The organism is Halomonas sp. HAL1, assembly GCF_030544485.1.
Taxonomy (GTDB): Bacteria; Pseudomonadota; Gammaproteobacteria; order Pseudomonadales; family Halomonadaceae; genus Vreelandella; species Vreelandella arctica.
In genome coordinates, this window is the sequence record NZ_CP130610.1 from 1,373,528 (window position 1) to 1,488,870 (window position 115,343).

The 115,343-nt window shown below is 53.0% G+C and carries 97 protein-coding genes, 1 tRNA gene and 2 pseudogenes (2 of these 100 running past the window's edge); 66 read left to right on the forward strand and 34 right to left on the reverse strand.

The window, feature by feature from the left end:
- From Q3Y66_RS06515 to pgm, 22 genes are all read left to right on the forward strand, one after another.
- Positions 1-1,658, forward strand: partial view of a hypothetical protein gene (locus Q3Y66_RS06515; protein WP_139041601.1) — the 3' portion only. It extends 76 nt beyond the left edge of the window; only the last 1,658 of its 1,734 coding nucleotides appear in the window; its start codon lies beyond the left edge, outside the window; its stop codon occupies positions 1,656-1,658.
- On the forward strand, positions 1,655-2,908 hold the full coding sequence (locus Q3Y66_RS06520) for a glycosyltransferase family 4 protein (RefSeq protein ID WP_008959697.1): 1,254 nt from the start codon (positions 1,655-1,657) through the stop codon (positions 2,906-2,908). The genes Q3Y66_RS06515 and Q3Y66_RS06520 overlap by 4 nt, the downstream gene beginning before the upstream one ends.
- Complete coding sequence (locus Q3Y66_RS06525) at positions 2,908-4,113, forward strand: glycosyltransferase family 4 protein (protein WP_008959698.1); 1,206 nt, start codon at positions 2,908-2,910, stop codon at positions 4,111-4,113. The genes Q3Y66_RS06520 and Q3Y66_RS06525 overlap by 1 nt, the downstream gene beginning before the upstream one ends.
- 63 nt (positions 4,114-4,176) lie before the next feature.
- Positions 4,177-5,559, forward strand: coding sequence for an undecaprenyl-phosphate glucose phosphotransferase (locus tag Q3Y66_RS06530; protein ID WP_035587420.1), 1,383 nt, complete (start codon positions 4,177-4,179; stop codon positions 5,557-5,559).
- 243 nt (positions 5,560-5,802) lie between these two features.
- Entirely contained in the window at positions 5,803-6,960 is a 1,158-nt protein-coding gene (locus tag Q3Y66_RS06535) for an O-antigen ligase (protein WP_008959700.1), read from the forward strand.
- Positions 6,961-7,278: 318 nt separating this feature from the next.
- Complete coding sequence (locus Q3Y66_RS06540; RefSeq protein ID WP_008959701.1) at positions 7,279-7,686, forward strand: DVU3141 family protein; 408 nt, start codon at positions 7,279-7,281, stop codon at positions 7,684-7,686.
- Entirely contained in the window at positions 7,686-9,425 is a 1,740-nt protein-coding gene (locus tag Q3Y66_RS06545) for a polysaccharide biosynthesis/export family protein (RefSeq protein ID WP_008959702.1), read from the forward strand. The genes Q3Y66_RS06540 and Q3Y66_RS06545 overlap by 1 nt, the downstream gene beginning before the upstream one ends.
- 198 nt (positions 9,426-9,623) lie before the next feature.
- The gene (locus tag Q3Y66_RS06550; RefSeq protein WP_238528597.1) at positions 9,624-10,361 is read left to right on the forward strand and encodes an ABC transporter permease; all 738 of its coding nucleotides are present in this window, start codon (positions 9,624-9,626) and stop codon (positions 10,359-10,361) included.
- A gap of 3 nt (positions 10,362-10,364) precedes the next feature.
- The gene (locus Q3Y66_RS06555; RefSeq protein ID WP_008959704.1) at positions 10,365-11,462 is read left to right on the forward strand and encodes a chain-length determining protein; all 1,098 of its coding nucleotides are present in this window, start codon (positions 10,365-10,367) and stop codon (positions 11,460-11,462) included.
- Between the two features lie 75 nt (positions 11,463-11,537).
- Complete coding sequence (locus Q3Y66_RS06560) at positions 11,538-11,888, forward strand: four helix bundle protein (RefSeq protein ID WP_083832285.1); 351 nt, start codon at positions 11,538-11,540, stop codon at positions 11,886-11,888.
- A 240-nt stretch (positions 11,889-12,128) separates the two neighbouring features.
- On the forward strand, positions 12,129-13,565 hold the full coding sequence (locus tag Q3Y66_RS06565; RefSeq protein WP_035587534.1) for an MBL fold metallo-hydrolase: 1,437 nt from the start codon (positions 12,129-12,131) through the stop codon (positions 13,563-13,565).
- A gap of 65 nt (positions 13,566-13,630) precedes the next feature.
- Positions 13,631-14,443, forward strand: coding sequence for an ABC transporter ATP-binding protein (locus Q3Y66_RS06570; RefSeq protein WP_008959995.1), 813 nt, complete (start codon positions 13,631-13,633; stop codon positions 14,441-14,443).
- A gap of 18 nt (positions 14,444-14,461) precedes the next feature.
- Positions 14,462-17,884, forward strand: coding sequence for a cell surface saccharide synthesis protein (locus Q3Y66_RS06575; protein ID WP_008959996.1), 3,423 nt, complete (start codon positions 14,462-14,464; stop codon positions 17,882-17,884).
- A gap of 191 nt (positions 17,885-18,075) precedes the next feature.
- Positions 18,076-19,407, forward strand: a complete 1,332-nt coding sequence (locus Q3Y66_RS06580) for a hypothetical protein (RefSeq protein ID WP_008959997.1) — start codon at positions 18,076-18,078, stop codon at positions 19,405-19,407.
- On the forward strand, positions 19,408-20,157 hold the full coding sequence (locus Q3Y66_RS06585) for a type 12 methyltransferase (RefSeq protein ID WP_008959998.1): 750 nt from the start codon (positions 19,408-19,410) through the stop codon (positions 20,155-20,157).
- Between the two features lie 5 nt (positions 20,158-20,162).
- Complete coding sequence (gene kdsA, locus Q3Y66_RS06590; protein ID WP_008959999.1) at positions 20,163-21,005, forward strand: 3-deoxy-8-phosphooctulonate synthase; 843 nt, start codon at positions 20,163-20,165, stop codon at positions 21,003-21,005.
- A 10-nt stretch (positions 21,006-21,015) separates the two neighbouring features.
- The gene (kdsB, locus tag Q3Y66_RS06595; protein ID WP_008960000.1) at positions 21,016-22,302 is read left to right on the forward strand and encodes a 3-deoxy-manno-octulosonate cytidylyltransferase; all 1,287 of its coding nucleotides are present in this window, start codon (positions 21,016-21,018) and stop codon (positions 22,300-22,302) included.
- Positions 22,303-22,328: 26 nt separating this feature from the next.
- The gene (locus Q3Y66_RS06600) at positions 22,329-23,276 is read left to right on the forward strand and encodes an SIS domain-containing protein (protein WP_008960001.1); all 948 of its coding nucleotides are present in this window, start codon (positions 22,329-22,331) and stop codon (positions 23,274-23,276) included.
- Positions 23,277-23,571: 295 nt separating this feature from the next.
- Positions 23,572-24,345: a 3'(2'),5'-bisphosphate nucleotidase CysQ gene (gene cysQ / locus Q3Y66_RS06605; RefSeq protein WP_008960002.1), complete on the forward strand. Its 774-nt coding sequence runs from the start codon at positions 23,572-23,574 to the stop codon at positions 24,343-24,345.
- A gap of 143 nt (positions 24,346-24,488) precedes the next feature.
- Positions 24,489-25,655: a nucleotide sugar dehydrogenase gene (locus tag Q3Y66_RS06610; protein ID WP_008960003.1), complete on the forward strand. Its 1,167-nt coding sequence runs from the start codon at positions 24,489-24,491 to the stop codon at positions 25,653-25,655.
- 89 nt (positions 25,656-25,744) lie between these two features.
- Positions 25,745-27,085, forward strand: coding sequence for a phosphoglucosamine mutase (glmM, locus tag Q3Y66_RS06615; RefSeq protein WP_035587535.1), 1,341 nt, complete (start codon positions 25,745-25,747; stop codon positions 27,083-27,085).
- A gap of 154 nt (positions 27,086-27,239) precedes the next feature.
- Positions 27,240-28,820, forward strand: a complete 1,581-nt coding sequence (pgm, locus tag Q3Y66_RS06620) for a phosphoglucomutase (alpha-D-glucose-1,6-bisphosphate-dependent) (protein WP_008960005.1) — start codon at positions 27,240-27,242, stop codon at positions 28,818-28,820.
- Positions 28,821-28,946: 126 nt separating this feature from the next.
- On the opposite strand, the gene Q3Y66_RS06625 is transcribed toward pgm, so the two are convergent.
- The 8 genes from Q3Y66_RS06625 to Q3Y66_RS06660 all read right to left on the reverse strand — a co-directional run bounded on the left by Q3Y66_RS06625 (position 28,947) and on the right by Q3Y66_RS06660 (position 44,477).
- Positions 28,947-29,276, reverse strand: a complete 330-nt coding sequence (locus Q3Y66_RS06625) for a transposase (protein WP_238528601.1) — start codon at positions 29,274-29,276, stop codon at positions 28,947-28,949.
- Positions 29,277-29,541: 265 nt separating this feature from the next.
- On the reverse strand, positions 29,542-30,060 hold the full coding sequence (rfaH, locus tag Q3Y66_RS06630) for a transcription/translation regulatory transformer protein RfaH (protein WP_008960008.1): 519 nt from the start codon (positions 30,058-30,060) through the stop codon (positions 29,542-29,544).
- Between the two features lie 39 nt (positions 30,061-30,099).
- Positions 30,100-31,425, reverse strand: a complete 1,326-nt coding sequence (locus Q3Y66_RS06635; RefSeq protein WP_008960009.1) for an aminotransferase class I/II-fold pyridoxal phosphate-dependent enzyme — start codon at positions 31,423-31,425, stop codon at positions 30,100-30,102.
- Positions 31,422-38,840, reverse strand: a complete 7,419-nt coding sequence (locus Q3Y66_RS06640; protein ID WP_008960010.1) for a type I polyketide synthase — start codon at positions 38,838-38,840, stop codon at positions 31,422-31,424. Before Q3Y66_RS06640 ends, Q3Y66_RS06635 begins: the two co-directional genes overlap by 4 nt.
- Positions 38,837-40,441, reverse strand: a complete 1,605-nt coding sequence (locus Q3Y66_RS06645; RefSeq protein WP_008960011.1) for an LTA synthase family protein — start codon at positions 40,439-40,441, stop codon at positions 38,837-38,839. The genes Q3Y66_RS06640 and Q3Y66_RS06645 overlap by 4 nt, the downstream gene beginning before the upstream one ends.
- The gene (locus Q3Y66_RS06650; protein ID WP_008960012.1) at positions 40,434-41,231 is read right to left on the reverse strand and encodes an SDR family oxidoreductase; all 798 of its coding nucleotides are present in this window, start codon (positions 41,229-41,231) and stop codon (positions 40,434-40,436) included. The genes Q3Y66_RS06645 and Q3Y66_RS06650 overlap by 8 nt, the downstream gene beginning before the upstream one ends.
- A complete protein-coding gene (locus Q3Y66_RS06655) occupies positions 41,228-42,469 on the reverse strand; it encodes a capsule biosynthesis protein (protein ID WP_008960013.1) in 1,242 nt (413 codons plus the stop codon). Before Q3Y66_RS06655 ends, Q3Y66_RS06650 begins: the two co-directional genes overlap by 4 nt.
- 1 nt (position 42,470) lies before the next feature.
- Positions 42,471-44,477 carry a capsular polysaccharide biosynthesis protein gene (locus tag Q3Y66_RS06660; protein ID WP_008960014.1) on the reverse strand — a complete coding sequence of 669 codons (2,007 nt, stop codon included), beginning with the start codon at positions 44,475-44,477 and terminating at the stop codon, positions 42,471-42,473.
- Between the two features lie 423 nt (positions 44,478-44,900).
- Here Q3Y66_RS06660 and Q3Y66_RS06665 point away from each other — a divergent pair, with 423 nt between their 5' ends.
- From Q3Y66_RS06665 to Q3Y66_RS06730, 15 genes and pseudogenes are all read left to right on the forward strand, one after another.
- The gene (locus Q3Y66_RS06665) at positions 44,901-46,907 is read left to right on the forward strand and encodes a diguanylate cyclase (RefSeq protein ID WP_035587536.1); all 2,007 of its coding nucleotides are present in this window, start codon (positions 44,901-44,903) and stop codon (positions 46,905-46,907) included.
- A gap of 146 nt (positions 46,908-47,053) precedes the next feature.
- Positions 47,054-48,001, forward strand: coding sequence for an AEC family transporter (locus tag Q3Y66_RS06670; RefSeq protein ID WP_008960016.1), 948 nt, complete (start codon positions 47,054-47,056; stop codon positions 47,999-48,001).
- An 86-nt stretch (positions 48,002-48,087) separates the two neighbouring features.
- Positions 48,088-48,164 (forward strand) — tRNA-Arg (locus Q3Y66_RS06675).
- Positions 48,165-48,741: 577 nt separating this feature from the next.
- Positions 48,742-48,855: pseudogene (locus Q3Y66_RS20945) on the forward strand (IS5/IS1182 family transposase); the annotation flags it as partial.
- 243 nt (positions 48,856-49,098) lie between these two features.
- Positions 49,099-50,037: a sugar ABC transporter substrate-binding protein gene (locus Q3Y66_RS06680; protein WP_008960017.1), complete on the forward strand. Its 939-nt coding sequence runs from the start codon at positions 49,099-49,101 to the stop codon at positions 50,035-50,037.
- Between the two features lie 236 nt (positions 50,038-50,273).
- On the forward strand, positions 50,274-51,221 hold the full coding sequence (locus Q3Y66_RS06685; RefSeq protein WP_008960018.1) for an ABC transporter permease: 948 nt from the start codon (positions 50,274-50,276) through the stop codon (positions 51,219-51,221).
- A 16-nt stretch (positions 51,222-51,237) separates the two neighbouring features.
- Positions 51,238-52,197: an ABC transporter permease gene (locus tag Q3Y66_RS06690; RefSeq protein ID WP_008960019.1), complete on the forward strand. Its 960-nt coding sequence runs from the start codon at positions 51,238-51,240 to the stop codon at positions 52,195-52,197.
- The gene (locus Q3Y66_RS06695; RefSeq protein ID WP_008960020.1) at positions 52,194-53,750 is read left to right on the forward strand and encodes a sugar ABC transporter ATP-binding protein; all 1,557 of its coding nucleotides are present in this window, start codon (positions 52,194-52,196) and stop codon (positions 53,748-53,750) included. Before Q3Y66_RS06690 ends, Q3Y66_RS06695 begins: the two co-directional genes overlap by 4 nt.
- A 72-nt stretch (positions 53,751-53,822) precedes the next feature.
- Positions 53,823-54,902, forward strand: coding sequence for a maleylacetate reductase (locus Q3Y66_RS06700; protein ID WP_008960021.1), 1,080 nt, complete (start codon positions 53,823-53,825; stop codon positions 54,900-54,902).
- Complete coding sequence (locus Q3Y66_RS06705) at positions 54,899-56,284, forward strand: amidohydrolase family protein (protein WP_008960022.1); 1,386 nt, start codon at positions 54,899-54,901, stop codon at positions 56,282-56,284. Before Q3Y66_RS06700 ends, Q3Y66_RS06705 begins: the two co-directional genes overlap by 4 nt.
- Complete coding sequence (locus Q3Y66_RS06710) at positions 56,281-57,219, forward strand: NAD(P)-dependent oxidoreductase (protein WP_008960024.1); 939 nt, start codon at positions 56,281-56,283, stop codon at positions 57,217-57,219. The genes Q3Y66_RS06705 and Q3Y66_RS06710 overlap by 4 nt, the downstream gene beginning before the upstream one ends.
- A gap of 1 nt (position 57,220) precedes the next feature.
- Positions 57,221-58,084: an intradiol ring-cleavage dioxygenase gene (locus Q3Y66_RS06715; protein ID WP_008960025.1), complete on the forward strand. Its 864-nt coding sequence runs from the start codon at positions 57,221-57,223 to the stop codon at positions 58,082-58,084.
- Positions 58,085-58,143: 59 nt separating this feature from the next.
- Positions 58,144-58,734, forward strand: coding sequence for a malonic semialdehyde reductase (locus Q3Y66_RS06720; RefSeq protein WP_008960026.1), 591 nt, complete (start codon positions 58,144-58,146; stop codon positions 58,732-58,734).
- 122 nt (positions 58,735-58,856) lie between these two features.
- Positions 58,857-59,594: a sulfite exporter TauE/SafE family protein gene (locus Q3Y66_RS06725; protein ID WP_008960027.1), complete on the forward strand. Its 738-nt coding sequence runs from the start codon at positions 58,857-58,859 to the stop codon at positions 59,592-59,594.
- A 111-nt stretch (positions 59,595-59,705) separates the two neighbouring features.
- Positions 59,706-61,487, forward strand: coding sequence for an ABC transporter substrate-binding protein (locus Q3Y66_RS06730; RefSeq protein ID WP_008960028.1), 1,782 nt, complete (start codon positions 59,706-59,708; stop codon positions 61,485-61,487).
- 87 nt (positions 61,488-61,574) lie between these two features.
- On the opposite strand, the gene Q3Y66_RS06735 is transcribed toward Q3Y66_RS06730, so the two are convergent.
- Positions 61,575-62,378 (reverse strand): SDR family NAD(P)-dependent oxidoreductase, encoded by an 804-nt coding sequence (locus Q3Y66_RS06735; RefSeq protein ID WP_008960029.1) that lies wholly within the window; start codon positions 62,376-62,378, stop codon positions 61,575-61,577.
- 394 nt (positions 62,379-62,772) lie between these two features.
- On the opposite strand from Q3Y66_RS06735, the gene Q3Y66_RS06740 reads away from it, so the two are divergent.
- On the forward strand, positions 62,773-63,615 hold the full coding sequence (locus Q3Y66_RS06740) for a 3-keto-5-aminohexanoate cleavage protein (RefSeq protein ID WP_008960030.1): 843 nt from the start codon (positions 62,773-62,775) through the stop codon (positions 63,613-63,615).
- Between the two features lie 233 nt (positions 63,616-63,848).
- Here Q3Y66_RS06740 and Q3Y66_RS06745 read toward each other — a convergent pair whose 3' ends face one another.
- The gene (locus Q3Y66_RS06745; protein WP_139041612.1) at positions 63,849-64,037 is read right to left on the reverse strand and encodes a hypothetical protein; all 189 of its coding nucleotides are present in this window, start codon (positions 64,035-64,037) and stop codon (positions 63,849-63,851) included.
- Between the two features lie 279 nt (positions 64,038-64,316).
- Here Q3Y66_RS06745 and Q3Y66_RS06750 point away from each other — a divergent pair, with 279 nt between their 5' ends.
- Entirely contained in the window at positions 64,317-64,766 is a 450-nt protein-coding gene (locus Q3Y66_RS06750) for a CreA family protein (RefSeq protein WP_337998530.1), read from the forward strand.
- 15 nt (positions 64,767-64,781) lie between these two features.
- On the opposite strand, the gene Q3Y66_RS06755 is transcribed toward Q3Y66_RS06750, so the two are convergent.
- The gene (locus tag Q3Y66_RS06755; RefSeq protein WP_238528602.1) at positions 64,782-65,342 is read right to left on the reverse strand and encodes a CAP domain-containing protein; all 561 of its coding nucleotides are present in this window, start codon (positions 65,340-65,342) and stop codon (positions 64,782-64,784) included.
- The gene (locus Q3Y66_RS06760) at positions 65,335-65,823 is read right to left on the reverse strand and encodes a pyridoxamine 5'-phosphate oxidase family protein (RefSeq protein WP_008960033.1); all 489 of its coding nucleotides are present in this window, start codon (positions 65,821-65,823) and stop codon (positions 65,335-65,337) included. Before Q3Y66_RS06760 ends, Q3Y66_RS06755 begins: the two co-directional genes overlap by 8 nt.
- A 194-nt stretch (positions 65,824-66,017) precedes the next feature.
- Between Q3Y66_RS06760 and Q3Y66_RS06765 the strand changes: the two genes are divergently transcribed.
- The 3 genes from Q3Y66_RS06765 to Q3Y66_RS06775 all read left to right on the forward strand — a co-directional run bounded on the left by Q3Y66_RS06765 (position 66,018) and on the right by Q3Y66_RS06775 (position 68,360).
- A complete protein-coding gene (locus Q3Y66_RS06765; RefSeq protein ID WP_008960034.1) occupies positions 66,018-66,287 on the forward strand; it encodes a DUF333 domain-containing protein in 270 nt (89 codons plus the stop codon).
- 42 nt (positions 66,288-66,329) lie between these two features.
- Positions 66,330-67,298: a GlxA family transcriptional regulator gene (locus Q3Y66_RS06770; protein ID WP_008960035.1), complete on the forward strand. Its 969-nt coding sequence runs from the start codon at positions 66,330-66,332 to the stop codon at positions 67,296-67,298.
- A 105-nt stretch (positions 67,299-67,403) separates the two neighbouring features.
- Positions 67,404-68,360 carry an ABC transporter substrate-binding protein gene (locus tag Q3Y66_RS06775; RefSeq protein WP_008960036.1) on the forward strand — a complete coding sequence of 319 codons (957 nt, stop codon included), beginning with the start codon at positions 67,404-67,406 and terminating at the stop codon, positions 68,358-68,360.
- Positions 68,361-68,458: 98 nt separating this feature from the next.
- On the opposite strand, the gene Q3Y66_RS06780 is transcribed toward Q3Y66_RS06775, so the two are convergent.
- From Q3Y66_RS06780 to Q3Y66_RS06795, 4 genes are read right to left on the reverse strand one after another with little or no spacing between them, the layout of a single operon-like run.
- Positions 68,459-69,280, reverse strand: coding sequence for an alpha/beta hydrolase (locus Q3Y66_RS06780; protein ID WP_008960037.1), 822 nt, complete (start codon positions 69,278-69,280; stop codon positions 68,459-68,461).
- A 14-nt stretch (positions 69,281-69,294) separates the two neighbouring features.
- Positions 69,295-69,750, reverse strand: coding sequence for a thioesterase family protein (locus tag Q3Y66_RS06785; protein ID WP_008960038.1), 456 nt, complete (start codon positions 69,748-69,750; stop codon positions 69,295-69,297).
- Entirely contained in the window at positions 69,750-70,703 is a 954-nt protein-coding gene (locus tag Q3Y66_RS06790) for an L-carnitine dehydrogenase (protein WP_008960039.1), read from the reverse strand. Before Q3Y66_RS06790 ends, Q3Y66_RS06785 begins: the two co-directional genes overlap by 1 nt.
- Positions 70,700-71,593, reverse strand: a complete 894-nt coding sequence (locus Q3Y66_RS06795; RefSeq protein WP_008960040.1) for a 3-keto-5-aminohexanoate cleavage protein — start codon at positions 71,591-71,593, stop codon at positions 70,700-70,702. The genes Q3Y66_RS06790 and Q3Y66_RS06795 overlap by 4 nt, the downstream gene beginning before the upstream one ends.
- Positions 71,594-71,878: 285 nt before the next feature.
- Here Q3Y66_RS06795 and Q3Y66_RS06800 point away from each other — a divergent pair, with 285 nt between their 5' ends.
- Complete coding sequence (locus Q3Y66_RS06800; protein WP_008960041.1) at positions 71,879-73,156, forward strand: sorbosone dehydrogenase family protein; 1,278 nt, start codon at positions 71,879-71,881, stop codon at positions 73,154-73,156.
- A 124-nt stretch (positions 73,157-73,280) separates the two neighbouring features.
- Positions 73,281-73,598 carry a c-type cytochrome gene (locus tag Q3Y66_RS06805; protein WP_008960042.1) on the forward strand — a complete coding sequence of 106 codons (318 nt, stop codon included), beginning with the start codon at positions 73,281-73,283 and terminating at the stop codon, positions 73,596-73,598.
- A gap of 43 nt (positions 73,599-73,641) precedes the next feature.
- Here the strand turns inward: Q3Y66_RS06805 and Q3Y66_RS06810 are convergent, their stop codons facing one another.
- Genes Q3Y66_RS06810 through Q3Y66_RS06825 form a run of 4 tightly spaced genes read right to left on the reverse strand, consistent with a single transcriptional unit; the run spans position 73,642 to position 79,585 of the window.
- Complete coding sequence (locus tag Q3Y66_RS06810; RefSeq protein ID WP_008960043.1) at positions 73,642-74,829, reverse strand: lipocalin-like domain-containing protein; 1,188 nt, start codon at positions 74,827-74,829, stop codon at positions 73,642-73,644.
- A 10-nt stretch (positions 74,830-74,839) separates the two neighbouring features.
- Entirely contained in the window at positions 74,840-77,320 is a 2,481-nt protein-coding gene (locus tag Q3Y66_RS06815) for an ABC transporter permease (RefSeq protein WP_008960044.1), read from the reverse strand.
- Positions 77,317-77,982: an ABC transporter ATP-binding protein gene (locus Q3Y66_RS06820; RefSeq protein ID WP_008960045.1), complete on the reverse strand. Its 666-nt coding sequence runs from the start codon at positions 77,980-77,982 to the stop codon at positions 77,317-77,319. The genes Q3Y66_RS06815 and Q3Y66_RS06820 overlap by 4 nt, the downstream gene beginning before the upstream one ends.
- A 43-nt stretch (positions 77,983-78,025) precedes the next feature.
- On the reverse strand, positions 78,026-79,585 hold the full coding sequence (locus Q3Y66_RS06825) for a GGDEF domain-containing protein (protein ID WP_008960046.1): 1,560 nt from the start codon (positions 79,583-79,585) through the stop codon (positions 78,026-78,028).
- A 412-nt stretch (positions 79,586-79,997) separates the two neighbouring features.
- Here Q3Y66_RS06825 and Q3Y66_RS06830 point away from each other — a divergent pair, with 412 nt between their 5' ends.
- Positions 79,998-80,969 carry an IS30 family transposase gene (locus Q3Y66_RS06830; protein ID WP_303319548.1) on the forward strand — a complete coding sequence of 324 codons (972 nt, stop codon included), beginning with the start codon at positions 79,998-80,000 and terminating at the stop codon, positions 80,967-80,969.
- Between the two features lie 207 nt (positions 80,970-81,176).
- Here Q3Y66_RS06830 and Q3Y66_RS06835 read toward each other — a convergent pair whose 3' ends face one another.
- Positions 81,177-81,956, reverse strand: coding sequence for an OBAP family protein (locus tag Q3Y66_RS06835; protein ID WP_083832233.1), 780 nt, complete (start codon positions 81,954-81,956; stop codon positions 81,177-81,179).
- Between the two features lie 256 nt (positions 81,957-82,212).
- Positions 82,213-83,325, reverse strand: coding sequence for an RNA-guided endonuclease TnpB family protein (locus Q3Y66_RS06840; protein WP_008957619.1), 1,113 nt, complete (start codon positions 83,323-83,325; stop codon positions 82,213-82,215).
- Positions 83,326-83,659: 334 nt separating this feature from the next.
- On the opposite strand from Q3Y66_RS06840, the pseudogene Q3Y66_RS06845 reads away from it, so the two are divergent.
- Positions 83,660-83,809: pseudogene (locus Q3Y66_RS06845) on the forward strand (mannonate dehydratase); the annotation flags it as partial.
- 24 nt (positions 83,810-83,833) lie between these two features.
- A complete protein-coding gene (locus tag Q3Y66_RS06850; protein ID WP_008957617.1) occupies positions 83,834-85,042 on the forward strand; it encodes an amino acid deaminase in 1,209 nt (402 codons plus the stop codon).
- A gap of 20 nt (positions 85,043-85,062) precedes the next feature.
- On the opposite strand, the gene Q3Y66_RS06855 is transcribed toward Q3Y66_RS06850, so the two are convergent.
- The 4 genes from Q3Y66_RS06855 to Q3Y66_RS06870 form a co-directional block, all read right to left on the reverse strand.
- Positions 85,063-85,752 (reverse strand): HAD family phosphatase, encoded by a 690-nt coding sequence (locus Q3Y66_RS06855; protein ID WP_008957616.1) that lies wholly within the window; start codon positions 85,750-85,752, stop codon positions 85,063-85,065.
- Positions 85,749-86,723: a D-glycerate dehydrogenase gene (locus tag Q3Y66_RS06860; RefSeq protein WP_008957615.1), complete on the reverse strand. Its 975-nt coding sequence runs from the start codon at positions 86,721-86,723 to the stop codon at positions 85,749-85,751. The genes Q3Y66_RS06855 and Q3Y66_RS06860 overlap by 4 nt, the downstream gene beginning before the upstream one ends.
- A gap of 47 nt (positions 86,724-86,770) precedes the next feature.
- The gene (locus tag Q3Y66_RS06865) at positions 86,771-87,754 is read right to left on the reverse strand and encodes a sugar kinase (RefSeq protein ID WP_008957614.1); all 984 of its coding nucleotides are present in this window, start codon (positions 87,752-87,754) and stop codon (positions 86,771-86,773) included.
- A gap of 91 nt (positions 87,755-87,845) precedes the next feature.
- Entirely contained in the window at positions 87,846-88,856 is a 1,011-nt protein-coding gene (locus Q3Y66_RS06870) for a LacI family DNA-binding transcriptional regulator (protein WP_008957613.1), read from the reverse strand.
- A gap of 275 nt (positions 88,857-89,131) precedes the next feature.
- On the opposite strand from Q3Y66_RS06870, the gene Q3Y66_RS06875 reads away from it, so the two are divergent.
- Together Q3Y66_RS06875 and Q3Y66_RS06880 are read left to right on the forward strand one after the other, a co-directional pair.
- A complete protein-coding gene (locus Q3Y66_RS06875) occupies positions 89,132-89,956 on the forward strand; it encodes a methyltransferase domain-containing protein (RefSeq protein ID WP_008957612.1) in 825 nt (274 codons plus the stop codon).
- Entirely contained in the window at positions 89,953-90,957 is a 1,005-nt protein-coding gene (locus Q3Y66_RS06880; protein ID WP_008957611.1) for a methyltransferase, read from the forward strand. Before Q3Y66_RS06875 ends, Q3Y66_RS06880 begins: the two co-directional genes overlap by 4 nt.
- A gap of 23 nt (positions 90,958-90,980) precedes the next feature.
- Here Q3Y66_RS06880 and Q3Y66_RS06885 read toward each other — a convergent pair whose 3' ends face one another.
- Entirely contained in the window at positions 90,981-91,736 is a 756-nt protein-coding gene (locus Q3Y66_RS06885) for a FadR/GntR family transcriptional regulator (RefSeq protein WP_008957610.1), read from the reverse strand.
- A 226-nt stretch (positions 91,737-91,962) separates the two neighbouring features.
- Here Q3Y66_RS06885 and Q3Y66_RS06890 point away from each other — a divergent pair, with 226 nt between their 5' ends.
- From Q3Y66_RS06890 to Q3Y66_RS06900, 3 genes are all read left to right on the forward strand, one after another.
- On the forward strand, positions 91,963-92,703 hold the full coding sequence (locus Q3Y66_RS06890) for an SDR family oxidoreductase (RefSeq protein ID WP_008957609.1): 741 nt from the start codon (positions 91,963-91,965) through the stop codon (positions 92,701-92,703).
- A 22-nt stretch (positions 92,704-92,725) separates the two neighbouring features.
- Positions 92,726-93,568 (forward strand): fumarylacetoacetate hydrolase family protein, encoded by an 843-nt coding sequence (locus Q3Y66_RS06895; RefSeq protein WP_008957608.1) that lies wholly within the window; start codon positions 92,726-92,728, stop codon positions 93,566-93,568.
- Between the two features lie 158 nt (positions 93,569-93,726).
- Positions 93,727-94,470: an SIMPL domain-containing protein gene (locus Q3Y66_RS06900; protein WP_008957607.1), complete on the forward strand. Its 744-nt coding sequence runs from the start codon at positions 93,727-93,729 to the stop codon at positions 94,468-94,470.
- 31 nt (positions 94,471-94,501) lie between these two features.
- Here Q3Y66_RS06900 and greB read toward each other — a convergent pair whose 3' ends face one another.
- Positions 94,502-95,032, reverse strand: a complete 531-nt coding sequence (gene greB / locus Q3Y66_RS06905; RefSeq protein ID WP_008957606.1) for a transcription elongation factor GreB — start codon at positions 95,030-95,032, stop codon at positions 94,502-94,504.
- Positions 95,033-95,192: 160 nt separating this feature from the next.
- Between greB and Q3Y66_RS06910 the strand changes: the two genes are divergently transcribed.
- From Q3Y66_RS06910 to Q3Y66_RS06940, 7 genes are all read left to right on the forward strand, one after another.
- The gene (locus Q3Y66_RS06910) at positions 95,193-95,852 is read left to right on the forward strand and encodes a hypothetical protein (protein ID WP_008957605.1); all 660 of its coding nucleotides are present in this window, start codon (positions 95,193-95,195) and stop codon (positions 95,850-95,852) included.
- A gap of 72 nt (positions 95,853-95,924) precedes the next feature.
- A complete protein-coding gene (locus tag Q3Y66_RS06915) occupies positions 95,925-96,644 on the forward strand; it encodes an NUDIX domain-containing protein (protein WP_008957604.1) in 720 nt (239 codons plus the stop codon).
- Between the two features lie 2 nt (positions 96,645-96,646).
- Complete coding sequence (locus Q3Y66_RS06920; protein ID WP_008957603.1) at positions 96,647-97,093, forward strand: DUF1249 domain-containing protein; 447 nt, start codon at positions 96,647-96,649, stop codon at positions 97,091-97,093.
- Positions 97,093-97,839 (forward strand): metallophosphoesterase, encoded by a 747-nt coding sequence (locus Q3Y66_RS06925; RefSeq protein WP_008957602.1) that lies wholly within the window; start codon positions 97,093-97,095, stop codon positions 97,837-97,839. The genes Q3Y66_RS06920 and Q3Y66_RS06925 overlap by 1 nt, the downstream gene beginning before the upstream one ends.
- Positions 97,840-98,001: 162 nt before the next feature.
- Positions 98,002-98,994 (forward strand): sulfate adenylyltransferase subunit CysD, encoded by a 993-nt coding sequence (gene cysD, locus Q3Y66_RS06930; RefSeq protein WP_274377707.1) that lies wholly within the window; start codon positions 98,002-98,004, stop codon positions 98,992-98,994.
- Positions 98,994-100,436 (forward strand): sulfate adenylyltransferase subunit CysN, encoded by a 1,443-nt coding sequence (gene cysN / locus Q3Y66_RS06935; protein WP_008957600.1) that lies wholly within the window; start codon positions 98,994-98,996, stop codon positions 100,434-100,436. Before cysD ends, cysN begins: the two co-directional genes overlap by 1 nt.
- Before the next feature lie 219 nt (positions 100,437-100,655).
- Positions 100,656-101,705 carry an IS110 family transposase gene (locus Q3Y66_RS06940; RefSeq protein WP_303319501.1) on the forward strand — a complete coding sequence of 350 codons (1,050 nt, stop codon included), beginning with the start codon at positions 100,656-100,658 and terminating at the stop codon, positions 101,703-101,705.
- 284 nt (positions 101,706-101,989) lie between these two features.
- On the opposite strand, the gene Q3Y66_RS06945 is transcribed toward Q3Y66_RS06940, so the two are convergent.
- The 3 genes from Q3Y66_RS06945 to Q3Y66_RS06955 are packed head-to-tail and all read right to left on the reverse strand — an operon-like array spanning position 101,990 to position 104,284.
- Complete coding sequence (locus tag Q3Y66_RS06945; protein WP_008958579.1) at positions 101,990-102,799, reverse strand: substrate-binding domain-containing protein; 810 nt, start codon at positions 102,797-102,799, stop codon at positions 101,990-101,992.
- A gap of 52 nt (positions 102,800-102,851) precedes the next feature.
- Positions 102,852-103,583: an ATP-binding cassette domain-containing protein gene (locus Q3Y66_RS06950; protein ID WP_008958580.1), complete on the reverse strand. Its 732-nt coding sequence runs from the start codon at positions 103,581-103,583 to the stop codon at positions 102,852-102,854.
- Complete coding sequence (locus Q3Y66_RS06955; protein WP_008958581.1) at positions 103,580-104,284, reverse strand: ABC transporter permease; 705 nt, start codon at positions 104,282-104,284, stop codon at positions 103,580-103,582. The genes Q3Y66_RS06950 and Q3Y66_RS06955 overlap by 4 nt, the downstream gene beginning before the upstream one ends.
- A gap of 136 nt (positions 104,285-104,420) precedes the next feature.
- On the opposite strand from Q3Y66_RS06955, the gene Q3Y66_RS06960 reads away from it, so the two are divergent.
- The 4 genes from Q3Y66_RS06960 to Q3Y66_RS06975 all read left to right on the forward strand — a co-directional run bounded on the left by Q3Y66_RS06960 (position 104,421) and on the right by Q3Y66_RS06975 (position 107,917).
- Positions 104,421-105,308 carry a helix-turn-helix transcriptional regulator gene (locus Q3Y66_RS06960; protein ID WP_008958582.1) on the forward strand — a complete coding sequence of 296 codons (888 nt, stop codon included), beginning with the start codon at positions 104,421-104,423 and terminating at the stop codon, positions 105,306-105,308.
- Positions 105,309-105,416: 108 nt separating this feature from the next.
- On the forward strand, positions 105,417-105,980 hold the full coding sequence (locus Q3Y66_RS06965) for a type 1 glutamine amidotransferase domain-containing protein (RefSeq protein ID WP_008958583.1): 564 nt from the start codon (positions 105,417-105,419) through the stop codon (positions 105,978-105,980).
- Positions 105,980-107,098: an App1 family protein gene (locus tag Q3Y66_RS06970; RefSeq protein WP_035566517.1), complete on the forward strand. Its 1,119-nt coding sequence runs from the start codon at positions 105,980-105,982 to the stop codon at positions 107,096-107,098. Before Q3Y66_RS06965 ends, Q3Y66_RS06970 begins: the two co-directional genes overlap by 1 nt.
- 144 nt (positions 107,099-107,242) lie before the next feature.
- Complete coding sequence (locus Q3Y66_RS06975; RefSeq protein WP_008958585.1) at positions 107,243-107,917, forward strand: zinc metallopeptidase; 675 nt, start codon at positions 107,243-107,245, stop codon at positions 107,915-107,917.
- A 35-nt stretch (positions 107,918-107,952) separates the two neighbouring features.
- On the opposite strand, the gene Q3Y66_RS06980 is transcribed toward Q3Y66_RS06975, so the two are convergent.
- From Q3Y66_RS06980 to cmoA, 3 genes are all read right to left on the reverse strand, one after another.
- Complete coding sequence (locus Q3Y66_RS06980; protein ID WP_008958586.1) at positions 107,953-108,582, reverse strand: cyclodeaminase/cyclohydrolase family protein; 630 nt, start codon at positions 108,580-108,582, stop codon at positions 107,953-107,955.
- A 163-nt stretch (positions 108,583-108,745) separates the two neighbouring features.
- Positions 108,746-109,753 (reverse strand): tRNA 5-methoxyuridine(34)/uridine 5-oxyacetic acid(34) synthase CmoB, encoded by a 1,008-nt coding sequence (gene cmoB / locus Q3Y66_RS06985; RefSeq protein WP_008958587.1) that lies wholly within the window; start codon positions 109,751-109,753, stop codon positions 108,746-108,748.
- A gap of 1 nt (position 109,754) precedes the next feature.
- Positions 109,755-110,498, reverse strand: coding sequence for a carboxy-S-adenosyl-L-methionine synthase CmoA (cmoA, locus tag Q3Y66_RS06990; protein WP_008958588.1), 744 nt, complete (start codon positions 110,496-110,498; stop codon positions 109,755-109,757).
- Positions 110,499-110,642: 144 nt separating this feature from the next.
- Between cmoA and pgi the strand changes: the two genes are divergently transcribed.
- From pgi to parC, 3 genes are all read left to right on the forward strand, one after another.
- Positions 110,643-112,325, forward strand: coding sequence for a glucose-6-phosphate isomerase (gene pgi, locus Q3Y66_RS06995; protein WP_008958589.1), 1,683 nt, complete (start codon positions 110,643-110,645; stop codon positions 112,323-112,325).
- Between the two features lie 193 nt (positions 112,326-112,518).
- Positions 112,519-114,414, forward strand: coding sequence for a DNA topoisomerase IV subunit B (parE, locus tag Q3Y66_RS07000; RefSeq protein WP_008958590.1), 1,896 nt, complete (start codon positions 112,519-112,521; stop codon positions 114,412-114,414).
- 6 nt (positions 114,415-114,420) lie between these two features.
- Positions 114,421-115,343: the beginning of a DNA topoisomerase IV subunit A gene (gene parC / locus Q3Y66_RS07005; protein WP_008958591.1), read on the forward strand. It continues 1,330 nt past the right edge of the window; only the first 923 of its 2,253 coding nucleotides appear in the window; the start codon lies at positions 114,421-114,423; its stop codon lies beyond the right edge, outside the window.

The following is a 115,343-nucleotide window of genomic DNA, read 5'->3' on the forward strand; positions in this document are numbered from 1 at the left end:
ATACATTGTTAATTGTATGTTTTACTTTGGTGTCGCAGTTATCGACTCTTTTGGCTTCTTTTTTGCCTCTGAAGGTAATTATTCTACTAGGTTCCGAAGGAGTGCCTAGCTATTTTCCTTCTTTTCTTTCGGGGTTGAGTCGCGATTTGTTAATCGCTGGATTAAGTATAGCGACCTTGGGTTTTTTTGTTGTCCACTTATTGGCGGAGCGTCTTGTTGCTTGGTTCACAAGTTTAGGAACTAATCAACTTTTAGTGAAAAGTCATAAAATGGTGCTCTTTGAAAACCAGGATCAAGTGGCATCTGGGGGTTATCATCGATATTCAAGAGCACTCGCCGGTGGAGTGTTTATAGGTTTGTCGCTAGTTGGTCTGGGATGGTTTTACTTTGATATAGTCTTGGTTATCTTAGGTTATGCTACATTTACTCTTATTTTATTATGGTTCTTGCATCGCAATAGTTCGATCATCCGGGAGAAGATGGAGACCAGCCTACGTGACATGCTCAATTTAGTTACAGGTGTAGGCTTCTTCGTTACCTTCGGTTATTTGGTATGGGACTTTATATTTTGGGATGAACCTGGTGTTATCGTTGCTATTGTGACGCTAATTCTAAGCCGACAGATGATGACGCGAATAACCGGGCTTGTGACGGATCTAACAGCTTTATATCAACAAAAAGCCAAGTTAGATGCGCTTTTCTTTCATGGCAAAGTGTTACTGAATGATATGCCTCAGAAAGAGCGTTCAGTTTGGTCCCTCATGCAACCGGATGCGCGCCAGGAGTGGATAAATGCGTTGCTAAAAGAATTTGTTAATAATACTGAAGAGTATCTTTCTTGTGAATGGCATCAAACTGGGCAAGCAAACGTGGTCGCCTTAAAGGTTGAGAATAGTTCGGGGCTTTATCTGGTTAAGCTGTTTGCTCAAAATCGTAGCTCATTTGCCCTGCATGAAGCCACTTTGATGTCAGAGAAAGTACCAGGGCTACCGTCCGCGAGATTTTTAGGCACTACACAAATCCAGAAATTTCAATGTCTGCTTTATGAATTGCCAATTGGACAATCACCAGAATCTAGTCAAGTGCTAGAACAGGTTCAGCCATTGCGCCGCCAGCTAATGGCCGCCGAGCCCCCTTCGCAACTTTGTCATCGCTATCGGCGTTCACGCCCTATGCTTTGGCAACGGCTAAATATCGAACTGCTGAGTCACCTGTATTTGGCTGTTACCAACACTGATCAACAGGCGATGCTGGATTGGCTAATTGAAAATTTGAATTCTTTAAAAAATGTTCTTCAATCCCTTCCACTGGTACTGCATCAACCAGATTTTTCTCAGGATGCGATTTGGATAACCGAGAAAGGATTTCCTTTGGCACTCAACTGGGGGCAGTGGTCACTTGAACCGCTTGGTGCCGGTTGGCCAGAAGCGACGAAAGGACTGAAAAAGTTGGGGCCAGCCATTCTAGAGGTCGCTAAGATTCGAGTTGCCTTAAATGGAGTTATCATCCAACAGGCCGAGCTGTCGGCACTGGCTTTTGCGCTTGAACGAGAATGTAATCGACAGCGCTATTTGCAGGCTCTTACATTGATACCTGAATTGGTGGAACGAATGGAAGCAAGTAAAGAGTCTATCATTTTTGAAATGGGTGATGAATGACGAATGGACGTAAGCAAAAGAGGGAAGATAGCCATTTTAAGGTCAGCATGCTGGTCTGCAATACCTTTCTGAATGATGCGCGAGTACTCAAAGAGGCCGAGACACTGGTGCAAGCAGGCTATCAAGTCACAGTCAATGCCCTTGCTTTACCGGGAGTGGCCCCAGGCTTGGAGGTGCTCTCAAGCGGCATCCGGGTTCGGCGTCACGGGGCCAGTTACACTAAAGGGGAGGGTAAAACCGAGTCTAGCAAACAGGAGCGTTCGAAGGAGCGTTCGAAATTTGAGGTGCTTGCTCTCATGGCCTCTCAGGGAAGGGCGTTGATGAGCATGACGTGGTCGACGTTCCGTGCTCGCCCCGATATTATCCACGCTCATGATGTTAATATGCTGCCCTCTGCTTGGCTTGCAGCTCGACTTGCCAAGGCTCCTTTGATTTATGACGCCCATGAAATCAGTACCGACCGAGAAGGTTATAAGGCAATTCGTGGCGTAGTGGGCTGGATTGAGAAAAAACTTATGCCAACAGCAGCGGGCACAATTACCACAACCGATGCACGCGCCAAGTTTTTCGCTCGTGCCTACCATATTGAACGACCGCTGGTGCTTCAGAATCGCCCCCGTTTGGTTAAGGTTGAAGGATCCAATCGCATCCGCGAAGAGCTGGCATTGAAAGAGCCCTGGCCCATCGCCCTCTATCAAGGGGGCTTACAGCCCGGCAGGGGGTTGCCGCGTTTAGTGGAAGCAGCCGCACATGTCCCACAAACGTATTTTGTTTTTATTGGTGGAGGTCGGCAGGCTAGCGAGTTACATCAATTGGCTGAGAAGCTGGAACTGACGGAGAGGGTGTATTTCATCTCAACCGTGCCACTCGCCGCACTACCTGCTTATACGGCGTCAGCAGATATTGGTGTTCAACCTATCGAAAATACCTGTTTGAATCATTTCACCACTGATTCCAACAAATTATTTGAGTACGTTATCGCTGGTTTACCCGTTGTCGCTAGTCAACTGCCAGAGATCAGCAAGGTGGTGCGAGAGCATGACCTCGGCTTGCTCGTTCCTCCTGGCGATACTCAAGCGTTGGCCGATGCTATTCAAACCCTGGTACAGAATTTAGAAATGAGAAAGCAGTATAGTTTCAATGCGGGTCTAGCCGCGCAATCACTCAATTGGGAAACGCAAGAACAGTCTTTGCTAGACCTTTATGCTAAGATCTTGCCTATAAATGGCGGGATGGAGTTGCAAGGTTGATGCAAAAGAGAAAAATCTTATTATTAACCTTTTACTTTCCACCAGATTTAGGGGCAGGATCGTTTAGAAGCCATGCACTTGTTGAGTCGTTAATGGCCCGATTGCCTGAAGGCTACTCTCTTGAAGTGATTACCACTGCGCCTAATCGCTACGCCCAATTTGCTACTCATGCCCCAAGTACAGAAGAGGCTTACGAAGGCCGCCTCAAGGTGCATAGAATTCGATTGCCTAGCCACCGCAGTGGCATCTGGGATCAATCCAAGGCTTTTGCTGCTTATGCTTGTGGTGTAGTGGGGTTAACCCGTGGGCAAAACTATGGGTTGGTAATAGCGACCTCATCACGGCTAATGACAGCAGTGCTAGGGCGTTATGTGGTAGGTAGATCATCCGCGCGCTTTTATCTTGATATCCGTGACATCTTTGTCGAAAACCTACCGTTTCTCTTGCCCGTTGGTGCTCGCTGGCTAGGTAATCGCTTTTTCAGCATTCTGGAGCAATGGGCAGTGAAGCGTGCGGCCATTGTCAATTTAGTATCACCTGGGTTTGAAGGCTATTTTAAACCTCGCTACCCAACGCAAACGTTTACTTGGCACAGTAATGGCGTCGACACCCTTTTTGTAAATGAGGTGGGGGAATACGGTCAGCAAGGTGCCGTTGAGAGAGAGACGTCTGCTCCTTTACGTGTTTTGTATGCAGGTAACATTGGTTTATGCCAGGGATTAGATGAGATTATCCCAGAGCTAGCGAAAAAGCTCGAAGGCCAGGTCGTCTTTACTATTATTGGTGATGGTGGTCGACGAGTAGAGTTAGAAAAGATCTTGGCGGAGCACAAAATATCGAATGTAGAAATCAGAGATCCCGTCGAGCGTGACAAGTTACTTCAGGAGTATCAGAAAGCAGATGTTCTCTTTTTGCACTTGAACGACATGCCTTGTTTTTCTCGTGTGATCCCCTCAAAGTTGTTTGAGTATGCCGCAACGGGAAAACCTATACTCGCAGGCGTGAGGGCTTACCCTGCTGAGTTTTGCAAACAATATATCAGCAACTCAAGTGTTTTTGATCCTTGTAATGTTAGGGCTGCGATATCAGCAATCAGTGCTTTAAGGCTTAGTACAATCCCAAGAGAGGAGTTTGTTAAGCAATTTAGTCGTCAGCATATTATGGGTAAAATGTCTGACGATATTGTTAATCTTGTCAAGAATTAGATGTCTATCTCCTGAGTTCAACTAATATATAATTTACCTTTTTGGGTTAAAGATTTGAGGAATATGAAAAGTTCTTCTATGGGGTTTTCTGAGCGTTACCCAGCTAAGTTAATCGTTCCGCTAGTGGATGCCATTGCACTAACATTCGCCGGTCATGTGGCTTACTGGGCGCGTTTTGGGAGCATGAATCTTCATGAGCGCTATGGGCTAGCTATCGTCATATTGGTGCTACTGGTTATACTGCTGAATTTACTGCAGGGAGGGTACGTGCGGTGGCGTATAACACGTATCTCTATTCTATTAGGAAGGTTGCTTTTGGTGTGGTTAACGGTAGCCATTTTAGCGGCTTCCATTATATATTTTGCCCACGCCGCTGATCGTTATTCTCGGCTATGGGTGGGGTATACACTGCTTCTCTCATTTATGCTTTCCGGGACGGCTAGAGTGTTTGCCCAGCTTTTTTTACGTCAAGCTAGAAAACGGGGGTATGCACGCCGCTCGGTATTTATGATCGGCCCGGGTGAGCAGCTTATTAAAGTAGCTAAAGGCATGCGTACATCGTTAGAAGAGGGCTACTCTATTGCTGGGGTCGCTCGTATATCTGGTTCCTTTGATAATGCGCGGTTAGAGTCGCTGCATCAACGTATTGATCGAAGTGGTGCAAGTGAGGTCTGGATTTGTGTGCCGCTTTCAATGGGAAGTATGGTTCACTCGATTTTTTTCTCTCTTCGTAATCTGACAGCAGAAGTCAGATTTATACCTGACTTTCAAGGCATGCAGCTGCTTAACCACCGGACCAGCGAAGTTGCAGGAAGGCTTGCCATTGACCTCAGTGTTACCCCGATGGATGGCATGGCACGAATCACTAAGCGGTTTGAGGATATTGTCCTCGGTGCTTTATTCCTTCTGCTCTCAATACCAGTATGCGTTGTTATTGCAATAGCACTTAAGCTTCAATCGCCTGGCCCGGTACTGTTTAAACAGTATCGGACAGGCGTTAATGGAAAACATTTTAAAGTTTATAAATTTCGTTCTATGGAAGTGCATGACGAGCTTGGTGGAAAGATAACCCAGGCGAAACGTGGCGATCCCAGAGTCACTCCGCTTGGCTCATTTCTAAGAAGAACCTCACTTGATGAGTTGCCCCAGTTTTATAATGTACTGCAGGGGCGAATGTCGATTGTAGGGCCACGTCCTCATGCATTAGTACATAATGAGTATTATAAAGAATTAGTGGAATCTTACATGAAACGGCATAAGGTAAAGCCGGGTATTACAGGTTGGGCTCAAGTAAATGGGCTTCGTGGAGAAACTGATACGCTAGATAAAATGGAGCGCCGAGTGGAGCATGACTTATGGTATATCGATAATTGGTCTTTATGGCTAGACCTTCGCATTATTTGTATGACAATTTTTAAAGGGTTTGTCCATCCAAATAGTTATTGATAAGTATGGCCTTCTTAAATAAATGAATGACGAGTAGTTTTTCTTTGTTATCTAATATCAAGCTTAATTTGCCGTATTTTTGAATAGCGAATCATTTCTTTTAGAGACCACACCATGCATTCTGTGTCATCGACGCGTCCTGTTTTTAAAAAAAAGCTATGCCAGTATTACACGAGTACCGCTGTTTTTTTGCTAGGTGCTATAGCTCTCATTATCCCAAGTGGGTATTCCCTAGGAGCGGCAATGTTAGTCTTGGGAAGCATAAGCTTACTTGTTCAGCGGCCCGCTCTTAATCTAGACCGTCGAGACGGACTGCTCATTGGCTCATTTTTCGCCTATATCATTGTCCATGCCCTAGAAGCTTGGTGGGATAGCATAGGTATAAGTGGTATCGATAGACCGAGCCGATTAGCAATGGCTATCCCTGCCATGTTTCTAATCATAGCTTGTCCGCCGCGTTTAGCGTTTCTGTGGAGTGGGTTAGCGTTTGGAGCGATCACCACTGGAAGTTGGGCAGGTTGGCAGAAAATTATCGAAGAGTCTGACCGTGCTAGTGGTTACACACACGTGATTCAATTCGGCAATCTAAGTATGTTGGTCGGGGTACTATGTTTGGCTGGTTTGGGCTGGGCAATGGTACAGCAGCGTCGCAATATGTGGGTTTGCTTTTTACTCTTAGGGGCGGCATTTGGAATTCTAGGTTCACTATTTTCCGGTAGTCGAGGTGGATGGATTGGTTTCCCCATCGTTTTATGGGTGCTTTATCGTGCATATGGAAGGCATTTAGCCAATTGGCTCAAATTCGCTTTAGTGATGATCTTGGTAGGAGCTAGCATACTGGTTTATACAATTCCACAAGCAGGGGTGCAGCATCGAGTGCATCAAGCATTTAATGATGTGAGCCAGTATGCATCAGGTGATAATCGAGTCACCTCTGTGGGTTCCCGGTTTGAAATGTGGCGTGGTGCAGGCCATATGATTAGTGAAAAGCCGCTATTCGGCTGGGGTGAAAACGGCTATCGAGAGCAGATGAGCGTGCTGGCAAGTGAGGGCGTCGTTGAATCAGGCATTCTTCGCTACGGACACGCGCATAATGAAATGATTGATGCTTTTGCAAAGCGCGGCATTGTAGGTGTAATCGTTTTGCTTTTACTTTACCTAGTACCTTTACGGTTATTTGCTCGTCATTTTTCTGAGCCGGATATTGCCAAACGGTCGCTAGCGGTAGCAGGGGTGTTATTACCAGTCACTTATATTGATTTCGGTCTGACACAAACCTTTTTATCTCATAACAGTGGGATAATGATATATGCCTTCTGGATTGCCGTACTATGGGGAACCCTGAAACGCCAGTATATTACGAGTGTAGTTCCCCTCAGCAAAGCTTCCCAAGCGCTTTGACCAGCGATACATTCACCTTGCTATGACAGGTGGCCGCGAGGCTACTGAGAAGCCGGCTCGAAATCAGCCGGTTTTTTTTTGGTGAAATTTTAAGTTCCTCAGAAAACTGAGTTTTTGTACAAGAGCTGTCGATGTAGAGGCAGCACCGGTATTCCCCTACAATGGTGGGCTGGTGCGAAATATCTAGTCTGATATCTACGTTTTTAGTCCAGCAAGAGCGTCGCGCACCACCACATTCACCCGCGCAGAAGAGTAGGGCAAGGGAATCCGTCCGTTATAACCCCTGGGCGGTAGCGTGCCTTTAATTTGGAATCGAATATGCCATTATCCCAACGTTCCTTCGTGTCGCCAGCTCGCATGCTGCTGGCGGCGCTTAGTTTAGTCATTGTCAGCGGTTGCGCCTCTTATCCCTCCGGCTCTGGCCAGCAAGAAGCACAGTACGTGCTCAATAATGACCCCGCCACATTGCTCCAAGACGAAAGCCTCAACGACTTCCTAACAAAAGCCCCCGCCGGTGCCATCATGAATGTGGCCCGCAGCCCATGGGGTAACAATGTTGAAGTTGTTGCCGACGCTGCCTACCTGGCTGCCAGCGGTCGTGAATGCCGCAAGCTGCAGGTGATTGGAGTGGCAGGCAACGCCGCCCGCTCGGCCCTGGTGTGTAAAACGCCAAACGGCTGGGTCAATCAACGCGTTGTGGCGCAAACAGCACAGGGGCGTAACTGATGAACGTTTTAAAACCGCTTAACCGTGCATCGCTTAAGCGCACCGTGGCCGTGGCCTCACTCGCGCTGATCAGCACTTTCACCGCCAGTACCACCCTGGCACAGTCGCTAAGCCTTTCCGACAGTATTCTGCCCGAACAGGAGGAGCAACAGGGCGCTGGTGCTCAGCAGCAAGAGCAGGTGAACGATACTCCACGCGCAGACTGGCGCAGTGGCACCTATGGCCCGGTATCACAACCTCCGCAAAACCCGGATGCGCTGCCACCGTTTGGCGCCAACCTGTTTACCGGCGGCTTTCGTGGCGCCATGGGCGATGGCCTGAATCCGGATTACCGCATCAAGCCCGGTGACCAAGTCACCGTACGTGCCTGGGGGGCAGTTGAGTTTGACCGCGTGCTACCGGTGGACGCCCAGGGCAACATCTTTATTCCCGGCTCTGGCCCGCTGAATGTAGAAGGCCAAAGCAGTCAGCAAGTCGATAACAGCGTGCGCAGTGCGATTACCTCCGTCTACCCGGATAACGTAGAGGTCTACACCAACCTGCAAGGCGTTCAGCCGGTAGCGGTGTACGTCACGGGCTACGTAGAAAACCCCGGCCGCTACGCCGGCACGCCGAACGACTCACTGCTTTACTTCCTCGATCAGTCGGGCGGCATCGATCAGGACTTGGGCAGCTACCGCCAAGTGCGCGTGGTGCGCAACAACACCACTGTGGCCACGGTCGATCTTTATGACTTCCTGCTTAATGGCAGCATTGCCCGCCCGCAGTTTCAGGATGGTGACACTATTGTGGTGGAAGAGCGCGGCCCGGCCATTGCCGTCGGCGGTGATGTACATCGCCAGCATCGCTACGAGTTGGTCGGTAACCAGCTAAGCGGTGCCGAATTAGTAAACCTGGCACGGCTGAAAAGCGGTGTTTCCCATGTACTGCTGCGTGGCGACCGTGAAGACGGCCCCATTGCCCAGTACTTCCCCATCGATATGTTCTACGGCCAAACGATTCGCAGTGGCGATGAAGTACTGTTCAGCTCGGACCAGCGCAGTGAGACCATCGTGGTAGAAGTAGAGGGCAGCTACTATGGCCCCTCGCGCTACGCGCTACCCAGGGATGTCCGCCTGAGCGAACTGCTGGATGCCATCGCCGTGCCGGAAAGCATGACCGCCGTGGAAAGCATTTCAATCAAGCGGGAAAGCGTCAAGGAGCAGCAGGCCCAGTCGCTGGAAGACAGCCTACGCCGCCTGGAAACCACCTACCTCGGCGCGCCTTCCAATACCAATGAAGAAGCCGCCATTCGAGTTCAGGAAGCACAGTTGATTCAAGACTTCATCGCCCGTGCCAGCGAACTGGAGCCCAGTGGCCGCTTGGTAGTCGCTTACGATGGTCGCATTTCCGATATTCGTCTGCAGGATGGCGATGTGGTCACCATTCCTGAAGTCAGTGACTCCATGCTTATTAGTGGGGAAGTGCTGGTGCCCCAAGCAGCGGTCTACCGCCCCGGCATGAGTGTGATCGATTACATCGAAGGCGCAGGTGGCTTTACCGAGCGTGCAGATGACGACCACATCCTAGTGGTACGCCAGAACGGCGCGGTCGAGAACGCTCGCAACGTCAACCTGCGCCCCGGTGATGAAATCCTGGTCATGCCTGCAGCTCCCACTCACAACCTACAGCTAGCCTCCACCATCACGCAGATACTCTACCAAGTAGCAGTCGCCACCCGCGTAGCGGTTGATCTGTAAGAATTGTGAGTGGTGAGTGGTGAGTGGTGAGTGGTGAGTGGTGAGTGGTGAGTAGGGAGGTACTATTCACTACTTCCAATTCACGATTCACATCATGTATCTCTCTGAAGAATTAACGCTATGGAAAACATAAACGCTCAGTCTCAGCCACGGAGAGCCCGCACGCCGTGGCAGGTAACCCGCAGCGTGTGGTATGCCATGTTTATGCGAGAAGCCATCTCTCGCACCATGTCAGACCGTATGGGCTGGTTCTGGATGATTTTTGAGCCAGTCGCCATGGTCGCAATTATGGTCGCCATTCGTAGCTTTATACGCAGTGATCGACTCATTACAAACGCGCCATTTATCCCCTGGATGATTGCAGGCCTAATGGGTTTTTTCTTAGTGCGTGAAGGCATGATACGCGGTATGGGAGCTATTGAAGGTAATAGCGCTCTGTTCGCATACAGGCAGGTTCAGCCTGTTGATCCGGTATTAGTGCGTAATTTTCTGGAGGGTATGTTACGGACTTTTGTTTTTTTACTGTTTATTGTCGGCGGCTTAATGCTGGGCTTGGAGCTGTACCCTGACAATGCCATTCGGGCGATGGCTGCTTGGCTCTCGTTATGGAGTCTCGGCCTTGGATTAGGACTTGTAACATCAGTAGCTTCAACACTGGTGCCAGAAATTGGACGAGTAATTCGAATGATATCACTTCCGTTGTTAATCATTTCTGGGGTCATTTTTCCGCTTAACCAACTACCGCACTGGCTACTCGAATATTTAATGCTTAATCCCATCCCCCACGCGCTTGAAACATTACGTCTCGGGTTCTTCGAAAACTACAAAACCATTCACGGTACCAGCATGCTCTATTTTTGGCTGGTTACGCTCACTTTAAATGCCCTGGGGCTATTAATGCACCTGCGCTTTTCTGTTCGTTTGAAGGCCAAATAATCCATGCAAGTTAAAATACGTCGGTTTTTTAGTAAGTCCCCGCACTGGGCATTGGCTTTTCTAGCTATTTTTCTGGTGTCGTTTTACTGGTTTATTATTGCTCAAGAACGTTATGTCTCACGGGCAACCGTAGTGTTAGAAAGCCCGCAGGTCGCCACGCCGGAACTCAGCTTGTCATCGTTAATGGGAGGAGGCGCAGGTAATACTGCAGACCTACTGCTGCTACGTGAGCACTTACTCTCAGTGGATATGCTGCGCCGCCTGGATAAAGACCTCAATATCCGTGAGCATTACACCGAGCATGGCGATATTTTTGCCAAGCTAGGTGATCGCGATGCCCCAATCGAAGACCTGCACAAATACTACCTGCGCCGAGTAAAGGTAGAGCTAGATGAGTATGCAGGCGTACTGAATATAGAAGTGCAGGGCTATACCCCAGAATTTGCCCACGAAATGACCACCCTCTTGTTAGAAGCCGGTGAAGACCATATGAATGAAATGGGTCACCGCCTGGCCGACGAGCAGGTGCACTTCCTGGAGCGGCAAATGGTACGCTTGGATGAACGCTTTACCGCAACGCGCCAGGCCTTGCTGGAATACCAGAATGAGTATGGGCTGGTATCGCCAACCGATACTGTCGCCAGCATCAATCAAGTCGTCGCAACACTTGAAGCAGACCTTGCCCGCCTACAAGCCCAACGCAATGCGCTTTCAAGCTACCAAAGTGCTCAATCGCCTGAGTTACGCCAGGTGGAACGCAATATCACCGCGCTACGCGACCAAATTATTGAGCAGCGGGATCGTATCGCTCAGGCATCCGGGGACTCGCTTAACAGCGTTTCCGCCGAATATGAAACGCTAGAGCTACAGGCACAGTTCGCCCAGGAAACCTACTCAAACGCATTGGCCTCACTTGAAAATACTCGCCTTGAAGCTGCCCGCCAACTCAAGCAAGTAAGCGTGCTGCAAAGCCCGCTAATGCCGGAATACCCCACAGAACCGAACCGGCTCTACAACAGCAGCGTATTCGCCATCATCACCATCTTCTTAGCCTTCATCCTCAGCATGCTGATCATGATCATCAAGGATCACAGGGATTAGGTGAGGCGTGAAGTGTGAGTCGTGAGTTGTGAATGGTTAGTGGTGAGTCGTGAATAGTAAGTGGTAGGGGTGGGAATGAGGAAGCATCAGGAACTGAGAGTTTGGCAGCAGGCGATGGATCTGGTCGAACACGTCTATCAAATTACGTCGCTCTTTCCTGATGACGAACGATTTGGTCTCACAAGTCAGATGAGGCGAGCTTCTATATCAATTCCAAGCAATATTTCAGAAGGCGCAGCAAGAGGAAGTGATAAAGATTTTATTCGTTTTTTGTTTATCGCACGTGGCTCGTTGAGTGAAATTGAAACCCAGTTGCTGATTGCCCAGCGCCTTGGTTACATTCGAGATGTGACAACTGCCATTGAATTAATTCACCAAGTATCTGGTTTACTCGGTGGGTTGATTCGCCATTTACAAAGTCGATAATTCTGCACAACTCACAACTCACAACTCACAACTCACAACTCACAACTCACAACTCACAACTCACAACTCACAACTCACAACTCACAACTCACAACTCACAACTCACAACTCACAACTCACAACTCACAACTCACAACTCACAACTCACAACTCACAACTCACAACTCACAACTCACAACTCACAACTCACAACTCACAACTCACAACTCACAACTCACAACTCACAACTCACGGTTTCAAATGCTCGAAATTATCCACCACGGCGGCGCCACTGGTGTCACCGGCAGCTGCCACCAACTGGTTCTCAATCAAAACGAATCCCTACTGGTAGATTGCGGCCTCTTCCAAGGTGAAGACGCCACCGAAGACAGCTTCGAGCAGCTACAAATCGAATTCGATATCAGCACCGTCAGGGCCCTGATCATCACCCACGTACACATCGACCACGTGGGCAGGCTGCCTTACCTGCTGGCCGCTGGTTTCACCGGCCCCATCATCTGTTCGATCCCCACGGCCAAACTGCTACCACTGGTTATTGAAGACGCGCTAAAAATCGGCTTTACCCGCAACACCCAACTAATAGAGCGCTTTCAAGCCCAGCTCGAAAAGCAGATTATTAGCGTGCCTTACGGCAAATGGCACAACATAGGGTCAGCAAGCGACGTAAGCGGTCACTCCAGCATTGGCTCAGGCATGGGCGGCAGAGGCACCACCCGCATCAAACTCAAACGGGCAGGGCACATTCTGGGTTCAAGCTACGTAGAAGTAAGCTACCAGGATGCCGTCACCGGTCAAAAAGAGCGCGTCGTATTTTCCGGTGATCTAGGCGCCCCCTACGCACCGCTACTCCCGGCACCTAAATCGCCACACGGCTGTGACCAACTGGTGCTCGAAAGCACCTACGGCGACCGCCGACATCCAGACCGCCGCCAGCGCCGCGCCACCTTAAAAGCTGCCGTGGAGCAAGCACTCGCTAACGGCGGCACGGTGATGGTGCCTGCGTTCAGCATTGGCCGAACGCAAGAATTACTCTATGAGCTTGAAACCATTATTCATCAAGCGCGCTCACCCCAATGGCAATCGCTCGAAATTATCGTGGATTCCCCGCTAGCCTCACGCTTTACTCAGGTGTACCGCGAGCTGAAACCCTACTGGGATAAAGAAGCCCAGGGCCGCCTGCGCAGTGGCCGCCATCCGCTCAACTTTGCCAACCTCTACACGGTGGATAGCCACGCAGAGCATGAGCAAACCGTGGAGTACCTAGCCAAAACAGGCCGCCCAGCGGTAGTGATTGCTGCCAGCGGCATGTGTGCAGGCGGGCGCATCATGAATTACCTGAAAGCCATGCTGGGCGATGAACGCCATCAGGTACTATTCGTAGGCTACCAAGGCGCAGGCACCCCAGGGCGAGATATTCAGCAGTACGGCCCCCAGGGCGGTTGGGTCAACATCGATGGCGAGCGAATCGATATCAAGGCAGGCGTGACCTCTATCAGCGGTTACTCCGCCCACGCCGATCAAAAGAACCTGCTCAACTTCGTCAAACGCATGCGCCGCTGGCCCCACACCATTCGCTTGGTGCACGGTGAACAAACTGCTCGCGCAGCGCTCAAAAGCGAGTTGGAAAAACTCTATAAGCGAAAAGGAAAAGAAGTGAAAGTAGTGAATGGTAAGTAGTGAGTTGAGGAGCACGCACCTGATTCACCACTCACAATTCACCACTCACAATTCACAAACCAAAAATGATTGAAATAAAAAACCTCTACAAGCGCTACCACAACCACCACGGCAGTGACTGGGTGCTCAAAGACATCAATCTGACCATTCCCAAGCAAGTGAGTGTAGGGCTGATTGGCCCTAACGGCGCGGGTAAATCCACATTACTACGCCTAATCGCAGGTATGGATACCCCAGATAAAGGCGAGGTCATTCGCTATAGCCGTGTTTCCTGGCCCGTGGGGCTTTCTGGTGGTATGCAAAACAACATGACCGGACGCCAGAATGTAAAATTTGTTGCACGTGCTCAAGGTAGCAACCCTAAAGAGATCAAACGCGTCATTGATTTTGTTGAAGGGTTTGCGGAAATAGGTAGTGCTTTTGATGAACCTGTGCGCACCTATTCATCAGGTATGCGCTCAAGACTATCATTTGGCTTGTCACTCGCTTTCGATTTTGATGTTTACATTTCAGATGAAGCAACATCAGTAGGTGACTTGAGTTTTCGAAAAAAGGCGACGTCAGCATTCAAAGAAAAAATAGGCAAGGCTAGTATCATTATCGTTTCACACAGTGAGGGAATATTACGAGAGCTGTGTGATGCAGGAATATGGATAAATCAGGGTAACGCGTTTTGGTACGATAACGTGGACGATGCCATTAAAGCATATCATGACAGCATGGCTGAAAAGGAGAGCGTTAAGGTAGCACAAGGAAAAAAAGCGAGTGCCAACGAAAAAGAAGTTTTAGAAGCTAAAAGGCTAATGGAACAGGCACGTAACGAATATCAGAAATTGCGTGACCAGTACGCATCGCTCCGTGACTCATATTTTGATTAATGCTAATAGGTGAATAAGTTGAGCAAGCTGACAAAGTTATTGAAACATCCAGTAATGTTTTTTGAAGATGCCGTTAAAAATAAAAAATTAAGAGAAGGTAAGCCAAAAATATTCGTAGTAGGTTTCAGTACCTGGAAAACTTACCTGCGCATGTATTTCTCAGAATACGATCTTATTTTTCTTCCTAAAGATATAAAGAAAAGCCAGTTTAATTCCCAATATCGTAAGAAAATCCTATCACTGAAAGAGTCATGCCAAGTGTTTATCTGGGGCTTCAAGGCACCCGAATATATTTTAGAGTTTTTAAGAGAGGAAAAAATATCTACCAAATTCGTGGAGGATGGATTTGTGCGTTCTGTCCAGTTAGGAGCGACCAAGGCTCCGCCAATGTCACTTTGCCTGGATAGCAAAACTCCCTATTTTGATGCAACAAGGCCTTCTGATCTGGAAGACTTGCTGAATAACTTTGATTTTTCAAGCAAACCGGAGCTGCTAGATCAGGCCAAAGAAGGGATTAAATTGCTGTTGGAAACAGGGGTCAGCAAATACAATAACAGCCAATCAGTTAAGATTGAAACTATTTACGGGTCCAAAACCCAAAAGCGAATATTGGTATTGGGTCAGGTTGAAGACGACGCTTCCATTCAATATGGTTGTGATAAAAAGCTCACCAATAACGATGTAGTGCGTTTGGCGGTCGAAGAAAACCAAGGTGCACAAGTTATTTATAAGCCACATCCAGATGTGATGAGTGGTCATCGAGCTTATCAATCAAACCCCAAGGACGTGGAAAATATAGCCCTGGTCTTGAAAAAAGATGTGCCATTGGCGAATGCCTTTGAAACTGTAGACCATGTCTACACGATCACATCATTGGGAGGCTTTGAGGCACTACTCCGCGGAATCACAGTTACCACGCTGGGATGTCCATTCTATTCGGGATGGGGATTAACTGATGATCGTCAAAAAAATGAGCGCAGAAAGAGAAAACTTAAAATAAATGAAATTTTTTCTATAGCATATCTTGTTTACCCAAGATATTTTAATGTTGATACTGGAAGTGAAGTCAGTTTTGATTATGTAGTTAATATTTTATCTAACCCCTCTTTTGAAGAAAGTATTAAAACTAAAAGTAATGCTCTAATCAAATCTGAAAGAAAGGAAGATGAAAACTCGACTAAAAATTCAAATGATGAAAGTATAAAAAGTGCTGAAATCCCATTGTGGTATAATAATAATCCAAACAGTTATTTGCTAGTTAGCGATGTACCCTCGAAGTCGGTTTTCCTATACATGCCATGGATTGCTGAACATGGTAATACACTGATTAATAAAATCAAGAATGATGATATATACCAGTTATTAGCATTCGACCTCGTAAAAGGAGGTGATCCTAATGAACTAAGACGAGATATTTTAAGGTTTGCATTAAATAATCCCGTTTTGTATCGAAAAATGGTTGCTAGAAAGCTTATACCAATAAAAGATAAAATTGCAGCTTTTGTTTTTACGTTTGATTGGTCTCCAGTGATGAGAATAATCGCGTCCGTATGTAAAGAGCTTGATATTGCAACCATACTTATCCCTCATGAGTCAGTTTTTGCTGATAGATCGAAATATTATTGGTGTCCTAAAACTAATGCTATGACACCCACAGTTGACTTGGTCCTAGGTTGGGGGCAGCTACAAGAGGAAATATTTGTTGAGCGAGGCTATCCGAGTGATAGGTTTATAAAAGTAGGGGCACCAAAGTTTGATACCTATAAAAATTATAGTCCGATGCTTAGTCGAAAACAGTACTGTGCATTGTTTGGATTAAATCCGGAAAGGAAGATAATTCTTTTTGCCTCACAATCGCTAGATTCTCAGTTTGATGTAAAGATAGCCCGTGATTCTCAAATAAGAGCAGTAGAAGATTTATATATTGCATCACAAAAATATGGCTATCAATTAGTAGTAAGACTCCCACCTTCTAAAGATGATATTTTAGGCGAGGAATTAACAGGAAAACTTATTGAGTCTAATAATGCTGCAATCGATGATGCTGATTGTTATTTTGTTAATGCTGAGGAAACTATTTTTCATTCAGATATAGTTACTTCAGTGAATAGTACTATGCTTTTTGAAGCTATTCTAGCTGATACCCCATCGTTTTCGATAAAGTACATTGAGTTCAATCAAATATGGAAGAAGGTTGGTATTCCAGCTATTTCTAATATTGAAGGAATTGAAAATCAATTAGGCATTATTGAAGCTGGCAAACATTATATACCAGAAAAAGGTTTTGAATGGGCATCAAACATGTTCGGTGTAGGTAGCTTTGATGGCCTAGCAGCAACACGCATTAAAAAAGTGTTAAAAGACATTGTTAATAAAGAACGAATAGTAAAGCTAAATAAAACACCATTTGAAAAGATTTTGAAAAATGAGAAGTTAGATGTCATAGCCATTCCAAGTAATGATAAGATTTGGCTTGGCGTTCAGAAATACTTGCCGGATATGCTTAATGCACGCTTAAAGTTAAATAGCAGTGTTGGACTTGCATCTGCAAGTTCTCTATCAGCAGTCGAAGCTTTTTTTCAATGGGGTATTGGAGATAATGATAGTAAAGCTAACCAACGCATAATTGCTAAAGCTCTTGGTAAGCCAATAATTATTATAGAAGATGGTTTTATCCGGTCATTGGATATTGGCCTGTCTGGAGAGCCTACTCTTTCAATCATTATTGATGATTTAACTTCTTACTATGATGCCACTAAACCATCAAGACTAGAAACATTATTGAGTTCAGATTCACGATTGACTATTCAACAAATAGAAAGGTCTAAAAAAATTATTCATAAAATAGTGAGTAATAGGGTCTCTAAATATAATCATGCTCCTGATTTACCTTTGAAAATAGGAAAATCTGACAAACGTAAAATTTTATTGTTAGACCAACGCTTCGGTGACCAATCAGTAGCATCAGGACTCGTTGATGAGAAAACATTTGATAGAATGCTCCACGATGCAATTAAGTTAAACCCCAACGCTGAGATCATTATAAAACAGCATCCTGATGCTATTAAAGGTGGTAAGTCCAGTTACTACAATGTTGAAAAATTAGCTTTTACTAAGCATATGGACAATATATCAACGGTTAACTATGATATTAATCCTTATGCATTGTTTGATATCGTTGATGAAGTATATGTTGGCACATCCGGTATGGGGTTCGAAGCATTATTGGCTGGGAAGAAAGTGACTTGTTATGGCGCGCCTTTTTATTCTAACTGGGGTTTGACAACTGATAAGATTGAAGTAGAGCGCAGAACTAAAAAGCGCAGCTTAGAAGAAGTGTTCTTTTATAGTTATATAGCTTTGTCTAAATATTATGACCCCAATATACAGCAAAGATGTGAAATAGAGGATGCTATTGATTATATAGCTAGCAATAAATAAAATCTTTCCTTTTATAATAAATTGAGAGCTGAAAGGGGTTGGATTTCTTTCTTGGTGAAGCTATTTACTTATAAGTTGACCATGTAAGATATTGGGTATTATTGGGAAATAGTTTTTATTGAGGTTTGCTATTGTGTTTGATTTAATGTGTTGTATGTTCAAGCCCAAAAAAACATATAAAGGTGATCTTGATGAATTCAAATAATGATGCTTTATTCAATTATTTCAAAGAAGGTGAGTATGAACAAATAATTGATACTTGTTTAAGCAATGAGGTGGTCGAGTTAACGGCGTACTCTATTAATTTATTAGGAATGAGCTTGTTGTTGTCTGGTAATGATGAAAACTATTCTTCGTTTCTAGCATTAAATGTTTCGGAAGATTTGTTGATTTATAAAGATTTTTATATAGCAGGTTGGATTTATAACTATGATCGAAGTAAAGCAATTGAATTGTTTAAAAAAGTTGGAAATGAAGTTTCTGAGCGAGGACATTTGATCGAGGGAAAATCTTGCTCTTGGTTAAGGGGGGGTTCTAGCTTTTATGTTGAAAAAAATTATAATCATATATTTGATGCTTTGGAGTGTAAATATCTTGGTGCTTCCCCTAAGAAAAATAACGTTATTATTGCCACTTCTGATTCTGAATACTTTGATAGTTATAGCTCTGGGTTAATTGAAAGCTATGTTTCTTATGGGTCTGTTTCTTCAGAATTGCTTGTCGCTGTAGTAAATCCAAATGAGTTGTTGCTTGAATATTTGAATAAAAATATTAAAAGTTATAACGAAAAAGGAGTGTATTTTATAACTCTTAAAGGGGATAATAATAAGTGGTTTTTTGCTTTTAGTCGATTCTTAGTTGCTGATTGGATTTCGCGTGATTTTTTTAGAAAAATGTTCATTATTGACATTGATTGCATTTTTAACTCCGCTCCAGATGTTATCTTTGATGAATTGTCTACTATTGATGTTGGCTTTAAGGAAAAGAAAACAGGCTTACCTTGGCAAAGAATTCAGGCTGGTAGATTGTTTATAAACTCAACTTCTACTGGTGGGGCTTTCCTTACTCAGCTTGTGGCTAATATTAAAAAAAGCTATACGAATGAAATTGATCAATGGTTTTTGGATCAAAATATTTTAGAGCAAACAAGGCATGAGTTTACCGAAAAATTTTATCAGTTAAAGTTTTTAAATTTAAACAAGGTTAAGCATTTGAGAGACGTTGTGTTTGCGCCGGCAGGTTTTAAGAAAAAAACCATTAAAGGATCGATAGGAGTATCTACATCAGATTGTATTAATTATTTTTATTTTAAAAGAGACTACAAATCTCTTTCTAGGTTGGTAGATAGTGGTGCTGTAAATTTTAATTTACTTTCTAAATGGACATTGTATCGAATTGGTTTAATGTATAAAAATGAAAAGAAATTTAGTAAGGCTTTGCCCGTTTTTGAGCTATGTGTCAAGAAATATCCGGGCTTTAAAGATGCGATTGATAATTTATTGAAAATTGAAAAGTGTCTATAAATGAGTTTTAATTTTATTAAACTAAAGAAGTTTTTTTCTATTTCGAAGGCTGTGAGCCTTTTTTCTTTAATGCCGAATAATGAGAAGTCTCAAGAAAAAAAGAAGTTTACTGTCATAGGTGACACTACAAAGAACGATATTATATCTTCAAAAGCTAAACTTGCAAAAGTTGATTTGGATATAGTTGGTGTGGGGAATGTGTTTGAAATAGATGTCAACTCTACAGTCGTTGCTAAGATTTCTATCTCTGGTGATTCAAATAAAGTTTTCTTTGAAGAAGGTGTCGTTTTTAGAGGAAGGTTAATTGTTAGGGGGAATAATCAAGTTGTAACAATAGGTAAGTTTTCTACTTTTCAATCGGCATATCTTTTATGCCAAGAAGGCTGCAATATTGAAATAGGTCATTGGTGCATGTTCTCAAGGGATATAGAAATACGCACCACTGATGCCCACTCTGTCGTAGATGTTAAATCTCGGGAACGTGTTAACCACCCCGCCTCTGTTAAAATCGGCAATCATGTGTGGGTGGGCGTTGGTAGCTTAATTAGCAAAGGCTCTGAAATACCTAATGATTCTATCGTAGGTGCCTATTCGTTTGTAAATAAGAAATTTACCGATGAGAATGTGCTTATCGCAGGTACACCTGCAAAAATTGTCAGGCAAGGAGTGACCTGGAATAGAGGTCGTAAATCAAAATTTTCCAAGGCAAAGCTTGATCACTGGAAAGAACCACCATCAAAGACGGAATGATGACCATGAATTTGAACGGCTACAATATCTCTATAGCGAATGGTAAAGCATTTACCCTATTGGCAGGCATCAATGTCCTTGAATCACGTGATCTAGCGATGACCGCCTGTGAGAAATATGTTGAAGTGTGTGGCAAGCTTGAGATCCCCTATGTATTCAAAGCTAGCTTTGATAAGGCCAACCGTTCTTCTATTCACTCTTACCGTGGCCCTGGTTTAGAAGAAGGTATGCGCATTTTTGAAGATGTGAAAAAAGAGTTTGGCGTGCCAGTAATTACCGATGTGCATGAACCTTGGCAGGCAGCTCAAGTTGCTGAAGTAGTGGATATTCTTCAGTTGCCCGCCTTCCTTGCACGCCAAACGGATCTGGTAATGGCTCTGGCGAAAACTGGCAAGCCCATCAATATCAAAAAGCCACAGTTCTTAAGCCCTGGGCAAATGGTTAATATTGTTGAGAAGTTCAAAGAGGCGGGTAACGACCAGTTAATGCTTTGTGACCGAGGCACCAGCTTTGGGTATGACAATCTGGTGGTTGATATGTTGGGCTTCGGTGTTATGAAAGAAACCTGTGGTGACTTGCCGATTATCTTTGATGTTACCCATGCACTTCAGCAGCGCGATCCGCTTGGCGCCGCATCAGGTGGTCGTCGCAAACAGGCTCTTGAGTTAGCACGTGCCGGGATGGGGATTGGGATAGCCGGGTTGTTCTTAGAAGCCCACCCAGATCCGGACAATGCCAAGTGCGATGGCCCCAGTGCGTTACCTCTACACCTGCTAGAGCCTTTCCTTATTCAGGTCAAAGCTATTGATGATGCTGTGAAGGCCATGCCAGCACTTGAGATTGATTAAGGAGTAGGGTGTGTCTGAATTACAGCGTGTAGCATTGATTATTCCCGCGCGATATGGCTCAAGTCGTTTGCCGGGTAAGCCGCTTGCCGACTTGCTGGGTAAGCCAATGGTGCAGTGGGTATATGAGAAGGCACAGCAAGTGCCTTCCGCTAGTACTGTGGTTGTAGCGACAGATGATCAACGAATCGTTGATGCAGTACATGCCTTCGGTGGAAATGTAGTGCTTACATCCCCGGACCATCCTTCGGGCACTGATCGACTAGTTGAAGTGATGGAGCAAGTAAAAGCCGACATCTATATTAATCTACAGGGCGACGAACCCCTTGTTCGACCTGACGATGTAGAGCAACTAGCTCAAGGCATGTTGGCAGATAACAACGTTGATGTTGGAACGCTTTATCACGCTATTGACGACGAAGAAGCCCAGAATCCTAACGTTGTAAAAGTTGTGCTGGGTCAAAAAGGCAATGCGCTTTATTTCAGCCGGTCTCCTATACCTTATCCTCGTGAAGTTAATAAACACCCTGGATTTAAAAAGCATGTAGGCGTTTATGCATATCGCAAACGAATACTTGAGCAATACGCTTCATTACCGCCCTCGGCTTTAGAGCAAACCGAGCAGCTGGAGCAGCTTCGATTGCTCTCTGCCGGGTTACGTATCAGCGCGTTTGAAGTTAAGCCCACAGGGCCTGGTGTGGATACACCTGAGTGTCTAGAAAAGGTGCGTGATATCCTTGCTGGCAAACCCCATCTACCTGTTTCTCCGCTCGCCAAAATTAAATTGGTGATTACGGATGTGGACGGCGTACTGACCGATGGTGGTATCTATTACGATGCAACAGGGGAGTGCTTAAAGCGCTTTCATGTACGTGATGGTCTAGGAATGCGCCTCCTAGAAGAAAGCGGAATTCGGGTGGCTGTATTATCAGGGCGTGATTCTGCCACATTACGCAAACGGGTAGATGATCTCGGCATCACGCTGCATGCGTTTGGTGTTAAGGATAAAGAAGCTGCATGCCTTGAACTCATGGCGAAAGCGGGGGTCACTTCAGAACAAACGGCTTGCATTGGTGACGATTCAATTGATCTTCCAGCATTCGTTGCTTGCGGGCAATCATACGCCGTAGCTGATGCGCCTAACTATGTGAAGCAGCAAGCCACGGGAGTATTAACTCTTGGAGGTGGCCAAGGTGCTTTCCGAGAACTTGCAGATGCTATTCTAGTAGCGCATGGTAAATCTGATGTATTTAATTCCGCGGCAGGTTTTCATTCTGTTTCAAGTGGTGCCGCACAGTAATTTGAACTGCAAAGGAAGTGTGCTGTATGTCTAGTATTAATGTCGGTAAAGTGGTGTTTGAAGTTCAAGCCCGCGCATTGGAAGCGGCGGCTGGCCGACTTGATGATTCGTTTGACCAAGCTGTTGAGATGGTACTCAATACGTCCGGGCGTGTTGTGGTTTCTGGAATGGGAAAGTCGGGGATTATCGGTAACAAGATTGCCGCTACGCTCGCTTCAACTGGTACCCCAAGCTTTGCTGTACATCCTGCTGAAGCCTATCATGGCGATTTGGGCATGTTCACCGCTGAAGATGTTGTCATTTTGATTTCTTATAGTGGTGAGACAGAAGAAGTCATTCGTTTAATACCTTCACTTCGTCACTTTGGTGTAAAAACAATTGCTTTGGTAGGTAATCCAGACTCTACGCTGGGACGTAACAGCGACTTGGTTTTAGATGTTTCAGTGGAGAGGGAGGCGTGCCCAAATAACCTGGCGCCCACAACGTCTACTACCGTTGCTCTAGCGATGGGGGATGCCTTGGCTGTCGCATTGATAGAACGGCGTGATTTTAAGCCGCATGATTTTGCAGTTTTTCATCCTGGCGGTAGTTTAGGTAAGCGCTTATTAACTCGCGTTAAAGATGTTATGCACACAGAACTACCTATATGCGCGCCTCAAGATAATATGAAAGAAGTGATCATGACAATTACTCAAGTAGGTTTGGGTATTGCAGTTGTTGTTGATCATGGCTCGATAAAAGGTGTTATCACTGACGGTGACTTGCGACGGGCTTTGTATAATCATGACAGTTTTGATGGGCTTACTGCTGCGAATGTAATGACTCATAGCCCGCTTACTATCAACGAAGCTGAAATTTTTGCAGATGCGGAAAATATCATGCTGAAAGCAAACGTGACTTCTTTGTTAGTAGTCAGTCAAGATTCTGCGCTCAGTGGTGTGTTAAAGCTACAAGATGCCAATAGGCTGAATTAATATATTACTTTGAGTTTTTTAGCCAGCCTAGTGCTGGCTTTTTTTATTTAATAAATTTATTTTAATTGTTGTAATGATTATTTTGATTTTTTAACATGCTCTTAAAAGCTGAATATATAGTTCAAAAAATCCGAAATAGCTGCGGAGGCAACGGCTGACACTGTGATCGCAGCACTGCGTTAACGTGGCATGGTTAACTGATTCTGAAATGCGCTGGCTGTCAGGCAGTGGCGAGAGTGGCTTCTGCCTGACAGCTTTTTTATGCAATAAATATGTCTTATGCAAGGACTATAATATGGCGCTTACTGATCAAGCTCTGTTGGACGCCGTTGAACGTATTGCCCGAGAAGCGGGCGAGGCCATTATGTGCGTTTACGCCCGCGATTTCAGCGTGGAAAAGAAAGCGGATAACAGCCCGCTGACCGAGGCGGATAAGGCAGCCCACCATATCATTGTGCGAGGATTGCAGGCGCTGCCGGTGCAGTTTCCAATCCTTTCCGAAGAGGATATTGAGGGTTTTACTGGTGCTGATGCCGAAGGCCGCTACTGGCTGGTGGATCCGCTGGATGGCACCAAGGAATTCATTAAACGCAATGACGAGTTTACCGTTAACATTGCCCTGATCGAAAATGGCAAACCGGTGCTGGGCGTGGTAACCGCCCCCGCGCTGGGGGTTGGCTACGTAGCTGCCCAAGGGTTGGGGGCATTCAAGGTTGAGCCCAACGGCGAGCGTAAGGCTATTGCTGTGGCAGGCAAGCCGAAGCCGGGTGCCTCGTGGCGCGTGGTGGGTAGCCGTTCGCACCCCAGCCCAGACCTGGCCGCGTGGCTGGAAAAGTTGGGTGAGCACACCATGCTGCCCATGGGCAGTTCGTTAAAGCTGTGCATCATTGCCGAAGGGTTTGCCGATGCCTACCCGCGTTTGGGCCCCACCTGCCTGTGGGACACTGGCGCTGCCCATGCAGTGGTGCTGGAAGCGGGCGGCCGGGTGGAAACCCTGGAAGGGACTGCGCTTAGCTACGCTAACCCCAGTGAAAAGCTCAATCCCTTTTTTGTGGTGTGGGGGCACTAAACCGGTGCACGCACCGAACGATTAAAGATTGCCCGTTTCTGCACTTTCTGATTAGCTAGTTTAATTAGCATTAACTTTTGTGGCTGGTTGTTTATAGTCGGCTTTTATAGCCACCTTTTAAAGACAGGTTAGGGAAAATTAGCATGAAAATTGCCGTTGCCGGAACGGGCTATGTAGGGCTTTCCAACGCAATGCTGCTGGCGCAGCACCATGAGGTAGTTGCGGTGGATATTGTTCCCGAAAAGGTCGAGCTGCTGCATAACCGCCGTTCTCCTATTGAAGATACGGAAATAGCTGCTTTCTTAAATCGTGACGACCTGAACTTCACCGCTACGCTAAATGCCGACCAGGCTTACGCTGATGCTCAATTCGTGATTATTGCTACCCCCACCGATTACGACCCTCAAACTAATTATTTCAATACGAAAAGCGTTGAAGCGGTCATTGAGCAGGTGATGCGTATTAACCCTAAGGCCGTCATGGTGATTAAATCCACCGTGCCGGTGGGGTACACCAAAGAAGCCGCAGTGCGTTTTAATACTCAAAACCTGATTTTCTCGCCTGAGTTTTTGCGTGAAGGAAAGGCGCTCCACGACAACTTGTACCCTTCGCGCATTATTGTTGGTGAGCGTTCCGAGCGTGGGAAAACGTTTGCTGAGCTCCTAACACAGGGGGCATTGGCTGAAAATGTTGAGGTGCTGTTGACCAACAGCACTGAAGCTGAGGCAATCAAGCTGTTTGCCAATACCTACCTGGCCATGCGGGTCGCTTACTTCAATGAACTGGACAGCTACGCGGAAACCCACGGTCTGGATGCCAAGCAGATCATTCAGGGGGTTGGCCTAGACCCGCGTATCGGCAAGCACTACAACAACCCAAGCTTTGGGTATGGCGGCTATTGCCTGCCGAAGGATACCAAGCAGCTGCTGGCCAACTACGCCGATGTGCCGAGCAACATCGTTCAGGCGATTGTGGATGCCAACCGTACGCGCAAGGACTTTATTGCGGATTCGGTGCTGCGCCGCAACCCGAGCGTAGTGGGGGTGTATCGCCTTATCATGAAAACGGGCTCAGATAACTTCCGCGCCAGTGCCATGCAGGGTGTGATGAAGCGCATCAAAGCGAAAGGGGTGGAAGTGGTGGTTTACGAACCGGTGCTGGAGGAAGACAAATTTTTCGGTTCAACCGTCATACGAGATCTGGACGCGTTCAAAGAGAAGTGTGATGTCATTCTGGCTAACCGCATGGTCGCTGAGTTGAGCGATGTGGAAGCTAAAGTGTATACCCGTGACCTGTTCGGCAGTGATTGATGGCGGTAAACTCTTATTAGGGTTTCTTGCTATGTTCGTTTCTTATAGCGCTTGTTACCACGCGCTACTCACAGTTCAGGGCATTTAAAATGCGTAAATATTTCGGCACGGACGGTGTGCGTGGTCGGGTGGGAGAATTTCCCATGACCCCGATTTTTGCCATGAAGCTTGGCTGGGCGGCGGGTAAGGTATTGGGCGCTGAAGGGGTGAAGGAGGTACTGATTGGTAAAGATACCCGCGCTAGTGGCTATATGCTGGAATCTGCATTAGAAGCGGGCTTTTCGGCGGCGGGGGTGAACGTTGCCTTGGTGGGGCCGTTGCCTACCCCTGGTGTTGCCTATTTAACCTCTACCTTTCGGGCGGATGCGGGCGTGGTTATTAGCGCATCACATAACCCCTTCGATGATAACGGCATTAAAATTTTTGCCCAGGGAGGCCAAAAGCTAACCGACGATCAGGAGCATGAGATTGAGTGTTGGTTACAGGTGGCTATTGACGGCGGCATGAGCTGCGTTAGTTCTGCTAAGTTAGGTAAAGCACGCCGTATTGATGATGCGGCTGGTCGTTACACTGAATATTGTAAGGCTAATCTGCCGGGGCATCTGAGCCTAAACGGGCTTAAAATTGTCGTCGATTCGGCTAACGGGGCTGCCTATAAGGTGGCCCCTGCTGTTTATAGTGAGCTGGGTGCAGAGCTCATTAGCATTCACGATACGCCGAACGGTATTAATATTAATGAGTATTGTGGTGCTACCCATTTGCAGAGCCTGTGCGAAACGGTGCTTGCCCACCAGGCCGACCTGGGGATTGCGTTAGATGGCGATGCCGACCGTTTGATGATGGTCGATCACACCGGCACAGTGGTGGATGGTGACGAATTGTTGTTCCTGCTGGCCAAAGATGCCAAAGCATTAGGGTATAGCGGCGGTGTGGTGGGTACTCAAATGAGTAATTTAGGCTTAGAGCAGGCATTGGCGGGATTGGAAATGCCCTTTCTTCGCGCCAAGGTGGGCGACCGCTATGTGATGGAGCAGCTTAAAGCCACCGGCTGGCGTTTAGGTGGTGAAGGCTCAGGCCATTTATTGAGTTTAGATCATGCTTCTACCGGGGATGCCATTATTGCGTCGCTTCGCGTGCTTAGCTGTTTATTACAGCAAGGCACGCGGCTGTTTGATGCCAAACAGGGGATGCACAAACTGCCACAAACGCTAATCAACGTGCGTTATACCGCTCAGGCAGATATTGACCCGCTGGAAACGGATCAGGTTCAGGCTGCCGTTGCCCTGGTGGAAACGGCATTAGGCCAAGATGGTCGTGTGTTGCTGCGTAAATCAGGCACTGAACCGTTGATTCGTGTGATGGTAGAAGCTGTCGATGCGCACCAGGCCCAACACTGCGCTGAACAAATAGCCAAAGCACTTGTTAATTAAAATCGATGCATCTCGCTTCGCACGTGACCATGCATTATCTTGTTGATTAAAAAGGCGTTTATGGCGTGAAATAGAAGAATGTCGATATGCTAAAACGTCTTTTTAAAAAATAGAAGCAATCAATATGTGGCTGAATGGAGCAAGGGAGACGTAAATGGATGCCATCATAAAGGCTTTTTTTGATGAAATACCAAATGCTAACAAAGCTAAAGAGCGTGTTGCGTTTGGCACATCGGGCCATCGTGGCCGCGCTACTGAGCGAACGTTTAACGCAGCCCATATTTGGGCGATTACTCAAGCAGTCATCGATTACCGGCGTAAAGCGGGCTATCAGGGGCCGTTGTTTCTAGGTTTTGATACCCATGCGCTTTCGCGGCCTGCTTGGGAGTGTGCACTGCAGGTGCTGGCTGCCAATAATGTGCCTGTTTTTGTTGAGAAAGATCACGGCTATACCGCCACACCGCTCGTCAGCCACGCTATTTTGCAGCATAACTTGGTGCCGGATGGCGCCTTGGCAGATGGCTTAATTATCACCCCTTCGCATAATCCTCCGGAAGATGGCGGAATTAAGTATAATCCGTACCATGGCGGCCCGGCAGACACTGATGCCACCGACTGGATTGAGCTGCGCGCTAACGCTTATCTGTTGCGTAAAGTGGAAGATGTACCCACTGTGCCAGTTGAGCAAGCGATTGCCCATGCCCAAGAGTACGACTTCACCGCTCATTATGTCGCCCAGTTGGCGAAAGTGGTGGACATGGGCGCTATACAACAAGCCAATCTAACATTGGGCGTTGACCCCATGGGGGGTACGGCTTTACCGGTATGGCAGGCGATAGTGGCCCACTTCAAGCTGAATCTGGAGGTGGTTAATACTACGATTGATCCAGAATTCGCCTTTATGCCGCCGGACCATGACGGCAAAATCCGGATGGATTGTTCAAGCCCTGCGGCGATGGCCAATCTGCTCAAAATTAAAGACCGCTTTGATATCGCTTTTGGCAACGACCCTGATGCGGATCGCCATGGCATTGTGGATGCCAACGGTTTGATGAATCCAAACCATTTTTTGGCGGTGTGCATTGATTACCTGATCACCCATCGCCCAGAGTGGGCAGCGTCGTTAAAAGTGGGCAAAACACTGGTGTCATCTTCGATGATTGACCGCGTGGTTGCTTCTCATGGGCGCGAACTTTACGAGGTGCCGGTGGGCTTTAAGTGGTTTGTGGATGGTTTGCACGAAGGCTGGTTGGCGTTTGGCGGTGAAGAGAGCGCTGGCGCTAGTTTGCTAACGCGCGAGGGTAAGGCTTGGTCTACCGATAAAGATGGCATTGTGCTGTGCTTGCTGGCAGCGGAAATCATGTCGGTCACTGACAAAACGCCCGGCGAGTATTACCGCACGCTTACTGAGCGCTTTGGTGAGCCTTTTTATAAGCGTGTTGATACCACCTGTTCACCCGAAGAGAAAGCGGCGTTTAAAAACCTTAGCGCTGAGAGCGTGACCGAGCAAGCGCTGGCAGGTGATCCGATTACCGCGGTGTTGGTAGCCGCGCCGGGCAATGGCGCCGCTATTGGTGGTATTAAAGTTACCACTGAAAACGGCTGGTTTGCCGCTCGCCCCAGCGGCACAGAATCACTTTATAAAGTTTATGCCGAAAGTTTCAAAGGCGAGCAGCATTTAGACGAGTTGATTGAGAATGCTAAAGCACTGTTAGCGGGTGTGTTAAAAGAATAGAGCTGCCAGACGGCTGCCCGCTGGGGGGGCAGTGTGCAGCCGTGCTGGGGGTGGTTATCTGCCCTTGGGCGTCGTTCCGCCGCCAATGCGGGTGCGTTTACTGGTTATGGTAAGTAATCGGGCGCGCTACGGTTTGCATTGTTCCCAATTCATCTCGGCTACGTTGGGTGCTTGTTGGGTGCCCCAGCCGGGTTCGTACCAGCCTTTTTGAACGTTTTGGTGGAAGCTTGACCATTCCCAATCGCGGGGTGCTTTGGTCCAGCCTTGCTTGACGGGATTGTAGTGGATGTAATCCATGTGGCGTTGCCAGTCGTTTTCGTCACGGATGACGTGTTCCCAAAAACCGCGCTGCCAGGCGTTTTGAATGCCGTGTGGGAAGAGGAATTCCTTTGATGCGTATTTTTTGATGTCTCGCCAGCGGGATGAGTAGTCGGCGTCGCCTTCTGGGAGCGTCAAGAGGCAATGAAGATGATCGGGGAGTAGAACAAACGCATCATGAAGGGGCGCTCGTTTTTAACACGGCGAAACGCACGGCCCGGCCCAGGGCTTCAATATTTAGACGATCAGCGAGACGTGGTTGTCGTGCGTAGGTGACGACTGTAAAAAAGTAGCTGCCGCCGGGAATATACGCGCGTCGGTAGGTTGCCACCCGTACCTCCATGCAGAATAGTTAGCTTTTGAAGGCCCATAGTCGCGCATATTGATTCGCCGTGGAGCGTCGTTACAACTTGCTTAAGGTTCCGAGAGGGACGTCGAGATGCTGTGGGCGGTTGAGGACGTTGAGCAGTACGATGGCGCGCTCTTCGCCTTTGCAGCGGGTGAAGATGGCTTCCAGGTCCTTGAAGGGGCCGTCGGTGATGGTGACTTTCTCACCGGCGCTGAAGTAGGTGTGAATGCCTTCCTTTTGATGTGGCTGGGCGCGTAGCACTTCGACGAGCGAGTCAGGAACCGCCATGGGTTTATTGCCAAAGGTCAGCAGGCGTAGGACGCCACGTGTAGAGCGAATTGGCCGCCAGTTACTCACCACTTGATCCAAACAGATGAATAGGTAGTAAGGAAACAGTGGCTCGGCAATAGTGACCAGCTTGCCCTGGCGTTTACGCTGTGCATTAAGTACTGGGTGAAATATCTTGTACCCTTGGTTGGAAAGATTTTCAGCGGCGCGAAATGATTCGCCACCTTTGCATTGAATAGCGTACCAGGAGGGCGTTATGTCTTCTTGGTCGTTGTATACGGCCATGCAATCATCCTTACGTCTAAGAAGAAAAGCACTGTTAAATTATTGCAGCAGCGCGGTTAATGCATCAAGTGTTTGATCAATTTGCGCTTGAGTGTGATCACAGGAAAGGAAGAAGCGCAGCCGTGCGCTTTTTTCGGGTACGGCCGGGTGCAGTATCGGCTGTACGTTGATCTGCTGTTCCAGTAACCCGTGCGAGAGTCGAGCCGCAGCCGCCGAACTGCCGATAATAACAGGCACGACTGCTGCTCCGATGCTCTTGCCGGTATCCAGCCCGCGGGCGGTGGCCTGTTCCAGGAAGTAGCGTGAAATGGCGTGCAGGCGCTGGACTCGTTCGGGCTCCTGCTGCATCAGTTGCAACGCGGCCAGCGAAGGGGCGGCGACCTGTGCGGGCATACCCACGCTGTAGAGGAAACCGGGCGCCAGGTAGCGCAAGGTTTCAACCAGCGGCTTGCTGCCGGCGATGTAGCCGCCACAGCCAGCCATGGCCTTGCTCATGGTGCCCATCCAGATATCCACATCGCGCGGGTCGATATCAAAATACTCGCGCAGCCCCAGGCCGGTGTCGCCCATTACCCCGAATGAGTGGGCTTCATCGACCATCAGCCACGCTTGGTAGCGCTGCTTGAGTTCGATAAAACGCGGAAGCTCCGGGATGTCGCCATCCATGCTGTAGAGCCCTTCGATGACAATCAGTACCCGTTCGAACTGGTGCCGATGACGTGCCAGCAGGGCTTCTAGCGTAGTAGGATCATTATGGCTGAACGGCATGCGCTTGGCGCCAGAAAGCTGTGCGCCGACGAGTGAGCTGTTGTGGATATACTCGTCGTGGAGCACTAAATCTTTAGGGCCGAGCAGGTAGCCGAGTGTGGAAACATTAGTGGCATGACCGCTGACAAACGCGACGGCATCTTCAACGTCATACGTTTTGGCCAGGGCCTGTTCCAGCTCCTGGTGGATAGGCCGTTCGCCGGAGACCACGCGACTGGCGGAGACTGACGTTCCGTAGCGGGCCACGGCATCGCAGGCGGCCTGGTTGATACGTGGGTCGCCCGAGAAGCCGAGGTAGTTGTAGCTGGCAAAGTTGATGCAGGTCTGCCCGTTGATCACGCTGGTCGCCCCAGCGGTGCCTTCGTGTACCTTGAAGAACGGGTCGACCAAGCCTAGCTGATCGGCGGCCTGGCGCATCATGGCAATTTGCTGGTAGCCGGGCTGGGCATCGAAGCGCGTAAAGCGCTCCGGCACCGTGCGCTGCTCAGCCCCTTGCCCATTGGATGACGACGCGGTAGCGCTGGCAGCACGCGGCGCGGCGCGTTTGCGTGCTTGTTCCAGAAGCTGCTGTTTCAGTTCAGAGCGCTTGGCGGTCATGGTGTCTCGGTCGCGGGTGATGAAGAAGCAGAGGTAGATTCAATCGTGAACCCCTCCGAACCGTGCTGTGCGGCCAGAGAAGCTATCGCATCTTGCGGAGCATCTTCAACATCGTCGTGTTGATGCATTTTCTGAATCAGCACGCCCGCCAGCTTGTCCAGCGTCGAGGCTTCGCTGAGTACCATCACTGACACCTGAACGCCCAGACGGTTCTCGATAGCGGTCATTAGCTCGACGCCCATTAGGGAGTCGAAGCCCATGTCGTAGACCGAGCGGTGAATATCGAGCTTCTCTTCATCGATCAGCAGAATGCTGGCCAGTTCGGCACGCAGTAAGTCGGTGACCGTGCTGTGCAGCTCCTCTGGCGAGAGGTCGGCCAGCAGGGCGCTGATGTCGTCGTCGGCATCTGTGCTGCTGTCGTCGTCGCTGGCACGGGCAATTTCATTGAAGCGGGGTGCTTCAGCGGTCGGCAGGAAGCGAGCAAGCGCGCCCCACTCCAGCTCCAGCACGCCCAGGCTTGGCCCTGGAGTCAGCAGCATCTGCTCCAGCACGTTCAGCGCGTCCTCCGAGCGTAGCGCCGAGCCGCCCAGGCGCTCTTGCAGGGCATCCCGGGTGCGGGTGTTGCGGGCCAGGAAGCCGACATCCTCAATGGCGCCCCAGCGTACGCAGGTCGCCGGTAAGCCAGCGGCGCGGCGGTTAGCGGCAAAGGCTTCCAGCCAGTGATTGGCGGCCACGTAGTTAGCCTGACCGGGGTTACCGAACAGCGTGGTGGCCGACGAGTAGAGCACGAAGAAATCCAGCGCCATTTCGCGGGTTAGCGCATCGAGGTGGCGGGCACCGTCGATTTTGGGCGCCAACACTTTCTGAATACGTTCGGCATTCAGGTTACGGATCAGGCCATCGTCGATTACCGTGGCGGCGTGCACAATGCCGCGTAGCGGTGCGAGTTCAGCCTTGGCGCGATCAAATACCGCGGACAGAGCAGTGCGGTTGGTGATATCGCAGGCCGCAGCCAATACTTTGACGCCTTGCTGCTCGAAGGCCGCCATTGCTGCTTGGGCTTCTTCGCTGGCAGGGCCGCTGCGGCTAAGCAGAATCAGCTGCCGCGCGCCTTTCTCGACCAACCATTGGGCGGTTCTTAACCCGAAGCCACCCAGGCCGCCGGTCACCAGGTAGCTGGCATCCGCGGACAGTTGCATCGCTGCCGTACCCAGTACTTCGTTTTTGGGCGGTGCGATGGGTTGTTCGTAGGTCACCACAACCTTGCCGATTTGACGCGCCTGCTGCATATAACGGAAAGCGTCGATCACTTGTGTGTGGCTAAACGAGGTAAACGGTAGCGGGCTGAGGGTGCCGTCGTTAAACAGCGCCATCATTTCGCCGAATAGGCGTTGTGTCAGCGCGGGCTGCACCTTCATTAGCTGATCGGAGTCGATACCGAAGTAGCTGAGGTTATTGCGGAACGGGCGCAGACCAATATGGGTGTTTTCGTAGAAGTCGCGTTTGCCCAGCTCCAGGAAGCGGCCGAACGGACGCAGCGCGCGCAGGTTCTGGTTGATCGCTTCCCCGGCGAGGGAGTTAAGCACCACATCCACGCCTTCGCCCTGAGTGTCTTCCAGGATCTCTTCGGCAAAGGTGAGCGAGCGCGAGTCATAGAGCCGATTGATGCCCATCAGACGCAGGAAGTCGCGCTTCTCTTCAGAGCCCACCGTGGCGTAAATTTCCGCGCCTAGCCACTGGGCAATTTGCAGCGCTGCGATCCCCACGCCGCCAGCGGCGCCGTGAATCAGGACTTTTTCGCCGGGTTCTACCCGCGCCAAGTGCTTGAGCGCGTAGTAGACCGTGAAGAAGGTCGTTGGAATCGTGGCTGCCGCGGCAAAGCTGATGCCTTCCGGCAGCGGGGCAACGGCGTGCTGGCTGGCGATAACCTTATCGCTGAAGCTGGCGGGGCCGAAGCCGACTACCGCCTGGCCAGGCGTCACGTGGGTGACGTTGCTACCCACGGATTCGACCACGCCCGCGAATTCGAGGCCCAGGGTCGGTCCGGCGAAGCCGTTCTCGATCGCTTCATCGGAGAGCAGGCCCAGGGTGTACATCACATCGCGGAAGTTAAGCCCGGTGGCTTTAACGCTGATGGCGACTTCGTCAGGGCTGGCTTGCGGTAGCGGGCGAGGGCGCCACGTTAACTGGCGCAGTTGCCCAGGCATGGCAAAGCCTAGCGTCATCGCTTGCTGCGGCTGTTTAGTCTGCTCGTTAGTCGGTTCTGCCGCCGCCGGACGCGGCGCGGGCAGGGTGCGCAGCCGAGTGGCAAAGCGGTGGCCCTGATGATCGATCAGCGCTTCGTTTTCGCTATCCGGCTGAGCCAATAGCGTAGCCCAGGCGTTTAGCGCTGGCTCGCTCATCGCTGCCGGTATATCCAGCAGATAGACGTTGTGCCCGACGGCTTCATTGGCCAGTGAGCGGCCAAAGCCCCAAAGTGCGGCATCACCAGGCGCCTCGTTAGCGCTAGTGGCGGGCGATGGCTGCCAGAGCGCGCTAAGGCCATGGGTCACCAGCCATAAGGAGGCGGCGAGCGACTGCTGCTCTAACGCCAGCGTCCACTTGAGGGCGTGATCACAGCGGGCGGTTTGCGCTTCAGTGCTGTTAGCCCCTAGGCCACGCAGGTCAATGACATTGAGCGTTTGCTCTGAGTGATTCGCCAGCGCCGGTTGCGCTAGCGCATGAGCCAGCAGCTCAGCGGGTTCGCTCTGGCTAGTGCTGAGCAGCGCAGAAGCGCCTTGCGACTGCAGTGCGTCGACGAGAGTAGCTGCCAGCGCTTCACTGTTTTGATCGGAGACCACCAAGTGACGCCGCTGCGTTGAGGTGGACTCGACTTCGTCCACGGCTAACGGATAGTGGGCGTGGAGCAGATAGGCACCGCTCTCGCTCTCTTCCAGCGCCATGGGTGTGGAAACCACAAAGCCTTGGTCGTTCAGCCAGCCGATCAGCGTCTCTTGCTCCAGCGCGGTCTGATCGATGCCGGGCGTGGCCAGCATGTCATCCAGCCAGCGGCTCGGGGCGATACCGATCACCATGACCTGGGCGCCTGGCGCTAGCTGCGCGGGCAGTGCTTCTATCAATTGGCGCGTCGCGGCGGGATGGGTGATATCCACGCTAACAAACGCTACTTGGGCTTTTTCAACGCCCCTGGGGGCGGCTAATTCAGCGAAGTCGTTTTGATCGAGGTGCTGCATATCCATCAGTGGGAAACGTTCTTGCAGCTGTTCCGCCTGATGGCGCGTGCTATCGAGGGTGGTGATCACGCGGTAATGGGTAAGGTCGTGGTAAAGCGCTTGGGCACTGCGTTCCAATAAGCGTTCGCCCAATGCAGGCGCACTCGGGCCTGCTTCGAGCAGTTGCAAACGCTGCCCGCCAGGGAGCCCTGCGATCAGCGCATCTATCAACTCGCCTATTTCACCTGCCAACGCCTGCCAGCCACTTTCGCCCACCAGCACGCGGTTCAAGCGCGCAAGGTGTTCCTGGCTTATGCCCAGCGTTTCAAGATCGCTGCTGCCGCTGCGCAGCGCCTGTTGGTGAAGCCCTAAACGGCCTACCAAATGAATAGGCGCAAAGTAGTCGGGGTAGTCCTGCACCAGCAGTTGCCAGATAACGTCTGGTGAGTGCTGTGCGCCTTCTGAATCAGTATCGGTTTCTGCGTCTGGGCGCTGCTGGGCAAAGGCTTCACTGAGGCTGTCGAGCAGTGGGGCGACTTCGTTGCCATAGCGTTGGCCGGTGCTTTCAGCGTAAACGCTGGCAATATCGGCCAGCCGGGCCAGTGCTTCGGCGGGCAGGGCCAGTGGCTCTGAACGCAGCGGCGCCGGGGTCAGTTCCACATCCAGGTAGCTGAAGTGCTGATGATGCGCGCGGTTAAGACGAATCGCTTTGAAGCGGGTTTTGCTCAATACCGCAACTGCATTGCCTGCGGCGTCATACAGCTCGAAATCGGCGGTAAAGGAGTGCGGTGCGCGCTTGCCCATCACGGCGCGGGCGATAACCGGCGCGCCCGCCTGAGTGTTCACCTGAATGCGCCCGACGCGTACCGGGACAAAGGCCAACTGGGCGGCGAACTCGCTATGCTGGGCCAGCAGCGGAATAAACATCTGGAAGGCGCTATCCAGAATGCCGGGGTGTACGTGCAGCGTGTCGAGCTGTGCCTGCACCTCCTCCGACAGGGCGATCTCACCAATTACCGCATCGCCTTCGATCCAGCCCTTGGAAATGGCCTGGAAGGCGGGGCCGTAGTGCAGGCCAATTTGCTCGGCCATCTGCAGGTGCTCTTCCAGCGTGTAGTCCGGCGCGCGGGAAGGTAGCGCAGGGGCCTTGCGGTTTAGCAGGAAACCACGGCTTTCACGCATGGTGCGGGCCACGGCATTCAGTTGCCATTCACTGCCGCTGGCAGGCTCGCGGGAGTGGATCTCCAGGCGGCCATCTTCCGGCAGATAGGTCAACCGCATGGCACGGCCATGGGGGCCGTCCAGCAGCAGCGGAGCGCGAATTTCGAGCTCTTCGATATCCAGCAGTGGGCTGTCTTTAAGCTGTAGCGCCGCGGCCAGGGTCAGTTCCACAAAACCGGCGCCGGGGAAGACGGCGCCTTCGCCGACGACGTGGTCGGCCAGCCAGGGCTGGCGCTGTGTATCGAGCTGACTTTCCCAAGTGTGTTCGTGCTGTGCCAACGGGTAGCCCAGCAGCGGGTGCTGGTAGTAGCGCGCAAGCAGCCCTTGGCTGTCGTTTGTGGCGTGTAGCCAGTGGTGGCCACGCTGCCAGGGATAGCGCGGCAGCGGCACGCGTTGGCCGACCACCTGCAGGTGGCGGCTAGCCAAATCAAGACCGCTGAGCAGCAGTTGGCCTAAGCAGCGTTGCAAGCCTTCAACGCCCGGTTTATGGCGTTCAATGGTGCCGAAGACCAGACCGGGGCGCTCCAACTGGCGCAGTGACTCATTGAGGTAGCGACGCAGAATGGGGTGAGCACCAATTTCTACAAAGACGTTATGGCCTTGCTCCATCAACGCGCTGGCGGCAGCGTCAAACAGCACCGGCTCACGAATGTTTTTCCACCAGTAGGTGGCGTCCAACGCAAGCCCGTCGCTTTGCTCGCCGGTCACGGTGGAGTAGTAGGGAATCTGCGTCGCCCGCGGCGTAATATCCGCCAGCGCGTTGATCACCCCTGCTTCGATACTGTCCATCACGGGGCTGTGGAAGGCGTAATCCAGCGGCAGGCGCTTGGCGAAAATATCTTGTCCGCTTAGCGCCGCTTCCAAGGCACCCAGTTGTTGGCTGTCGCCCGCCAGGGTAATGCCTTTAGGGCTGTTGATGCCGGCCAGGCAAACCTTGCTGTATTCGGGTTTTTCGAGCCACCCGGCGATGTCGTCGGCACTCATGGCCACGGCGGTCATTTCGCCTTGACCGCGGGTTTTGCCTTGATAATCGCTGCGGTAGTAAATCACTTTCACCGCATCTTCCAGGCTCAGCGCACCGCTGGCCCAGGCGGCGGCCACTTCACCTACGCTATGGCCGAACACCGCGGTGGGGACAATGCCTTGCTCGCGCAGCCACTCGGTAAGCGCCACTTGCAGGGCAAACAGGGCGGGCTGGGCAATTTCGGTCAGCGCGAAGCGGTTGTCATCACTTTGCCCATTACGGCCTTCAAGTTCTGCGCGCAGCGAGAAATCACCGTGCTGCTGAAAAAGGGTGTCGACGCGGTCAATTGTGACAGCGAAGAGCGGCGACTCGCTGAGCAGGTCGCGGCCCATGGTTTCCCACTGGCAGCCGTTGCCATCGTAAACAAACACCGGGCCTACCGCATTGGGCAAGCGCTCGAGTGTGGTGACGCTGTTGGTTTCACCGGCAACGTATTCACTGAGCTGTCTAGCGGCTTCTTCAACCGTTTGCGCAAACAACAGCGCACCATGGCTATGCCGATCACGGTGGTGGAACAGCGTGTAAGCGATGTCATACAGGCTGATGTCGCTACTTTCGCGCAAGTCGTTTTCGCGCAGGTAGATGGCTAGCGTTTCGGCGCTTTGGCTGAGCGCGGCTTCGCTGCGGGCGCTAAGGCGAATCGGTAGCGGTGCATCTGGCGCCTGTGGCTCAGGTTTGCTCCGCTCGGGTGGGCTTTCCAGAATCACGTGGGCGTTGGCCCCGCCGAAACCAAAAGAGTTAATGCCGATAACGAGGCGACCCTCTTTCTTCAGCGGCTGGCCTTTGGTGACGACCGACAGGTTCCACTCATCGAACTTGATGCGCGGATTAAGCTTGCGAATGCCGATGGTGGCAGGCACTTCGCGGTGCTGAATGCTGTAGAGCGCCTTGGCAAGACCCGCTACGCCGGAAGCTGTTTCCAGGTGGCCCAGGTTACTTTTCACCGAGCCGATCAGTAGCGGTGTTTTACGGTGCTGGCCGAGCGCTTCGCCAATGGCGCGGGTTTCAATCGGGTCGCCTACGGCGGTGCCGGTACCGTGAGCTTCCAGGTAGTCGATCTCGTCCGGCGAAATGCCCGCCTGCTGGTAGGCGCGCTTCATCAGGTCAATTTGAGCACTGGGGTTAGGTACCGTCAGGCCGGATTTATGGCCATCGGTATTGACCGCCGAGCCTGCCACGACGGCAATAATGTTGTCGCCGTCGGCGACTGCTTGGTCGTAATCCTTAAGCAGGAAAATGCCAGCCCCTTCTGAGCGTACATAGCCGTTGCCCGCTTCATCAAATACCTGGCAGCGCCCGGTGGGCGAGAGCATGCTGGCTTTGGAGAAGATAATAAAACCGTAGGGGTGCAGGTGAAGGCTGATGCCGCCCGCTAGCGCCATGTTGGTTTCACCACTGCGAATCGATTGGCAGGCTTGGTGAAAGGCCACCATGGAGGACGAACAGGCGGTATCCAGCGACATGCTGGGGCCGTGGAGGTCAAACACGTAAGACAATCGATTCGAGGCGATACTGGAGGTATTGCCGGTGGCCGTAGAAGCGTCGATCGCTGCCATGTCGTCCGCCAGGCGATACGAATAGTCGAGACTGGCGACGCCCAGGAAGACACCGCACTGGCTGCCGCGCAGGGAGCTGGGCAGAATGCTGGCGTCTTCCATGGCTTCCCAGGCGAGCTCCAATAGCATGCGCTGCTGGGGGTCCATGTTGGCCGCTTCACGGGGTGAAATACCAAAAAACTCAGCGTCGAACCCGCTGATATCGCCCAGGCTACCGGCGGCAAAGGTCACGCTGGTGCCAGGATGGCGTTTATCCGGGTGCAAATAGGCGTCGTGGCTCCAGCGATCGGCGGCCACTTCGGTCACTAAATCTTTTTCGGCTTGCAGGTCCTGCCAGAACGTTTCAGGGGTGGTGCCGGGGAAACGATGGGCGGCGCCGATGATGGCAACGCGTTTAGTCATTCTTGCTCCTGAGGTTCTGGTTCTGCCTTGATCACATCGCTATTCATATCGTGTCCAAACACCTGTTTGAACAGCTGGACACCAAGTTCGTTAGCGGCTAGCTCAAATGGCTCATTGTCTTTTGCCAGATGCGCCGTTGCCCTATGTTCAGTTGACCATACCATGTAGGGAGTACGGCTATCAGGGGGCGTGAAGTGTGTATACGCCTCCGGCAGAATCGGCACGTGGTCTCCATACCAGCCTAACAGGCCCGGTCGCATTGCCGTATTTAGCGATTTTTTAACGCTGGCCAACATCTTGTCGGATTCACTTAAATGGTGCAAATAGACTGCGAACTCGCGCAGGTGGCCAGGTAGCGGCCAAGACGCATGGGGCAGCGTGTTTACTAACGTCGCTTGGTTAGGCGCTTCCAAATGTAGCGGGCCGTGATTTTCCATGGTGATGACAAACACAAATAGCGGCCTATTATCGTCATCTTCCAGCAGGCGTCCAATCTTTCGTGCAACCGCTAGGTCACCGATGTACTGGCCGCTTTTGTCACTGCTCTCAAAGGCATTGATATCTATAAAGTGGTCAAAGCCCAATTGGGGGATTACCTTGTGGCGAAAATAGAAACTTGCGAGGTAGGGGTGCACACATATCGTGCGGTAACCGGCCGCTTTCAGTGCGCTCGCCAGGCTGGGACGCGGGTGGCGCAAGAGGGTGCGGTAAGGGTTGAACTGACGTGCCCCCCACTGGTGGGGGGCAATGCCAGTCAATACGGCGCATTCGGTACGCACGGTGTTGGCTCCCCAGGCGGGCACATTCAATGCTCCGTGCAGGGTGGCGCTTGCGCGGGTGGCGTCGAAATGCGGTAGCAGGTTGGCATCCACCTCGCTGCACCAGGGGCGGGGGTCGAAAAACGATTCACTCTGTACCAGTACCACGTTCGGCAGGGTTGGCTCGTTTTGAGACGTTTTAGCCACCGCTGTTAACTGATAAAAAGGCGACTGCTCTGGCGTTGGAATAGGTGAGCGCATCAGCGCCATACCGTAGGCCCATAGGCTGGCAAACAGCCCCAGGCGCTCCAGGTCTTGAGTGGGTTGCAGGGTAATGGCGGGAAGCTTGGGGGTGCTGAAAGAGAGCAGCAGCACGCCGATGGCGATAATCTCCAACGCGCTGATTAAAAAGCGGCTTGCGCCCTCGCTCGTGACGAGCGACGTTTCCCAATAGAAGAACGCCCCAATGGCAATCGCCGCTGCGCTGCTGGCGGCTATCGCTAAGCCAATGCCGAAAAAGGGCACGTATAAGCGCGGATGCAGAATGGCGTCCCAGAAGTATTCAAAGTCGTGGCAAATAAACGGTTCGTTGAGCGTGTTCGACTTGGTATTGCTAGACTGCACGACGACGAGCTGTAGCGAGAGGAACACCATGACCGCGAACCAGGGACGCTGCAGCAGCAACACTAATAGACCAAACAGCAGCACCCATGAGCCCGCATGCACGCCATTAGCCGCCACGCCACGCTGCCAGAAGGGGCGCGGCCGGGGGTTGAGCAGGGCTTCAACACCACCGCTTAACAACAGGCCGATGAGCAGTGGCCACATCAGCGCGCTAATCATGGGGTGTGCCTGCTGAGTGGTTAAAGCCCAGGCGTTTAATTAGCCACTGCGATACGGCGGCGGGCAGCACCGCTAACCACCAGGTGCCGAAATTAAGCGGAAACGGAAAGCTGATGCGAGCCCGGTTAGAAGTAATACCCCGCTTGATGACGTTCGCGGCGCGCTCGGGCGGCCACTCCCACGGTTTGGGGCCGGGCATGGCATCGCACATAGGCGAGGTAACATAGCCAGGCATCACGACAGTCACCCCAATGCCATGGGGGGCGAGCAGCCCGCGCAGCCCTTCGCCGTAGGCTTTAATGCCTGCCTTGCTGGCGCTGTAGCTGGGCGTGGTGGGTAGGCCGTGCCACCCGGCAAGCGAGCTGATCAATACCAGTTGGCCGCTGCCGCGAGCCTGCATGGCGGGCACTAGGCGTTGCACCATGGCGATGGGCGTTTTCAGATTAATATCCAGCAACGCTTGTACGTCTGCCCAGGGCTCTAAAATAGCAGGAGCTTGGGGATGGGTGTTTTTGCCCGCATTGGCAATCACGATATCCGGTACCTGCTCGGCGCAAAGTTCCTCTAGCCAGCTTTTTAAAGCAGGATCATCGGTTAGCGTAATGGTCGAGAGCGTGACCTGGGCACCTTGCTGGCGGCAGGCTGCTGCTAACGCTTCGAGCGTTTCTAACTGTCGGCCGTGCAGCACAAGATGGGTGGCAGGGTCGGCATAGGCGCGAGCGAGCGCCCCACCGATTGCACCCGTGGCGCCGGTAATCAGTACACAGCGAGAGCGTTGGGATTGGCTCACAACAATCTCTCCAACGGCGATGGGCAGGCTTCGAGTATGCGGGCGGCGTTATCCACAGCCAGATCGATACCGGGCTGGCAGTAGTAGCCTCCGTTGACCTGGACGGCATGCATCACGGTTTTCTGGAAATAGCCGAATAGCTCGCCATTGGGCGGCTGTGGCTGCTGCCAGAAATCCGCCAAGTCGCCCTGGTAGGTTAGTCCATCCAGGTTGTAGATGGGATCGCTGAGGGCGAAGGTTGGGCAGTTCTTCTCCAGCGACACGATGCCCACGGTGCTGTTAACGGTCACATTGCCCCTGGCATGCTTGAGCAGGGCGTTGAGATCCCCCGACTCCAGATAGACAATACGCCCTTGGAGACCGTGGCGGTCGGCAAGCTGTTGGATGATTTTGGGATAGTTGACGAGCCCCATGTCCAGCGGGTGGTTCTTGATACATAGCTGGGTATCGCTGGGCGCGTGCCGGGCAAACGATGCCATGACATCGTCCATCACTTCCTGCATGTTGGCGTATGGGGAGTGATCGCGAATTTGCGCGTCGCTGTTTAACTGCAGAGGCAGCATGAAATAGGGGCGACCGCTCTCGATTAGCCGCTTGATGCGTTCGGCATCGCGTTTCTTCCAGACAGCCCGCAGTTGGGCAAATCGCTTGATGTAGCCCGCGTATTCGACCGGGGCGGTGATCGGCGCATGGTTACTGTAGTGCGGTGCCACGAGCGGATTGGCCAGTCCGGCCAGGTGATAGCCGACATCGTGCATTGCGCGGATCTTGAACGAGGAGCGGAAACGGACCGGTGCTGGTGGTTCGGGCAGCGCCTTGCCGGTTTCATAAAACCAGCGTGGATCACGGGGCAGCAACGAGTGGCCGTTGACTCCTTCGCGTTCCAGGGTGATCCAGAACGGACGAAAGTAACCCTCTTCGAACACATGGGTACGAACGCCAGCGGCGGTCGCATTGTCGACGGCGGGGCGGTGTATCGGGCGTCGGTCGCCGAAGACGACCTGGTCGGTGATGGCATACTGCTGCCACAGTGCCTTGATATAGTTGGGTAGTTCCGACATGGGGCCGCGAAACAGGTGGCTTTCGCCGTGGGTACGTTGCCAGTAGGCGATGTCGCCAGCATTGAAGTTGACCTTAACAACACGATGCCCATCGTTGACCAAGCGCTTGGCTAAGCGCTGGTAAAACGGTGAGCAAACGCCCTGCAAAAATAAGAATGCACGCTTCTGATGCTTCAACTCAATGCCTTCCGATCAACAAATTACGATAACAGCGGTAGAGATGCTGTTTCCATGTAAGGGGGTTTTTATGTGTTCTTGCCTGTTCCAACAGGCTGACGACGGTTTCAGCATTGCATAGCTGACGAGTCGTGGGGTCTACATAGCCAGCGTAAAGAATCAGCGTGCCGGCAACCAGCGCATCCAACGAGAGTGAACGTGTGCGGCGTGGGCAGCTAAGCGCATCCTGCGTTAACCCCCAGCCAGCATAAAAGGGTAGTCCGTAGGTGCAGACTTTCCGCTGGCGCAAAAGAGCTTCAAATCCGGTCAAGGAGCTCATCGTGTGAACCGCATCGACGCGCTCTAACAGCGTTGCAATGTCAATATCACTGGCGTCTAGATCATACAGGCGTTTTGCGTTGGTATCGAGTGCTCCAATACGTGCACCGCTTACTACATCCGGGTGGGCTTTGTAGACAATAAAGGCATCTGGATGCGCGCTCCGGACGGCACTAAGCAGCCCGCTATTGGTATTAATGTGCGGGGAGCCGGTGGCGATCGAGGCGTCGCTTTCTACTTGGCCGGGCACCAGTATGGTGTGGCGCCCTTTGGGCAGCCTAATATTAGCCTGACCACCTAAGTTGTACTTTGAGAGTTTGAGCGCCACTAGCCGTTTACGTAAATATTGGGCACGCAGCAGCAGGTCGTTGCTGAAGTGAGCATGATTAAGCTGGGTTTCTAAATCACTGGGCTGACCGGGGTCGTAATAGATGCCTTGGGAATCAATCACCAGCGACAATGGCTGGGTGAGGTCGACCCCAAGTCCCACCGAGCGGATGAAGCCATCTTCCATGCGCCATAGTTTGGCCATGTGTTGGGGGTGCTGATGTTTAAAATCAGCATCAATGCGGCTTGACCATACCAGCAGATGCTCTTCGGGCTGTTTGCTGGCTGGTAATTTAGCATGATAATTCACTTGAGCGGCGGGGCCTAAAAAGTCGCCGATAAAGCGCCGTTTCCATGAGGAAAAACCGCATGCCCGCCAGTTTCCCCGGTAGCGCTCCTGCTGGCGCCTTTGGTCGGCGATCAAGGCGATGGTCTCTTCTAGCGTGACAGATTGCCGAGTGTAAGGATTAACGTAGCGGCAATAGCGTAAATAAGCAGCGGCAAACACTTCAACTAATGGGCGTTTAATGCGGCGACGGTGGCAGGCCAGTTGATCATGGGTGAGGCCCCAACCCGAATAAAACGGAATGCCAAAGCAGTGTACCTGCTTACCGGCAAGCAGCGCTTCGAAGCCCAGTTGGCTGGTCACGACGTAAACGTGATCAACTTGGTCAAATAGTGCCCAGGGATTAAGGTCTTCACTGATTACCCGGCAGCGGGGGTGGTCAGCGGCATTAAGCAGATGGCCCTGTTTTTTGCCCGCGATAACATCGGGGTGGATCTTGACCAAAATATCGCTTTCGGGATGCGCTTCTAACGCGGCTTCCAGCATTTTCTGAAAACTTTCCGCTTGGGCACCGCCGTAATAAATAGAAGCATCTCCAGCTGTTTGGTCCACCACCAATACGCGGGCTCGGCTCGAGACCTGAAGCGGCTGGTCGAGGGCGTGGTTATATTTGGAGAGACGATAGCGGTTGATCAGCGCCATGCAGCGTTCTGCTTGGACTAACTCTTCATCGTTAAAGCTGGCTGTGTTGAGCCAGTTTTCCAAATCAGAAGGGCGTGACGCGTCGTAATAAATGCCGGTTTCATCGACGACCAAGCTGTGCGGTTGAAAGCCGTCTACGCCCAAACCAAGCGAGCGTATAAAGCCATCTTCTAGCGCGATATAAGGTAACTGATGTCGTTTTGCATACTGTCTGGCACGAATGCTGGTGGGCTTTAACCCCCAACCAATGACAGCATGCGGTTTCGGCTTCAATGGGTTGAGGTGGACAAAACGATCAAATTCGGGCAGCAGCGCAGTCAGGGCGACCAGTTTGCGAATACCCGAGGATGTATAACCGGCTGTTCGTTTTGCCATAAGTAAGGCCGCAGTAATGTAGCAGGATGAAGGATAGGTGGGCGAACATACGTGAATTGGCTAGGGTTATCAATTCACAACTCCCTGAAAAGCCATGGAAGGAAGTGGCAATAGGGCGGGCTGAGCCGCGAACCTATATTGTATTTATAATATTTTATAGTTTTTCCATGAAAGGCTACTAAATTGCTTACCAGTAAATAAAAAAGTACCCAGGAGGCGAGCCCATCTAGGTAAGCTTGTCTGTGCGCACTCTCCAGCTCGGGCGTTAACAAAAGCTATGTATGGTTGATGTACATCAACGATCACATAGGTAATACTTTCTCTAAGTTGGTTGTTGAAAGTATTTAGACAATACTTGTCTGCCCATCTCAATAAATGAGTTTTAATGCATATCAAGTTCGCTAGGTGCGTGCAATTGTTCCTATGAAAGTCATACTCCTCCCTCGCTCATTAAGAGGCAGACTACTGCTGGGGCTAGCGCTTACTTGGGGTTTAGTCGTGACGTTGGTGTTGGGCATGTCGTGGCAGCTTGGTAAAGCGATGGTGCATCAGACGAATATGACCCATCTGCGTTATGAGGCCTCTCTTCTTGCTAGCGAAGTTACCCAGCAAGTTGAGTTGCGTATTCACGCACTTGAAAGGCTCGATGCCAGTCTTGGTGACAATAATGATGCTGAGGCACTGCTCAAGGCCTTGCGTGATAATGATGCTTTAATGACATTGTTTGAGTCGCTTATAGTCGCCGATTCTAGTGGGCATGTGTTAGTTGACTGGCCGGAGGTAGAAGGTCGTGCTGGCCTTGAAACCGAGCATCTTGAGTACTTCGGTGTGCTGCGAGGCACTCGAAAAAATTATGTTAGTGAACCATTTTTAGGGCGGGCGACTGGTATGCCAATGGTGCTCATTGGTGTGCCACGAACTGATGTATACGGTCAGTTTGCCGGGTTTGTGGGTGGCGTGGTAGCCCTAAATTCTAGCGGTTTATTCGAGCGTATTGCAAAGATACGCTTGGGGGAGAATGGCTACGCGAGTGTTGCAACGGCGTCTGGCAAAATCTTATATCACCCAGATAGTGCGTTAGTGAACTTAGATGTGCCGAACAAGGCGTTAAATCCTTGGTTAGACTTGGCGTTAGATGGCTGGGAAGGAGATGGCTTCGGTGAGCTTTTAGACGGCCAAACCGCACTACAATCCTATGCACAAGTGTGGCCTGCAGGTTGGATTATTGGGCTGTATTTGCCGGTTGATCAAGCACAGCTGCCACTGGCAGGCTTTATTCAGCAGCTATGGTGGCTTTGGATCGCATTGATTTTGCTGATGTTCCCTTTTATATGGTGGATGTTAGGCCATGTCCTTTCTCCTCTTAAGCATTTAGAAACCCAAATTGGAGAAGTCGGGATAGGGCATCGTGAAAGCGTCAGTCTTGCCACCAATATGCACGAGTTACAGCAAGTGGCATATACTTTTAACCGGGTCGAGAATGAGCGCCAGCTATTGATGAGTAATCTTCAAGAGCGGGAAGCTTTTCTTGATTCTGTTTTAAACACGGTGCCCCAAGGAATGTTTGTTGCTGACATTAATGGCGATATTACCTATATGAATCCATCACTTTTGAAATTGCTGGGGGTTTCCTCTTATTTACCTTTAGAAGCATGGTTTGAACAGATTCCATTAGAAGATCGCGCAGGGGCTAGAGACCTCTGGCGTCATAGTTTACGCACGGGGAGTGATTTTGTGCGTCAGTTACGCTTTTTACGCAGCGATCAAGAGCTGCTGTGGCTGGATATTCATGCTCGCGTGGTCATGCTTTCCCAAGATGGTCATACACTTGGGTTGGTAGGGGTCGTTAAAGACATCACAGAGCGCCGGGAGCAGGAGGCTATTCAGCGTTGGGAAGCGGAACATGACCCGCTAACTGGCTTGTTAAATCGTCGAGGTTTTGAGCGTCGCCTTGAAGAAGCCTTTGCCGATTTCCAAAAAACCAGCACCCCTTCGGCTCTTTTGATGTTCGATTTAGATCACTTTAAGCCCATCAACGATGAAGGTGGACATGCCTTGGGAGATGAAATGTTGCGTCGTATTGCTCAGGTAGTCGCCTGGGAAGTGCGTCGTAGTGACCATGCCGCTAGGCAGGGCGGTGATGAATTTGGCGTGCTGTTGCCCAGCTGTACTTTACCCCAGGCGCAAAAAATAGCTGAATCATTGCGCAAAGCGGTGGGTGAAATCTCGGTTGAACACGAAGGTAAAGAGTACGTCGTCACTTTAAGCATCGGCGTTACCACTTTTGATGAAGACGACACCAATGTGATGAATATCTTAGCGCGGGCCGATGCCGGCAGCTATGCAGCCAAAGGCCAAGGGCGTGATGGGGTAGTGGTCAATACGCCCCAAAGTCATGATGATGTCATGGAGCTTTTCGATCGGTTTTAATAGTTATCGCTATGCACCAAGCCGTCTTGATGCCTGTGGCGTGCTTAACAAGTCGACAAAACTTGCCCAGCAGTAGAATATAAGCAAGTGCTGAATTTGTTATTATAAGCCAATTTTTTAAAACTAAGGCTGATCGAGATACTGTTGTGAACCTAATTGAATTGTTTGCTCGCACGCTGGATATTACGCTGCCTGTTTTTGCGATGGTGTTTATAGGTCTGGGCCTTAAACGCTTGAAATGGATCGACAGTGCTTTCGTCTCAACTGCCTCAGCCTTAGTCTTTAAAGCGACTCTGCCCACCCTTATTTTTCTTAGCTTGATAAAAGCCGACCTAAGCGTTGCGCTAGATGTTTCACTGATAGTGTTTTTTGGTGTGGCGACGCTGGGGCAGTTTCTGCTGAGCTGGGCGTGGGCGCATTACCGGGTGGCACGTGAAAATCGCGGTATATACGTTCAAGGCGCGTTCCGCGGCAATTGCGGTGTAGTGGGACTAGCACTTGCAGCGGGCATGTACGGTAACTATGGCCTTTCTGCAGGTAGCCTGCTGCTGGGCGTGGTGATTGTGATGTACAACGCACTCTCTGTGGTGGTGCTGGCGACCTATCAGCCGGGCCAGTCTACCGACTGGCGCAGTTTGCTAAAGCACGTGATCACCAATCCGCTGATTATTTCTGTCTTCGCCGCGCTGCCGTTCACCGCGCTTTCGCTTCCACTGCCGAGCTGGTTGATTACCTCTGGGGACTACTTCGCCTCGTTAACGCTGCCGCTGGCGCTGATTTGCATCGGCGCAACGCTCTCCGTTTCGAGCATGCGCGACGGTAGCCAGGTGGCGCTAGGCGCGAGCTGGATGAAAATGGTCACGCTCCCGGTGCTGTCCACTGCCGCGGCTTGGTTGATGGGCTTTTCAGGCGAACAGCTGGGCCTGCTGTTTCTTTTCTTCGCCAGCCCCACCGCAGCCGCCAGTTTTGTGATGGTCAAAGCCATAGGCGGCAATGTCGCCCTCGCGGCTAACATCATCGCCATCACCACACTGATGGCCAGTATCACCGTCACGCTGGGCGTGTTTGCCCTGCGTTTGCTTGGTTGGATTTAGCAATTAGATTGAAGCGAGCCAACTCGGTTGGCCCTGCCTAACTGGACGCGTTATACTACGTGCCCTCAAGTTTGTACTCCGCTTAAGTCCCTGTAGCTCAGTAGGATAGAGCAGCCGCCTCCTAAGCGGCAGGTCGCAGGTTCGACTCCTGCCAGGGACGCCATTTAAATCAATGGCTTAATGACGTGATTCTTTAGTGCATTCCCCACTCAAGCCTTTAGTTCCCCCTAGTGGTTCCCCTAGCTTTACAAGCACTGCATTGAAGCGGCTCTTTCTCGCTTGCTGCTCAAGTTACGTGAGGATGGGCTTATGGCCCTGGACACGTGGATGATTGATGCCACTTCAGTGCGAGCCATACGCGCTGCCGCTGGAGGCGGCTAAAAGGGGGCTCGAAAGAACCGCTAGACCTCGCCCATAGCCGTTTCGTTTTAACTACCAAAATTCATTTGGTTTGTGATCGCCATGGTGTGTCACTGCCGTGCACGCTGTCCGCTAGCCAACAAGTAGCTTTTCGGCACTTCGCTTTCACGTTGAAGAGAATCTCTCTGCCACATAGTGTCAGGCGTCCTCACAGACTTAGTCGCTATATAGCGGCTTATAAAGGAGATGACAGCGATGAGCTGCTCCATGACTGCGATAGGCACGGCATGAAACCCGTGATTGCTCAGCGCAATATGCACTGAAGAACACTGCCTGGGCTGCCCAGATAGTTCGATAAGTACAAATATCATCTACGGCATGCAGTAGGACGCTGCTTTTGCTGGCTTAAAGAGTTACGCCGCATCGCCACACGCTATGAAAAGCTGGCAACTAGTTTTCAGGCGATGTTATGCGTGGCGTGCATCGACCATTAGTCAGCGCCTAACCATGCACTTATTGCTTGAATCCAGGCTTATAGCCGCTCCGAATTTCCGGAAGGTTTGCTGATTCATCAATCTACAGCTTGATTCGGAACGAAAAGCTTAAAAAAACCAGTTTGGTCATTTCTATGCTGTGGTCACGTTGTGCCGAAACTAAGCCCGGCTGTAAGCTCCAACCCAAGCTTGCTTCGCTTGCAGGCTAAAAAAACAATTATTAAAAACGCTAGGAGAAACGCAATGTTCAAGAAAACCACTCTTGCCGCCTCTGTCATCATGATGTCCATCACAACAGCGCAGGCTGAAGGCCCTTATCGCATCGGCATTACTCAAAACAACGTGGGTGTGGATAGCTATCAAACGACCTATGAAAGTGCGTTTGAAGCTGCTGCTGAAGAGGCAGGCAACGTTGATATTGTGGTGTTAGATGCCGGCGGTGATGTTGCACGTCAGATTGGTCAAGTACGTAACCTTGTCCAGCAGCAGATGGATGCGATCATCATCTGGCCGACCAATGGCCAAGCCGTTATACCTGCTATTCGTCAGGCTCATCAGGCGGGTATTCCGGTCGTTGTTACTAATTCCAAAATAGCTGAAGCAGGTCTTGATTACATTGCGGCCTTCTCAGGGCCTGACAATATTCAGCAGGGTGCCTCTTCTGCTGAAATGATGTGTGACGCCCTTGGGGGCGAGGGGCAGATCGTGCAAATTGCTGGGCAGCCGGGCTACACCACCGCCATGGAGCGCGCGGCTGGTTTCGAAGATCGCCTAGCCGAAATGTGTCCGGGAGTCGAGCTGATGGAGACACAGCCAGGCAACTGGAACCGTGAGCGGGCTCAGCGGGTCATGGAGGATTTCCTTACCAAATACGACCGTATTGACGGCGTTTATTCCGGCGATGACAACATGGGTGTTGGCGCCCTGAACGCGGCAAAAGGGGCTAAGCGTGCTGGTGATATTGTTTTCATCGGTGCCACGAATTTCGCTGTTGGTTACGACGCGATAGAGCGCGGCGAGTATTACGGTTCTATCTATCAGTCTCCGGTCGATGATGCGGAAGCCGCCCTACAAACGGCGCTAGATGTATTAGCCGGTGAAGAGGTGCCGAAGATGAACTTCTTCGAGACACCCAAAATCACCGCTGAAAACTTGAGCGAGTTCGATCGTCCCGTTTTCTGAAGCGAGGCATGCTGCTGCCCAGAGTGCTGCGTTGAGTGCGTAGTCTCTGGGAACCAGCATGCGCCTGAAGGTAGGGTTTCTGCGCTGGAGTGCACGGTAAGCGTCAATGGATGACGTACTTGTCCATTGCACTAACCGGTGTTTTCCGGGTTGATTTTATACAGGTGATTAGCATGGCTTCCGCAGAACAATCAAAATCTAGTCTGCCAGCAGGAAAATTTGGCAAAGAAAGCGTTATGAGTTTTCTATCGGCCCAGGGAATTCTCCTCTTTTTCCTGGTTGGCATGTTCGTTTTTTCTTTCTTTTTAGAGCAGTTTCTTTCCCAGTCAAACATCATGACCGTGGTTCGTCAGGCCTCGATTATTGGCATTATCGCCGTGGGTGTCACGGTGGTGATTATTGGCGGTAATCTGGATCTTTCCGTGGGGTCGATGCTGTCGTTTTCGACGGTGTTGGTGGTGGATCTACACGATAAGGTTGGCCCGACCACGGCCATTCTGATGATGTTTGCATTAACGCTGATGCTGGGTGCCGTCAATGGCATTCTGATCGGTTTTTTGCGCCTTAACTCCCTGATTGTCACGCTGGCGATGTTGTCTGCCATTCAAGGCTTCGTGCTGATCTACAGTGGTGGCCAAAACGTTGATATCGCGAATCAGGACGGCACGTGGTTTGCGTTCTTTGGGCGTGGCTATTTAGCGGGTATTGCTGTCCCTATCTTGCTATTTGGTTTGCTGGCCATTCTGGTTCAAGTGGTGATGAGCTACACAGGCTACGGGCGTCGGATCTTTGCTGTCGGTGGCAATCCTATGGCTGCCGTTTATTCGGGCATTCGTAAGAACTGGTGCGTGTTCAGCACCTATCTAATCTCAGCGTTCTGTGTGGCGTGTGCGGCACTTGTTCTTGGCTCGCGGGTGATGGGCTCACAAAACAATGTTGGCCAAGGTTATGAGCTTCTGGTACTGGCCGGCATCATCCTTGGTGGTACTAGTCTGCTGGGGGGCGCTGGCAGCATCTGGAAAACCGTGATTGGTGTGTTGATCCTGGGCTTTATTCAGAATGGCCTGCTGTTGATGGGCTACCCCTATTACATCCAGTGGATCGTGACCTGGGTCATCATCATCCTGGCCGTATGGCTGGATCTCGCTAACAAGCGTAAGCGCTTGCTAACGACCCACTCATAACGCGGAGGAGTAAAACATGACAAGTTTAAAAGGGTTCTTCCGTGGCAGAACGGCTATCCAACCGATCTGGGTGTTTGTTCTCGTCATCTTTATTTTCTTCAGCTTTATGTCGGAGTACTTCCTGTCATTTGGCAATATCAGCAATATTCTGGTGCAAACCTCCACCATTGGCCTGATTGCCCTTGGCATGACGCTTGTCATGATCAACGGCAATATCGATTTGTCGGTCGGTGCGACTCTGGGGCTTGCGGCTTCGTTGGCAGTCGGGTTGCAAGAGATCAGCATGACACTGGCGATTCTTACGGCACTCGGTTCGGGAGTATTGCTGGGCGCGATTAATGGCCTAATTGTGTGGAAGACGGGCGTAAATGCGTTCATCGTGACGTTAGGTGCCATGTTGGGTGTAAGGGGGTTAATCTTTCTATACACCGGTGAACAGTCGTTTTATGCGATGAATTTCGCCTTCTCTGACTTTGGTTCCAGCACCATTGGGCCTTTCCCAATACTGGCGATTATCTTCCTGAGTTGCACATTGATCATGCACCTAGTGATGACCCGAACCGGCCATGGGCGCAACACCTATGCGGTGGGCGGCAACCCTGAAGCATCCATTGATGCAGGCATTCGGTTAGGGCGCCATATGATGATTAATTTCATTATTGTGGGCTTCTTTGCGGCACTGGCAGGGGTGCTGTTAGCTAGCCAGATGGGCGCTGCAACACCAAATCTGGGGCGTGACTATGAGCTCTGGGTGATTACCGCAGTGGTATTAGGCGGTACCAAGTTAACCGGTGGTTACGGCAGCATCGTCGGCACCCTAGGCGGTGTGCTGGCAATCGGTATTCTGCGCAACGGCATGAACATGATGCAGGTGCCCGCATTTTATGTGCTGGTCATTCTCGGCGCTATTCTCATTTCGGTGCTGATTATCGACAAGAAGCTTAATGCACCCTCGGCTAAGGAGGTGCGGATATGAGCCCTTCTCAACACGACTTTTCATCTAACAAACGACAGCCGATTGACGCTGAACCGATATTGCGGCTTGAAGGTATCACCAAGCGTTTTCCTGGGGTTGTTGCCCTAAATAGTGTGGATTTTGACGTGCGGCCTGGGGAAGTGCATGCCCTGCTTGGCGAAAATGGGGCAGGCAAGTCGACATTGATGAAAGTGCTAGCGGGTAAGCACCAAGCGAATGAAGGAAAGATCATTCTTGCTGGCCAGGAAATGGCCTTTGAAAACCCAAAGCATGCCAAGCGGGCAGGTGTCGTGCTGATTCATCAAGAGCAGTCGCTGGTACCCGAAATGACGGTCGCCGAAAACATCTTTCTCGGCAGTTTGCCAAGAAAGCCGTTCAATCGCGTTGACTGGCGCAAGCTGCGCGAGGATACCAATAAGATTCTTGAGACGCTTAAGTGTGGTTTTCAACACGATGACTTAGTGGGATCGCTGTCGATTGCTAAGAAACAGATGGTCGAAATTGGCCGAGCGTTAGCGTTTACCCCGCGCGTAGTGGTGTTCGATGAACCGACGGCATCGCTCACTGACCATGAAAAACCAGTGCTCTATGACGTGATCAATTCGCTTTGTGAGCAAGGCGTGGGGATTGTTTATATCTCCCACCGCATGGATGAAATTTTTCACTTATCACACCGTATTTCCGTGTTGCGGGATGGTGAATACACCGGAACCGTCAATACGGCGGATACCAACGAGGACGAGATCACTCGAATGATGATCGGCCGTAGTTTGGAGCTCGATCATGCCAGCAAACCGAGTAACTTCGGCGACAACTTGTTGGAAGTGCGCAACCTCTCGGTGAAGCGTGTATTCGAGCACGTCAGCTTTAATGTTCGCAAGGGTGAAATTGTTGGCATGTACGGCCTGGTAGGCGCGGGACGCTCTGAGGTCGCAGAAACCATCTTCGGACTACGCACGCCTTCCACTGGCGAGGTGGTGTTAGACGGCAAGGTGGTGTCCTTCCGCAACTCCCATGACGCCGTGGTTCATGGCGTTGCTTTGGTGCCTGAAGACCGTAAGGATCAGGGACTGATTCTGGGGATGAACTGCCGAGATAACATGACCCTGGCAAGCCTTTCTAGCGTGTCGTCATTGGGCTTTATGACAAGTGCCAAAGAACGAGAGGTGTACGACAAATACCATCAGGCGATGAAAATCAAAACCCCCAGTTGGCGCCAAAAAGTGGGCAACCTGAGCGGCGGTAACCAGCAGAAAATCGTCATCGGCAAATGGCTGCATACCCACCCCAAGTTATTGATTCTTGATGAGCCAACCCGGGGTATTGATGTGGGATCCAAGTCGGAAATCCACACTCTGGTTAAAGATCTGGCCAAATCTGGCTATGCGGTGCTGGTGATCTCTTCCGAGATGCCCGAGGTTCTTGGCCTGAGTAACCGCATTATCGCTATGTATGACGGTCGCGTTACCGCTGAGTTTAATGGTGACAACGTCAGCGAGGACGAGCTGGTTCAGGCAATTACCGGAATGGGCAAGCAGGCGCAGGCGAGCTAGCTCGCCGTTTTGCGACTGAAGTGCTCTGCAAAGAGCACATACAGACCACTTCAAGCGTATAAGGAATGTTTTATGCAACCCTTTGTTTATGATGGCCTGCCATCCCGCGTGGTGTTTGGCCGAGGAACCCTGTCGCGTCTAAGTGAAGAGCTGGACCATCTAGGCTGTTCACGTGCCCTGGTGTTGGCCACGCCTCAACAGCACGAGCAGGCAAGCCGCATACTAGAGCAGCTGGGTGAGAAGGGCATTGGCGTATACGCTGACGCCGCCATGCATACGCCAGTCGAAGTGACCGACAATGCCTTGCAGGTGGTGAAAGAGCTGAACGTGGATTGCACTATTGCCATGGGTGGTGGCTCGACGATTGGTTTGGGCAAGGCGATCGCTCTGCGCACCGGCTTGCCGCAGATCGCCATTCCCACCACGTATGCAGGCTCAGAAATGACCCCGATCCTGGGGGAGACCCGCGACGGTATCAAGACGACGCAGCGCACTTTAGATGTACTTCCAGAAACCGTCATCTATGACGTTGATCTCACCTTGACGCTACCCGCTGAGATGTCCGGAACCAGCGGCATTAACGCGATTGCTCATGCGGTTGAGGCGCTATATGCCCGTGACTGCAACCCAGTAATCGCGCTAATGGCAGAGGAGGGGATCGCGGCGCTGGCGAGAAGCCTGCCCGTGATTGCTAACGACCCCAGCAACGTAGAAGCGCGCTCTGATGCCCTTTACGGTGCTTGGTTGTGCGGCACGTGCCTTGGTTCGGTGGGGATGTCATTGCACCATAAGCTGTGCCATACCTTGGGCGGCTCTTTTAACTTACCCCATGCAGAAACGCACACCATTGTGCTGCCCCATGCACTGGCTTATAACGCCCCTGCAGTGCCTGACGCAATGGCTCGTATTGGCCGCGCGCTGGGCTGTTCGGACGCCGCTGTGGGGCTTTATGACTTAGGCCGTGCAGTCGGCGCACCCAGTGGGCTTGCTGAACTTGGCTTTACCCCGGCCGATGTTGAGCGCGCCACAGAGATCGCTACTCAGAACCCCTATTGGAACCCGCGCGAAATAGAAGCCACAGGCATTCAGCAGTTGCTCAGCGATGCCCAGGCGGGCCGTCGTCCTCACGCTCAACCTGGGGGTGCGCAATGAAAGTGCTCTTCATTAACGCTACCGTGATTACCATGGACTCGCAGTTGGGCGAGTTAAGCAACGGCCAGGTGCTGGTTGAAGATGACCGACTTGCCGCCGTGGGCCATGGCCTTGTCGATGACCCTAAGGCGCAGGGCGCAGAGGTTATCGACTGTGCTGGCGGTATTCTCATTCCTGGGTTGGTGAATGCGCATATGCATACCTGGCAGACCGGGCTGCGTGGCGTTGCCGCCAACTGGACGCTGCTTGAGTATTTTCGCCACATCCACCGCGGTCTGGCGGCGCTGTTCACGCCCAATGACATTTATATTGCGACCCGTATGGGCGCGATTAATCAGCTTAACTGTGGCACCACCACATTAGGTGACTGGTGTCATAACAACCCGACCCCAGACCACACAGACGCTGCCGTGCGTGGGCTAAAGGAGTCCGGAATACGGGCGCTGTTTATGCACGGCTCACCGAAACCCGACCCACAGACTGGTCAGCCGCATTTTAGTGAGATCCCCCACCCGCGCCATGAAATCGAACGGCTGTTAAAAGGCGAGCTGGCGAATCCAATGGGGCTTGTCACCTTAGGCATGGCCATCCTTGGCCCTCACTATTCAACCATTGACGTTACCCTGAAAGACTTTGCCCTGGCGAAAGAGTTTGGCCTTGTGGCTTCGATGCATCAGGGCGGCGGCGCGGCGGTAGCGCTGGGCGCCTGGGATGAAGTTGAAAGCCGTGGTTTGCTGGGGCCCGATATCAACATTGTGCATGGCCAAAGCCTGGATGACGGCCAGATGTCACGGTTCTGCGCCAGTGGCGTGACGTTCTCGATTGCGCCGGAAAACGAGATGACCCAAGGACACGGCTTTCCAGTCACTGGGCTGGTACGCCAGCACGGCGGGGTGTTGTCTCTGGGGGTTGATCTTGAGTCTGTACTTTCGGGTGACATGTTCAGCGTGGCACGTATGGCTCTTGGAATGCAGCGTTCCCTTGATAACGATGCTTCACGTCGGGAGCAAGGCAAGATACCGGACACATCGACAATTACTACCCGAGAAGCACTTGGCTGGATCACGCTGGATGGGGCGAAAGCTCTTGGGCTCGATGCCCGCATTGGCAGCCTTACGCCAGGCAAGCAGGCCGACTTGGTGCTGATCGACAGCAACAAGCTCAATATGCAGCCGGTCAATGACCCAGTTTCTACGGTGGTGATGCAGACAAGCCTAGCTAACATCGACAGCGTCATGGTGGCAGGGCAGTTCAAAAAGCGCAGCGGCCGCCTGTTGATTAATACCGAGCAAGGTATCGCTGAGCTTGCCAAGTCTGGCCACCGTATTCACGCCGAACTACTGGCGCGTGAAGCCCACTCGACACAGGAGGCAAACCAATGACAACCATTTCCACGACGCGCCCTTCGCCACCTAAGGTGGCTTGGGTGGGCTTGGGTAAGCTGGGCTTGCCCATGGCCGCCAGAGTTATCCAGGCAGGAACCGCGGTACAAGGATTTGACCTTTCCAGCGAGCGCCTCGCGTTGGCCGCCGCGTTAGGGGTCACGCCCCATCAGCAGCTTGCCAGTGCGGTGGCTGATTGTGACCTAGTGTTTGTCTCGATTCCCGACGACCGCGCTTTAATCGCGCTTTGCCTTGAAGCGGGCGAGCTGGTTCGCCACATGATGCCCGGGAGTATCTTGGTCGAGACCAGTACGGTGAGTGTTGAAGCGTCTGTCCGAGTGGCCGAAGCGGCCAAAGCTCATGGCATCACGTATTTGCGTAGCCCCGTGTCGGGTAATCCCGTGGCGGCTGAGGCAGGCACACTGTCGGCGATGGTATCTGGCCCCCGCGATGCACTGGCAACCGCCAAACCGGTGTTTGAAGCCTTTACCAAAGCACAATATTGGCTGGGCGATGAAGAGCAGGCTCGGGTCGCCAAGCTGGCGATTAACCTGATGATTGCCGTCAGTGCCGGAATGATGAGTGAAGCGCTGACCCTGGCGCGCAAAGGCAACATTGAATGGGACGCCATGTTGACGCTTATTTCCGACAGCGCGGTGGGTTCCCCGATGGTGAAGTACAAGGTGCCGCCACTTTCCCAGCGCGATTTCACCTCGACCTTTTCCGCTGCCCAAATGGCCAAAGATCTCGATCTGATTCTTGATTGCGCCCACACCTCTGGGGTCACAACGCCACTGGCAGCGCAAATGCGCGAAGCCTATACCGCGCTTATCGCCACGGGCCATGGCGATGATGACTATATCGCCACCGTACATCATACCGAGCGCCTTTCAGGGCTTGGTGAGCCGACGCCAGCACAGGATAGGGGGCAATAAGATGCGCAACCTGACGACTGATAATATTACCGCGGCGGTCATTGAAGAGTTTTCTAGCTGCGAAGACGCGCGGCTAAAGACGCTGATCAATGGCTTGGTCAAACACCTGCATGCTTATCTGCGTGAAGTGCAACCCACTGAGCAAGAGTGGGCCCAGGCGATTGAGTTTCTGACCCGCACGGGGCAGATGTGCGATGACGAACGCCAAGAGTTCATTCTGCTTTCTGACACCCTTGGTGTGACCATGCTGGTGGATGCCATTAACCACTCAAACAGTGACCCGAACATTACCGAAAGTACCGTATTGGGACCTTTTTACGTGGCGGATCCTCCTCAAGCGAATCAAGGTGATGCCATTAACTGGGGGGTTGAAGGCGAGCCGCTATTCGTTGAAGGCCACGTGCACGATGCCCAGGGTAAGCCCTTGGCGAATGTCACCATTGATGTCTGGCAGTCTGACAGTGAAGGCTTTTATGACGTCCAAAAGCCTGAGCTTGAAAGCGCATCATTGCGCGCTCGCTTCCACACCGATAGCCAAGGCCGTTACGCCTTCTGGACGGTGACCCCCTCGCCTTATCCGATTCCGACGGACGGGCCAGTGGGCAAAATGCTCGACATTACCGGGCGACATCCTTATCGCCCAGCGCATGTGCACTTCATGCTGATGGCGCCGGGGTACGAAACCTTGGTCACCCAAATCTTCGCCGAAGACGACCCCTACCTTGATTCGGATGCGGTATTTGGTGTGAAAGATTCACTGGTGAAGACGTTTGCTCAGCAGCCAGCAGGGCAAGCGCCCGATGGACGGCAGATGGAAACGCCTTACCGCTATTTTCATTACGACTTCGGCTTAAAGACGGCCTGAGCGTCTCAACCTGAACGTCCGGCTCGTACTGAGCTGGTTAAACCGAAAGAGGAAACGACATGACAACGATCGATCAAACCGCTATCGCAACGCTATTTACTGAAGCACGTACCCACAACGTTTGGCAGGATCGTGACGTTAGCGAGGAAACGCTGCGCGAGCTGTATAACCTAATGCATTTCGGCCCTACCTCAATGAATTGCCAGCCAGCGCGGATTCTGTTCCTGACCACAGATGAGGCCAAAGAACGCCTGAAACCCGCTCTGATGCCAGGCAATCAGGAAAAAACCATGAAGGCACCGGTGGTCGCCGTGCTTGGTTTCGACACAGAGTTCTATGAGCATCTGCCGCGCATGTTCGCCCATAACAAAGACGCAAAATCGCTGTTCGAAGGCAAACCGGACTTTATTCATTCCACAGCATTCCGTAATAGCTCCATTCAAGGTGGCTATCTCATTTTAGCGGCTCGCGCGCTAGGGTTGGACGCTGGCCCTATGTCTGGCTTCAACAACGCGGCCGTGGATGAAGAGTTCTTCCCAGATGGCAAAGTGAAGAGCAATTTTCTGTGTAACTTAGGCTATGGCGATACGAGCGCGTTGTTCCCTCGTGGCGACCGCTTCTCCTTTGATGAAGTGTGCAAAGTGATGTAAAAAACTTTATGGCTAACGCTTGCTTGTATGCCTAAACGTAAGGGGCCGTGACTGTCATGGCCCCCTTTTTCGCTTGCATCGTAGCAAGGGGAGCCTCGGCGCAAAACTAGTGAGGCGTTGAGATGGTTGTTGACTGGGTGTTCGTGGCGTTAATGGTAGTGGCTGTGCTGCTGACTGGTATTTCCAAGTCAGGATTTGCCGGTGGGGTAGGGGTGGTGGCTGTGCCATTAATCTCGTTAAAGGCAAGCCCAACGTTCGCTGTCGCGGTGATGCTGCCGCTACTGATTGTAATGGATGTGTTTAGTCTCAAGGCGTGGTGGCACCAGCGGGTTGGCCGTCTATTGTGGCTTATGTTTCCGCCCGCGGTGCTAGGGGTGGTGGTGGGTTACTTCACCTATGGCTGGTTTGATGAAGCGCTGCTGACATTGCTGTTGGGTGTGTTTTCGGTACTGTTTGGCCTATGGGGGTTGTTCAAACCGCTACGTGGCAAATTAATGCCTGGCTGGGTAGGGCGCCTGTGTGGTGGCATTGCAGGATTTACCAGTTTTATTGCCCATGCGGGCGGGCCACCGCTGAATTTTTACCTGCTGCAATGCCAGCTGAGCAAACAGCAGTTCCTAGGGACGGCAGTGGTTTTTCTGGCCATTACTAACCTGGTGAAGCTGGTTCCCTACACCCTGCTGGGCTTGGTTAACCTTGATAACCTGTCTATAGCGCTGTTGCTGATGCCTGTTGCATGGCTGGGGGTTCGGTTGGGGCTGGTTATTCAAAAACGCATCAATGGTGAGCTGTTTTTCCGGGTGATTCTTTGCCTGCTTATTCTGCTGGGTATCCGCTTAATCATGGACGGTATAGGCTGACACTTAATGGTAAACTTTTTATAACTGTTCTTTTTTAATAGCAGCCTCATCGAAAAAAGTGTTTAACACCACGTTGGCGGCCTGATGGTTTGGTGATGTGTTGGAGTTGTCATGAGAGAAGGTCGTGCTGAGATAAACGAAACAAACCCAGAAGGGCCTTACGATAAGTTATCGCAGATGCCCTCCTCCAAAATCTCGAATACTGAGTTCGCACGATTTATCGACTTCATTGAAAAATTTGAAGATGAAACTGAAAGTTCGCTCTCTATGGCGCTTGGCTATCGTGAGATGCGTATGTTGCTGCACGTCATGCGTAACCACCTTGCGGGTAGGTTAACCACCCCCACGTCTCTTGCCGATGCGTCTGGCCTCACCTACGGTACGGCAAAGCGCGGCATCGAGAGTATCATGCAGCGCGGTTTGCTTATCTCACGGCCAAGAACTAAGTCGGGTAAGACGGTTTCGTTGCATCCTTCCCCTCAAATGATCCAGGAGTGGGAAAGCTACGCCGAGCGTATTAAAGGACTCCTCGGCCCATTGTTCGGTATAGACCCAACATCAGATTCAGCCAGTAAGATCTTTCTGGGGATGTCGTCATCTGAGCGGGTGATATCGACCCCGGCAGTGCTGTCTGCGCGGCTTGAACTTAAGGGTGGATTACGTGTGTTAGCGCATGCTGACCCAACGTTCATGGCCATGCACAATCTTAAACGTCAGTTGGAGTCGATCTTTGGGCTGGAGATACGTAACAAGGCAAGGTCAATCGATAATCTGTTAGATGAGATTCTAGACAATGCTCGTTTAGCCAAATCGCGCTATGACGTAGTGGCCTGTGACTTACCCTGGTTTGGTGAGTTAGCGGCGGATGGTGTTCTGATGCCACTTGATGCATTAATTATACGCGATGATTATGATCTCTCTGATTTTCATCCAATGGCTATACAGAGCTCAGGGTATGCGGGCAGTCAGTACGGTATACCCGTTCAAACAACACCAGAACTGCTCTGCTATCGTCAGGATGTTTTCGAGGCGTTGCAGTTGACGCCTCCAACCACAACAGAAGCGCTTGTCAAAGTCGCTAGACAGTTACATGAGCCTGCCAAAGGGCGTTACGGCATCGCTTGGAATGCAGCGAGAGGCACGCCCCTCGGTCATACCTTTAGTTTTCTTATGGCGAAGTTCGGTCAGCCGCTCCTTAATCTACCCAGTTGTCTGGGCGGGTATGACTTCCAACATGCCACCGGTGAGCAGCTGCGGCCTATGTTTCAATCAGACGCTGCTTACAGGGCCTGTGAATATATGCTGGATATACTCAAATACTCCCCGCCTAATATTCTCAGTATGTCCTGGTATGAACGCGCCCAGTCGTATGCATCGGGAGAAGCCTGCATGGCCTACTGCTATACGTTGCTGGCCCCATTGTTTGAGCTAGACCGGCAATCACCAGCTTATGGTAATACGGGCTACCTTCCCCATCCGATTGGAAATCATGGCCGCGCGATCACCCCAATAGGCGGCTATGCACTTGCCATTCCCGCGAACTTAGCGCCAGAGCGTGTTGAGGCAGTATGGACAGCACTACGCCACCTGACCTCCTCGAACATGTCCAAACTCTATATTATGAACGGCAGCCTGGTAACACCGCGTTTTAGCGTTAGCCAAGACCCTGAAGTGTCAGCATTATCACCACTGATTAAGATTGTTGATGACATGGCAAACAAGGATATTTTACAGGCGTGGCCACGTCCGCCCGTACCGGGAATTACCGACCTTATTAGTATTGCAGGCAATGAGATATTCGAGGTGCTAGATGGCAGACGCTCGATTAAGAAAGCCTTGTCGATCGCCCAGGAACGCGCGGACAAAGTGATGCGAGAAAAGGGTCATTATTGAGTGAGGCGTGAATAGTGAATTGTAAGGAGTGAGGAACGAGGCATAATCCCATGCCTGAAAGGCAGGCATGGGTACGGGGAGTGCCTGTTACTGCATGATCATACCGCCATCAATCATCAGCAGTTGGCCCGTCATATAATCGGATTCTGCACTGGCCAAGAAAGACGCGGTGCCGACCACATCTTCAGGGTATGAGTAACGCTTCATAAGAATCATCTTCTCCGCCAGCTCATCCATCGACTGCCCCTGCTTATCGAACTTGCCAATGCTGACCAAGTCTTTGTCGAGCTGCTCCCAAAGCTCAGTGCGAACAACGCCAGGGCCATAGCCATTAACGGTAATGTTATGATCTACCAGGGCTTTGGCGCCGCCATTAATCATGGCGAGCACAGCATGCTTGCTGCACGAATAAGGAACTACGTCATCAAAAGCCTGGCGCGACAGTATTGAGCCAACGTTAATGATTTTGTAAGGGCCGTTTTCCTTACCCTGGCTTATCATCTGCTTTGCCGCTTCCTGCATGCCGAGCAGGCACCCCAGAGCATTAACATCCATTATCTGGTGCCAATTTTCCTCAGTAATATCAAGGAACATCAATGGCTTATTAATGCCTGCATTATTGACCATCACATTCAAGCTGCCAAAGGCCTCGACCGTGGCGTTCACCGCCTCCTGAACCTCGGCACGGTCAGTGACGTTGAGTTTGACGGCAATGGCATTGCCGCCATTAGCTTTAATGCGTGCTGCGACTTCCTCGCATCCTTCAATGTTGATATCGGCTACGCAAACCTTCGCCCCTTGCGCCGCATAGTGTTCAGCAACGGCGGCACCCATGCCACGTGCGGCGCCTGTAATTAGGCAGTGTTTACCTTTGAGTCGAGTGTTGTCCATGAGGTCACCTTAGTAGTCTTATTGTGAGTTACTCCACGCCACCAAAAAAATAGTCTTTGTTGTTGGGCGTAGGGAGTCTGCGTTAACAAGGGCACCGTCGTTTATCCCGCATTGCTAATGACAGATTTTATTACCTTGTGATGGCATATTCTCGGTATGTAATACCGGCAATGACAGGTTGGTCCGTCGTTAATATGACCAGATTGGACTTTTCTACGGGCACTGCGTTATGAGAAAGCATGTAGCTAGTGTTTAATGTCAGCTTTATAGCTTTAGTTTAAATAACAGCGTTTTATTATTTTCAGGTTCTCGCCCAGTGAAAGTTCCTGAAAGTGGGTTTGATGCTAAAAACTTCAAGTCTATTTATTCGTAATAAGAACAAAGAGAGGTGTTTATGTCTCAGCCCTGTATTATTTGTGTCGCTATCACCGGCAGCCTGCCGCGCAAAGAGAACAATCCTGCCGTGCCGATTACGGTTGAAGAGCAGATTGAAAGTACCCAGGCTGCTTTTGAAGCGGGAGCGACTATCGCTCATTGCCATGTGCGCAACGATGATCAAACACCCTCTTCAGACCCGGAAAAGTTTGGCCGCTTGATGGAAGGGCTCAAGAAATACTGTCCCGGCATGATTATTCAGCTCTCAACCGGCGGCCGCTCTGGCGCAGGTGAAGCGCGTGGCGGGATGTTGTCGCTTAAACCCGACATGGCCAGTCTGTCGGTAGGCTCAAACAACTTCCCCAATCGCGTTTACGAGAACCCTCCTGAGTTGGTGGAGTGGCTTGCCGATGAGATGCTTAAGTACGACATTAAGCCTGAGATCGAGGCGTTTGATCTGTCGCACATCCACCAAGCGGTGAATCTTTCAAAGCAAGGCAAGCTAAAAACGCCGCTCTACGTGCAGTTTGTCATGGGTGTTAAAAACACTATGCCCGCGGATAAACCCACTTTTGATTTCTATATCGAAACGCTCAAGCGACTAGCGCCTGATGCACAATGGTGCGGTGCAGGCATTGGTGCCAATCAATATCTGCTTAACGAGTGGTCGATTGCGGCGGGGGGGCATACACGCACCGGGCTTGAAGATAACGTGCGTCTGGACAGCAATACTCTGGCACCCTCAAACACTGCATTAGTTGAGCGTACTGTTGCTATGTGCGAAAAGTACAGGCGCCCGGTAGCGACCTGGAAACAAGCGCGTGAAATATTGGGGCTACAAATGAGTGGTAGCCAAAGGTAAAGCAGTACTAATACTTGGAGGTGCACTTGCTATTTATAACATCAGTAAGCCAAGACGCACTATTGATCCCAGCGGAGTCAGAAAATTACAAATTGAAGGGTGAATAGCGCTTTGAGCCAGTTAGGAGGAATGATGCAACCTGCCGATAACACGGCAGGGCATTGTCGTGTCGATGGTTTAGCATGCTCGAGTTCTAATTGTTCTGCGCTCATGCAACTTAGTGCCTTGGGCTTTTAAGGACGGCGATCAGAGCTATCGCCAGACCGCCGCTCTGTTGTATGACTCGGTGTGCCCTGCTGGTGTTGAGGTGGCCGCTTTCCAGAATTACGATCCCGAAACTTGCTCCAGGCGGATTTGGCTTTCTGTTGGTTTTCTGGCTTACGCAGCCAATTTGCTGCTGCCATCATTATCCACTTTTTCATGCGAACCTCCTGCTTCCTTTTCAGAGGTGTATATGCGTCTTACCATTTGGCCTATATCCTAACTATTCAATATTGACTCATCTTTGTAACATTACAAGGACGTTCTGGTACTATTTTATAGACTGCTCTTAGAGATTATCTGAAGACATAAATTTGGTCCGACGTCTCCCCCTGATTGAGTAATGATGCTCTCTTCGATTGCCCCCACGCGGCTGACTATTGCCAAGGAAGTTTTCCATGTTTTTCCCAAAACGCGTTGCCTTCACGTCGCTCATTGCTATGTTTGCGCTGCTGCTGCCGCCCGCGCTGTTGGCTCAGGATGCCCATATTGGCAGCGTGCGAACGGAGTTCAAACTATTGGGCCCGAACAACACCATTGAAGTGGAGCGCTTTGATGATCCGAAAGTGCAGGGCATTTCCTGCTATCTTTCCTACTCGCAGATTGGTGGGATCACCGGTGCGGTGGGGCTAGCCGAGGAAGCTAGCGAGGCGAGTGTGGCGTGTCGTCAGACGGGTGAGATTGTATTTGACCCAGCTGAAGTCGAGGAGCAAGAAGTGATTTTTACTCAGCGGCGCTCGGCACTTTTCAAGAATATGCGCGTTGTTCGCATGCACGATACCGAAACGCAGACCTTTGTGTACCTGACCTATAGCACCAAACTGGTAGATGGCTCGCCTAAAAATGCGATTACGGCCGTCCACTACGGTGAGTTAGGAGGCGGCCAGTAATTGACGCGTGTGTGCTTAGCGGGGGTTGCCTAGCGTTTGTGTCCAGTAGGTTGAATAGCGTGATTCTGAGTCGTTTGCTTTCGCCATGCCCATTTCAGTAAAAGCGTCGTTCATGATGTTTTGGCAGTGGCCGGGACTTGATAACCAGCCGCTCACCACGGCGGACACCGAGGTATGGCCAGCGGCGATATTTTCTCCGACGGCTTGCCAACTGTAAGCTTGGTTACTGACACGCTGCTCAATTCCACTACCATCCTGAGCGGTATGGCTAAAGTAGTCGTTCTTAGCCATGTCTTGGGAGTGCAGTTCGGCGGCTGCTTCAAGTTCACAGCTCCACGTTAACGATTCCACTGCCTCAAACCGTTGATCGCCGCATTGCCGCTGCTGATTGCGCGCCTCGTTAATCAGGGAGAGCATTTTCCGCTTTTGATCGGTGAGTTCACACTGATCTTGCACGCTGGCCTTATCGCTCTGGGGTTCGTCAGTTGCCCATGAGCTATTTGAGCCCATGAGCATGACAAGCATTAGGCTGAAAAACGCCCCGGCAGTAGGGCGCTTGGTAAGGAGATTAGCCACCGAATTTTTCATTCTCGCCTAGGTCTGGAGTGGCGTCCTTTTTGAGATTAGCTTTGGCGATCTCATAGAGCTGAAAGGTTTTACTCTCTTTGGCTTTCCAGTGTTCACCCATCTGGACTTTAACTTCAAGCAGTGCAACGTCTGGATCGTCCTTGCCTTCAGGAAACCAAGCGCCGACGAAAGGGTTCCAGTATTTTTCGATCAGATCACGGTTATCGATCAGGTTGGCTTTGCCCGAAAGCGAAACGTACACGCCCTCTTCCTGATCAGAAAAACTGAGACACACATCATGATCACTCTTGGTTTCAAACACTTTTTCAGCACTGCGACGAGTAAAGAACCACAGGGTGCCATCATACTCTTCCTGCACTAAGTGCATCGGCCGAGCTCGCGGCATATCGTGATCCAGCGTAACGAGCATGCCAACTTTAATGTCTTTGATCATCTTCCAGATCTTTTGCTTATGTTCAGGGCTGGACATAGCTTCACTCTCCTTATGAATCAAGTATTGCGAATAGCCATCGACAATGCTTGTACGTCGATGTTGCTAACTACAGCCTAGCTACCATTGTCAACATCAGCAAACGCCAAATAGTGCAGGCAAGGTGGTTACTAATGGCGTGCAGGATTAAAGTGGGTGGCTACACGCTTTAATGTTTATAGCAGGAGGCTGCCATGTGGTTGGGTACCAGAGCATTGAACAGCGGTTGCGGCGTTGGGCTGGGGGCGACATTGCTGCTACTGGCGGGTTGTGCAAGCGAAGGGGGAGGTGCCGACTCCCAGAACCTGATGACCCAGCGCGCAACTGAGTATTGCGAAAGCGTAGGTGGAACGACCGAGGTTCAGGAAACCAGCCTGGGCACCGGACGCTATTGCCACTTGCCGGATGGCCGGGTCGAGAACCAGTGGCGGCTATACCGTATGGAGCGGCTCGACAATGACTAGGGCCTTATTGAACGCTTTCCATGACTGATATCGAGCACGAATATGCGCCTTAGTTATACAGGCCCACTACCGGAAATGGTGGGCTTTTTATTGTTGCCGCAGTATTCGATGATGGCATTCTTTGCTGCGGTGGAGCCGCTGCGGATCGCTAATCGCATTGCCAACCGTCCGCTGTTCGATTGGACCTTGATCAGCGCTGACGGTGGGCCGGTGACGGCATCTAACGGTATGACGCTGATGGCGGATCAAGCAACGGCGGATGTCCATCACTTGCCTTCGCTGGCGGTATGCAGCGGGTTTACGCCGGAAGCACACCTCACTCGGCCATTAATGGCCTGGCTTCATCAGTTGGATCAGGCGGGCTGCTGCTTGGGCGGTATTGATACGGGGGCTTTTTTGCTCGCGGCCACCGGGCTGTTAAAACACGAGCGGGTGGCGCTGCACTGGGAGAGTTTACCCGCCTTTCGTGAGCGCTTTCCGGGCATTGATACCACCGATGAGCTTTACGAGCTGGGCGAGCGGCGCTTCTCCTGCGCGGGCGGGGCGGCGGCAATGGATATGGCGCTGGAAGTGATCGCACGGCGACATGGCGCGAAGCTGGCCATCGATGTGTCTGAGCAACTCATCCATGACCGAATCCGTACTCGCAGCGACCAGCAGCGCATGGCGCTGGTGAAACGCCTTGGCACCCACAACCGGCGTGTAGTCGAGGCGGTGGCACTGATGGAGCAGAACCTTGAAGAGCCGCTTTCCCTCGAAGAGGTCGCGAGCCGGGTAGAGGTATCGGTCCGCCAGCTTCAGCGCTTATTCGAGCAAGAACTCAACGAGACCCCGCGGCAGTGGTACTTGCAGCTACGCATCAAGCGCGCCCGGCGGCTGTTAGCGGAGACCGATTTAGCCGTATTGGCGGTGGGGTTAGCCTGCGGGTTTAGTTCGTCTTCCAGCTTTGCGCGTTCGTTTCGTACCCATTACGGCTATTCGCCTCGGCATGTGCGGGAGAAAAGCGTTTAAGGCTCAATAGTGTCGTGTAGTGGCTGTTAAGCGTCGCTTATCGCCTAGTAGTGGGGAGGCAGCCGCGCATACTAACTAAACCCAACTAATAAGAGGTTTAGCCATATGATGTCTGTCACTACTCGCTCTAACACCACCAAGTCGTTGTCGCTAAAAGCGGGTTTTTTACTCGCTGCATTTGCTGCCACGCCTGCCATGGCAGAGCTTGATGAGCTGCGTTTAGGCGTGCCGCCATGGCCTGGGGTCACGGTAAAATCCGAAATTGCTGCTCAATTGCTGGAGAGCATGGGTTACGAAACCCGCCAGCAAGATTTAGCGGTTAGCGTTATTTTGGAAGGCTTGGCGCGCAATGACCTGGAAATCTATCTGGGTGGCTGGTATCCGGTACAGACAGATATGGTTGAGCCGCTAGTAGCCGACGGTAAAGTCGAAAAAGTGGTGTCCAATATCAGCGGGGCCAATTCCGGGTTGGTGGTTCCCCAGTATGTTTACGATGCGGGTGTTACTACGGTCGCTGAATTGGCTGAGCACCATGACCGCTTCGATGGCGAAATCCAGGGCATTGAAGCGGGCACGGGCATTAACGACGCCATTCTCAATGCCATCGATAACGACCTTGCGGGTCTAGGCGATTGGCGGCTCCGTGAAAGCTCGACTTCGGCCATGCTGGCCCAGGCGGAGCAGAAAATGGCCGACGAAGAGTGGGTGACGTTTGTCGGCTGGGAGCCTCACTGGATGAACGTGAGCTTTGATTTGGCCTATTTAGCCGACAGCGATGATGCGGGCGTGGCGACCATTGAAAGCACGGTGTGGACCATTACCCCTGCCAGTCTCGCTGAAGAGGCACCGCAGGTTCACCGCTTCCTATCGCAGTACGTGGTCGATATTGAAGACCAGAACGAGTGGGTGCACGAGTACAGCTACGAAGAGCGCCCGGCGGATGAAGTGGCGAACGAGTGGATTGGCAATAACCTGGATACCGTTGCCAAATGGTTAGACGGTGTTGAAACCCGCGATGGCGAATCCGCTATTGAGCAAGTGCGGGCCCAGTTTGATTCTTAATAGCTCGGCTCTTAATAGCTTGATTCTTAATAGCTCGACTCTTAATAGCTCGACTCTTAATAGAACGTTTTTTACGAACTGAACGACGAAACGGCGCCTTATTGTTTAAGGCGCCGTTTTAGTGTGTGGCAAAAGTCCTGCCAAGCGGCACTCATCTCGGGTAGCTGGGCGTGGGCGTGAAGCGCGCCATGTACCATCTGCGGCGCGCAGTGGTAGCCAATAGACGCCCCCGCTTGCTGCCAGAGCGCTACCGCCGTTTCGACAGGGTGTGTTAACGGATCGTGCTCTACCGTGAGCACTTCGATGGTGCTAGCAGGAGGGCTGCGATCCCGCTGGGTGGCGATAATCTCAGGGCACTGTTGACGAATACTGAGCACGTCGCTGCGTGACAGCAGGGGGGCATCCTCCCCAAGGCAGCTAGTTGAAAGTTCGCCGACCGGTGGGTAGATCAATCCGAGCGGCGGTGCTTCATTAAGCTGATGGGCAAGGTCGATAGCCAGTCGCCCGCCCGCGCTGTCACCTACCAGCGCGACAGGATGAACCGCTTCTAATACCGCTTGGCAGTCTACTAACATGGCAGGGTAATCTACCTCCGGTGCCAGCCGATAGTTAACGCTTACCACTTCACGCTCGAGCAGTTGGGCCAAGCTGGCGGCGGGGCCGTGGTGGCTCTCCGCTGAGCCGATCATAAAACCGCCGCCATGGATAAACAGCACGCAGCCTGGCGTTCGCCGTTGGGGGATAAAGCGGCGCACGCTAACACCCTCACAAACGCTATTGTCGATGCGCATTCCTGCCGGGTCGGGTGGGGCGAAGTTGCGACAAAGCTTATCGTAGGCGCGCCGCGCTTGAGGCAAGGGTAGTTCCTCCATCATGGCCAGCCCTGCGCTAAAGCGTTGAATAAAGGCGTCTACGTTCATCTTTGATGTCACCCTCAGCGTCGAATACCGATGGTGCGGCCAGCAAGCTCCGGCCAGGCATCGCTCTCTGCCCGCGGCAGTGCCGCCACATGATGTGCGACCGTTTCGGGAAACGGGCTTGGTCGTCCTGAGGCTTGCTTCATGCCCATCAGCATCTGTTCGCTGGTTGCCAGCAGGTTGCCTTCGTCATCGAACATGGCGAAAAACACGTGCAGGCGTTTTGCATCGCTATCGAGCAGCGTTAGATCAATATTGAGCGGCTGACCTTGGTGCGCCTCGCGGCGATAGCAGAGGTGGGTTTCCAGCGTATAGATCGTGTAGCCATAGTGCTCACGGCCTGCTTCGTCTAAGCCTATCTGGTCAATCAGTGCTTCGCAGGCCTGGGAAAAGACGCGGGCGTACTCCGCGTCGTTCATGTGCCCGTTGTAGTCGACCCACTCGGGGGCGACGTGGGTTTCATGGATGATCATTAAATGCGTCCTTTTAGACCTTCGGCTTCCGGCCAGTATTTTTGCACTACTTCCAGCAGCTCGACTAAAAAGTCATCCCGGCGCCGGTCCAGCGTGGCCACTGAACGCCCCGCGGCCTGGTGCTCACAGCCTTCGACCACTTTGTCGATTAGTTCGTCGGTGAGTTCGGGGGCTTCCAGCTTGGTCCAGGGTAGTTTTAACGCGGGGCCAAACTGCTCCAGCATATGACGCATGCCAGGCTCGCCGCCCGCCAAGTGGAAGGTTAAAAAGGTGCCCATCAATGGCCAGCGGAGCCCGCAGCCGTAAACCACCGCCGCATCGATCTCTTCGGTGGTGGCTACGCCATCGTTGACCAAGTGCAAGGCTTCACGCCACAGCGCTTCCATCAAGCGGTCGGCGATATGGCCCTCTATTTCACGGCGCACCACCAACGGCCGCATAGCGAGCGACTGATACAACTCTTGGGCGCTGGCGATTTGGGCGGGCTGGGTGGCCTCACCGCCAACAAGCTCTACCAATGGCAGCAAATACACCGGGTTGAAGGGGTGAGCGACGATCACGCGCCCAGGTGCTTGCCGACACTGCTGCTGCAGGTCGGTGGGTTTGAAGCCGGAAGTCGACGAGCCAATGATGACGTCCGGTGCGGCAGCGGCATCGATAGCGGCTAAAATTTCTTGCTTTAGCGGTAGACGCTCGGGCACGTTCTCCTGAATCAGGTCAACGTCGTTCACGGCCTCTTCGATCGTGGGCGCAAAGGTTAACCGCTCAGGGCTAGCACCGGGCGCAAGGCCAAGCTGGGTTAACGAAGCCCAGGCATTGTCGATAAAGGATTGCGTGCGCGCTGGCGCGTTGGGATCCGGGTCGAAGGCGACGACGTCCCACCCTTTGGCGAGGGCGCGGGCAATCCAACCGTTGCCAATCACGCCAGTACCAATTACGGCTAAGCGGCTCATACAGCATCTCCTGACGGGTTGCGTAACTTCAGATGTGCCCGGGTTTCTGCAGGTGTCATTACTCGGGCGCCGAGGTTTTCGATGATGGTCGACGCTTTCTCGACCAGTTGGCCGTTGTTAGCCAACACGCCTTTCTCTAAAAACAGGTTATCTTCCAATCCGACCCGTGCGTGGCCACCTAACAGAACGGCTTGGGCGACCATGGGCATTTGATGGCGACCAATGCCAAAAGCGGCCCAGTTAGCGTTGGTAGGTAATTTGTTGCGCATGGCCAGCATGGTTTCGGTGTCCGCTTCGGCGCCCCAGGGAATACCCAGGCAGAGCTGGTAGAGCGGGTCACCATCGATCAAGCCCTCTTGCTGAAGCTGGCGGGCAAACCAGACGTGGCCCAGATCAAAGCACTCCAGCTCCGGCTTAACACCTGCGGCTTGAACGAGGCGGGCGTGTTCGCGCAGCCAGTCAGCGGGGTTGACGTAGACCATGTCGCCAAAATTGAGGCTGCCGCAATCCAGCGTGCACAGCTCGGGGAGCAGCTCGCCGACCGGGGCGTGACGTTCGGCGGGCGTTTGGATATCGGTGCCAGGGCCACCGCGTGTGGGGTCTGTGGCATCGGGTATCCAGTCGCCGCCGCCACCCGCGGTGATGTTCATGACGATATCCACATCGGCTTCACGAACGCGCTCCATTACTTCGCGGAACTGCTCAGAAGAGTGGCTGATGCCGCCGGTTTCCGGATCGCGAACGTGAATGTGCGCGATGCTGGCTCCGGCGCGAGCAGCTTCAATGCAGGAGGCCGCGATGGCCTTGGGTGTCACGGGGACGTTGGGGTTTTTGGCGGTGGTATCCCCTGCGCCGGTAACGGCACAGGTGAGAATGACATTGCGGTTCATGGCGTGCTCTCTAATCAGCAGTTTATTCGCTTACTAGTGTGTCGCGGTGTGCAGACATTAGTTGTCATAAAGCGACATTAACTATACACAGGGTGCGGTTTTTGATCTCCATTGGTGAATCGACTCCTCCTCACTCCCCATAATGAAGATTGCTCAATTCGCAAGGTGCTGATTAGAAACTTGGTTCACGGTAAATATTGACCGCCATGGTTGCCGATCTAAACTAAATAAGCCCATGGCAAAATGGATAACAATTACAAACAACGCTAGGAAGGAGTGCCTTCAATGTCCCATAAACCCGTTCTGCGGCCGCTATCTGCGTTCATCGCTTCTGCGGTGATCATAGGCTTACCCGCCGTCGCTACTGCTAATGAGCCTGAACTCAGCCAGTCTGAGGTGTTAACCGGTCTTGAAAACCCTTGGGATATGGCCTTTCTGCCTGATGGGACGATGTTTTACACCGAGCGTTGTCGTGGGCTGTCGGTGCGGCTTCCCGATGGTGAGGTAGAGCACCTGCTCGGCATGGAGGGCACGGAGGATTATGCCACTACCGCCGATGATCTTGTCTGCCAGGGGCAGGCGGGAATGAATGGCGTGGCGATCGATCCTGATTTTGACGAAAATCGCACGGTCTACGTCTACTCTGCGTCCAACATGTCTGAGCCACGCACTAACCGTGTGCTGCGCATGACGGTCAACAGTGAGTTTACTGAGGTATCGGATCGCACCGACATTGTCGAGGATATTCCGTACAAGCCTGCCGCCACCGACCATCCGTTCGGTGATGCTGGTGCCCATAATGGCGGACGTATTCGCTTCAGTCCGGAGGATGGCTACCTTTATGTGACCACCGGCGATAACCATAACAGTGAGATTCCACAGTCACCGGAGCTACTTGGTGGCAAGGTGCTGCGAATTGACCGGGATGGCGAGGCTGCGGAGGGTAACGAACCGCCTGATGGCTTCGATCCGCGCATCTATACCTATGGGCACCGTAACGTACAGGGCATCACCTTCCACCCTGCGACTGGCCAACCCATCGTGACGGAGCACGGCCCCTGGCATTCGGATGAGATCAATGCGCTGGTCAATGGTGGCAACAGTGGCTGGGATCCGAAACCTAACATGGCGGGCCGTGGCGACTGCCCGGACGATTACTGTGGTTATGAGCCCAATCAGACCGAGGGGATGGATCCAAAAGAGCGGGCGGCCTATATGCCGGTTACCGACACCGAAACCTACCCTGACGCGATGCAGCCTGCCTGGAAAAATGATGGGCTTTCTCAAGGTATCTCGTCTGCTGAGTTTCTAGTCGGTGAACAGTGGGGCGATTGGGACGGCCGTTTGATCGTTGGTTTTATGGGCATCGGTTTTGGAGGCACGCCGGTAGGGCAGCGTATCAATCTGATTGATATTGCAGAGGATGGTCTTTCGGTCAATGACGTTACCGAAATGCCGGTGCCCATGGGAGCGGCTCGCTTCCGTTCGGTGGTGCTGGGCCCGGAGGGTGATCTTTATACGGCGGTTGATGAAGGCAGCATTTACCGCATCACCCCGGAATAAGCCATTAGCAGCCGCACTGGCATAGTTCCTGGCATAGCTTCTGGAATAGCTCAGTGCGGCTGCGCGCTCACCCAAACCAACTCATGCTTTTTGATCAAGACCACTCTACTGGGAAAAGGTCACTATGAAGGTATCGCTGTTTTTCATTATTACGATGGCGCTGGCGATGGGGTCGACAACTGGTCAGGCGGCAGATAAGGCCGCCGGAGAAGCGCTATTTGCTGACGCATGTGCCCAATGTCACGGCCCAAAAGGGAAGGGAATGGCTAGCTTTCCTTCACTTAGCGGGCGGGATGCGGAGTATATTACTTCCCGCCTTGAAACGTACCGAGCTGGTGAAAAGGTGGGATCAAACTCCTTCTTGATGATCCCCAATGCTACTGATTTGTCGGATGATGATATTGCTAATCTTGCCGCTTTTATCACAGAGAGCGCCGAGTGACATGGCTGTTTAAAAGAGCTTCATAAATTACGCCACTTGCTTATTAGTACCCCGTCATTTCCAGATATCCCTCGCCAAGCGGTTCGCCGCTGGCGCGGTCACTGATCTGCACTTCGCCCTCCCAGTACGGCACGCTGGTGCTCATCCAGCGGTTGGCGTGGGGCGCTTCGACGTTGATATCGACACCTGCTGAAGGCACTTTCAGCCGCCAGCGGGTGGGGATTTCTCGCCCGGCGACAGCCGATGTTGCCAGCGGGGTCATGATGATGTCGGTGTTTGCTAATGGAGTGGGTTCACCTTGCGGAGTGATCCAGGTGCCCGAGCGATAGTCAGCGCCTTGCTCTTGATCAGTGTCGTCACCACCGCCTCGTAGTTGAAACGCCATCAGTTTGTGACCATCGTTAAAATGCAGCGATAGCCAATCCCAACCTGACTGTCGGGCATCGAGTAGCTGGCTGCTCCATTCCCGATCGAGCCAGCCGCGACCGCTGACGGCTTGGGTCTCGCCGTTAAGGGTGACGTTGCCCTCTATCTGCCAGAACGGTTGGCTGTAGTACATAGAGCCTTGGCCATTGGCGGCTTTCTGGCTGAAGCCTTGTGTCCCATGCAAAACCAGCGGCCCCTCGGCGGTAAGCGTTAACGAATAGCCAAAGCGCGACTCGCCTTCGCCGCTGTAGGCGGTGAGCGTTAAGGGGCTGAAATCGCTGCTGCCGGCCTCTTCGCTTGCTTTAAGCTGCCAATCATCTAACCAGGCATGGAAGGGGCTGGAAATGACGCCCGCTTGGCTATCCTGGGGGACGCTCAGGTCGGCCTGAGAGTGGCTGCGCCCGAAACGCTCGGCAACTTCGTGCTGTTCGCCTTGGGAGATCGCCATATGGGCCATCCAGAGTTGGTCAGCCGCCCAGGGGGTGGGAGCAGGGCGCTCGCTGGGCGGCATTAATGCCTGACGAAAAAGTGTCCACTGCAGGCCAAGTGGCGCGCCAGAGGCATCTTCTAAGTTGGCGGTTAAGTACCACCACTCGATACGGTAATCCGGATGGGCGGCGTGATCCGTTGGGAACGTAAGCAACTGGTTTTGCTCGGCATGTTGAAAGCCATCAGCCTCCTGGCCCAGCCCGGCAAAGCCTGTGTTAGCAGAAGACGTTGATTCTTCTGAACTGCAGCCGTAAAGCATCAACGTCGCGGTGAACGCCAGTAGAAGAGGGAAGTTTTGCAGTCGACTTAAGCTCATTGATTTAGGCTCACTGATTGGCCTCTTCTGCTAGTAACGTGCGCGGTGAGGCACGCCAAAAGCGCAGCGCAGGCAGTGCTGCAGATAACAGCGCCACGGCAACCGCGGTCGCCAGGGTGACAGCCATTTCCCAAGGGAACAGGTAGAGCGGTAGGCGCCAACCAAAGGCAGCCACATTAATGATCGCCACCAAGCCCCAGGTGATCGCGATATCCAGTGGCAGTGCCAGCAGGCCGGTGACCAATGCCGCACCCCCCAGCTGTACCAAGCTGAGCTGGGCTAGCTGTGCTCTAGGAACGCCTAGCGCCCAGAGTGGTGCTAGCTGTTGGCGTCGGCTGCGTGCCTGGGCAAGAAGGCTAGCCAGCAGCGCCAGGGCCGCGACCGCTAAGGTCAGTACATTCAGGGCACGGGTGATGGTGAAGGTGCGCTCGAAAATCTCGGTGGCGATACGCTTGATCTCGCGCTGGTCGCTAAGGGCATCGCTGCCCAGGCCAAAGCGCTCGGTAAGTGCTTCACGCAGGGCATCCACATCGGCGTTGGGATGCAGCACCACGCCCATCGAGCTAGGCGGGGCACCAAAGCGCGCGGCAAGCTGGGGCGATGCCATGAGAATCTGCCCGCTGGGATTACCGTAATCAGGGTAAGTCGCGGCGATGGTTAGCGTTTCATTGGCGCCCGGCGCGCGAAGGGTTAGTCGGTCGCCGGGGGAAAGATTCTCAGCAGTAGCGAGTTGTTCGTTAATAAAAGCCGCGCCATGTTCAAAGGCTGCCCAGGCAGTGTCACGGTCCTGCTGGGTCGCCAGGAGCGGCCAGTGAGGTGTCAAAGATGCGCCTGGCGTAATGCCATAAAGCTCGATAGGGGTGCCTAAAGCGCGACTGCCTTCGGACGTGACGATGGACTCAAGAACGGCCTCGCTTCGCCGAGTGAGCAGGCGCTCTGATACGTCAGGTTGATCAGCCAGCCAAATATCAATGTCTGCATATTGCTCGGCGGGGGCATTCAAATAGAGGGGGGCGACTAAGCGCTGATCCAGCCACTCTAAAAAGGTGAGACGAAAACCACCGACCATACTGCCGACCCCTAGATTGGTCGCCAGGGCGATGAGTAGGGCCATCATGGCAAGCGAGATCTTGGGTAGCTGGAGCTGCATATCCGCCAGTGCCCAGTGAACCAGCGGGCGTCGTCGGGCGAGATGTGTCAGCACTTTCAATACGAGGGCTAGCAAGGGGGGGAGCCACAGTGCGCTGGCCAGAAGTAACGCGGCAACCAGCGCAAAGCCTGCCACTAAGCCATCGCCTGGGGGCTGAAAGCGAAGCCAAATATACAAAGCTAGCGCAACGCCCACTGCGAAAGCGCCGCCGATACTCATCAACGTTAACTGCCGACGGTAACCACTGCGCCAAGCCTGCATCTGGCCTAATTCCAGCATGTTTAAGCGTGCAGCGCGCCACAGCACGCCGCCGCCCGCCAGCAGTAGCCCACCAAGGCTAACCGCTAGCCCGCCGACCCAGTAATGCCACGGTAAGTTGAGCTCTCTACCAACGCCTGCGCCATAGAGTGAGCCTAGGGTGGCCGCTACATCGGGCAGTAATCGGCGTGCCAGCCATACACCGCTGGCGATGCCAGCAGCGGCACCTATTAAGCCGAGCAGTATTAGTTCTAAGCTAAGCGCTAAAACCAAGCTACGCCCAGAGACCCCCAGTACTCGTAGGGTACGCAGCATGCCCAAGCGTTGCTCCAAAGCCAAACCTAGCGCGGCCTGCACGATAAATAGCCCTACGACCCAAGCGAGTAGCCCCAACGCCGTAAGGTTTAAGTGAAAACTTTCGGTAAGTTGGCCGGGGGTGGCGATGCGTGTGGCACGGGTGAGCGTTAATCCGGCCGGTGCCTTTGCCAGTGCCCCCGGCGCGGCCACAAGGCGTGTGATTTCTTCACCGCTCTCAAGTAGCCGTGCTGCGGCGGCGATATCCATCATCAGCGTGTCTGGCGGTAGCGCTGGCGCTAATACGAGCGGCGGGAGTGTCTTGCCGTTCGCCAGGGTAGTGGTGGCCGTTAAGGTGTCGGGGGCTGCACGCGTTTGCCACGGCGGTGTCAGGAAGTCGGTTAACGATCCCGAGGAGTCTGCTTGGGCCAGCGGGTTATCACTGGCAAGGGTCAGCGGATCAATGCCGATCAATGTTAGCCGGGTGCCATCTTGAGTGACAACTTCACCCTCTAGCATGGGCGAAACGGGCAAGCCCGCTTGGCGTAGGGCGTGATAGTCCGCACGAGTGAGGGGAGCGCCATCGCGTCGCTCAAGCTGATCCAACTGGGTATCAAACATGGCATCGGCGCGGGCGTAGCTGTCGCGAGCCGTGGCGTTGATGGCTTGAATGCCACTCCATAGAGCGCTAGCTACCCACAGGCCGAGCAACAGCATGGCTAATTGGCCTGGATGACGTCGGTAGTGGGCAAGCAGCGTTGCCACCACCGTGGGCAGAGACTTGATCATGTCACGGTGTTAATCAGCTGGCCGTGGCGCAAGCGCAGGCAGCGATCTAGCGGTGCGGCTACTTGTAAGCTGTGGGTGACAACGAGTAGAGCGCACTGGGTTTCGCGGACAAGGCTTAATAGCAGTTCAAGCACTTTACCAGCGGTGGTTTCATCCAAGTTGCCCGTCGGTTCGTCGGCTAGTAACAGCGGCGGGCGCGGGGCTAAAGCGCGGCCAATGGCCAGGCGTTGTTGTTGCCCGCCGGAAAGTTGTTCTGGGTAACGTTTTTCCAGCCCCTCTAGCCCCAGCCGTGCGATTAAATAGGCTGTCCAGTCGGTATCGTCACGGTTGGCCAGACGCGCCTGAAGGCGCAGATTGTCGATGACCGTTAGGCTGGGGACTAAGTGAAATTGCTGAAATACTAAGCCCAATTTTTCGCGGCGCAGTTTGGCGCGGTCGGGTTCGGCTAGCGTCGATACGTTCTGTCCCGCGAGTGTGATACTGCCCTGATCGGGCAGATCCAAACCGGCAGCAAGATGGAGGAGTGTGGATTTTCCACTTCCCGATTCGCCCATTAATGCGAGGCTTTGGCCCGGCGCTAAGCGAAGGGAGACATCGTCGAGTACTTTTAGCGGGCCTTGAGGCGTCGTATAGGTTTTATGGACCTGATGAAGTTCCAGCATGGGCTGCCCTTATTGCTGAGGTAGGGGCTGATAACGCAGCAGGTTAATCGTTAATAGGAGCGTTTGGGCCGCCGCGTTCGCCGTAAACGGCTATGCCGCCGCGCCCTGTGCGCTTAATGAAATACATGCTCTTGTCGGCCGCATCAATTAGCTCGTCTGCACTGCCGAACCCTCCGTCATCCAGGCAGGCAATGCCAATTGAGACGGAGACATGGATGGGAACATTGTCATCACGACCCATTGGGATTTTTTCTAAACGCTCCGCAATTCGCTTTGCGAAAACATGGGCAGCTTTGGCGTTTTCATCAGGTAAAATGATCAAAAATTCCTCACCGCCCCAGCGGCCAGCCAAGTCACCTTCACGAATTAGCGCTTGTAGCGTTTTGCCGAATTTTTCGAGCACTTGGTCGCCCATTTGATGCCCGTACTGATCGTTCAGTTTTTTGAAATGGTCCAGGTCAATAAACACGACTGACATGATGCGAGACTGTTGCTGACACAGAGCAAAGCGCGTTTGCATCTGCTCTTCCAGCCAGGCACGGTTCGCAAGGCCTGTGAGCGTATCGGTGCGCGAGCGCTCTTCTAACTCATCTTGTCGTTGACGTAGCGAAGCGAGTTCCGCCTGTTGCATTTCGAGACGCGCATTGAGCTGTAACGTTTGTCGAAATAGCAATTGTTGCGCCTCAGCAAGCAGCGATTCGTTATCTTGTAGCGGAGGGGCTGCCATTTGCAACATGTCAGCCAACGCCGGTAACTGCTGCTGAATATTTTCTAATAAATGACGTAAAGAGATCGTGTGGGTGCCACGATAGGTTTCAAATTCCCTTATCACAGTGACTAGCGATTGTGCTGGGTTTGAAGAGAGCCAGGCATCGGCGATGGGGCCAGATAATTGAATGCATACCATGTCCGGGGCGGCAATGTCGTATTCACCGTGGCTATCACAGATACGTTGTGCGAGGGGAGTTGGAACTCCCCATTTAGCGGCAATCCAAGCACCTACTTGAGAATGGTCGCAGCCAAAAAGCCGTTGCTCTGATTCTGATAACTGCCGATGTGATGAGGCGGCTTCAGCATATAAATGGTTGCTTTCAATAGGGTAAGTCGCACGCAAGGCAATAATGCCAATGTCTTGAAGCAAGGCTGCTGTAAAAACAGGTCCTGCCATGTCGGCGCAGAGATGAATGGCAAGGTGTCGTGCGGCTAGCGAGGCAATGATCGAGCGCATCCATACACGCTGATAATGGGTATCGACCGCCCTGTTTTGAAGTAGGCTGAAACTCATCACTGCTGCCAGTGTGGCATCTAACCCCAGGCGGGCAGTCGCCTCATGGCATGTGTGCACTTTAATGTGGGTTCGCGAGAAAAAGGCACTGTTCGCAAGCGTAATGATCCGCATGGTTAAGGCAGGATCACGCTCTATGGCGTTAGCATAGTCGTTAACCGAAGGGTGCTCTGTACGTGCTATCTTCAAGACATTAATAGCGACAGAAGGTAGAGAGGGCAGATTAGGACATTTGAGGAGATCAGCTACTAAAAATGCAGGTAGTGCAGTCGTTAAGACTAGATCTTTCGAGTAGTCTTTTCCCTGAATGACCTCCATTATTCTCTCCTTGCTTTTTATTGGCTAGCTTCAGAAGCCTTCAGCCTTCAGCCTTTCCTGGCTATTGCGTCGAAGCTGATGATGTTCGTATTCAAGCGTTCGTTTGAAATCATCATAGGTGATTCACAAACAGAATACTTATATTCGGTTCTACTATTTTTTCTTTGTCGATCCCAAAAGTACTCTAATCGGTACTGTTTTGTAAGATATCTCCTAATCATTTGTAAGCAATTTCTTACGTAGGGGTGGGGAATTAGGGATTTTTTAAGTACTCATAACGGTCTCGTTACTTTAAGTTTCCTTGTTTTACTTGGCGGTCTCAATGACCAAGTGCAACACCTAACCTATCAGGTAGGGTATTGCCATGACTCACTGTTATCGCCATCTTTCTGCCGAAGACCGAGCCGCCATCATGCTGATGCGGGCTAACCACTCGATTCGCGCTATCGCCCGTCAGTTAGGGCGTTCGCCCAGTACTATTTCACGAGAACTGGTGCGTCATACTGTTAGCCCTAACAGAGCGTATGACGCCAGCCTCGCTGGACATCGCGCCCGACTGACCCGCTGTCGGCCTCGCCGTAGCTTGAAGCTTCCTCTCGACGGTGAGCTGTTCGAACTGGTGGTCTACCTGCTGCGCAAGTACTGGTCACCAGAGCAAATAGCCCGCACACTAAAGCGTATGTTTCCTGATAATACTGACCGCCACGTCTCGCACGAAGCCATCTACAATGCGCTCTATCTCATGCCGCGCGGCTCGCTCAAGAAAGAGCTGATTGCCTGTTTGCGCCAGGGTAAAGGTAAACGACGCCCTCGCAGCCGTGGCAAGGATAGGCGACAACAGATTCCAGACTTGGTGAGCATCCATCTGCGGCCGCCTGAAATCGAAGATCGCCTGATGCCCGGCCACTGGGAAGGGGATCTCATCATGGGCGCTAACAATCGCTCTGCCGTTGGTACATTGGTGGAGCGCACGACGCGTTTAGTGATTCTGGCGAAAGTGGATGGCACCACGGCCACAGCGGCGGCTGTCGGCTTCAGCGACAAGCTCAATGAGGTGCCGCGCTCCCTGCGCCTGTCCATGACCTATGACCAGGGCAAAGAGATGGTGAAACATGCCGAGATCACTCAGAAGACGGGGACAGCGATCTACTTTGCCGACCCGCATAGCCCATGGCAGCGGGGTTCCAATGAGAACACCAACGGGCTGTTGAGACAGTACTTGCCAAAGGGCACGGATCTGTCGGTCTACAGCCAGGAAGAACTCGACGAGATCGCCGACTCACTCAATACACGGCCGCGCAAGACACTGGATTGGCGCTCGCCACTGGAAGTCTACGCCGAGGTGCTCAAGAAATCCGTCGCCGGCCCGAGCACTCTTCAATAGTGTTGCACTTGGAACTTGAGGCCGCCCTTCCAGTTTCTTTAAGTTGCTTTCAATGGCAGGAGCCATTCACAGTGGAAATTTTCAGCCCAGTGAGTTAAAGCGCAAGCAATGTGCAGTTAGCCAGCAGCGTTTAGATATAGGTCGTTTTATGTGTGACGCCGTAGTCGGCAACCTAGATCCTAGACTAGGTTTTCTCGCCAAACTATTTTAATAAGAAGGCTTGGCCTCGACGCCAGGAATTGGCAGTGTTGGCCCAGGAAACTCGCTTTTCAAAGCATCAATGCCCCTCTGGGGTTTTGCTAATGGCACTAAATCTTGCCGTGCTCTACGCCGTTCTTCTGTATCAATGCCCATCCGTTGGTCGCGTTCCTCAATCAGGCCTGGTTTCGCCTCACCGTCACGATTGAACGACCACGCCAGAGAGGGTTCTCCAAGGGGTAATGAAGGTTCATTGTCCTCACTATGCGCTGTACCCCACGTATGCCATGTTTTACCGTAGCTGTTTACCTTACTTTTCATAAGTGCATGTTCGGCGACTACTGGTAAATTAGGGGCAACCAATTGGCCGGAAAGAATTTCACCGTTATGCGGATGCCAGTATTGTTTCTCTTCTTCGGGGAGTTGCTCAAAGAGTTTTTCAGAGATGATGTATTCAATACCGTTTAGCTTCGCATCATCAGTATTGCCGTCGTAAAGAGCGCACTGCAAGAAGTCTTCGTTTACCTGATCACAGAAGTGATGGGCCTCAAACTGATGCAGTGGCTCTTTTTTTAACGGATGAAAACCGACGAGGTAAACATTAAGACGCGATGGGGGAGCGTCCGTTTGCATCATGCTTGCTCCTGCTTCTAATAGTTGAGATTTTGCACTCTCAGCTCTACCAGGAACCTCGGTGGTCGAGTGCGTCTCACCCATGCCGGTGCAACCAGCTAGAGTAAAGATCGATGCGACAAACGTCCCGTAATGAAAGCCATTAATGTTGAGCATAAAACCACCTGCTATTTGGCTATAAACATATTGCTATTTCTAGGTTAGCCCGTTACCGGTGGTTTTCAATTTCGTGTTCCATGTTTGACCTTTGTTGACATACTCCGACCACTAAATCAGAGATGATAGTGGCGGATTCCCAGGGTGTTACCTTCCTGGTTCCTGCTTCGGTGTTCGCCGCCTTCAATGCCTTGGCATTGCCGGTCTTACACAAACTCCACAGGCGTAGATTCCCGAATGCCCTTCGGTATTTACTTCAACTCTCGGCACCGGCTAACAGCGCGGTGCCTGCTTGTAAGATGTTGCGGGCGGCATTGAGGTCACGGTCAATACCTTGGGTGCCGCAGTCCGGGCAGTCCCAGGTACGGACATTCAGTGGTAGTGATGCCATCACAAAGCCACAGCCATGACAGCGTTTGCTGCTGGGGTACCAGCGGTCAATTTGGACGAACTGCCTTCCCGCCCAAGCCGCCTTGTAGTCAAGCTGGCGTACCAGCTCGCCCCAGCCGACATCGCTAATGGCTTTGGATAGATACCGGTTTTTGACCATATTCTTAACCTGCAAACTCTCCGCCGCGATCACTTGGTTCTCGTTAACAATCTGGCGGGTGAGCTTATGGAGGTGGTCAAGCCGAGTATCGGCAATTTTGGCGTGGCATTTAGCAACCTTTAACCGCGCCTTGGTGCGGTTATTCGAGCCTTTTTGCTTGCGGCTTAACTGCCGCTGCGACCGCGCCAGTTTTCGGGCATAGCGTGCCGTATGCCGTGGGTTATTAACCCGCTTTCCGTCGCTGGTCACGAACAGGTCTTTCAGCCCCAGGTCGATGCCGACCAACTTCGGCGTGATCGGGAGGGCGTCGGCCTCCACTTTGAACAGACAGCTAATGAAGTAGCGACCGGCGGCGTCTTTGGATACCGTGACGGTGCTGGGGGCAGAAGGAAGATCACGGCTCCAGCGAATGCTCAGCGGTTCACTGCACTTCGCCAGGGTGATCTGTCCGTCACGGTACGAAAACGCCGAACTGGCAAAGGTGGCCGACTGGCGATGTTTTTTGGATTTAAAGCTGGGATAGCGTGCCCGCTTGGCAAAGAAGTGTTTGAACGCCATTTGCTGATGGCGCAGACACTGTTGCAACGGCACCGAACTGACGTCGGCCAGGAACACGGTGTCAGGCTGCTTTTTCAACTGCGTTAGAAACGCGCTAGCGTCGTTGTAACCGATCTTTTCCTGACGCTGATAGAACGCATCGGTGCGATAGCGCAGCACCGCGTTCCAGACAAACCGCACGCACCCAAACGTCCGTGCCAGCAAGGTTGCCTGCTCGGGCGTGGGATAGAATCGGTATTTGAAAGCGCGTTCGATTTTCATTTCTTACAATTTAAATGGCTTTATGTAAGTTCGCAAGCGTTAGCAACAAGGCGTCTTTTCGGATGCCGCGCTATCCATCCCCTCCCAAAACGTGGCTTGGATGGGGTATTCCGCGCTTTTCGGTAAATTGGAAGAACATGGGGGCGACTAAAGGTGACCGAGAAGGGTTACTTTTTAAGCCCCGCGAGTGGTGAGTTAAGAGTTGATGACCTAATAATCATTGGCGGTATTGCCTCGCCCCAGCAGCCACGCACCGCCGTGAGAAAGACATTGCCCCCTTTACGGTGCTCTCTTGCGAAAACACCAAGCGGTGACGCAGCTAGCTGAGCAGGAACGTTTACCGCTGCGCCCGGATCACAGCCACCAGCTTCTTGATGATCGACAGCGCAATACGGCACCCGGCTACCCGCTTTACGGGCGCCTGCGCGGCCTAGCCGAACTGCGCGGTGTGGAGCTGGCGGTGCGTCAGTTAACACTCAGATAAGCGGCTACGTTCTGAAGGAGACGTATGCGTTCAAATGGATTAGCGGTAGATAAAGGTGGGGTGGAGCTCGGCTCCAATTTATTGTCCGGTGTCAGCCTGCCTGCAGCGGTGGTGCATGAGGCTCCGCTCGCGCATAACCTGATGTGGATGCAGCGATTTGCCGAAGCCCACGGAGCCAAATTGGCGCCTCACGGCAAGACCACCATGACGCCCGCGCTTTTCCATCGACAGCTCCAGGCAGGTGCGTGGGGTATCACACTTGCCACTGCGCCCCAGTGTCGTGCTGCCTTTGCCAATGGCATCACCCGAATATTGATGGCGAACCAATTGGTGGGCCAGGCCAATATGGCCATTATCGCCAGTCTGATCGAGCAGGGCGCTGCGTTTTACTGTGTAGTCGATAGCCATGAGAACGTGCGCCAGCTCGGGCGCTTTTTTGCTGAACGGGGCTTGACGTTATCGGTGCTTATTGAGGTAGGCGTGGAGGGGGGCCGCTGTGGCTGTCGCAATCAGCAGCAAATTCTTTCGCTGGCAGAGGCGATTGGCAATGAGCCAGCGCTCTCCCTCGTGGGGCTAGAGGGCTATGAAGGTGTAGTTCACGGGGATAACCCCGAATCAGGTATTCGTACCTATGCTAACTACCTGGTGGATGTTGCCGTAGAGCTTGAAGCTGCTGGACGCTTTGCTGAAGAAAACCCGATTGTCACCGCGTCAGGTTCCGCCTGGTATGACGTGATTGCGGAGTCCTTTCAGGGCGCACCACTGCAGGGGAAGTTTACCCCTGTGCTACGCCCAGGGTGCTACATCGTTCACGACCATGGGCTTTATCGTGAAGCGCAATCGGCGGTATTAGCCCGTCGGCCGGATTTGCAACAGGGGCTTGTGCCTGCCTTGGAAGTCTTTGCCCAAGTGCAGTCGCTTCCCGAACCTGGGCTTGCGATTGTGGCGCTAGGTAAGCGTGATATCGGACATGATCAGTTGCCCATTGTCCTGCGTCGCTACCGGGAAGCTGGTACGCCAGCGCAGCCGTTATCGGTGGCTGGCTGGGAAGTGACGAAAATCATGGATCAGCACACGTTCGTGCGGCTGCCGGACGATGCTCAGGACGTTGAGATCGGTGACATTGTGGCGTTTGGGGTCTCTCACCCGTGCCTAACGTTCGATAAATGGCGCCAACTGCTGCTTGTCGATGACGCCTTGAACGTGAAAGAACACATGGCGACCTGCTTTTAAAAGCCTCCTCGCTCCTGCTGCTAAGCGATAGCGGCGGTCGATAAGCGTGAAATTGCCGCTGGCAGTTCGCTTGCGTGATGAATCCCCACGGCGCCCTCGGGGGTGCTTTCCTCGTTCGGGAAATGGTTGAGATGAATAACGTGCATGTCTGCTGCCAGGCCGGCTTCCACTCCCACAGCCGCATCGTCAATCACAATACAACGTTGGGGGGCAAAGCCCATGGCGGCCGCCGCTTTAAGGTAAAGCTCAGGGTCGGGTTTCCAGACATTGAGGGTATAAGCGCTAAATAAATTACCTGCAAAGTGATGACCCAGCTGGGTGCTTTCCAGGGCGCAGCGAATTTTGCGCTCTGGCCCATTAGAGACCACGGCTTTAGGGTGGCTGCTTAACTGTTCTAACGCGGCGGGCATGCCAGGTATCGCGATAAGTTCAGTGCGCATGCGCGCTTCCATACGTGTTCGCATACCCGCCTCAAGCTGGGGAAAAGCGTCTTCTTCTAACGCCTGAAAACGGTTTTCCAGCGTTTGGACAATCGTCTGGAAACGTACCCCTCTAAATTCGTCCATATACTGCTGTGCTGAGAAGGGTAAACCGAATTCGGGAAGGATCGCGCCCATCACCTCGGCAAGTAGTATTTCGCTATCCACCAGGGTGCCGTCGCAGTCGAAGAGTAAGCAGAAAGGCGAGGACGGGGACTTATCAGTACTCATCGGCAGGCTTCCTCATTAACTAGGCTAATTGGGCGTTCGCCCTGCAGCGCTAAGCGAATATTGTCCACCGCGCGCTGGGCCATGGCATTGCGGGTTTCATGGGTGGCGGAGCCTATATGAGGCAGGGCGACCACATTGGGCATCTTCGTCAGCGGTGACGCAGCGCGTAGCGGCTCTTGCTCAAATACATCCAGCCCGGCTGCTTGAATAACGCCGTTTTCCAAGGCGTCTATTAAAGCGCTTTCATCGACGACTTTGCCTCGGGCGATATTGATAAAAATGCCCGAAGGTTTCATCAGCGCGAACTCCTGGGCACCGACCAATCGTTCGGTTTCGGCCGTGAGAGGGACCGTCACGCAGACAAAATCGGCCTCGGCTAGCAGCTCGTTGAGTTCGCGACGCTGCGCGCCGAATTCGCTTTCTAATTCAGGCTTGGGAGAGGCGTTGGAGTAAATCACTTTCATGCCAAACCCTAGGGCACCACGCCGGGCGACCGCCTGACCAATGCGCCCAAACCCGACCATGCCCAAGGTTTTGCCATGTACATCACTGCCAAACAGTGCAGGGCCAATACTCGCTTGCCACTTGTCGGCTTTGACCCACTCGGCTAATTCAACTACCCGGCGAGCCGTGGCCATGATCAGGGTAAAGCCGGTATCGGCGGTGGTTTCAGTGAGCACATCCGGTGTGTTGCATAGCATGATGCCGCGTTTGGTCAGTTCATCAACAGGGATGTTGTCGTAGCCAACAGAGATAGTCGCGATGACTTCCAATTTAGGCGCTGCGTCTAACAGCTGGGGGGTAATCGCTAGGCCGGAACCGATAATGCCATGAACGTTAGCCAGTAGAGCGTGATTAGCAGGATCATTCAGTGCGGTCGTTTTCGGCAGCTCCTCCACCTCAAACAAGCCGCTAAGCTCGGCTAACTGAGCATCGCTGAGTCGTCCTTGAACCACTAGTTGTTTTTTCATTGTTGTCTCCTGGTTATAAAGCGCTTAATAAAGCATAACGGGGCGAATTAAGCAGTGAGTTGATCGGCTTCAAGCGCTTGAAGTTGCTGGCGGTTAGGTAGGCCTTCCATATCGCCAACCACCTGAATGGCTTGAGCACCAATGAGGTTGCCCCGTTGGGCTGCTTGACGTGCTGAGCAACCGTCAAGCAGGCTGCTGATCACGCCGACAGCGAAACCATCGCCAGCACCTACGGTATCCACAACCTCTGCTACGTGGCAACCGTCTACCGTAAAGCTCTCTTCCTGCCCATCTAGGTTGCCGCGATAATAACTACCTTCCGGCCCCAGCTTGATGATCACCGCCGAGGCGCCTTGATCCAGATAGTAGCCTGCAACGTCGTAAGGCGTCTTCTGCCCAGTGAGTAGTTGGCCCTCTGAAAGCCCAGGTAATACCCAGTCGGAGAGCATGGCAAGGGCATTGAGCGTCTCGCGCATGTCGGCTTCACTAGCCCACAGGCTGGGACGTAAATTGGGGTCAAAAGAAATACTGGCACCCTTAGCTCGGGCTTCTTTAAGCGTATGGTGAGCGAGTTCACGGGCAGAGGCGGAGAGGGCGGGGGGAATGCCCGTTGCATGCACATGGCGCAGTGCGCTGAAGTCTATATCGCTAGCGTCTTGTGGGGTTAGGTGGCTGGCCGCGCTGCCGCGCCGAAAATACTCCACTTTTGGGTCTGCACCGCCAAGAGCGCGCTCTTTAAAAAGTAGCCCGGTAGGGTGCTGGGTATCTGTATGAAGGTGACGGCAATCCAGCCCTTCGTTTTCTAACGTATTGCGAATAAAGTCGCCAAAGCTGTCACTGCCCACACGGCTTAACCAGCCGACATGAAACCCTAAACGCGCCAGACCAATCGCCACATTGGTATCTGCGCCTGCAATCCGGCGCTGAAAATGCTCAACGTCGGAAAGCTTGCCGGGGGAGTCAGCCACGAACATCGTCATAGCTTCGCCAAAAGTGAGGACTTCTGGAGGGTTAGTAAAGGAGTGGGACATGGTCAGTCATCTCTTGATGTTGTTGGTCATCGGATAAATGGGAACGATACCATTTTTGCTGTTTTTATAAAGCTTGGGCGATCATAAAATGCTAACGCCGGGTGGAGCCTCTTGCGATTAGGGTAGGTGCAAAACTCAATGTTGTCGGCTGCGGCGATGTTTGAGATGTAATTCTATGCCTCAAGCAGTGAAGCGCCGTTTTCCCGATAGCATCGGTTGGCTGGGCAAGCGTGGTAATGCCAGGAGGCACTAGATCGCACCAGTCGAGTTCATCAATGCCCATTAAGCCGACTTGACCAAGGGGTAGGCCTAGCTGCTGGAAAAGGCGCGTCATCGTCAAGGTCACATTGCCGTTGCCACACAGTACGGCACAGGCGTGTTGGGGATGGGCGGCTAAAAAATGGCTTAGCGCCTGGCGCGTGTTGGTGTCACTTGTTAACAGTAGCGTTGCATGGCTTAACTCACGCTGTTGGGCTCCCTGGTTAAAGCAGGCCAGCCGTCGTTGCCGTGTGCTCGACTGCTCAAGGGCTTCGCTGACATACAACACGGCTTGGTAACCCTGGGTAGTAAGGTGATCAAGTGCGCTATCAATCGCTAGCTGGTTATCAAGCCCTACTACTTTTGCATCCACATTACTGACTTCGCGGTCTAGCAGCACGACTGGCGTTCCATGGCTGATGAAAGCCTGTAGTTGGGTTTCGGGGCTACCGGTGGCATTAACCACCAAGCCTGCCACCTGATACGCACCCAGAAGGTCTAAATGCTGGCGCTCCTGCTCAGAATCATTGTCGGTATTGCATACCAATAATGAGTAGCCGTACTGGCGGCATGCTTGTTCGACACCGTGGGTAATCGCCACGGAAAAAGGGTTGCGGATATCAGCTACCAGCATTCCGATGAGTTTTGAGCGCCCACCCTTCAATCCACGCGCCATTTGGTTGGGCTGGTAATCTAGAGTGCTTGCTGCCTGGGCAATGCGGTCCTGAAGAGTGGGGGATAGACGTTCCCGCTCATCGCCAAAATAGCGCGAAACGCTGGTTTTTGAAGCACCGGCTAAACGAGCGACTTCAAGAATGGTAGAACGCCGAACTGCAGATGACATAATGTTCTTCGTGGAATGGTAACGGTTTCATTTTGAGTATGCTTGATTTCAAAAGCAACGGTGCATGATCAATTAGGCGTGGTTAACCATATGAATATCGAAATCGGAGGGGTTTGCCGCCCGGCTATTTGCAAACCTATTCATGTTTGTTTTTGTTATATTGGGTGGTCTTTTGATAACTTTTTGCTATGAAGGGCGGTGTTAAGTATGCCGTTCGGCTGAGCAGGACGAATCAGGTAAACTGCGCCTTTTCTCGCAAAAGCGATGCCCACGGTATGCACCCAAACGATGTACCAAAAAGCTATGACTTAACAGAGGCTGGCGATCGCTATTTCGATGGCTTGGCCGATAAGTTCTCTCGTTCACTCTATCAGGCACCCCGTGGCGAGTTGCGCTTAGCGATGCTTGACTATTTATTGCCGCAAATGTTGCTTTTAAACGAGCAGAACGTCCTCGACGTGGGCGGTGGTCTGGGTCAACAAACGGCGTGGTTTGCCAAGCGTGGGCATAGGGTAACCATGGCGGAGCCTTCGAAAGACATGCTCAGTTATGCCCAACAGTGGCATCACGATGACCCGACGCTACCTCACTCCTCCATTACTTACCGACAAGCGTCCTTGCAGGACCTGCCCCCGCAGGCACCGGGGCCATGGTCGCTGATTACTTGCCACGCAGTGTTGGAGTGGCTGGGTGACCCGCAAGCAGCCCTGGTTAACCTAAGTGATCTGCTGGCGCCTGGTGGCCAGCTTAGCTTGATGGTGTTTAATCGCGATGCGCTGCGTTTCTCTAATGTGGTTAAAGGCAATCTTGAGAAGGCGTTGAGTGACCGATTGGAGGGGAAGGGAAAACGGCAACGTTTAACGCCCATTTCGCCGGTAACGCATGCCGACATTGCCCAGTGGAGCACAGCAAACGGGCTGAAAATAGAGGCCGTAGCTGGCATCCGAGTGTTTCAAGATTACTTACGCCATCCCCCCGCAACGCCTGCAGAAAAAGAAACGCTACTGGCGCTGGAAAAACAGTACTGTCGCCAAGACCCGCACTGGCGATTGGGTCGTTACCTACTGTACACATTAACGAAACTGGAGAATCCTGAATGAGTGCCCAAACCCCTGCGTGTCAGTTATTAGAGCGCCAAAGAGATAAGTACGCAGCGCTGTGGGTCGTAGGCCCGCCTGTGGATAGCTGGCTTATTGACCAGTCAGCGGGAGTGTTGAGCGGTGATTTTGCGGTGCTAAATGAATGGAAGGAAAAGGGCAAGCAAGCCCGGACACCTTTTGACTTGGCCGCGGGTGAGCCATTAGGAAAAGAAGTGGTGCTGTTTTGGCCAAAAGCCCATCAGTTAGGTATCTGGTGGCTGAAGTGGTTATGTGAACAGCTACCTAGTGGCACGCCGTTAGAGATTGTTGGCGAGCATCAAGGGGGGATCAAGCGCGTTCCCAAGATGCTGGATGAGCTGGGAATGACGTGGGACAAGCGCGATAACGCGCGTCGCTGTTCACTCTTTGCCACCCATACTATTGCGTTAGATTCAGCTAGTGATAGCGCTTGGCAAAACATTGAAGCGCTGGGGTTAACGCTGGCCAGCCATCCCGGTGTCTTTGGCCATGGCAAAGTCGATGAAGGTACGCTGTTAATGTTGGAAAGCATTGAGGATAGCTTGCCGAAAAAACCGCTCAAAGTACTGGATATGGGCTGTGGCGACGGTATCGTCAGCGCTTGGTTGGCCCAGCGTGGCCACCTTGTGACCGCCGTGGATATTAGTGCCTTCGCGATAGAAGCCTGTAAGCGCACGTTAGCCGCGAATGGGCTCGAAGGGCGAGTACTCTGTAGCGATGTCTTTAGCGCGCTTGAGGATGAGCAGTTTGACTGGATTATCAGCAATCCCCCCTTCCATAAAGAGCGCGATATCAGCTATGGCCCAAGCCAGCGCTTGATTAGCCAAGCGCCTGAACATTTAAGCCCTGGTGGACGCCTAGTCATTGTGGCGAACGGTTTTTTGCCTTATCCCGATCACTTGCAACGTGCCTTTCAGGACTTTCATACTCTGGCGGACAATCGCCGTTTTAAGGTGTACGGCGCGATTAAACCAAGCCGTTAATCACGCAAAATATGAAGCGTGGTTTACTCAGCGAAGAAAACATTCAATACATGGTCAAGATGGACTTCCATGGCGTGGCGGGCGGCAGTTGGGTCACGCGCTTCAATCGCCTTTACGATCCTCTCATGATCCTCCTGAGAGCGTTGTGGCATGTCCGTCTCCATAAATAGTTCCTGCAGGCGGCGGAACATGGCGCCGTACTGATGACCAAGCAGATGCTTGATGACGAGCGCGTAGGCTGCGTTCCCTGAGGCCTCGGCGATGCGAATATGCAGTAAACGGTCGCCTGCGCAGTTGCGCCCGCCATCAGCGTTATCAGCGATATTTCGCTCAAAGGCTAGGCGGATTGCCTTTAGATCCTCTTCGCTGGCACTCAGGGCTGCTAGCGCCGCAATCTCGGGCTCCAGATAGCGGCGCGTTTGGAGAAGTGAAAAGGGCGGGATCTCTTCGTTCAGGTTAAGCTCAATTTCGCTCTCGAACTCTGGGTCTAGTGCCCACGGCTCGGTGCGTGCCGCTGCGCGCATGACGGGCTCCATCGTCGCTGAACTAGTCTCAAGCACTACCACGCCGTGGCCCACTTTGACGGCAACCTGCCCAACGACTTCTAGCGCAATCAAGGCCTCCCTGACGGAAGCGCGGCTAACGCCCAGGGAGTTTGCTAGCTCCCGTTCGGGAGGCAGTAGTGTGCCTGGCGGAAACTCGCCCGCGTGAATCAGCTGCTGCAGTTGATCCGCAATCTGGCGGTAGAGCCGCTGGGAGCGGATGGTTTGAATTGGCATGTGAGATGTTTCCTGCCCGTTTCAATAATGAGTTAATAAGCGTTAAACGCGACTAAAGTTGACCCTTTAAAAGCACTATTGAGCTATTTGCTGCCTTGCCAGTATCAAAGGCTCTCTAGCATACTCGTTTATTGGTCAGGCCATTAGGTATTTGGGCGACTTGACCTATTCTATGATCCCACGCTTGTTGTGGCCATGCGATAGCGACGAAGAGGTTATCCAGCCTATGAGACTCAAGAACAAAACGGTGCTTATCACTGCTGCTGCCAATGGCATCGGGCGCGCCAGTGCAGAACGCTTTGTAGCTGAAGGGGCGCGCGTATTCGCAACGGACATTGATATTGCCATGCTGGAGGGGGTTGCAGGCGTTGAAGCGTATTGTCTGGATGTCACGGATAGCAAAGCGATCCATGAATTAGCCAGTTCGCTGCCTAATGTGGATATTATCTTCAACTGTGCAGGCATGGTGGCAGGTGGCACCGTACTTGAGTGTGATGAGGCCACCTGGCAACGGTCGATGGATCTAAATGTCACTTCCATGTTTCATACCTTGCAGGCTTTTTTGCCGGGCATGTTGGCAAACGGAGGTGGCAGCATTATTAATATGGCTTCTCTGGCATCCAGCGTTAAAGGCGTGGCGAATCGCTGCGCTTACGGCACTTCCAAAGCAGCCGTCATCGGCCTCACCAAATCAGTCGCCGCCGATTTCATGACCCAAGGCATTCGCTGCAACGCCATCTGCCCTGGTACCGTCGACTCACCCTCATTGAATCAGCGTATTGCTGAACAGGCTCGTAAAGAGGGGCGCAGCGATGCTGATGTTCTGGCCTCCTTTATTGCGCGTCAGCCAATGGGTAGGCTAGGACGGGTGGAGGAAGTTGCAGCGCTAGCCACTTTCCTGGCCAGTGATGAAGCAGCGTTTATTACAGGCACCACACAACTGATTGATGGCGGCTGGGCAAACTGATCATTTAATAAGGTATAACACTATGAAACTTTTACGTTTTGGAGCGTCTGGTCAGGAAAAGCCGGGCATTCTTGATAGCCAGGGAAAGGTGCGTGATCTTTCTGCCGTTATTGACGACATTGCCGGTGACCAGTTGAGTGATGAAGCGCTGCAGAAATTGGGTGGTATGGATCTTTCTTCACTGCCTGAAGTGGCGGCGGATGTGCGTCTGGGGCCCTGCGTTGGCCGGGTGGGCAAGTTTATCTGTATTGGCCTCAACTACTCCGATCATGCGGCGGAAACCGGTGCCGAGGTGCCGCCAGAGCCCGTGATTTTTAACAAATGGACCAGCGCCATCTGTGGCCCCAATGACGATGTGGAAATTCCACGTGGCTCAAAGAAGACCGATTGGGAGGTTGAGCTTGGCGTGATTATCGGCAAAGGCGGTCGTTATATCGATGAAGCCGATGCTATGTCCCATGTGGCCGGCTACTGTGTGGTCAACGACGTGTCTGAGCGCGAGTTCCAGCTGGAGCGGAGTGGTACCTGGGACAAGGGCAAGGGTTGCGATACGTTTGGCCCCTTGGGCCCCTGGCTGGTCACGCGCGATGAGGTGGCTGAACCCCATCAATTGAGCATGTGGCTGGAAGTGGACGGCAAGCGTTACCAGGATGGCAGTACGCGCACCATGGTGTATCAAGTGCCTTTTCTGATCAGTTACTTGAGTCGTTTCATGAGCCTGCAGCCCGGTGATGTAATTTCGACCGGTACACCGCCCGGCGTAGGGATGGGGCAGAAACCCCCGGTTTACCTACATGATGGGCAGCAAATGCGCTTAGGTATCGAAGGCTTGGGTGAGCAGCAGCAGCGCGTCGTACAAGCCTGAACGCGACGAGGCGGTGGTATGCGCACCAAAAGCCACGATCGCTAATATTCACCGCTTCCTCAAACTTGCCACAATCAGCCACCCACGAATTGACCTTTAAGGTCTATGATGCAAATAAGTAGTCGTTAATTTAACGGCAGTTTGTGGGAGTGGCTGAAATGGCGGGCAGTATTCGAAATACGGCGGTACTGGCAAGTGCCGTTTTGCTTGGTGGGTTGTTAGCGATAGGGCTGGTTGTCGGCGGTAGCTATATCAAAGGGGCTGCCGAAGTGTGGCAGCAGTCGTCCCGCAGCGTGACGGTGCGCGGCTTGTCAGAGCGGGAAGTGCCAGCAGATTTAGTGCTTTGGCCGTTCAACTACAGTGTCAGCGCCAACACCTTGAGTGACCTGGAGCAGCAGCTATCCGATGACGAGCAGTCGATTCGCGCTTTCCTTCAGGCCCAGGGATTTGCGCCGGAGCATGTCAGTTCCACTCCGCCGCGAATTACCGATCAGTTTAGCAATCAATATAGCGGCCAGCGCCCAGACGAGCGTTACCGGGCTGAAGCAACGCTATTACTGCGCTCACCTGATGTCGAGGGCGTGATTAAGGCGATCCCTAGCGCTACTTCGCTGGTGCGTGAAGGCGTGCTGCTTTCACCCAGCTATGAATACCGCACGGAATTCCTGTTTACCGGCCTGGATGCGATCAAACCCGAAATGATTGCAGCGGCAACGGCGGATGCGCGCAACGCCGCACAGCAGTTTGCTGAAGATTCCGGTAGCCAAGTGGGGCAGATTCGTCAGGCCACTCAAGGCTACTTTTCCATTGAAGACCTGGATAGCTATACGCCACAAACCAAACGCGTCCGCGTCGTCACCACGGTGGACTATTCTTTACAGGACTATTCTTTGCAGGACTAAGCTTAATAGGAAGGCGCCAAGGGAAGGGCGGTCAGCCTGTGTAGTCTAGGGCGGTGATGGTATAAAACATCTCACCATTGGGTGTGAGCACCTTCGCCTCATCGCCTATCTGCTTGCTCAGCAGGGCCTTGGCCATGGGGGCATCGATACTGATCCAGCGTTTTTTAGTGTCGATTTCATCGTGGCCAACAATCCTGAGATGTACCTGCTCGCCGTTTTCATCTTCCAGGCTCACATAGGCGCCGAAAAACACCTTGCTAGTATCGGCAGGCAGCCGGTCGACAATTTGCAGTTCGTCTAAACGTTTTGTCAGGTAGGTAATCCGGGCAATAACCCGATTTAGCTCTTTCTTATTATAAGTGTAATCTGCGTTTTCACTGCGATCGCCCTGAGCGGCGGCTTCGCCGACTTTCTCTGAAAGGGCCGGGCGTTTAACCCGTGAAAGATGATCCAGTATAGCGCGCAGACGTGACGCCCCTTCCGGGGTGATCAGATTGCTCTTAGGGGCTTGACGCGGATCTTTGGCTGGATCGCGCCAGCGGGTCATGTTGCGGCCTTTCATTACCTGTTCCCCTTCGTGTTTCGAGCTACCTACTTTACGTTAATTGCGCGAAGCATACCAAGCAACATGCCACTGGCGAATCATTCAAACGTTCGTTACATTATGCGAGAGGCCCGCCATTGGTAGGTCTACGCTGGACAATAATAATTCAGGAGCATGTATGCGAACTCTCTCTTTTTTACCCATCTCTTTACCACGTTCCCTAATCGCCGCCGCGGTGGGGACCGCGCTGGTGCTGTCACCGTTGACCGCGACCGCCTTCGAAGGCGAGCTGTTTTCACTGAAAAACCGCTGGGAGCATACCGTGACGGAGATGCCTGCCAATGAGCGGGAAAGTACGTTGAAAGCGTTGGCAGGCGAAGTGGAACAATTGGCTGAACAGCACGAAGATAAAGCTGACGTACTTGTCTGGCAGGGCATTATTTTGGCCTCCTATGCCCGGGAAAGGGGTGGCTTGGGCGCCTTGGGAACTGCAGGTGATGCGCGCGATGCACTAGAGGAAGCGATTGATATCGATCCGCAAGGGCTGAGCGGTTCGGCCTACGTCACGCTAGGCGCGCTTTACGACCGCGCTCCGGGTCGGCCACTCGGCTTCGGTAATAGCGAGACGGCTGAACGGATGTTCCAGCGTGCCCTGGAAATCCGCCCGGACGGTATCGATGTTAACTATTACTATGCCGCTTTCTTGAAAGAAGAGGGCAATGAGCAGGCAGCGCGTGAGCATGCCCAGCGGGCGGTTAACGGCACCGCTCGCGAGAACCGGCAAGTCTCGGATGAAGCGTTGCGTCGCGATGCCGAGGCGCTGCTCAATCAGCTTTAATCCGCTAACTGGATTGGCATTCCCGGTGGCAAGCACTGATAATAGAGCGATTGTCACCACCGGGAGTGCCCCATGGCGTCTAGCCCTAAAAACGCTGAGTTTGGAAATTCTCCATCTCAAGAGGCCCCTTTTCGAAGCACATCACTTAGCGTTCCGCAGTTAAAGCGCGGTGATGTTGAACTGCTCAAGCGTGAGGCGTTGCATCAGGGATTTTTCCGCCTGGAAGGCTTGGAGCTTCGTCACCGCCTATTCGAAGGTGGCTGGAGCGAACCTATGCGACGAGAAGTACACAGCCGTTTTGATGCGGTGGGTGTGCTGCTTTACGACCCTGCCCGCGATTTAATGGTATTGATTGAGCAGTTTCGCGCAGGCGCCATCGATGATGCCGTGTCTCCCTGGAAGCTCGAACTGGTGGCAGGCCTGGTGGAAGATGGCGAGTCGCTGGAAGACGTGGCCCGCCGTGAAGCGTGGGAAGAAGCGGGTTGTAAAGTGGCCGAACTGACCAAATTACATACTTATTATCCAAGTCCCGGCGCCTGCAATGAGCAAGTGACCCTGTTTTGTGGTTTGGTGGATTGCCAAGGGCTAGGCGGGATTCATGGCTTAGACGAAGAGCATGAGGACATTCGGGTACACGTAATGCCGTTTGCCAATGCCTGGGAACTCTTGACGCAAGGACGACTCGACAACGCCATGTGTCTGATTGGACTACATTGGCTTAATAGCCAGCGAGCCTCATTACGCGCCGCTTCACAGCGGGCGATGACACAAAGCGAAACAAACGAGGAGTGAATATGGCGAGAACGGCCTATGTCACCGATTTAAAATCGCTCCAAGGGGAGTGCAGCGCCAACTATTTGCGTTTGGTGCGCCTGGTGGGCGATATGGAGGCCGGCCAGCGTCGTGATATTGCCCTGCGCGGTGATAAACAGTATTTCGGTGATCTGCACCTCTATATTCAAGAGCAGGCGCCTTATACCACCATGGTGAATGTTTCCCAGACCGGTCCGTTAGACACCGTTATTGAAGGGCCGCGGATGCGCGTGCACCTCTATCATGATGTCCGCATGGCAGAAGTGACCGACTTTCAGCGCGAGCGCCACTTTAGCGGTCGCTACCGTTATCCAAATGCGCGCATGCACCAACCGGATGAGAAGCTCCAGCTCAACCGCTTCTTGGGCGAGTGGTTGGCTCACGGCCTTGCCCACGGCCACACCGTTGACGTGCCGGAGATGCCCTAATGCGTGTGGTTCAGATTACCGACGCCCATCTCTATGCGGACACCGAGGCACGTTCCCGTGCAGGTATTCCTTGGCGGCAGTTTCAGCAGGTAATCAGTGCGGTTGTAGATGAGCAACCTGAAATTGTGCTGTTTACGGGTGATATCAGCCAGGACGAATCCGCTGCGTCATACGCCTTGGCGGTGCAGGCGATGGAGCAGCTGCCTTGCCCCTGGTACTGGCTGCCAGGTAATCACGATCAACCCGAGTTCATGGCTGCCAAGCGTCCGCTGGTGGATGAAGTCGACTTGAATGCCTGGCGCATCCTGCTGCTCAATACCCAGGTAGAGGGCAAGCCTTATGGTGAGCTCGGGAGTGAGCAGCTTGCTGCGCTAGCGGAACGCTTGCAGGCCGACACTCGACCAACCTTGATTGCAATGCACCACCCGCCGGTGAATGTGGGGGCAGTGTGGATGGATGCCATTGGCCTTCAGGATCGCGATGCTTTTTGGGCGCTGCTAAGCAAACATACGCACGTTCATATCATCCTGTTTGGTCATGTGCACCAAGCCTACGCCGAACACCACCGCGTGGGTGAATCCATTATTGACGTTTATGGTTGCCCAGCCATGGCGGATCAGTTCCTGCCCGGTGCAGAGAACTTCGCTATTGATGAAGCATCCCGCCCTGGCTACCGCGTTATCGATTTACAGTGGAGTGAGCGCCTAGGCAGTGAGTGGCAGAGCTGGATTGAGCGCATTGATTGACAGACATACCCCCCTTACTTAGCCTTCGTTAGGTGATTAAGGAATAAAAAGATAGTTATTAATTCTTTTGGGTTATTATCGACTCGGCGTTACCCTACCCGCATTCGAACATAAAATACTTTTAGCTTGTGTAACGAGCTTGTTCTTGCGAGGTAAGGGGCTATGACCCAATTGTCTACATTGTCTTCAAAGGAACGGTCTTCAAAGACGCGTCCTTCAGTGCCACAGCAGGAGGCTTTTAATGCCCCTGATGCCGCGCGCTTGACCCACCTCAAGCAATTAGAAGCCGAGTCTATTCATATTATTCGTGAAGTCGCCGCTGAGTTCTCAAACCCAGTGATGATGTACTCCATTGGTAAAGACTCGTCGGTCATGCTGCATTTGGCGCGTAAAGCCTTTTATCCAGGTACACCGCCATTCCCGCTGATGCATGTAGATACAACGTGGAAGTTTCGCGAAATGATCGAGTTTCGTAACCGCATGGCAGAAGAAGCGGGTATGGAGCTGATTGTGCATACCAACGAAGAGGGGCGGGCGGCCAATATCAACCCGTTCGACCACGGCAGTGCCAAGTACACCGATATCATGAAAACTCAGGCGCTCAAGCAGGCGCTGGATAAATACGGTTTTGATGCAGCCTTCGGTGGCGCCCGCCGCGATGAGGAAGCCTCGCGTGCCAAAGAGCGTGTTTACTCCTTCCGTGACAAGTATCACCGCTGGGATCCCAAGAATCAGCGCCCTGAGCTGTGGAATGTGTATAACGCCAAGGTCAATAAAGGCGAATCGATCCGCGTGTTCCCGCTCTCCAATTGGACCGAGCTGGATATCTGGCAGTACATCTACTTAGAGTCGATCCCCATCGTGCCCCTCTACTACTCTGCCAAGCGCCCTATAGTCGAGCGCGACGGTATGCAGGTTATGGTCGATGACGATCGTATGCCGTTAGCGCCCGGTGAAGTGCCGGAAGAGAAGTCGGTGCGTTTTAGAACGCTAGGCTGTTACCCGCTGACCGGCGCTGTGGAATCGGAAGCTGCGACGCTTCCGGAAATTATTCAAGAGATGCTGCTGACCCGTACCAGTGAGCGCAGTGGCCGTGCCATTGACCGCGATCAAGTGGGCTCGATGGAGAAGAAAAAGCGCGAGGGGTACTTCTAATGTCTCACCAATCTAATTTAATCGCTGATAATATCGAGCAGTATCTGCACGAGCATGAAAACAAGGATCTGCTGCGCTTTATTACTTGCGGCAGCGTGGACGACGGTAAATCGACGCTGATCGGTCGTATGCTCCATGACTCGAAAATGATCTTTGAAGATCAGTTGGCTGCCATCACTCAGGCCTCTAAAACCAGCGGCACCACCGGTGATACCGTTGATTTGGCGCTATTAGTGGATGGTTTGCAGTCAGAACGTGAGCAGGGCATCACCATTGATGTGGCGTACCGCTTTTTCTCTACCGATAAGCGCAAGTTTATTATTGCCGACACCCCCGGGCATGAGCAGTACACGCGCAATATGGCGACGGGCGCTTCCACGGCTAGTCTGGCAATTATTCTGATTGATGCCCGTTACGGTGTGCAGACTCAGACCCGGCGCCATAGCTTTATCGCCGATCTGCTGGGTATTCAGCACCTAGTGATTGCGGTTAACAAGATGGATCTGGTGGGATTCTCCGAGCAGCGTTTTAATGAAATTGTTGCAGAATACCGTGCCTTTGCTGAGAACCTGCAAGCGCCGGATATTCGCTTTGTGCCCATGTCGGCACTGAACGGCGACAACGTGGTGAATCGCAGCGAACATACGCCCTGGTACTTTACCAACGATTACCAAGGGGAAACGCTGATCGAGCTATTAGAGAGCGTCGAGATCACTCGCGATCAGAACCTCAGCGATCTGCGTTTGCCAGTTCAGTATGTCAACAGGCCGAATCTTGATTTTCGTGGCTACTGCGGCACCCTGGCTGCAGGTGTCATTCGCCCAGGGCAGGCGGTCAAGGTGTTGCCTTCAGGCAAAACCTCTACCGTGGCGCGGGTCGTTACCTACGATGGTGATCTTGCCGCCGCTTATCCAGGCCAAGCGATCACTGTCACCCTGGAAGATGAGATCGATATCTCCCGCGGTGATTGGCTGGTGGCAGCGGATAGCGAACTGCCGCTTTCCAATACCTTTAAAGCCGATATTGTCTGGATGCACGAAGAGGTGTTAACGCCAGGCAAGCTTTATGACTTTAAGTTGGCGACGCGTGATCTTTCCGGGCAGGTAAGCGCCATTGATTACCAAATCGATGTGAATACTCTGGAAAAGCATACGACGCATTCGCTGGGCCTTAATGCGATTGCCCGCTGTGATGTGGAATTGACCGCAGCCATTCCGGTGGATAATTACCGCACTAGTCCAGGTACCGGCAGTTTTATCATCATTGATCGGCTGACCAATGTCACCGTAGGCGCCGGGATGATTCGCGGCACGGCAAGTGAGGCAGCCACTGCCACACAGTTCACCGATTGGGCCGCCTTTGAACGCGACCTGAATGCGCTGGTGCGTAAGCATTTTCCCCATTGGGAAGCCAAAGATATCAGCGGCTTATTCAACCGCTGATTGGCGAAAGACTTGATCGTTCCTTGCAACGTATACGTGCGAAGAATGTAACCTACGTCATTGCGAGGAGCGAAGCGACGCGGCAATCTCAGGTTTAGCGTCACCGCCGGTATGAGATTGCTTCGTCGCAAGCTCCTCAATGAAAGGGACTCCTCCCCTCTCGAAGCTTCAGCGAGCTACATTGATAGTTGAACCACATCAATGCGGAGGGGAAGAGCCATGAACAAGCATACGACGATAGGTATTGATCTGGCAAAGCGTGTTTTTCAAGTGTGTGTTGTCGACACCCGCTCCTCGCGTGTTCAGGTCAACAAAGAGCTTAAACGGCATCAGGTCTTGGATTTTATGCGCCGCCAACCGGCCTGTCGGGTATTTATGGAAGCGTGCGGTGGATCGCATTATTGGGCGCGACAACTGCAGGCCCTCGGCCATACCGTTGCCCTCATTTCGCCCCAGTTTGTGACGCCTTTTCGCAAAGGGCACAAGACAGATGCCAATGACGCCCTCGCTATTGTAGAAGCCGGATGTCGTCCGGACATGCGCTTTGTACCACTCAAAAGCGTAGAGCAGCAGGATATTCAGAGCCTGCACCGCATTCGGGAGAGGTACATCCATCAGCGCACCCAGTTGATCAATCAGGTTCATGGGTTATTGCAGGAATATGGAGTGATCAGCGGTCGGGGACAGAAAGCGTTAAAGCAACGTGTCTGGCTCGCCCTGGAAGATGCCGATAACGAGCTTTCGATGCTGATGCGTGACTTGATTGCCGAGCAAATGGCGGAGCTGGATCGACTCAACGAGCGTATTCAGTCACTGGATAAGCGCGTGGAGCAGATGAGCCGTGCGGTGATGCCTTGTCGCCAACTGTTGGCGATTGAGGGAGTGGGACCGGTGGTCGCCACCCAGCTCTATAGCGCCCTCGGTAACGGCAACGCCTTCAAGAAAGGTCGCCAAGCGTCAGCCTATCTGGGGTTGACGCCGACACAACACAGCAGTGGTGGCATCGCGAAGATCAAGGGCATTGGCCGAACGGGGCAAATCTCGCTGAAAGCCGCCCTGATACGCGGCGCACACTCGGCCATCAACACCGTGGGTGACAAGCAGGATGCCAAAAGCCGTTGGCTACGCGCGCTGGTCGCACGCGTGGGCAAGAACAAAGCGGCTGTCGCGTTAGCGAACAAGACAGTACGAACCGCCTGGGCGGTTCTGCACAGCGGACAGTCCTATTGTAGAGAGTTTAACGACGGTTCAGCGCTGATGGTGAGCTAAGCGGTAGCACCATCAGCGGCTAAGCGCCGAGAGGCGGCTACCTTGTTGCCGGGCAACGATCGATGAAAAACAGGTCAGACCGACCTTCTCGCAACCTGATCATTGCGATGGCTGAAAAAGCCTACGCCTCGTTGAGGAGAGAAGGTGCGCGACGTTCATCAGGGTCAGGGGATAGCGTCCCCATCAAGAGACCGACTATACGCACGCATCGGCTTATGTTTTTCCATCATCGTCGTTTGCAACCGGGGAGGAGTCCCTATACGCAATGACAGTAGGTATTAGGTTTACTCAGCGTTAGGGAAAAACAGCTGCTGACCATCTACCTCATAATCCGCAATCGCCTGCTGGCCCTGTTCAGAGACCAGCCATTGGTGCCACTGGGCCGCAAGGTCATGCTTCAAGTGCGGGTGGCGCTCTTTCGAAAGCAGTAAGCTGCCATACTGATTGAACAGCGCTTCGTCGCCATCAAATAACAGTGTTAAATCCTGTGGGTTTTTAAACGCAACCCAAGTGGCGCGGTCGGTAAACGTATAGGCGTCCATACCGGCAGCGGTATTTAGCGTAGGGCCCATTCCGCTTCCCAGTTCGCGGTACCACTCACCCTGTGGCGTGACCCCAGCATCTTCCCATAAACGCAGTTCAGCGCGGTTAGTGCCGCTGTCGTCGCCACGCGACGCAAAGGGTGACTCGCTCTCTGCAATACGCTGCATGGCATCGGTAGCCGTGTCGCTATCTCTGATGCTGGCAGGATCAGCGCTGGGGCCAACGATCACGAAATCGTTATACATGACATCAAGGCGCTCAGTTGCATAACCATCGGCCACAAACTGCTCTTCGCCTGCGGTATCGTGAACTAAGAGGCTATCGGCATCGCCACGGCGGCCAATTTCAAATGCCTGGCCAGTGCCTACAGCGACCACACGAACCTCTATCCCCGTCTCTTCGGTGAAGGCCGGGATAATGGCATCGAACAAACCTGAGTTTTCGGTAGACGTGGTGGAGGCCAAAGTGATGTAGTCATCGGCCGCCATTAGCGTACCGCTGAAGGTCAGCCCTAGGGCGCCTACAGTAATAAATGCGGTGACTTTCTTCATGTTATTGCTCCTTTATCATTTTCATTAGTCAGAGAGTTCACACCCTTCAGGATTACCAAACCAGCTCGCCCCGAATAAACGCTTCCGCCTCGCGTGAAGCTGGGGCCTTAAAAAAATCATTGGCTAGCGTGTGCTCGAGTAGTTCGCCGTTATGTAGGAACAGCACATCGTTAGCTAAACGGCGCGCTTGATGTAAGTCGTGAGTGGTCATCACGATACGTGTCCCGCTGTGATGAAACTCAAGCACTGCATCTTCCACGGCTTTGATGGCAGCGGGGTCTAGCGCGGAGGTAGGCTCGTCTAGAAACAGCACCTGCGGATTGAGCAGCCATGCTCGCGCCAGCGCCAAGCGCTGCTGCTCGCCGCCGGAAAGTACCCGTGCAGGACGTCTGGCTAAATGGGGTAAGCCAAACTTCTCAAGTGCACTCATTGCCTGCGCTTTACGAGATAGTCCTTTTAGCTCGGGGCGTGGCGTTTTGTTGATGGCTAGCACAAAGGTGAGATTGTCCAGCGCTGAGCGACGCAACAGTACCGGGCGCTGAAACACCATGGCTTGTGGAGGTGGCTCGCCTTGCCAGCGAACCGTGCCGTTAGTAGGCGTTAACAGGCCGTGGGCTAAGCGCATGAGTAGGCTTTTTCCCGCGCCGTTAGGGCCCATAATTAGCGTTCGCTGGCAGCCTGCCAAACGCAGGGTGGTTGGCTTGAGCAGCGTGTGACCACGATGAATAAAACTCACACTATCGAGTTCCAGTGCCGCGACGGGAGGAGTGTGGTGTGCATTCATCCCAACCGCCTTTTCGCCGTTTCGCCGATGACATGGGCAATTGCGTTAATCATGGTGACTAGAGTGAGCAGAATAATCCCCAAACCCAACGCCATGGGCAGGTTGCCCTTGCTGGTTTCCAGCACGATGCTGGTAGTCATTACACGCGTAACGCCATCGATATTGCCACCCACGATCATTACCGCGCCTACTTCCGCACTGGCGCGGCCAAAGCCAGCTAAGATCACCGTCAATAGCGCAAAGCGGGCATCCCACAACAGGGTAGGGATCATGCGGCTGCGTGTTAGACCCAAGGAGTTCAACTGTTCGGCATACTCGCCATGCAGTGCCTCGACTTGTTGGCGAGTAAGAGCGGCGATAATCGGCAGTACCAGAATCACTTGAGCGATGACCATCGCCGTGGGGGTAAACAGCAAACCCCATTCACCCAGCGGCCCTGCGCGTGAAAGCAGCAAATAAACGCACAACCCCGCAACCACTGGCGGTAAGCCCATCAGGGCATTAAGGGCGACAATCACCACGTTACGCCCGGGAAAGCGCCATAACGCGAGTGCGGCACCTAAGGGCAGTGCTATTAGGCTGGCGATAAACACCGCCATCAGCGATACCTGCAGTGAGAGCACCACAATAGAGATTAACGCGTCATCCATATTCAGGATCAGCGCAAGGGCAGTGCTAAAGGCGTTGTCACTAGTCAGCATTGAGCGATGGCGTCGTTATTAGGTGTGATTTGGCATGATGTACTGAAAAATGATCGATTGCACTGCTGGCTGAAATTAATGCAGTCTTATGCAGTAAATCATTGATGGCGTAACCGCAGCGAAGGAGCTTATCGCGATGACTGAACGGCATGCTTACTTAACCACTGCGGAAGTCGCCGACTACCTGCGCCTGAAGGAGCGCAAGGTGTATGACTTGGTTAGTCAGGGTCAGATCCCTTGCAGCCGGGTCACCGGCAAATTGCTGTTTCCACGTCAGCAGATCGATTTATGGGTACTGAGCCATTTGGAAGGGGATCAGGCGCAGCGGTTAACCGTACCGCTAGTGGTGGCGGGTAGTCAGGATCCGCTACTAGAGTGGGCCGTGCGAGAAAGTGGTTCAGATTTGGCCATGCTGTGCCAAGGCAGCGGCGATGGGGTGCGTCGCTTGCTTGATGGCAAGGCGATGCTGGCCGGTATTCATCTGCTGGACCCATCAACACAGCGCTATAACGAACCCAGTGCGCTCGGCTTAAGCGGAATGCGTGACCTGCTAATCGTCCGCTGGGCCACACGGCGCCAGGGGCTGCTGGTGCCCACTGATAACCCGCTGAAGATAAAGGCGCTCAACGACCTAAAACGCCCACACTTGCGCGTGGCGCATCGTCAGCCTGATGCGGGCGCAGCCCGCTTGCTTGGCTTTTTATTGCAGCAAGCGGGAATCGATAGCTCAGCGCTTAATTGGGCGCCGCATGCTTCTTTAAGTGAAGATGATTTGGCATTGAGCATTTGCCAGGGCGAGGCCGATGTGGGGCTGGGGGTAGAAGCCGCCGCCCATCGCCAGCAATTAGGTTTTGTTCCTCTCTGCGAGGAGCCGTTTGATTTAATTATGCAACGGCGCAGCTATTTCGAACCTGCCGTACAGCAGCTGGTAGCGTTTGCTCAACAAGCCCGTTTTGCAGAGCGTTCAATACAGTTGGGTGGTTACACTATTGCTGAGACAGGCAAGATTGTGCATAACGCCTAGCGTCCCCCGATAGCCTTGATTGATTAGCAGGGTAGCTTGACGCTGTTACTATATGCGCCACAATAGTGAGGCGTTACTGACGCAAATCATCACGAAAAGGAGAGCATGATGAAACAAGCACTGAATGGTAAGCGGGTAGCTATTTTAGCCGCCGCTGGTTTTGAAGAGTCTGAGTTAAGCGTGCCGCGTGCCGCCTTACAGAAAGAGGGCGTAGAGGTTCACATTGTAACGCCTGATGGTAAGGGCATTCGTGCTTGGGCGGAAACCGAGTGGGGCGATACCTACGAGGCAGATAAAGCCCTTGCCGATGTCAATGAATCTGACTACCACGCATTGGTTCTGCCCGGTGGCTTATTCAATCCCGACGAACTGCGCACTAACGATGAAGCGTTGAGCTTCGTAAAAGCGTTTTTCCAGGCAGGCAAGCCTGTCGCCGCTATTTGCCATGCCCCATGGGTTTTAATTAACGCAGGCGTAGTTGAAGGGCGTCGTATGACCTCTGTTCCTAGCGTTGCACAAGACCTTCTTAATGCTGGCGCTGAATGGGTGGATGAGCCCGTCGTTGTCGACAGTGGCCTTGTGACTAGCCGTACGCCAAAAGACTTGGATGCCTTTAATGCCAAGTTACTCGAAGAATTGCAGGAAGGTCGTCACGCCGGTCAGCACGCTTGATGGGGCTATTGCGTCAGTGGGCAAGCTTTGCCAAAAGGCTTGTCCACGTTATTTCCAAACCCATTAAAGGAGACAGTAGCCGTGGGGGGATGGTGGTTCATCCTTACCGCGGCTATGGTTCCCAGAATGAAATATTTGTCATGGGCAGGGTTTTTCGTCAAGCCGCGCTGGGTCGGGCGATTCCCCGCCATGGCATGTTGCGTGATACAGCTGACGTCGCGCGGCGTATTTTTCGCCGCGGGCTTGCCGATGCGCAGGTAGAGGTTCGAATTGGTGATAATCAGCTCTGTGTCAGCACCGATCGCGATGGCTATTTCGATGTCCATTTGCCGATCAGTCATACCTTGCCGATAGATGTCTCCTGGCACCGCGCTGATATTTTGGTACACCGTGCGGACCAAACGACGGTGCGTACTCATGTAGAAGTCTACGTGCCACCACCAGAAGCGGATTTGCTGGTGATTAGCGATATCGATGACACCGTTATGTTTACCGGTGTGGCAGAGAAGCTCAAAATGCTTTATCGCCTATTTGTCAAAAAACCCCACCGCCGCACCGCTTTCCCTGGCGTCGCATCGCTTTATCAAGCGTTGCACCGAGGCGTTAGTGAGCGTGCAGAACGGCCTATTTTATATGTCTCGCGTGGGCCGTGGGCGATTTACGAAATGCTCGAAACGTTTTTTCAGATCAATCGTATTCCTGTTGGACCAATACTCTTCTTGCGCGAATGGGGGATCTCCTGGCGTCGTCCCTGGCCACGGCGTGCTGAAGAGCATAAGCGTGATTTGATCGACCGTATGCTTACCCTCTACCACGATATGCCGTGTATACTCATCGGCGATAGCGGCCAGCACGATCCAGAAGTGTATATCGAAATCGTCAAAGCCTACCCAAATCGCATTAAAGCTATCTATATTCGGCGAGTGGATAAAAATTCTAAAAGGGAAGCGGCTATTCAACGACTGCGCGATGAGTTGGTCGGCACTCAATGTGATTTGGTGCTTGCGGTAGATAGCATTCTGATTGCTGAACATGCTCACGCCCAGGGCGATATTTCCATTCATGGTTTGCAGGCAGTCAAGCGCGATGTGGAAGAACACCGCAATAATCCCGCCTAAAAACCATCCAGCCTAACAACCTGTCCGCCTAACGCTGTTGCCAAGCCAGCCACCATGGTAAAAGCTACCCTTCGAAGAAGTGTGTTTAACGACGGCTTTTTTAGACGGTTGTTCGTACAAAGCTTTTTGTAGACAGGAACTGCCATGGTTATTCTACTGATCATTTTTGCGCTGGCTGTTTTTGTGCTCCCTAATATCTGGGCCAAGTGGGTGCTTAAGCGCTACACAAAGGGCCGTGACGATTATCCCGGCACAGGAGCCGAACTTGCCGATCATTTGCTACGCCGCCTGGGTGTGGAGGGCGCTAGCGTGGAGCGCACGGAGTTTGGTGACCATTACGATCCTGAAACACGCTGCGTGCGGCTTTCCCCGGATAACTACGATGGACGTTCGCTCACCGCCGTCACCGTGGCTGCCCATGAAGTGGGGCATGCCATTCAGCATTTTCAGGGGTATGCGCCACTAATAGCGCGCAGCCGGTTAGTCGGCGTGGCTCAAAAAGCCGAAAAACTTGGTGCTCTACTGATGATGGCCGCGCCGTTTCTATTTTTATTAACACGCCTGCCGGGAGGCTTGGCAATCGTGATTGCCATGGCGGTGATCAGCTTTGGTACCGCCGCCGTGGTGCACTTAGTAACGTTACCGGTGGAGTTCGATGCCAGTTTCAATCGAGCGCTACCGCTGTTGAAAGAGTACGTGCCACCTGCCGACATGGCAGGCGCAAGACACGTACTCACCGCCTGCGCGTTTACCTATGTGGCCGCCTCACTCGCTAGCGTGATGAACCTGGGCCGTTGGCTGGTGATTTTGCGAAGGTAGGTAACGATACTCCTCATTACTCCTATAACGCTGATTCAAACTCCTGACCCAGGACCGCGTCCGGCGGCACTGTCGGTGATGGCCGTCAGTAGCGTATCGGCGCGCTGCGCGAGGCCATCGCGGGAAAGCCTGGCCCGGTCGCGGGCGGCATCACTGCCGAGCTGTCCGGCATTAGCATCCACGTTGAGCAGCACGCTGTGCAGTGCGGCATGAATCAATCGCGCCCCGGCGAGCGCGTCGCTGATAAACTGCTGTTCGATGTGTTTCCCCGCCTGCTGTGTCAGTGCCAGCGCCGCCTCACACAGCTGCGCCGTTTTCAGCGGTACCTCGACGGCAGTTTCGGCCGCCGCATGAATAGCGTCGTGACGCCCTTCATCCTCCTTATCGCGGCCGACGGCTGCCATAAACGCCTCAAAGGCAGCCACATCTTCCTGTGCCAGCGGTGCCAGTTGCTGCTTAAGCGACGCCCCTTCATCGATCAACGCTTGGCGCGGCGCCGTGGCATCATGATGCTGGCTCAGATGCAGCCCCTTGAGCACGAGTGCCAGGCCCAGGTCGGCACTGACCACGGCCACAGCACCGCAGCCGGGCATCGGCTCGCGGGCGACGGTGTCACGAAAATCGCTCAGGCTTAGCTCCCAGAGTGGCGCTACGTTATCCGACATGGCTTTCCTCTTGGATGGTGGTGGCGTGTGCTGCACGCCCGTTCCTACACAGCATAGTGAACGGCGCACTCACACGCATCAGCAATACATGGCGTCTCTCGCAACGTACGGCGAAGCGCCCGGAGAATCAGCCCACCGAGCACCAGCCCCACCAGCATGTTAATCAGCCCGGCTTATTGGCCAAAATCACCGCGCGACGTGGTGCGGGGTAGCCTTCAATGGTGCGCGTACGGTTGTTAGGATCAAGAAAATCCGCCAGTGATTGGTAGGTCATCCACGCTGTTGAACGCTGTTCTTCCAGGGTGGTGACCGCTTCATCGACCACGCGGACGTTGATAAAGCCGCAGCGTTCCAGCCAGTGGCAGAGCGCTTTGGAAGAGGGCAGGAAGTAGACATTGGGCATGGCGGCGTAACGCTCGCCGGGCACGAATACCGTCTGCTCGTCTCCCTCGACCACCAGGGTCTCCAGCACCAGCTCGCCGCCCGGCGCCAGCGCCGCTTTTAACTGTTGAAGATGCTCCAGGGGCGCAGGGCGATGATAGAGCACGCCCATGGAAAACACTGTATCGAAAAAACCGAGGTTCTCCGGTACATCCTCAATGCCCACCGGCAAAAACTGCGTTCTGCCGCCATCGGCATCGCCGACGAAGTGGCGTACCGCCTGAAACTGCCAGTAGAAGCGCGGTGAGGGGTCGATCACCAACACAAAAGCAGCCCCAGCCCCCGTCATCCGCCAGGCGTGGTAACCGCTGCCACCACCGACATCGAGCACCTTACGATATTTTAGCGGTGCCAAGTGCGGAGCTACTCTTTGCCATTTCCAGTCCGAGCGCCATTCGGTATCAATATGAATGCCGCCTAGTTGAAAAGGGCCTTTCCGCCAGGGGGCGAGCTTTCGAAGCAGGTTAAAGCACTGCCGCTGCTGGCTATCGCTAAGGTCGAGATCAACGGTAATAGTGTCGCTGTTTAAGTCCACTTTTCGCTCAGCGGGTAGCTTGGGCAGTTTAGCGACGGCTTTTTCCCAGGCGGACAGATCGCCGTGGCGATTGCGGTCAAGCCCATGGGCTAACTGCTCGGGAAGTCTGGCGAGCCAAACGGTGAGCGATGGGTTAAGAACGGCTTGATCCAGAAACGCTTGATAGAGGGCGCGTTGGTCGTCGGGTAGCGGCACCTCACCCCTCCTTAAAGGCAATGACGGAAGCGAAATTCAAGTATTGGAACCACGTCATCGAGCGGGGAAACCCCGCCTGTTTCAAACGAACGTGGAGTGCGTCCAAGGTGTCTGGCACTAGCACATTCTCAAGAGCGGTGCGCTTCTGGCTGATTTCCAGGTCGCTGTAGCCATTGGCGCGTTTGAAATCGTGGTAGCGCTCAACCCGCCAAGCGTTGTCGCGCTCATCCGCATCCACGGTTTTTTCAGAGAGAATCAGTACGCCTCCGGGCTCCAGCGCTGCATAGAGCCGCGACAATAGGGCGTCGCGGTCCGAGGCGGGTAGAAACTGCAGCGTAAAATTGAGAATGATCATGCCCGAAGGTGCATACTCCAGAGTACGGATATCGGCTTCTTCTACCTGCATAGCGTACGCTGGGCATTCGTCAGTAAAGGTCTGTCGTGCCTGGGTGACCATGGCCGGGGAGAGATCAACGCCCGTATAGCGAAAGGCATCCGATGCTAACGCCCCTGCAAGCGCAAGGCCTGAAGCGCCCAGCGAGCAGCCCAAATCATACACATGGGCGCCGTGGCGCAAATGGCGCTGGGCAATGAGACTCAGCATGCCCAGAATTTGTCCGTAACCAGGCACCGAGCGGCGAATCATATCAGGGAAGCACGCAACCACTTTTTCATCGAAAGAGAAGCGCGCTACCCGGTCAAGGGGTGTCGAAAAGATAGCGTCACGGTAAGATGCATCACTCATGGGCAAGCCGGAATCATGGGAAAGGCGTATTAGTTTACGCGCCCTGAATTAACGAGAACAGGCCTGGTTAGAATAGTCTTGGTTAGGATAGGCCTGGTTAGAATAGATTCCTGCTGCAAGGATCGACGCCACTGGAGATGCCATATGGCCTCAGCATCAAGCGCTACCCCCGATACATTACCCGCATGGCAGACGTTGAAGCATCACGCTGAAACGCTGCAGCACGTTCACTTGAAAACGCTGTTTGGCACCGAGCCTTCCCGTTGGGAAAGCTTTACTCGCCAGGTGGCAGGCTTAACGCTGGATCTCTCCAAGCAGCGCTGGGATGACGACACGCTCGAGCATCTGTTTACCCTGGCCAGCGAAGCGGGCGTTCCCTCTGCCATTGAGGCACTGCTGAGCGGTAAGCGGGTGAACGTCAGCGAAAACCGCCCAGCGCTACACACCGCTTTGCGTTTACCCGCCGATGCGACGCTTGACGTTGAGGGAGAAGATATCGTCGCCGCCGTGCACGAAAGCCTTGCTCAAATGGAGTGCTTGGTGAGCCGTTTGCACGCCGGGCAGTGGCGCGGGGCCACCGGCAAGCCAATTCGTCATGTGGTTAACCTAGGTGTCGGCGGCTCTGACCTTGGGCCGTTAATGGTTACCCATGCGTTAACCGATTTTCGACCCAAAGATATTCATCCAGTCGAAGTGCACTTTGCCTCGACCATGGATGGCTCGCAGTTAGCGGATTATTTGAGCCGGTTAAACCCTGAAACGACCATCTTTGTACTGTCGTCTAAATCGTTTACGACTATCGATACGCTCTCCAACGCCAACACGGCTCGCGAGTGGCTGGTGAGCCGTTTAACCCAACATGGCGCGACGCCGATTAGCGCTGAATTAGTGGTTCGTCAGCATTTCATTGGTGTTTCGGCTAGTCCGGACAAAATGACGGAGTGGGGCATCACTCCCGATCACCAGTTAACCTTCTGGGAGTGGGTGGGCGGTCGCTACTCGCTTTGGGGCACGATCGGTTTACCGATTGCGTTAGTGGTGGGGATGAAAAATTTCCGCGAATTCCTGGCGGGCGCCCACGCCATGGATCGGCACTTTTCTGAAGCGCCCATGGAAGATAATTTGCCTGTTCTGCTTGGGTTGGCAGGTATCTGGAACGTCAATTTTCTGGATATCCGCGCGCACTCTATTCTGCCCTACGATGGGCGTTTGGAGTATTTTGCCGCTTACCTTGAACAACTGGAGATGGAGTCCAACGGCAAGTCAGTGACTCGCCAAGGTCAACCCGTTAACTACTCTACCTGCCCGGTGCTTTGGGGGCAGCTGGGGCCCAATGCGCAGCATGCGTTTTATCAATTACTGCATCAGGGCACTCAATCGGTCGTGTGCGATTTTATAGCGCCGCTGAAGCGCTATGACGAAGTAGAAGATGCGGATACCCGTCACCACCTTAAAGCCCAGCACCGCTTGTCGCTGGCGAACTGCTTTGCCCAGTCCCGCGTTCTTATGCTTGGCGACGATGCCTTGGAAGATGACGGCCCGCGGCCCGAGCATAAGCGCTACCGTGGCAACCAGCCTTCAACCACGGTGCTGCTTGACCAATTGACGCCCGCTACCCTGGGTTCGCTTATCGCGCTATATGAGCACAAAGTGTTTGTTCAGGCGGTGATTTGGGATATCAACCCGTTTGATCAGTGGGGCGTTGAGCTAGGTAAGCAGATCGCCACGGACACCCAAAAGATTATCGACCATCAGGGCGATCTATCGCGGATGGATGCCTCCAGCCGTGGATTGATAGAAGCATTTTGGGCCGCTGAGCAAGAGTGATAAAGAGTCGTCATTAGAGGGGGCCATACCCAGGCCCCTGATAATAAGCATGGCTAGATATACAGCTTTTTGCTTTTCCGCTATCCTGTGGCTCTTTGTAAACTGCTGAACTCTATTTTTAACGTCTGCTTTTAACCACTGACTTAACGCCCAGCGAGGCTGCCAGCACTATTTTTTCAGGAATCGACGTTACATGACCCAGTTTGATGCCTCTCAGTACGGCGCGAGTTCCATCGAAGTCCTGTCCGGGCTTGAGCCGGTACGTAAGCGTCCCGGTATGTATACCGACACCACACGCCCCAATCACTTAGCCCAGGAAGTCATCGATAACAGCGTCGATGAAGCGCTGGCGGGGCACGCCACCGAGATCCACGTCGTGCTGCATAGCGATGGCGGGATCGAAGTGCAGGACAACGGCCGGGGGATGCCGATCGACCTGCACCCAGAACACGGCGTCTCAGGCGTTGAACTGATATTTACCAAGCTACACTCGGGTGGCAAGTTCTCCTCCACGAGCTACCGCTTCTCGGGCGGCCTGCATGGGGTAGGTGTGTCGGTGGTTAACGCGCTGTCGCGTCGGTTAGATGTCGAAGTCACCCGCGATGGCGCACGCCATGCCATGGCCTTCGAATTCGGCGAGAAAGTCGAAGAGCTGCATGAGATTGGCAAAGCCCCCAAGCGAGCGAGCGGTACTCTGGTGCGCTTCTGGCCAGATGAGAGCTACTTCGATAGTCCCAAGCTCGCGCTAACCCGGCTCAAACACCTGCTACGTGCGAAAGCGGTACTCTGCCCCGGCTTGAAAGTCACGCTGGTAGAACCTGACGGTACCTCGACCGAATGGGAGTTCGCCGATGGTTTGCGCGACTATCTGGTCGAAGCTACCGACGGCTACGAAGTGCTGCCGGCGGAGCCGTTTGTCGGCCACTTCAATGACGACGAGCACGGCGTAGACTGGGCGATTCAGTGGCTACCCGAAGGCGGAGAAGCGCTGCTGGAGAGCTACGTTAACCTGATTCCCACGCCGCAGGGCGGCACTCACGTGAACGGCTTTCGTTCCGGATTGCTGGACGCGCTGCGCGAGTTCTGCGAATACCGCAACCTGTTGCCCCGGGGCATTAAACTCACCGCTGATGACCTCTGGGAGCGCACCTCCTTTGTGCTCTCGGTCAAAATGCTCGACCCACAGTTTGCCGGGCAAACCAAAGAGCGGCTCTCGTCTCGAACCATTGCCGGTTTTGTTTCCGGCGTTGTTAAGGACGCTTTCTCGCTGTGGCTGAACCACCACGTGGATCAGGCCGAAGCGATTGCCGAGCTGGTGATCAGCGCGGCGCAAAACCGCCAGAAAAAAGCCAAAAAAGTCGCCCGTAAAAAGGTGACTTCCGGCCCGGCGCTGCCCGGTAAACTGGCAGACTGCTCAGGCCAGGATCCCGCCCAGAGTGAGCTATTTTTGGTCGAAGGTGACTCGGCCGGCGGCAGTGCCAAGCAGGCGCGCAACCGCGAAACCCAGGCGATTCTGCCTTTACGCGGTAAAATCCTGAATACCTGGGAAGTCGATACTCACGATATCTATAGCTCCCAGGAAGTGCACGACATTGCGGTGGCCATTGGCGCCGATCCAGGCAGCGACGGCCTTGAGAAACTTCGTTACCACAAAATTTGTATTCTCGCCGATGCCGACTCCGACGGCCTACACATTGCCACGCTGCTGTGTGCGCTGTTCGTTCGCCATTTCCCAAGCTTGGTGAATGCCGGGCATGTCTATGTAGCGATGCCACCACTTTACCGTATTGACCTAGGTAAAGAGGTGCACTACGCCCTCGATGAGAGCGAAAAGGCCGCGATTCTCAAGCAGTTGGCCAACAAGCGGGGCACGCCCAATGTGCAGCGCTTTAAAGGCCTGGGTGAAATGAACCCGCTACAACTGCGAGAAACCACGATGGCGGTGGAAACTCGTCGCCTAGTGCAGCTCACCTTGACCGATGGCGATGGCACCTTAGAAAAGATGGATATGCTGTTGGCCAAAAAGCGCGCCGGTGACCGCAAAAAGTGGCTGGAAGATTACGGCAACCTCGCAGACATTGAGGTATAACCCCCGATGACCATGGATATTCAAGTAGCGGAGGGAGACGTCGAACGCCTCTCCCTGCGCGACTACACTGAAAAAGCGTACCTCGACTACTCGATGTACGTCATTCTCGACCGCGCCTTGCCCAATATCGGCGACGGTATGAAACCCGTGCAGCGGCGGATTATTTACGCCATGCGCGAGCTGGCGCTGCACGCCAACGCCAAGTATAAAAAGTCGGCGCGTACCGTCGGTGACGTACTGGGTAAATTTCACCCCCATGGCGACAGCGCTTGCTACGAAGCCATGGTGCTGATGGCACAGTCATTTAGCTACCGCTATCCGCTGGTGGATGGCCAGGGCAACTGGGGTAGCCCCGACGACCCTAAATCCTTTGCCGCTATGCGCTATACCGAGGCCAAGCTTTCCAAGTTCGCCGAAGTGCTGCTGGGTGAACTGGGCCAAGGCACCGTCGATTGGGCGCCCAACTTCGATGGCACCATGCAGGAACCGCTGGTACTACCTGCAAAGTTACCCCATGTGCTGCTCAATGGCGGTACCGGGATTGCCGTCGGCATGGCGACCGATATTCCGCCGCATAATGTGTCGGAAGTCGTCGAAGCAACATGCCATTTGCTGCGCAACCCCAAGGCGACTACCGCGGATTTAATGGAATTCGTGCCTGCACCGGATTTCCCTACCGATGCGGAAATTATTACCCCGCCTGCGGACCTGCGTAAGCTCTACGAATCTGGCCGCGGCTCGGTAAAGCTACGCGCGCGCTACATCCGTGAAGAAGCCAATATCGTTATTACCTCGGTGCCTTATCAGGTTAGTGGCGCCAAGGTGCTGGAGCAGATCGCCGCGCAAATGCAGGCCAAAAAGCTGCCCATGGTGGCCGACCTGCGCGATGAGTCGACTCATGAAGAGCCGACCCGGCTGGTGATTGAACC

Bases quoted from the DNA above. Each gene is read 5' to 3' on its own strand.
- Q3Y66_RS06565 (WP_035587534.1), top strand. From the start codon at position 12,129: ATGCTCGAAATTATCCACCACGGCGGCGCCACTGGTGTCACCGGCAGC.
- Q3Y66_RS06945 (WP_008958579.1), bottom strand. From the start codon at position 102,799: ATGAAGAAAGTCACCGCATTTATTACTGTAGGCGCCCTAGGGCTGACC.
- Q3Y66_RS06900 (WP_008957607.1), top strand. From the start codon at position 93,727: ATGGCGGGCAGTATTCGAAATACGGCGGTACTGGCAAGTGCCGTTTTG.
- Q3Y66_RS06925 (WP_008957602.1), top strand. From the start codon at position 97,093: ATGCGTGTGGTTCAGATTACCGACGCCCATCTCTATGCGGACACCGAG.
- Q3Y66_RS06765 (WP_008960034.1), top strand. From the start codon at position 66,018: ATGTGGTTGGGTACCAGAGCATTGAACAGCGGTTGCGGCGTTGGGCTG.
- greB (WP_008957606.1), bottom strand. From the start codon at position 95,032: ATGAAAGGCCGCAACATGACCCGCTGGCGCGATCCAGCCAAAGATCCG.
- Q3Y66_RS06890 (WP_008957609.1), top strand. From the start codon at position 91,963: ATGAGACTCAAGAACAAAACGGTGCTTATCACTGCTGCTGCCAATGGC.
- Q3Y66_RS06835 (WP_083832233.1), bottom strand. From the start codon at position 81,956: ATGCTCAACATTAATGGCTTTCATTACGGGACGTTTGTCGCATCGATC.
- Q3Y66_RS06585 (WP_008959998.1), top strand. From the start codon at position 19,408: ATGAGTTTTAATTTTATTAAACTAAAGAAGTTTTTTTCTATTTCGAAG.
- Q3Y66_RS06915 (WP_008957604.1), top strand. From the start codon at position 95,925: ATGGCGTCTAGCCCTAAAAACGCTGAGTTTGGAAATTCTCCATCTCAA.
- Q3Y66_RS06665 (WP_035587536.1), top strand. From the start codon at position 44,901: ATGAAAGTCATACTCCTCCCTCGCTCATTAAGAGGCAGACTACTGCTG.
- Q3Y66_RS06705 (WP_008960022.1), top strand. From the start codon at position 54,899: ATGAAAGTGCTCTTCATTAACGCTACCGTGATTACCATGGACTCGCAG.
- pgi (WP_008958589.1), top strand. From the start codon at position 110,643: ATGGCCTCAGCATCAAGCGCTACCCCCGATACATTACCCGCATGGCAG.
- Q3Y66_RS06725 (WP_008960027.1), top strand. From the start codon at position 58,857: ATGGTTGTTGACTGGGTGTTCGTGGCGTTAATGGTAGTGGCTGTGCTG.
- Q3Y66_RS06875 (WP_008957612.1), top strand. From the start codon at position 89,132: ATGCACCCAAACGATGTACCAAAAAGCTATGACTTAACAGAGGCTGGC.
- Q3Y66_RS06720 (WP_008960026.1), top strand. From the start codon at position 58,144: ATGACAACGATCGATCAAACCGCTATCGCAACGCTATTTACTGAAGCA.
- Q3Y66_RS06730 (WP_008960028.1), top strand. From the start codon at position 59,706: ATGAGAGAAGGTCGTGCTGAGATAAACGAAACAAACCCAGAAGGGCCT.
- Q3Y66_RS06695 (WP_008960020.1), top strand. From the start codon at position 52,194: ATGAGCCCTTCTCAACACGACTTTTCATCTAACAAACGACAGCCGATT.
- cysD (WP_274377707.1), top strand. From the start codon at position 98,002: ATGACCCAATTGTCTACATTGTCTTCAAAGGAACGGTCTTCAAAGACG.
- Q3Y66_RS06920 (WP_008957603.1), top strand. From the start codon at position 96,647: ATGGCGAGAACGGCCTATGTCACCGATTTAAAATCGCTCCAAGGGGAG.
- Q3Y66_RS06980 (WP_008958586.1), bottom strand. From the start codon at position 108,582: ATGTCGGATAACGTAGCGCCACTCTGGGAGCTAAGCCTGAGCGATTTT.
- pgm (WP_008960005.1), top strand. From the start codon at position 27,240: ATGGATGCCATCATAAAGGCTTTTTTTGATGAAATACCAAATGCTAAC.
- Q3Y66_RS06680 (WP_008960017.1), top strand. From the start codon at position 49,099: ATGTTCAAGAAAACCACTCTTGCCGCCTCTGTCATCATGATGTCCATC.
- rfaH (WP_008960008.1), bottom strand. From the start codon at position 30,060: ATGGCCGTATACAACGACCAAGAAGACATAACGCCCTCCTGGTACGCT.
- Q3Y66_RS06960 (WP_008958582.1), top strand. From the start codon at position 104,421: ATGACTGAACGGCATGCTTACTTAACCACTGCGGAAGTCGCCGACTAC.
- Q3Y66_RS06640 (WP_008960010.1), bottom strand. From the start codon at position 38,840: ATGACTAAACGCGTTGCCATCATCGGCGCCGCCCATCGTTTCCCCGGC.
- cysQ (WP_008960002.1), top strand. From the start codon at position 23,572: ATGGCGCTTACTGATCAAGCTCTGTTGGACGCCGTTGAACGTATTGCC.
- Q3Y66_RS06815 (WP_008960044.1), bottom strand. From the start codon at position 77,320: ATGATCAAGTCTCTGCCCACGGTGGTGGCAACGCTGCTTGCCCACTAC.
- Q3Y66_RS06780 (WP_008960037.1), bottom strand. From the start codon at position 69,280: ATGAACGTAGACGCCTTTATTCAACGCTTTAGCGCAGGGCTGGCCATG.
- Q3Y66_RS06910 (WP_008957605.1), top strand. From the start codon at position 95,193: ATGCGAACTCTCTCTTTTTTACCCATCTCTTTACCACGTTCCCTAATC.
- Q3Y66_RS06970 (WP_035566517.1), top strand. From the start codon at position 105,980: ATGGGGCTATTGCGTCAGTGGGCAAGCTTTGCCAAAAGGCTTGTCCAC.
- Q3Y66_RS06955 (WP_008958581.1), bottom strand. From the start codon at position 104,284: ATGCTGACTAGTGACAACGCCTTTAGCACTGCCCTTGCGCTGATCCTG.
- Q3Y66_RS06600 (WP_008960001.1), top strand. From the start codon at position 22,329: ATGTCTAGTATTAATGTCGGTAAAGTGGTGTTTGAAGTTCAAGCCCGC.
- Q3Y66_RS06775 (WP_008960036.1), top strand. From the start codon at position 67,404: ATGATGTCTGTCACTACTCGCTCTAACACCACCAAGTCGTTGTCGCTA.
- Q3Y66_RS06795 (WP_008960040.1), bottom strand. From the start codon at position 71,593: ATGAACCGCAATGTCATTCTCACCTGTGCCGTTACCGGCGCAGGGGAT.
- Q3Y66_RS06570 (WP_008959995.1), top strand. From the start codon at position 13,631: ATGATTGAAATAAAAAACCTCTACAAGCGCTACCACAACCACCACGGC.
- cmoA (WP_008958588.1), bottom strand. From the start codon at position 110,498: ATGAGTGATGCATCTTACCGTGACGCTATCTTTTCGACACCCCTTGAC.
- kdsA (WP_008959999.1), top strand. From the start codon at position 20,163: ATGAATTTGAACGGCTACAATATCTCTATAGCGAATGGTAAAGCATTT.
- Q3Y66_RS06760 (WP_008960033.1), bottom strand. From the start codon at position 65,823: ATGTCCAGCCCTGAACATAAGCAAAAGATCTGGAAGATGATCAAAGAC.
- Q3Y66_RS06950 (WP_008958580.1), bottom strand. From the start codon at position 103,583: ATGAATGCACACCACACTCCTCCCGTCGCGGCACTGGAACTCGATAGT.
- Q3Y66_RS06895 (WP_008957608.1), top strand. From the start codon at position 92,726: ATGAAACTTTTACGTTTTGGAGCGTCTGGTCAGGAAAAGCCGGGCATT.
- parE (WP_008958590.1), top strand. From the start codon at position 112,519: ATGACCCAGTTTGATGCCTCTCAGTACGGCGCGAGTTCCATCGAAGTC.
- Q3Y66_RS06560 (WP_083832285.1), top strand. From the start codon at position 11,538: ATGAGGAAGCATCAGGAACTGAGAGTTTGGCAGCAGGCGATGGATCTG.
- Q3Y66_RS06850 (WP_008957617.1), top strand. From the start codon at position 83,834: ATGCGTTCAAATGGATTAGCGGTAGATAAAGGTGGGGTGGAGCTCGGC.
- Q3Y66_RS06635 (WP_008960009.1), bottom strand. From the start codon at position 31,425: ATGACCGCCAAGCGCTCTGAACTGAAACAGCAGCTTCTGGAACAAGCA.
- Q3Y66_RS06740 (WP_008960030.1), top strand. From the start codon at position 62,773: ATGTCTCAGCCCTGTATTATTTGTGTCGCTATCACCGGCAGCCTGCCG.
- Q3Y66_RS06870 (WP_008957613.1), bottom strand. From the start codon at position 88,856: ATGTCATCTGCAGTTCGGCGTTCTACCATTCTTGAAGTCGCTCGTTTA.
- Q3Y66_RS06965 (WP_008958583.1), top strand. From the start codon at position 105,417: ATGAAACAAGCACTGAATGGTAAGCGGGTAGCTATTTTAGCCGCCGCT.
- Q3Y66_RS06880 (WP_008957611.1), top strand. From the start codon at position 89,953: ATGAGTGCCCAAACCCCTGCGTGTCAGTTATTAGAGCGCCAAAGAGAT.
- Q3Y66_RS06805 (WP_008960042.1), top strand. From the start codon at position 73,281: ATGAAGGTATCGCTGTTTTTCATTATTACGATGGCGCTGGCGATGGGG.
- Q3Y66_RS06535 (WP_008959700.1), top strand. From the start codon at position 5,803: ATGTTAGTCTTGGGAAGCATAAGCTTACTTGTTCAGCGGCCCGCTCTT.
- Q3Y66_RS06855 (WP_008957616.1), bottom strand. From the start codon at position 85,752: ATGAGTACTGATAAGTCCCCGTCCTCGCCTTTCTGCTTACTCTTCGAC.
- Q3Y66_RS06700 (WP_008960021.1), top strand. From the start codon at position 53,823: ATGCAACCCTTTGTTTATGATGGCCTGCCATCCCGCGTGGTGTTTGGC.
- cysN (WP_008957600.1), top strand. From the start codon at position 98,994: ATGTCTCACCAATCTAATTTAATCGCTGATAATATCGAGCAGTATCTG.
- Q3Y66_RS06525 (WP_008959698.1), top strand. From the start codon at position 2,908: ATGCAAAAGAGAAAAATCTTATTATTAACCTTTTACTTTCCACCAGAT.
- Q3Y66_RS06785 (WP_008960038.1), bottom strand. From the start codon at position 69,750: ATGATCATCCATGAAACCCACGTCGCCCCCGAGTGGGTCGACTACAAC.
- Q3Y66_RS06690 (WP_008960019.1), top strand. From the start codon at position 51,238: ATGACAAGTTTAAAAGGGTTCTTCCGTGGCAGAACGGCTATCCAACCG.
- Q3Y66_RS06830 (WP_303319548.1), top strand. From the start codon at position 79,998: ATGCTGATGCGGGCTAACCACTCGATTCGCGCTATCGCCCGTCAGTTA.
- Q3Y66_RS06750 (WP_337998530.1), top strand. From the start codon at position 64,317: ATGTTTGCGCTGCTGCTGCCGCCCGCGCTGTTGGCTCAGGATGCCCAT.
- Q3Y66_RS06825 (WP_008960046.1), bottom strand. From the start codon at position 79,585: ATGGAGGTCATTCAGGGAAAAGACTACTCGAAAGATCTAGTCTTAACG.
- Q3Y66_RS06860 (WP_008957615.1), bottom strand. From the start codon at position 86,723: ATGAAAAAACAACTAGTGGTTCAAGGACGACTCAGCGATGCTCAGTTA.
- Q3Y66_RS06520 (WP_008959697.1), top strand. From the start codon at position 1,655: ATGACGAATGGACGTAAGCAAAAGAGGGAAGATAGCCATTTTAAGGTC.
- Q3Y66_RS06790 (WP_008960039.1), bottom strand. From the start codon at position 70,703: ATGAGCCGCTTAGCCGTAATTGGTACTGGCGTGATTGGCAACGGTTGG.
- Q3Y66_RS06865 (WP_008957614.1), bottom strand. From the start codon at position 87,754: ATGTCCCACTCCTTTACTAACCCTCCAGAAGTCCTCACTTTTGGCGAA.
- Q3Y66_RS06840 (WP_008957619.1), bottom strand. From the start codon at position 83,325: ATGAAAATCGAACGCGCTTTCAAATACCGATTCTATCCCACGCCCGAG.
- Q3Y66_RS06820 (WP_008960045.1), bottom strand. From the start codon at position 77,982: ATGCTGGAACTTCATCAGGTCCATAAAACCTATACGACGCCTCAAGGC.
- Q3Y66_RS06645 (WP_008960011.1), bottom strand. From the start codon at position 40,441: ATGATTAGCGCGCTGATGTGGCCACTGCTCATCGGCCTGTTGTTAAGC.
- Q3Y66_RS06735 (WP_008960029.1), bottom strand. From the start codon at position 62,378: ATGGACAACACTCGACTCAAAGGTAAACACTGCCTAATTACAGGCGCC.
- Q3Y66_RS06550 (WP_238528597.1), top strand. From the start codon at position 9,624: ATGTTTATGCGAGAAGCCATCTCTCGCACCATGTCAGACCGTATGGGC.
- Q3Y66_RS06710 (WP_008960024.1), top strand. From the start codon at position 56,281: ATGACAACCATTTCCACGACGCGCCCTTCGCCACCTAAGGTGGCTTGG.
- Q3Y66_RS06660 (WP_008960014.1), bottom strand. From the start codon at position 44,477: ATGGCAAAACGAACAGCCGGTTATACATCCTCGGGTATTCGCAAACTG.
- Q3Y66_RS06885 (WP_008957610.1), bottom strand. From the start codon at position 91,736: ATGCCAATTCAAACCATCCGCTCCCAGCGGCTCTACCGCCAGATTGCG.
- Q3Y66_RS06800 (WP_008960041.1), top strand. From the start codon at position 71,879: ATGTCCCATAAACCCGTTCTGCGGCCGCTATCTGCGTTCATCGCTTCT.
- Q3Y66_RS06540 (WP_008959701.1), top strand. From the start codon at position 7,279: ATGCCATTATCCCAACGTTCCTTCGTGTCGCCAGCTCGCATGCTGCTG.
- Q3Y66_RS06810 (WP_008960043.1), bottom strand. From the start codon at position 74,829: ATGAGCTTAAGTCGACTGCAAAACTTCCCTCTTCTACTGGCGTTCACC.
- Q3Y66_RS06610 (WP_008960003.1), top strand. From the start codon at position 24,489: ATGAAAATTGCCGTTGCCGGAACGGGCTATGTAGGGCTTTCCAACGCA.
- Q3Y66_RS06940 (WP_303319501.1), top strand. From the start codon at position 100,656: ATGAACAAGCATACGACGATAGGTATTGATCTGGCAAAGCGTGTTTTT.
- Q3Y66_RS06685 (WP_008960018.1), top strand. From the start codon at position 50,274: ATGAGTTTTCTATCGGCCCAGGGAATTCTCCTCTTTTTCCTGGTTGGC.
- Q3Y66_RS06545 (WP_008959702.1), top strand. From the start codon at position 7,686: ATGAACGTTTTAAAACCGCTTAACCGTGCATCGCTTAAGCGCACCGTG.
- Q3Y66_RS06975 (WP_008958585.1), top strand. From the start codon at position 107,243: ATGGTTATTCTACTGATCATTTTTGCGCTGGCTGTTTTTGTGCTCCCT.
- Q3Y66_RS06770 (WP_008960035.1), top strand. From the start codon at position 66,330: ATGCGCCTTAGTTATACAGGCCCACTACCGGAAATGGTGGGCTTTTTA.
- Q3Y66_RS06555 (WP_008959704.1), top strand. From the start codon at position 10,365: ATGCAAGTTAAAATACGTCGGTTTTTTAGTAAGTCCCCGCACTGGGCA.
- Q3Y66_RS06715 (WP_008960025.1), top strand. From the start codon at position 57,221: ATGCGCAACCTGACGACTGATAATATTACCGCGGCGGTCATTGAAGAG.
- Q3Y66_RS06530 (WP_035587420.1), top strand. From the start codon at position 4,177: ATGAAAAGTTCTTCTATGGGGTTTTCTGAGCGTTACCCAGCTAAGTTA.
- Q3Y66_RS06745 (WP_139041612.1), bottom strand. From the start codon at position 64,037: ATGAAAAAGTGGATAATGATGGCAGCAGCAAATTGGCTGCGTAAGCCA.
- glmM (WP_035587535.1), top strand. From the start codon at position 25,745: ATGCGTAAATATTTCGGCACGGACGGTGTGCGTGGTCGGGTGGGAGAA.
- Q3Y66_RS06580 (WP_008959997.1), top strand. From the start codon at position 18,076: ATGAATTCAAATAATGATGCTTTATTCAATTATTTCAAAGAAGGTGAG.